We start from the raw sequence: 115,343 nt of genomic DNA on the forward strand, positions 1-115,343 counted from the left end.
CGACCAGTTGGCTCCAAAATTTTCGAGAAACTTTGACAAATAGGATTTTCCATTAGTCATTACCGTGATCATTACAGGGCCGGGAAGCATGATAAAAAGTATGAGTAGTAAGTAAGATAACTTCGAAAACCCCAAGTTCCCCAATAGATGCTATTAAAAGTGGTTATTAAATCTTTATTTAGATGGGCTCAGGATGAAAATTTAATTAATGGAAATCCTGTTTAACAATATACAATTTCGTGGTCTCCATGTTTTTCACGCACTTCTCAATATTACCCATAAATTAGTTCAGTAGCAATATGGGTATCGGAGCAAAAGTTCCAGAAATTGCAATCGTACCAACAAAAGCTTTTATATCCTTAATATATGTAATATGTATTGGAATCAAACTGTCCCTACCGTTTGGTACATAATTAGTTTATTAAAATTTATGAGGAAAACCCAAGAAAATGATATGAGACAGTCTCATATCATTTAGAAAGATGATATTGTATCCTAATTAAATCTAAAACATTTGTGAGGAAACTTATATCTTTTTGATTTTTCATTAATAAAACTCCACCTTCAATCGTGGCAACGATTGATTGAGCATGTTTTTTCGGATCAATAGTAGATGAAAGATGTTCTTGTTCTATAAGTTCCTTTAATGTTCTCTCTACTGAATCAATCCACTGATTAAAGATATATTGTAGTTTTAAACGAAATGTTTCATCATGTTCGCTCATTTCAATAGCTAAGTTTCCAATGGGACAACCCGATTTCCCCTCTCTTTCTGTATGGAATACCAATGTTCTGTCTAACATTTTGTTTAATTTAGTTATTGGATCAAGTTGGGATTGAAAAATTTCTAAAATAAGTTTCTGTTCCCATTCTTGGATTAGGTCCTCTACAACAGCTAATCCTAAATCATATTTCGATGAGAAGTAATGATAAAATTGACCTTTTCCAATTCCAGCAGCATCAAGGATATCTTGTATTGAAGTGGATTGATATCCTTTAGAGTAGATAACTCCATTTGCAGCTAAAATAATCTCTTTCTTCTTAGACATATCAACACACCTTTAAGTTTTATAAGATAATTATATTATAACTCAAAATCTCTTCTCATTTTTAAGTATACCAAATAAAAGAGGAAAATCTAAACTTGAAAGGAAGGTGCTTGAAATCAGAAATTTAGTCAACTTTACGGATATAATGTAGTTTTCTTATCAGGAATCTATAATGAAATGTAATGTCGCTGTTTAGCACTCGTAAAATAAAAATTATTGTATTAATATCACTTTTATATCGACTGTCATTCGCTTTCCTTAAGGATTAAAAATAATTACTCTTCCAATAAATTTAATAATATAAATGTTGTGATTATTGTAAAAAGGTGAAAAACAGGTGTATTTATAATGTTGGTATAATTCCAATCCCACATAAAATCCCCATATCCTCTATATATAAAAATTGATTTTGTTTTGAAAACAGCACACTTTATAGAAAGATAAGGTTAATACCGAACATTTAAGATTTTATACTATAAAAATTCGGTATTAACTTTTTTATTATGAATAAAAATGGCCGTAGGGCAGGTAAAATTCATAGTACTTTAGCTGTTTGCTTCTTTTCGCACCAGAATCATCATTTAAATATTAACTAGAATTAAATTCAACAATCAGTTACCCACACAGTTGAATTCTACAGATACTTTAGTATTCTTTACAATCTCAACTGATTGATTGACAATAACCTATTTACATCAACCAAGAGATCAAAAAGGGAAGGGAGACAAGAGACATAAGCGCACTAATAACAAAAGCAGAGGCTGTCTCACTTGCTAGATTGTCAAATCTCACCGAAATCATAGCTGCTACTGCAGATCCTGGGAATGCTACTAATAAAATTAATTTTGTTACGTCATCTGAAGATAATCCTATTGCAAGCGCAATTCCAAGCATGACAAGTGGTTGAACAATTATTTTAAGAAGCGCAATCCCAAATGCAGTTCGGCTAAATTGAATTCTACGAATTCCGATTGTGACCCCAACTGCAAATAACGCTGCGCCCGATGTAATGGAACCAATTTGTTCTAAACTATGCTCTAATAAATCTGGTGTATGGAACCCAAACAGCACTAGAACAACCCCAACTAAAGGAACACACGCTAACGGCTCTGAAAGACCATGTAAAATTGATTTAACAGTTACTTTAAAAAGACTTTCTTCTTCGTCATTCCCTTTATTCTGACGTTGACCTACTGTGCCAATAATAGTGGCTAATGGATCTAGCATGGCATTCACAACGATTCCTGTAATGGCAATTGGAATCGCAACCACATCTGCTCCAAACAAACTTCCTAAAACTGGAATCCCCATAAACGCAAAAGTTGGTTGGGTTGAGTTTAAAGAAAACATTGATGCTCCTGTTAATGAAAATTTAAATGCGTATTTAGCTATTAACAGGAAAACAATATAAAAACCTACTATACCAATGACTAAGGCAAGTAAAAATGGCCATTTTTCAATTAATGTTTGCTTAGATGTTGTTGTAATCCCCACAAACAGATGGGCTGGTAATGCAAATTTAGTTACTAATGTATTTAATCCTTTTGATGTCATGGCATCAAATTTTTTAAAATATCCAGCAAAATATCCTAATGCGATGACAAAGAAAATAGGTGTTAGAATAATAAAGATTTGACTAATATCCATTTTAAAATCCTCCATCTTTCACTTTTGATCTAAACCATTTAACTTCAAAGTGAATGGTCTTTAATAAATACCAATGTCTATCAAGGTGACAAGCATTGACTTAAACTTACATAGCTATCTCCGTATTTTCACTAGCTTTGATTGGTTTATAAGTTGGATGCCACATGACATCTTTTACAACTTGTTCAACATTTTCTGGAGCATGCTGAGAGACGCCCTCTTTAATAGTTGCTTTTGCAACCTCATATTGTACCTACCGTTTGGTACAATATGAGGTTGCCATGTTTCTTCACTACTTAACTCTATATGTTTACAATATAAAATTTCTATATTTCTCATACCTTATTAACATGAATTTCCATACAATATGGACTACCAGTAACGTGAGCTACTGCCACAGCCATTAATTCCTTTAATTTAGATGATAATTTCCCTTGAGCTAAGGCCTTATGATCGAAGTTGACAAATTCACGAAATGCTTTACCGTTTAATTTACTAAATTCCTCTAAACGATTAATGTCTGATTTTAATATAAACTATCTTTACCTATTATATCTTTTCCTTCATCTAATAAGCATTTTGTGTATTGATACTTTAAGAATTATACGGCACCACATTATGTACCTACCGTTTGGTTCATATTCGGCGATTAGCTCTCGATTTTTGTTAGTTGTTCTGTATGTGCTTTAACAATTGCTGAATCAATTTTAATGCGTGCCACACCTGAATCCATTGCTGCTTTTGCTACAGATTCCGCCACAGCTGGCGCTACACGAGGATCAAATGGTCCAGGGATTACGTAATCTGCGTTTAACTCTTCTTCAGTAATCAGACCAGCGATTGCTTCAACAGCCGCTTTTTTCATTTCTTCATTGATATCAGAAGCACGAACGTCTAACGCTCCGCGGAAAATCCCAGGGAATGCAAGAACGTTGTTTACTTGGTTCGGGAAGTCTGAACGCCCTGTTCCGATAACTGCCGCTCCTGCTTCTTTTGCAGCGTCCGGATTAATTTCCGGATTAGGATTTGCCATCGCAAAGATAATCGCATTGTCATTCATTGATTTAACCATTTCTTGAGATAGAGCATCAGCTGCAGATACACCGATAAATACGTCTGCGCCTTTAATCACGTCGCTTAGCGTGCCGCTTTCTTTGTTTACATTTGTATAAGAAGCAACTTCTGATTTTACTTTATTCATGCCTTGCGGACGGCCTTCATAGATTGCTCCTCTTGTATCGCACATGATCATGTCGCGTACGCCGTAAGAGTAAAGAAGCTTTGTGATCGCAATGCCGGCAGCTCCTGCTCCGTTTAAGACAATTTTTAAATCTTTCATTGTCTTGTTTACGATTTTTAGTGCGTTTACTAGTCCTGCTACTGTTACAATCGCTGTTCCGTGCTGATCATCGTGGAAAACAGGGATATCCACTTCTTTTTTCAATCTTTCTTCAATTTCAAAGCATTGTGGAGCTGCGATATCTTCTAAGTTAATGCCTCCAAATGTGTGAGCCATTAACTTTACTGTTTCAACAATTTTATCTGTATCTGTTGTATCAAGCGTGATTGGGAAAGCGTCTACGCCTGCAAAGCTTTTGAATAGAATTGCTTTTCCTTCCATAACTGGAAGTGAAGCTGCAGGTCCAATGTTTCCTAACCCAAGAACAGCCGTACCATTTGTCACAACGCCGACCATATTTCCTTTCATTGTGTAATCATACACCGTTTCTGGATGTTCATGAATCACTTTACAAGGTTCTGCTACTCCTGGAGAGTATGCTAAACTTAAATCTTGAGCGTTTTGAATTTCGACTTTTGATTTAACTTCTAACTTTCCTTGTTTTTCTTGGTGCATACGTAGTGCTTGATCACGTAGTGACATCATATATTCTCCTTTTTTTCATATATACTTTTATTTTTGTAATGAATTTATTTAACACTAGCATTTTATCGTCGTAATTGTAAGACAACCTGACCGAATAAATTCACTGACAAGTGCCAAACGACTTGCCACCTGGCACCGATTAAATATCGATGCCAGCATAGCCTTTTTTAGTTGTCTACTTGACAGGGGTAAGTCCAGATTGCTCCTTTTTTTTATTTTTATCTTAATCGAGCTGTAACTCCACCATCAATTGACATAATAATGCCTGTAATCCATGATGATGAATCATCCGCAAGGAATAAAATTGCATTTGCTACATCATCTGGAGTACCATTACGTCCAATGGGGTGAAACTCATTAAAAGTTGGTAATACTTCTGCTACTTCTTCTTCTGACATAAAAGTATTGTAAATTGGTGTTTCAACAATTGCAGGTGCTACTGCATTTACTCGAATGTGATCACCAGCGAATTCTACGGCTAAATTTCTTGTTAAAGCATGTCTTCCTGCCATTGCAGCTGAGTAAGCTGATGAAGGAGTTGCTTCCACTGCTTGAATAGCCCACATTGAACCAGTATTTACAATTGCTCCTCCTCCACGTTTTTTCATTTCTGGTATAACTGCTTGAGAAGAATAGAATGTTCCTTTAACGATTGTATCTAAATAGGATTGTAGATCATCCTCTGTATGGTCAAGGAACGGTGTTGGATTAAATTTTCCTGTATTATTAACTAATATATCTACCCCACCAAACACTTCTACTGCTTTTTTAACCAAAATCTCCGAAGTTTCCTTTTTACTGATGTCACCGGCTACATATAAAACTTTTTTGCCAGTTGGGTCAATTTCTAAAGCCGTTTCCTTTAACACATTTTCTCTACGTCCATTAATAACCACATTTGCTCCTTCTTCAAAAAATCTTTTTGCAGTTGCTTTCCCAATCCCAGTACCTCCACCCGTTACGATTACAGTTTTCTTTTCAAATCTCATTATCATTCATCTCCAATTTTTATTATTTAGTTCAGTTGTTCCATCAATCACTATTGGAAATTCCTTTTAAGTTCATTTCCACCGATAAACCTATTATTTAAAGGGTTAGTTACTTTAACATAATTCATTTATAACAGGTAAATATATTAACTATTTATCTAACTACTAAAGGTGGATTTGATTTAAAAAATTTCATTTACAATTCATGATTTGACAGGATAACTGATCATCATGAAAAAACTTATATTATCCAATTATTCAATTGTACGATTGATTAATTGAATTATAGCATCAGAATTCCGACTCGTCAATTAAGATTGTTTCACCTAATAAGGATAACTTTTCATAGTAATTAATATCCAACAAAATGAAAATATACATGATATTTTAGAAGGAACGGAGTCATTTAAATCCGTCGCAGATAGATTTAATGTCAATTTAACTCCTTTTAAAAATTGGGTTGCGCTTTATGAAAAACATGGATTAGAAGGATTAACGGCTACCTATAAAAACTATGATTTTAGTTATAAAATGTACTAAAATATATGAACGATTTTGGAGCGTTCCTCACGCAAGTAGCTGTCGTGTTATATTCCTTCTCCTCCGACTCCGACCATCCTAAAATGGAAAAAGCAATAGGACACTAACGGAATAGACGCTCTTGAACCGAAGAAAAAGGAGTATCCATCCATGGTTAAAAGAAACGAAGAAAATACTAGCAGAGGGATCATTAGAGGCATTACATGCTGAAAATGAACGTTTATGTGCGGAAAATGCCTATTTTAAAAAGTTGAGGGCTAAAATAAAGTTTGATTAGAAATGTTATGGGATTCTTTAGTTGAAAGTAACTAAAAAGAACCCATTTTGAAAAATATCATTCAAAATGGGTTCTTTATTATTTTTTAAGCTCCGCGATTAATATAATGTGTCGATTGCCTCACGCGTAAACGGAAGTAATTCTTCTGTTCGTCCATCTCGGATCTTGTTTACCCAGTCAGGGTCAGCTAACAATGCGCGACCCACCGCTACCAAATCGAATTCTTCACGGTCTAATCTCTCGATTAAATCGCCCATCTTGTTGGCTTTGCCATTAGCCTGTTCCCCGGTAGCAAAGAAATCCACGAAGTCAGCGCCATCAAGACCGACAGATCCAACTGTAATTGTTGGTTTTCCTGTCAGTTTTTTCATCCATCCTGAGAGATTAAGTTCAGATCCTTCAAATGCAGGTTCCCAAAAGCGACGAATAGAGGCATGAAAGATGTCAACGCCTGCATCAACTAATGGCGTTAAGAAACGTTTTAGTTCTTCTGGAGTTTCTACTAACTTTGCTGTATAGAACTCATATTTCCACTGTGAGATTCGGAACACGATTGGAAAATCTGGTCCAACAACACGTCGGCAAGCTGCGATGACCTCACTCGCAAAGCGCGTGCGCTTAACTATGTCGCCACCGTATTCATCGGTACGTGTGTTTGTTTTTTCCCAGAAGAACTGATCGATTAAAAATCCATGGGCTGCCATAATCTCGATGCCATCAAAACCAACTTTTTTAGCATTGGCTGCTGCCTGTGCGAAAGCTTCAACCAATTCCGAAATTTCTTGTTTTGAGTAATCATTAGCGTTGCCTCGTGCACCCATGTGCCACATTTGAGAGAAAATTTTCCCACCGGCCTCGTGTACTCCATCAACTACTTTTGACCAACCGTTTAGCGCCTCTTCTCCGTATAAGTGTGGTACGTCCTCCTGCCATGCTGGCACCTCGGATGCAACATCAGGATGGTTGATAAACGTACCCTCTGTCAAAATAAGTCCAACACCCTTTTCAGCTCTACGACGATAATACGCAGCGACATCCTCCCCTGGTACTCCATTTGGAGAAGAGTTTCGCGTCATAGGTGCCATCAAAATACGATTAGATAGTTTCAGATTTCCCATTTCGAATGGTTTAAAAAGAGCTTCAACTGATTGAAAATTGTTCATAAAAACCTCCAAGTTTTATCACTTAATGTGTTATTTTATAGTATAGGCGTATCGTGGTATTATATTAGGAATAATTCAATCAACCTAACTAATTCCCATCAGTACATATTAAAAAAGACCAAATGCACCCTCGCCTTTATTTAATGTTTTGCTTGCTCATTTTATCTTTACAGTACAGTATTAATTCTAGGCCAACCACATTGGCGATTTAACTAGAATTAACAAATTATCTCTGACGAGCTGTTACCCTACCACTTAAAGTTAGTTATACAAGGTAAAGTAAGATCGGCACAGTTCTGAAGCTTTTTACTTATTACGTTTAAAAGTTGAATTTACTTGAACATTTCTTTGTAGTGAATTTTTTACAGGAGAAATTTCCAGTGCTTTTGAAACTAATTCTTCAAGTTGTTTATCATCTGCGTCACTATCCACTGTGAATTGAACATCCACTTCGTTAAAACCTGGATTTCCTTCTTTTAAGCCCAACAATACATTTAAATCTAATTGTCCTGAAGCGTTAACTTCTAGGGAAGTCACCTTAATACCCATTAAACTAGCTGTTGCAATAAATGAAATGGATAAACAACCACCTAATGCACTTAATAAAAGTTCACCGGGGTTTGGACCCTTATTAGATCCTGAGAACCAATCTGGCTCATCAATGAGAACGGGTTTGTGATCACCTACTTGTGCTTCAGCGTAAAATCCACCTTTCCATTTGACCGAAGAAGACCATCCTACAATTCCTTCCTCAGGATTTTTCTTATAATTTTCTACTATGTTTTCAATAACTTTTGTATCGACGCCATTAATTTTTGTCATGTTTATATCTCCTTCATTTGGTTTTTTTATTAGAATTATCTCTTTACACTTTCGTTATCTAATCTAAGTTTTTACAAAGCCCTTTATTATGATTTTTTAGGGGGAATGACACAGCTGCCATCCGTACATACCCCTCCATTAGGAGTATCCGCCGATAGAGTTTCTAATTTGGGTGCTGGATTGTCTTCTTCCCACACTTTATCTAGTACTTCAGAAAATGCTTGCGCTGGCTGTGCTCCTGAGACTGCATATTTTTGATTGATAATAAAGTACGGAACGCCATTAATACCATATCTCTTGGCTTCATATTGATCATCTTTTACGTTTTGTGTGTATAGTTTCTTATCATTTAATACGTTCAATGCTTCGTCTCTATTTAAACCAGAAGCTTCTGCAATATCAGCTAGTGTGTCTAGATCTCCTACATCTTTAGACTCCGTAAAGTGTGCAGAAAGTAACTTTTCATTCACAATGGCTTCTTTACCTTGAGTTTTGGCCCATTTTGCTAGGCGGTGAGCATTAAATGTATTCGTTGGTTTCATTTCATCAAAGTTAAAAGTTAAGCCCACATTTTTCGCTTGTTGAGTTAATTGAGTAATAAACTGTTTTGCTTGCTCCGTGCCACCAAATTTGGAAGCTAAATTCTCAACATATTTTGTTCCGTCATATAGTGATGCATTCGGATCAAGTTCAAAACTTTTGAATTCCACGTCTACTTGATCTTTATAAGGGAATTTAGCTAACGCATTCTCTAAATTTTGTTTTCCAATATAACAGAATGGACATGCAATATCAGACCAGATTTCAATTTTCATACTTTCACTCCTCCATAAGACTTATTCATCATATGCAACTAATGCATTCACTCCATGAGAAAGGGCAGACCCTGCTTTTAATGCGGTTGCTACCATAATGGATTCAGCCACTTCTTCCCTCGTTGCTTTTGCTTTTTTGGCTGCTTTAGTGTGGTTATCAATACAATAAGGGCATCCTGTTGTATGCGCCACTGCTATAGCAATCAACTCTTTTTCCTTCACACTAAGTAATCCCGCCTTCATCGCTTTTTGGTCAAATGTCACAAACGCTTTAAAGACATCTCCATCTAACTGAGAAAACTCTTTTAGTCGGTTGATATAAGAAGCTCGATATAATTCATCATCAGCGGTTCCATCATAAGCGTTTAAAGCATTGACACCATGAGCAAGAGCAGATCCTGCTTTCAGGGCTGTTGCTACCATAATGGATTCGGCCATTTCCTCTTTGGAAGCTCCATGTTTTTTAACTTGTTTAACATGAAAATCAATACAATGGGGACATCCAGTCGTATGTGCAACTGCCACTGCAATTAATTCCTTTAATTTAGCTGTTAACTTTCCTTCAGATAGCGCTTTTCTGTCAAAGGTTACAAATTCTTTAAAGATTTCAGGTGAGAGTGTACTAAATTCACCTAAACGGTTAAAGTGTGACTTTTTGTATAAACTATCGTTCTGATTCATAATTAATCCCTCTAATTCCTTTTTATTTTTTGCATCTAATTGTACCTACTGTTCGGTACAAATGTAATAGTAAAGCACCAAGGTAGTTCAATGATGTCAAAATTATTACATTGTCTTACTTACTTCAAGAAATATAAGGTTTTCTTTAGTGCCTCAATATTTAGCATCAGCCTAAATCGCATCTTTCTACATAACTGTCTACCCTAGAAGAATTTTCATGCAAACCTTATCTCCTTTTATTTAATAATTAGAGAATAACATTAGATCTTCCTTATTCTTTAAAGGGATCATTGTAATCCTCCTCCTATCAATAAACAAATACCTGTACCTACTAGTTGGTACAATTTTATAATAGCATACTTTTTTTGAATATGCAACCCTTTATCTTCAAGCAAGATAGTAAGACCGATATTTACCATTTTTATTTACAAAGCACAATGGACGTAGAGCTTCATTATTGCTATCACTGAACAATTTATCTACCTTATTTAAAATGATGGTACAACAGAGTAGCATTGTTCATGATTTCTCCTATTTGCTATTTTCAGAATTGGTTTTTTAACAGCATTACCTTACTACAGTTCGGTACAATCTTAATGCGCTACATCATCTAAATAGTGGCAATAAAAAATTGAGTGTCAGAGAGAGTATTGAACTATTTCCGCATACCATCAATAACATTTCTTAAAAAATTTTGCAGATTTTTCATTAGGAGAGCCCCTCCCAATTATATCTATCATTATTTGAACAATTTCTCATAGCAATGATTAAGCGGACAAGCTGTTAAGGAACGTTTCGATTTCTTCTTGTGTTTTCCGAACCTTGCTGACAAACCGCCCTGCTTCTTCTCCTTTGTGATAAGCGATAAAGCTTGGAATACCAAATACATCCAGTTCGATGCACAAATCAATAAAGTCATCCCGGTCTACATAAATAAACTGATATTCCGGATAATTTGCTTCAATGTCCGGCAAAATCGGCTCGATCACCCGACAGTCTGGGCACCAGCCCGCTGAAAACATAAAGACAACGCGCTCTTCTTTTTTTAACTTCTCAAATTGATCCATTGATTGTAATTTTTCCATCATGATTCCCTCCAGTTTTTTCATGTACATAATCTTCGTATTCTTTAGCACTCATAAGGTTTTATCATTTACATTATCCATTTGAACTTCTAATATCCACCCTTGATCATAAGGTGTTTCATTTACATATTCAGGACTATCCTCTAACTCTGTGTTTACTTTTAGAATTTGACCGTTAAATGGTGCGATGAGTTCGGATGTATTTTTAATGGACTCCACATCACCAAAGCTATTCTCTATCGATAATGAATTCCCTTCCTCTGGAAGATTTAAGAAAACAATTTCACCAATCGTTGTTTGAGGATAATCTGTAATACCTAAACGTACCGATTATCTTCAACTTTTGCCCAAATATGGTCTTTGAAATAATACAGTTCTGTTGGTGTATATTCATTTTAGAAAGATCTGGTCCTAAAACATGATCAAAACCAGGATAACTTTCCACGTCTTTAGTGTTTGCCATTTGTCCACCAGGTATTCCTCGTTCAATAAGCAAGGTACTTAGGTTAGCCCGTGAAGTATGGACAGCTGCTGTCATACCAGCAGGTCCAGCCCCCACAATGTAACATCATATATCTCCTTGTTTTCCAAATGAATCCCCTCCTCTTTAAAGAAATTATTTATATAATACAATGTAGGTTTACTTTTACTATTGAGGGGCAATATGTTTGTTTATTGTCCTTTAATAGCCAATACTTGTTTTTTCAGCTCTTCTAAATCAGCAATTCCAACAAAGGATTGACCGAATTTATTTTTAAAGTAAAAGCGTGAATTAGGAATGCTCATGACATCAAATTCTTGAGCCAGTTCTTCGTTCTTATTGATATCAACCTTTACGATTTGTACCTGATCTCCTAATTGTTCGTCTAATTCCTCTAAAGTGGGAGCAAAATAATTACATGGACCACACCAAGTAGCTGTGAAATTTAATAATACTACTTTATCTGTTTGTAAATGTTGTTCTAATTCTCCATTTTCCACATAAATAATAGCCATTTTTCTTTCTCCTTTTAATTAGATATGATTTCTTGGTTTACTTAAATTTGTATATAAAAATTAGCTTTCATCATAAGCATTTAAAGCATTAATGCCGTGAGCAATAGCAGAACCTGCTTTTAATGCGGTTGCTACTAATAGTTTCAGCCATCTCTTCTTTTGTAACCTGAGTTTTTTTAGCTCCTTTTACATGAGCTTCAATACAATTTGGACAACCTGTTACATGAGCTATTGCAATAGCAATAAATTCTTTCTCTTTCTCTTTTACACTAAGTTTTCCCGCTTTCATTGCCTGTAGATCAAAGGAAACAAAAGATTTAAAAATGCTTCTCCATGTAAGGAAGAAAATCCTTTTAGGCGGTTAAAGTTCGATACTTTGTATAATTCATCGTCACCTGTCTCATCATAAGCATTTAAAGCATTAACGCTATGAGCCATAGCAGAACCTGCTTTTAATCCAGTTGCTACCATAATAGCTTCAGCCATCTTTTCTTTTGTAGCTTCTTTCTTTTTAACTTGACTAACATGAACTTCAATACAATATAGGCAACCAGTAACGTGAGCTACTGCTACAGCTATTAATTCCTTTAATTTAGATGATAATTTCCCTTCAGCTAAGGCCTTATGATCGAAGTTGGCAAATGCACGAAATGACTCACCACTTAATTTACTAAATTCCCTAAACGATTAATGTCTGATTTTTGATATAAACTATCCTTACCCATTCTATCTTCTCCTTCATCTAATAAGATTTTGTGTATTATACTTTAAAATTTATAAAGCACTTTTTTTCTGTACCTATCGTTTGGTAAAAGAAATTTTCATACATTCAGAGGATAAGCAAGCAAAAAATGATATTTTTCATTTCAGTCATTTTTACAAATTTTATCTTCCCTTTCCTCTAAGATTTTGTGTATTGATACTTTAAAAGATCTATAAGCGTTATTTTCTGTACCTACCATTTGGTACAAAATGAACTTATCATACATTTAGAGGTTAGGCAAGCAAAATGATTTTTTTCAAAGTCATTTTTTTCAAATTTTATTTTCACTTTTCTTCTAAGATTTTGTGTATCGATACTATAAGATCCATAAAGCACCATTTTCTGTACCTACAATCCGGTATAAAAATGAGCTGATCATACATTTAGAGAATAAGCAAGCAAAAATGATATGAGAAAGTCTCATATCATTAAGAAAGACGATATTGTACTCGAATTACATCTAGAACGCTTGTAAGGAAGCCTATATCTTTCTGGTTCTTCATTAATAACAATCCACCTTCAAGCATGGCAACGATGGATTGGGCATGTTTTTTCGAATCCATCGTAGATGGAAAATGCCCTTGTTTTATTAGTTCATTTAAAGTCTCTTCTATTAAAGAAATCCAACGGTCAAAGATGTATTGTATCTTCACTCGAAACGTCTCATCATGTTCACTCATTTCGATAGCTAAGTTGCCAACGGGACAACCTGATTTCCCTTCCTCGTCTGTATAGAATACTAATGTTCTCTCCAGCATTTTATTTAATTTAGTGATTGGATCAAATTTAGATTGGAAAATCTCAAAGAAAACTTCTTGATCCCATTCTTTTACTAAATCTTCTACAACAGCTAAACCAAGATCATGCTTAGAGGAAAAGTAATGGTAAAACTGTCCTTTCCCAATGTTAGCAGCATCAAGAATATCACTGATAGAAGTAGCTTGATATCCTTTAGAATAAATAATTTTTCTTGAAATTGTAATAATTTCTTGTTGTCTAGACATATAAACACACCTTTATTAGTTAATTTAACCAGTCACTCTATATACAAATATAGAGTGGCTAAATCAGTTTAAATATACTTTCTTCAAATCATACAACAGAAGTATGACCTGTTACTATTGTATTAGGTATTCCTTTTTAACGATAGTAAAAACAAATGAATTTCTTTTATAATTACTAATTTGATCGAATTTAAATAATGACCTAGTTTATTTAGTAAAGATTTCTCCTTGAACTTTTTTAGTCGGTTCCCTACGACGCAACCCTTATCAGCCGCCGCAAATAATCTACTGGCTGATTGAATTTGTTTTTCTGTTGAACTCTCGGATAAACCCATACGAGGGTGATGTATAATTTAAAATTCATCATCAGATATAAGCCCGTCAGAATTTAAGCTCACTACTACAACAGGAAGCTCTCTTGATTCAATCATAAATACAAAAACTCCATTGCCTTTTACTCCATCATGCCAAACGACATCTGCGTTAGTTTTCATATTAGCCATATGAAACAATCTTTTAAGTAATTATTTCTGGCCATATTATAATGTAAAATTCATCTAAATTATTTACTGTCTTTAACGCACTAAAAACAGTTGAAATTTACGATCAAAAACATTAACCTCATTTATACTAACACTATTGTTCAGAGGTGCAATAACTTCTATTTTTTTAAAGGTAACATGTACATGAAAACATGAGAATTCAATTTACAAGACTTTTTGGAATCAGTTTAAAAAATTATTGGTATTTATCATATATTCACGCAAAACTTTACCTACTGCTTGGTACAGAATAAAATTTAACATAGTTATTATCACTTTTCAACTAAACTACTCAAGAAAAACTCACCATAAATCAACGATTTCAATATAGCCATTATGTTAATACGCAAACTTGTTATAGTATTTATTAATAATAATCAATCTTGATTCGCTTCTTTAATCTTAAAACAGTAAGAATTTTTTTTGATATTTGATTATTCTTCGATTCTCACATTTTTATTCATTATACATAAAAGTACCCGATAGGGCAGACCTTTTTTAGTGTCTACTCTATAGGGTACAGTTTACTTTTAAGTTAGAAATGTATACCAGTCCTGAACCTACTTTCCAAGAAGCTAAAGAAAAAACAGCCTTATGAATGGGTTTCGCGGTCCAATCATAAAGCTGTCCTTACCTACTAATCGAAGGTTTTCCAAAAAACGGAACATTGTTTATAAATATCTTTCCATCAACTATTATTAATAACAATTTCCATCTTTTCTTCTTCAAATGATTACTGATGAAAAAGAATACGGTTACAAACAAAGCGCCAATGGCAATATTCATAGCCCGTAGTGACATATACCGGGCCACCTCAATTGATTTATTATGCGAACGATAGGGAATTACCATCGGACTTAAACTTTGGTTAAACAGTATGGAGGTTACAGTTAAACGGCACCATGATAATGGGTTTGTTTTAGCAAATAACCAAAGTATGGAAAGGCTCCAATATTGGCTAAATCCCAATGTTGAATCATAGTTACTCCCAAAATAGCCACTATACATTTAATGCTAGGTTGATAAACCTAATGACAAAAATAAGCCTGATTATCAGATCCTCATTTTTATCCGATAATCAGGTTCTTAACTCTATTCCCTATATTTATTACTTTATTTTAGAGCAGCAATTACTTCTATTTCGATTAATACATCTTTTGGAAGTCTGCTTATTTCAACTGTAGATCGAGCAGGGCGATGTTCTCCCAAATGTTTCCCATACTCTTCATTTACAAGTGAAAATTGATTCATATCGCTTAAGAAAATGGTTGTTTTTACAATATTTTTAACTGATAAATCTTCACTTTCTAATATTGCTTTTATATTTTTCATTACTTGGTTTGTTTGTACGATAATATTATTTTCAACTACTTCATTTGTTTCTGGATCTACCGGTATTTGTCCTGAAAGAAAGAAAAACCCACCTGCTTTTATTCCTTGAGAATATGGCCCGATGGCTTTAGGGGCCTTTTCTGTAAAAATTACATTTAACATGATTTCCCTCCCAATTCTTGGTTTATTTTTTTATTCACCGTATGCATTTATGCATTAACTGGCAATTATATTCAACCATGTGATGCTTGTAACGGAAAAAGAAGATGATAATTTAATTAATTTATCTTCAGTCTTCAAAGAAATATGACCAATTTTATGGGCAACTGCAATTGCTTGGTGCACAGCAGCGGCCGCATTTTTAATTCTTCGGAATGATATTTCTGACGAACCTTGACCATCCATTTTTACGTAATAAAAATGGTATTGGTCAGATTCACTCCCAAAAATTATCAATCTTCAATAACTAATTCAGGAACAATCGTAATAGCATTAGCAATCGTTGCCCGATTCGGTGATGTCTTAATCACAGCTTCATGTAATTTTTCATACTGCTCTTTGGTTCCGTTTCCTTTTACTCGAATCGTATATTTGACCTCTTTGAACCCGATAGGTGCCTCTGGATCCACCTCTAGGAATCCCCTTAAATCTAAGCCAGCTTCCAGATCTATTTCCAACTTGTCAAGCGTGATGCCCATTACGGAAGCACCGACTGAATAACCGATCATCATGCATGCACCCATCCCCCCCAGCAAATATTCTTGCGGTGTAGGATGTGTATTTTTCCCTAAAATTTGTTCAGGTTCATCAATAATAAAGGAAAAGTTCCTTTCTAAAGATTGATCCCCTAATTGTATTCCTTTAGTTGTAACCTTTGCTTTGGTTCCGCCCTGCCACTGAAGATTGACTTTATAGTCAATCATGGCACTTTTAGGATTTTGCGTAACTTCTTCGATATAACCCTTCAATGCTGGTACATTAATTCCGTTGATATGTGTTTCAATCATGCTCTACACCTTCATTCTTAGATTTTATTTGAACTACATATTTTTAAAGGATCCCTTAGGCCGCTCATAAAAGTGTTTTATAGTATGAACTAAAAAAAAATATAAGCAGTTTCATTTTACATGATTAGTTTCTAGCACCTTATGCTGTACCTACCATTCGGTAAAGAAAAAAAGAAAATGATTGTTTAATCAACTTATGTTCAGCGATATGCGGCCAATCTTATAACGTTTGATACCCTTTTCACTACCCTAAATTACTTGATTACCTCGCCAGTACCAACCATTAGGTACAAATTAGGAAACTCACCAGTACATACAGCTCTTTTTTTATTCCCCCTCCCCTTTTTGGTACTTCCTAAATTTTAGAAAGTTTCGAATATTGTTTCGCTTGCGTTTATTCTATCAAGGTGCATTCGAAAAATCAAGATGTTTTTTGGATATTATTGGCGTTGAATAATAATAGGATTTTAATCCTATTCTAGCCATTTGTGAGGTCTGATGTTCTGATTTTTGACACGCCTGCAGCTAAAGCAGATGGAATTCTAAATAAATCCCATGAACGTTAAGTCTTCTGAGATGAGAATTCTTGAGCTGTGTCTTCCTATGTCATATAAATCCTCGGTTCATAAAGAACACCTTCAAAACGCTGTACAGTGTTCGTTAGGCTAGCCCCGTCTGTCCGACGGTTAGAAGGCGTTTCCCTTCCTGGAGAATGTTCTTCGCAGCATTTTCGTCTCTACGTGCTGACCACCGGCTCTAGACTTCTGTTCCGGCTGAAACAATCCGGTATTCGTATAAAGTGCAGGTGCCCCGCCTGAGTGGACAAATAAAATCCGCTCGCCTTTTTTAAACGTCCCTTTTCGGATCAAATCGATGATGCCAGCGACCGCTTTTCCGGTATAGACGGGGTCAAGTAAAATCCCTTCCGTTTTTGCCACAAGTCGGACGGCTTCTACCATTTCCGGTGTTGGCAGAGCATAGCCTGGGCCGACATATTCATCAAAACAACTGACCGCCTCCCGCGGGAATGAACCTCTAATTCCAAGATGTGCGGACGTCTCTGTTACTAGTTGGCAAACTTTCTCTTCCTGCTCCTTCTTACCCCGGCTTACATTGATACCAATGACAGGAATTTTACTGAGAAAGCCATGAAAGCCCGTAACCAACCCCGCTTGCATGCCGCCGCTTCCGCTGACACAAACAACTGAATTCAAATTGATGTCTTGATCGAACGTCTGACTGAGAATTTCCTGCACACATGCAGCATATCCTCTTGTACCAATAACATTACTGCCTCCAACTGGAATCATATACGGCCGGCGTCCCTCTTTTTTAACCTGTTCAGCGATTTTCACCATTTCTTTAATTAAATCCGTGCCATTTGGCACAATTTTAATATTCTCCGCCCCAAGCAAATGATAGAGAAAATAATTGCCGTTAAAAACCGGGTCATTCTTTAATTCCATCCCCTTTTCCAGCACGAGAATACACTTCAGCTTTTCTTTTACAGCCGCAGCTAATGTTAACCGGCAAAAATTCGACTGAATACCGCCGCATGTAATGATCGTGTCTGCACCGTTTTCGAGAGCATCGGCAATCAGGAATTCCAATTTCCTTGTTTTATTTCCCCCAGCCGTCAAACCAAGCAGATCATCCCTCTTAAAATAAATCTCAGGCCCGCCAAGAGCTTCCGTCAATTGCGGCATCAAATCAATCGGTGTGGCAAATGACGTATAACGACGCCTAGGAAATCGCGCTAAATTCATGCATCCTCTCTCCCTCTATTAATGTTGATTTATTAACGGTTTAGCAGTTAATGCAGTGTCAAAAAATGGTTTCCAACTTGATTCCTTACAAAATTTTATATTTTTAAAATCATTACGACACGTAGGTACGCTACCCCGGTCACTACTAGTTAATGATGATAAGTAGCATTAGGGAGTTATGCGACGCACAAGTGATCTCTGCGTAGCTTATGATGAAGTAGCCTCCCCTGTACCTTGGCACATACGTGTATCTAGTGATGTCAATAATGGTACAACCTAGCATAAAATAGATAAAGGGCTCCCTAAGGTTAAGAAAATTCCTTTTGGACACCTCCATTTATCTTTTATTTGAATGGTCCATATATAGTGTATTTATTTCAGATAACGCCAGATTGACTTTTACCCTCTTCATCTCCAATTTCATCTTCAACATACCAAATAAATTTATTGGTATACCCATAAATTGTGACAAGTATTATTGCTGCAAAACTTAACCACATGTAAGGTATATATTGCAATGTTGGAACACCAAACATCGCGGCCATAAATATTCCATTATCTGACCATGGCACCATAGGCGAAGTCATCGTTCCACCCACCTCTGTATTTCGGGATAGAATTCTTTGATCAATTTTTAATCGGCTATAATGTTTTTCCATAATTTTCGGAGTCAAAATTAATGAAACATACATGGCGCAGCTGAATACGTTGGACAAAAAGGCTGTTGCAAGTGTGGCAACAGATAAGCGACCAGTATTCTTGATAAAATTCGTTAAAGAATCGACAATTACTTCTAATGCGCCGATATAACTTAACAAACCGCCAAATCCCAATCCAAGCAAAACAACCACCATAGACCCCAACATTCCTACAATACCGCCACGGTTTAACAATTCATCCATAAATTCATTTCCAGTTTGCAAGCTAAATCCTTCATAAGCGGTACGTAACGCTGCTGTCCATTCCATGTCTTGGAAGTATACGGCCCAAATCACTCCTAACAGAGCTCCAAAAGTAATAGTCGGAAGAGCGGGCTTTTTCATAGCTAATAAAACAATGACTACCACTACTGGAACCAATATCCACAAGTTAATATTAAATGTACTTCTCAAAGCCGTCATGATGGATTCTAATCTATTTAAATCCATATTATCAGGGGAATAAGCAAATCCTGCGATTGTAAAAGCAATCCCACTAATTACTAATGCTGGAATGCTCACATAAAGCAAAGATTTAACATGTTCAATAATATTTACTTTGCACATTGAAGAAGTTAGTACAGTACTGTCGGATAAAGGAGAAAGTTTATCTCCAAAATACGAGCCTGACAATACTGCCCCCACAACAATTGGTAAAGGGATACCCATCGCTTCTCCAATTCCTACCATAGCTATACCGGTTGTTCCGGCCGTTCCCCAAGATGTTCCAGTCGCCAATGAGGTAATAGTACAAAGTATTAGAGTAGCTAACAAAAACACACTAGGATGAATAAATCCTAACCCGTAATAGACAATACTTGGCACAATTCCGCTTGCAATCCAGGTACCGATGAGCGTGCCGACAGCTACAAGAATTAGAACAGCATCTAGGCCACTAGAAATACCGTCTTTAAGTGCTTCCTGCAAATCATCGTATGAATACCCTAGTCTTAATCCTAGTAAAATCACCAAAAACAAAGCGATAAACAACGCTAATTGAATAGGTAAATTAAAAAATTCAGTGAACGAAAAAGCAAGTGCCAAAAATAATACAAGTACCATGCTTACTTCTAAAATACGAGGTTTTCTCACACTATTTTCTTTATTATTATTCATTTTATTTCCCCTTCCCAGGAATGTGTATATATGTCTACTAAATATGAATACTTAGAAGGTCTATCATATACCCTTTTCATTGGTGTCGAAGGTGATGGCATGTGGAGCTATGAGTAGCTTACTCCCAATTTTTTATCTGAAAATAATAGTGTAATTGCTAACTACCTCTAAATATACCGAACAAGATAACAAGCGGGATAATTGGAACATGTCCGAACTGACTTTCCAATTTGTACTACTTTTATTGTTGTGATCTGGTTACTTAAACAAATGTGTATCAATATTGACCATTGGAATATTGGGTTCTGATACAGGTTAAGGTTTTAGCACTGTATAACTATTTACTGCCTTTTCTATTCGTTTCAGCCCTTCTTCCAAAACGGATCGAGGACAACCTATATTAATCCGGATAAACCCTTCACCTCCCGGACCAAAACCGTAACCCAAACTAGGCGCAACCTTCGCTTCCTTCAGCATAAATTGCTCCAAGCTTTTGTCATCCATACCTAATTCACAACAATCGATCCAAACAAGATAGGTTGCTTCTGGTTTGATTACTTTGAGTTCTTTAATATTGCTTTCAATAAAGTTTGTCAAGAAATCTAGGTTTTGTTGAAGGTAATCTATGCATTGATCCAACCATTCATCTCCATATTTATAAGCGTTCTCCGTTGCTGCAACACCAAACGAGTTCATAAACACTAGAAAGTTTTTGTTCATTGTTTCCACGAATGTTTCTCGTAAATGGCGGTTAGGAATAATAATATTAGACGTTAGCAGACCTGCCAGATTAAATGTCTTGGTCGGCGCTGTGCAAACAATTGTATTTTGGGTGAATTCTTCCGAAAGGGAAGCAAACGGAATATGAGTATGGTCTTTATAAATTAGATCAAAGTGAATCTCATCGGAAACGACTAGAACTTTATGTTCCAAGCAGATTTCCCCTAATTCTATCAGTTCTTCTTTGGTCCAGACTCTGCCTCCTGGGTTATGTGGACTACAAAGAATCAGTAACTTTACCTGGGAATCTAATTTCGTGCGTAAATCATCGAAATCCATAACATATTTTCCGTTTTCAAATTTGAGCGGATTGCAAACAAGTTCACATTCATTCTTCTCTACAACTTGGCTGAATGGATAATAGACAGGGGGTTGAATTACAATTTTATCCCCGGGTTGTGTAAAAGCTTGAACAATAAAGCTCAATGCAGGAGCAATTCCAGGACTAAAACAGATCCAGTCTTTTTCTATATTCCAATTATGTCGCCGCTTCATCCAACCGGCTACAGCCTCGTTATAAGATTCTGTTTTAACCGTATAGCCAAAAATCCCATGTTCAGCTCGTCGTTTTATCGCGTCAATAATGAAGGTAGGAGACCTAAAGTCCATATCCGCCGTCCACATGGGGAGAACACCCTTCTCCCCGAACATTCTTTCTGCTTCATCCCATTTATATGAACTTGTATTATAACGATCGATTTCTTTATCAAAGTCAAATATCACCTGATACCCTCCATTCTTTATCACTTACCTATCTCTCATATATTGATTTGTAAGGCCCCCGACTCACTTCCCAAAAATTATCAATCTTCAATAACCAATTCAGAAACAATCGTAATAGCATTAGCAATCGTTGCCCGATTCGGTGATGTCTTAATCACAGCTTCATGTAATTTTTCATACTGCTCTTTTGTTCCGTTTCCTTTTACTCGAATCGTATATTTGACCTCTTTGAACCCGATAGGTGCCTCTGGATCCACCTCTAGGAACCCTCTTAAATCTAAGCCAGCTTCCAGATCTATTTCCAACTTGTCAAGCGTGATGCCCATTACGGAAGCACCGACTGAATAACCGATCATCATGCATGCACCCCCCCCCCCAGCAAATATTCTTGCGGTGTAGGATGTGTATTTTTCCCTAAAATTTGTTAAGGTTCATCAATAATAAAGGAAAAGTTCCTTTCTAAAGATTGATCCCCTAATTGTATTCCTTTAGTTGTAACCTTTGCTTTGGTTCCGCCCTGCCAATGAAGATTGACTTTATAGTCAATCATCGCACTTTTAGGATTTTGCGTAACTTCTTCGATATAACCCTTCAATGCTGGTACATTAATTCCATTGATATGTGTTTCAATCATGCTCTACACCTTCATCCTAGATTTTATTTGAACTACATATTTTTAAAGGATCCCTTAGGCCGCTCATAAAAATGTTTTATAGTATGAACTTAAAAAAAATACAAGCGTTTTCATTTTATATGATCAGTTTCTAGCATCTCATGCTGTACCTACCATTCGGTAAAAAAAGAAAATAATTGTTTAATCAACTTATGTTCAGCGATATGCAGCCAATCTTATAACGATTGATACCCTTTTCACTACCCTAAATTACTCTATACCTTTCCAGTACCAACCGTTAGGTACAAAATAGGCATAAAAATGGTATTTTAACACTCACCATTACATACAGCTCTTTTTTTATTCCCCCTCCCCTTTTTGGTATTTTTTAAATTTTAGAAAATTTTGAATATTGTTTCAATTGTGTTCATTTTATCAAGGTGTATCAGAATAATCAAGATATTTTTTTATAATATATTGTTAATTTTTAGTATCAACAGGAAGATACAGACTGAAAATTATAGGAGAGATACACAATAGAAGATTACCTCCATCTGCGCCAATCTCTTTTGCGACTGTTGTATAACTTTCATTTGCTTCTAAATAGCGTTATTTCGACCTGATTTATCTTCACTAGTAAATTTAACCATTAGAAACTTCTATGGCGGCGATCCTCGCCGCCACCATCTACCACGAAAATCTTCTCTTAACCCAAAATAAAGTCTAACCCATTAAACCCTTGACAATAATGGATGATAACAATACAACAAATTGAACCTTTTTTGGTGGATTTTAAGGAAGATACCCTGTATAAGAAACTGGTTGTGATAGAATTGAAGAACCATTTAGTGTACTGCTAGTACGTATACAAAAATTTTTGTAACAAACCTCCTGTCATAGTCCAATAAATCCATGGCCCCGCACAAACTGAAGCATACGTACGGGACAAACTTAATGGAGCAGTCAGGAGACATCAATTTGCTGATGACTCAACTTGGTCATACCTCCACCACAACGACTGCCCTATATACAAACCATGAATTGGAAAAGGCTAAAAAGGCTGCAAAAAAGTTGGGAGAGAAAAGAACCAATTATCGTGAAAAGGATTAAATGAAAAAAGAAGAAGATTTTCTAGTCTTCTCTTTTTTAGTATTTTAGTAGAAATGAAAACATAAGATACCATCTACGCTTCCAGATTATTCAAAAAAAGAGGCTCTTCTTTTTCTGATTGGAAAGAGGTCATAGTATGTATTAGGCATAAAAAAGACCCCCAACATTTTGGTTGGGAGCCTTGGATCATTTATTATTAAACATTATGAGAACTGACGGTGCACAACGCACACGTTTAAGACCCTACTTTTTTCGTTCTTTATTTTATATAAATAATAAAAAGAAACTCAACTTATCATAATTACTATAAAGCTTGATTTAGCAAGCTTTATAATAGGTGAAAATTTAATTTATTGTTTCGTTTTCGAAGAAGGGACTAAAAACAATAGGATTTTGAACTATTCCACGAAAAAATTATTACTACTATTTTTGTTTCTTTATTGATTTTCTTTGCCTTCTTCTCTTCATTAGTTTTTTCCAAATGTCCCTAAAACTTAATAAGACTTTCTCTTCAAGACCTAAATAATCGATTAAAATCGCTTTATCAACCATGTCTAACATTTCTTCAACATTTCCGTTATTTCTTATAGTATCATCAATACAATGCAACAGACTGTCCGTGGCACTTTCATCAAGGTCATTGATATTAGGTAGAATAATTTTTTCTGCTTCACCTGGTAAACCTCTAAAACTCCTCCACCATAGCTTCTTCCTTCCATTTCAGTAAAAGCAAATGTAATGCTGTTATAGTAAGAAAGTAAAGCCTTTCGACGATCAATACCTTCAAAAAATCTAATTCTGTGCATCGTATCTGTACTGACTGCTTCTAAATCATTGAGAACAAATTTTGGAAATGTATCATTTATTCTTAAGAAAAAAGCATCAGGTGGATATACAGATGGTATATGGTACCAATTCTTTCTCAAGCCAAGTTTATAACCTTCGCTTTGACCACTTTCGACTCCTTGTTCATTATAATCCTGATGTCCTTCTGGAAATCCTTCCAGTGGAGCATTAGGAAAATAAGCAAGTTGTGCGGGTAAACCTTTATTAACATTCACTGACCAATCTTCTTCTGTAAAGAATATCCCATGAGCATGTGCACTTCTACCAATTAACGGTAATGTAATCTGACTTAAATCGTATCTTTCAACAGTTTCATTGGTCACAGAAAAGAACTTATTATTACCTGTAGTAATACCAGTATCAACTTTTGATATATCGCTGAATTTAACAAATTTTTTATCATTAATAATAAAAATATTGTCCACTCTACTAATAAGCAAATTTCGATTCCAGATTTTCTTTCTCATCATGAAGAAAAGAGTAACTAGAGAGCAAACAGCATGCAGGCTGGTTGACTCTCCAGTTTTCAACTTCCATAATCACTGTATTTCAGTGATTAATAAATGCATCATTCCAGAAGGGGTCATGACTACTACATTATCATTTAATTTGTGACCAATTAGACTTTTGCCGATTGGAGACTCATCGGATATATAGTTTTCAGATAGATATGATTCTGCCGAACTCACAATTTTAAGCTGCATTTCATATTTTTCTGTCACTTCTTTAACAGTGACAATTGATCCAATCCCTACTTCTCGTATATTTGTATTTTTAATTATTTTTGCTTGCTTTATAATGTATTCCAAATCAATTATTTTCTTTTTAATTGTTGCAAATTCATCCACTGAAATTTGATACTCAGGATCTTTTTTAAAATCACAAAAATTTCTGCTCTCTTGAACTTTTTTACTAACCTCTTTCCATCTTTTTTCCTTTAAATAAAGTAATTCTTTCTTCAACGCATTATAACCAGTTTCCGTAAGTAACTGCTTTTCCATCAATCATTCACCCTCCTTTACCGAAACTACTTTTCTCGGCTTTGTTGGTTCTGTTACATTTTGCATAAAGAATACACCAAACACTAATCGATAATCAGTAACGGTAGTGAAATCCAGAAAATCCAGTGCCGTGTTAAAGTTTTTAAAATCAAGCCTGATTCTTTAGATCCAACAACTGGCGCGAATATAATTACAAACCCCATAATTCCCATGAATCTTCTACGCTTATGCGGTGGAATAATAACAAGAATGGTGTTAAAAATAAGTGGCACAAGCAAAGCTATTCTTATTCAATTAACGGTTTGCTTTAATTAAAGAACAAAGATTAAACAGGTAAAAAAGACAAGAGAACCCGTCAAGTTCTCTTTAAAACGAAAAATACATGCCATTAGCTAAGCGGTTAATGACACATGTGATTTCCTTAAATTTTTCATTATAATAACCGCCATAAGCTTCCCTGTATGTTGCACTTCGACCTAAGCGATCACGTATAGTCTCCACCATTAATTCGGGTTGAGTTGTAATAATTTTAAAGGTTTTAGCGTCACTTAAACCTATTTCAACGATGTGAACCACTTTAGAAACAATAAAATAAGTAATTGCTGAAAGAATCGTCACTTGTAAACCCAATGCGGTTGAACCGAAAATAAATAGAGATCACTTGTCGCAAATGGTAATTTTCGAGTAAGCAGTACAGCTAATAAGTCAATTCCATCTAATGCTAGGCCATTTCGTTATGCTAATCCCATCCCAAAACCGAGGATACTACCACCCACAACGGTGACTAATAATGTATTCCCTTCAATAATCGCTAGGGTACGGTGCATGAGGCTTGTACCAAAAGCTAATGAAGCTATTCCGATAATTGAATAAATCGCGCAACATTTACCATTTGTTGATATCCTAACTAGATAAAAGGAAGATTTATAACGGCAATTAGAATTCCTAATGGTAATCCAATTAGTTCTGAACCAACAATACTAAGCCCCGTTACACCCCCATCCGATACATTGTTTGGGATTAATACGGTTTTAGGTCCATATGCTGCAATAAATCCCCCAATCATTTCTAGTATCACTTGGAAAATCATTCTATTTCATTAGGCCTACGCCTATGCTTTGTGATGGTACTCATATAATTCCTCACCTTTGCACCAATTGTAGGTAATAAAAAAACTTTTTAGCAGACTAGTGAAATACTTTACACATATTGAAGCTGAAAATAAAATCTAGGGAAGAAAACCGTTACTATGTTAAAATACAAAATGAGTATATCGTTCAATGTTTATAACGGATAAGTGAAATCATTGCCAAAACTCCTAGAACAGGACCGATCGCAAGGATTGAAAATGCCCATTTCCACCCTACGATATCTTCAAAGACCGGAATCAAATATATAGAAAAGACAGTAATAAGAAAACCTATAGCCATTTGAAATGTCAAGGCAGTTCCTACACATCCTGATTTTGCGAAATCTGCAACCATTGCTGAAAATTGTGCCGAATCTGCAACAACTGATATCCCCCAAATGATTGCTACACTAACTGTAATCCATATAGAAAGACCAAAGGTAAATCCGATACATATAGAAGATACGGCACTAACAATCATGGCAATCATAGAAAGGCGAGCTTTTCCAAATTTATCAGCATATACTCCACCTAATATTGAACCTATAGCCCCCGAAATTCCAATGGTTAAAAATGCGAACAACGTACTGGCCTCTTGTAGAGCTGTCCCCTCTAAGGATACTTTAAAGCTAGCTGTTAAGAAATATGGAAGCCATGTCCACATAGCATACAATTCCCACATGTGACCGAAATAGCCATAGTTAGCTAACATTACAGGGCGATCTTTTAAAATATATTTGAGTGTATTCATCGACACAGTAGCTGCTTTTTCTTTAGATGCCGGAGCGTCCGGAAGAACCCACTGCATAATACCAGCTGCGACCAATGCTAATAAAGAGCTAACCAGCATTAATATCTTCCAGCTGACATTGGGAATAAATAAATTAAAAAGATGCGGCAATGAGGAACCTAATGTAAGAGCTGCAATTAGAATTCCAATACCAAATCCTCGTCTATCTTGAAACCAAGTAGAGAGTAGTTTCACGGCAGTAGGATAAACACCTGCCATAGTCATTCCTGTTAGAAAACGTAAACTTAATCCCACTACCATTCCAGGGCTTAAAGTAAATAAACTATTGATGACAGCTCCGAATATACAGGAAATAGCAAATATTTTTCTTGGGTTATAACGGTCTGCTAAACCTAGAAAAGCAGAACAAATGGCTCCGACAATGAACCCAATCTGTACGGATGTGGTCATCCATGACCCTTCTGTTGCACTCATTCCCCATTGACGTTCTAATTGGGGAAGAACAGCTGAAGCGCTAAACCATAAACTGAGGGCAAATAGTTCAGCCAATGCAATCCAAAATAGAGCCCTCCATCTGTTAATACTTGTGTTAACTTCAGACATGATGGTTCTTTCCTCCTCTCGCGTTTCCAATTCTATCTGCAATGTATAAGAACGTAGACATTACACATGGAACATGTCGCGTAATATCTACGTTCTTTTTAAAGTTAGTTATACAAGGTAAGGTAAGATCGGCACTGTTCTGAAGCTTTTTACTTATTACGTTTAAAAGTTGAATTTACTTGAACATTTCTTTGTAGTGAATTTTTTACAGGAGAAATTTCCAGTGCTTTTGAAACTAATTCTTCAAGTTGTTTATCATCTGCGTCACTATCCACTGTGAATTGAACATCCACTTCGTTAAAACCTGGATTTCCTTCTTTTAAGCCCAACAATACATTTAAATCTAATTGTCCTGAAGCGTTAACTTCTAGGGAAGTCACCTTAATACCCATTAAACTAGCTGTTGCAATAAATGAAATGGATAAACAACCACCTAATGCACTTAATAAAAGTTCACCGGGGTTTGGACCCTTATTAGATCCTGAGAACCAATCTGGCTCATCAATGAGAACGGGTTTGTGATCACCTACTTGTGCTTCAGCGTAAAATCCACCTTTCCATTTGACCGAAGAAGACCATCCTACAATTCCTTCCTCAGGATTTTTCTTATAATTTTCTACTATGTTTTCAATAACTTTTGTATCGACGCCATTAATTTTTGTCATGTTTATATCTCCTTCATTTGGTTTTTTTATTAGAATTATCTCTTTACACTTTCGTTATCTAATCTAAGTTTTTACAAAGCCCTTTATTATGATTTTTTAGGGGGAATGACACAGCTGCCATCCGTACATACCCCTCCATTAGGAGTATCCGCCGATAGAGTTTCTAATTTGGGTGCTGGATTGTCTTCTTCCCACACTTTATCTAGTACTTCAGAAAATGCTTGCGCTGGCTGTGCTCCTGAGACTGCATATTTTTGATTGATAATAAAGTACGGAACGCCATTAATACCATATCTCTTGGCTTCATATTGATCATCTTTTACGTTTTGTGTGTATAGTTTCTTATCATTTAATACGTTCAATGCTTCGTCTCTATTTAAACCAGAAGCTTCTGCAATATCAGCTAGTGTGTCTAGATCTCCTACATCTTTAGACTCCGTAAAGTGTGCAGAAAGTAACTTTTCATTCACAATGGCTTCTTTACCTTGAGTTTTGGCCCATTTTGCTAGGCGGTGAGCATTAAATGTATTCGTTGGTTTCATTTCATCAAAGTTAAAAGTTAAGCCCACATTTTTCGCTTGTTGAGTTAATTGAGTAATAAACTGTTTTGCTTGCTCCGTGCCACCAAATTTGGAAGCTAAATTCTCAACATATTTTGTTCCGTCATATAGTGATGCATTCGGATCAAGTTCAAAACTTTTGAATTCCACGTCTACTTGATCTTTATAAGGGAATTTAGCTAACGCATTCTCTAAATTTTGTTTTCCAATATAACAGAATGGACATGCAATATCAGACCAGATTTCAATTTTCATACTTTCACTCCTCCATAAGACTTATTCATCATATGCAACTAATGCATTCACTCCATGAGAAAGGGCAGACCCTGCTTTTAATGCGGTTGCTACCATAATGGATTCAGCCACTTCTTCCCTCGTTGCTTTTGCTTTTTTGGCTGCTTTAGTGTGGATATCAATACAATACTTTTTATTTTTACGCCCACTTGTACCTACCGTTTGGTACAATTGGGTCAGATTTAATACTCTGTGTTAACTTTTAGAATTTTACTATTAAATGGTGCGATTAGTTCGGATATAGTTTTAATTGACTCGACATCACCAAAGCTATTGTTTATAGTTAATGAATTCCCTTCCTCTGAAGGTTTAAGAAAACAATGTTATCAAAAGTTGTTTGAGCACTACCAATCGTACCTATCATTATTTGAACGATTTTTCATAGCAACGATTAAGCGGATAAGCTGTTAAGGAACGTTTCGATTTCTTCTTGTGTTTTACGAACCTTGCTGACAAACCGCCCTGCTTCTTCTCCGCTGTGATAAGCGATAAAGCTTGGAATACCAAATACATCCAGTTCGATGCACAAATCAATAAAGTCATCCCGGTCTACATATATAAACTGATATTCCGGATAATTTGCTTCAATGTCCGGCAAAATTGGCTCGATCAACCGGCAGTCTGGGCACCAGTTCGCTGAAAACATAAAGACAGCGCGCTCTTCTTTTTTTAACTTCTCAAATTGATCCATTGATTGTAATTTTTTCATCATGATTCCCTCCAGTTTTTTCATGTACCTTCCATATTAGAGAATAACATTACATCTTCCTTATCCTTTAAGGGAGCTTTGCCACGACTTCCTCTTTTTGCAACAAAAGGAGATGATCTTCTTTTAATAACCATTTTTTGTACCTACCAGTAGGTACAATTTTATAATAACATATTTTTTATTATATGCAACCCTCAATCTTCAAGATAACAAGACCAATATTCACCATTTATTTTAGCACAATGGACGTAGAGCTTCATTATTCTTATCACTTAACAAGTTATCTACCTTATTTAAAATGATGGTACAACAGATTATTGTTTATCTTCTTATTCGCTACCTTCCAATTTATACATTTTTACCTACCTTATAGTAAGAGCGGAACAACTTATATACCTACTATTAGGATAAATTATATTGTTGACGAATCACTTCAACTACATTTAAAAACCATTTCATATCCTGCTGGCTCTTCATCAGTAATATTCCCCCTTCAAGCATAGCAATGAGGGTCTGAGCATGTTTTTCGGTATCAATGGTGTCATTAAATAATTTTTTTTCTACCATTTCATCTAACACGTTTTGAATTCCATCTATCCACCGTTCAAAAAATTGTTGAATCTTTAATCGAAAATGTTCATCGTGTTCGCTCATCTCAATTGCGAGGTTTCCAAAAGGGCATCCAGTTTTTGAATCCATTTCTGAATGATAGCTGACAGTCCAGTCCAGCATATTGTTTAATTTTGACACAGGATCGTCACCTGATTTAAGAATATCTAAAATCAGTTTTTGGTCCCAGTCTTGAATAAGGTTTTCTACAACTGCCAGGCCAAGATCATGCTTGGAAGAAAAATAATGATAAAATTGACCTTTACCAATTTTAGCAGCGCTTAGGGTATCACTAATAGATGTAGCTTGATATCCTTTAGAATGAATAACTTCTCTTGCTATAGTGAGAATTTCTTGTTGCTTAGACATATTATAATCACACCCTTATTAGTGAATTTACCTATTTTCTACATGCCTAACCGATTGCACATATTCATTTGTTATCTAATGTAATTATTTACTTAAAACTCACCGGCGTGTAATTTTTACTGTTCGTTTATTTAATCCTCTATATTTTCATTTAATGACTCCTTATTTATGCTCAAGGATTACCTTGGCACAAAAGGAAATTGATGTTTGATTTACATTTTTATATGTCATTCATTGTGACACAAGGTATATGAATACATAAATTGATTAATATTAACTGTTTAGCCAATAAGTGTTTCCTATATTAAAACATCCTCTATATATAAAGGAGAGGGTAGCTTAACGCTACCCTTTATGATCTAATTTATGTTGTAAAAATTTCTCCTTGAACTTCGATCTTTACGTCTGCTTTTTTTAATAAGTTTCCTACAACACACCCTCTATCAGCTGCCACAAATAATCGTTCTGCGGATTGAACTTGTTTATCTGTTGCATTCTCTGATAAAACCAATTGAGGGTGGTGGATAATTTTAAATTCATCGTCAGATATCGATGCTTCAGAATCCACACTGATTTCTACTACAGGGAGCCCTCTTGATTCAGCCATAGATACAAGTACAGATGTATAACAAGCTGTTACAGATGCTACAAGAACTTCTTTTGGGAATGCACCATTCCCACTACCACCTAATACTGTTGGAATAGCAACCTTAGCATCAAGAAATTCTGTTTTAAGCACTCCGTTCCCTTTTACTCCATTATTCCAAACAACGTTTGCATTCGTCTGCATATTGGCCAAGTTAAAACACTCCTTCAAATACTTTTTTCACTTTATTGTAGCCATGAGAATTGATTTTTATGATTTACTGCTTTTATCATGAAAATTTTCGAACATAAAGAATAGAAGTACTACCTATACTAATTTCAAGATCTTATGTTATGAATAGTAGCAAGGGGTTGTACCTACTGTTCGGTACAGAATATACATTAACATACTTACTAGTACTTTTCAACTAAATAGAACGTCCATTATTTGGTACATTCTATTTTCTATACACCTCTAATAATTGTCACCCACCAAACACATCATCAACTCTCAAGGTTTTCAATATAGTGTTGTACGCTTTGAGCCGCTATTGATCCATCACCCGTAGCTGTTACAATTTGGCGTAGGGTCTTATCACGTATATCTCCAGCTGCATAAATACCAGGAATTTTTGTAGCCATTGCTTCATCCGTCACTACATAACCTTCTTCATTGGTTATATCTAGGTTTTTGAATGCACCATTTAACGGAAGTGTACCCACGTAAATAAATACACCATCTGCAGGGAATTGAGATTGTTCACCTGTTTTTGTATCTTTTAACGTTACGGTATTCACTTTTCCATTTCCTTCATTTATACTTGTAACTTCTTTATTCCAAATGAATTCAATCTTTTCATTGCTAAATGCTCTTTCTTGGAGTATTTTTTGGGCACGTAATTGATCTCGACGATGGATAATAGTTACTTTTGAAGCGACACGTGTAAGATACATAGCCTCTTCTACAGCTGAGTCTCCTCCGCCTACAACAACAAGTTCACGTCCTTTGAAGAATGCTCCATCACATATGGCACAATAAGAAACCCCTAGACCACCAAGCTCATTCTCCCCTGGAACTCCAAGCTTTTTATGGTCTGCCCCAGAAGCGATAATAACAGATTTGGCATAGAACTCTTTGTTTGTAGTTACTACTTTTTTTAGACGACCTTCATCTACAATTTCTTTTATATCTCCGTATTCATATACAGCACCAAACTTTTTGGCGTGCTCAAACATTTTATTAGAGAGATCTGGACCTAAAACATGAGCAAAGCCAGGATAATTTTCTACGTCCTGTGTATTTGCCATTTGTCCACCAGGTATTCCACGTTCAATAAGCAATGTGTTCAGATTAGCACGTGAAGTATAAACGGCTGCGGTCATACCAGCAGGACCTGCCCCAACAATAATAACATCATACGTCTCTTGGTTTTTCACATTAATCTCCTCCTTTAATATCATCTGCTTTTCCTTTCATTTAGGTTTGGTATACGCATTACTTTGCTTTAATACGTAGTACCTCTTCTTTTAATTTTTTTAAGCTGCCACCAAAAAAAGGTTGTTCAAATTGATTATTAAAGTAGAAACGAGAGTTAGGAATTCCCATTACGTTAAAACCTTTAGCAAGCTTTGGATATTTATCAATATCGACTTTTACAATCTGTACGCTATCTCCTAATTCCTCGTCTAATTGCTTTAGAATCTCTCCATAACGAATACAAGGAGCACACCAAGTGGCTGAGAAATTTAATAATACTACTTTATCTTTGTTTATATACTTCTCTAGCTTATTACTTGCTACATGAATAATAGCCATTTTATTCCTCCTCTACAACATATAAAAAATCTCATAATATCTACAAAACTTCTCAATAAGTATTGCTGAGTTTCCATAATTCGCTGCTTTAATTGCCATTCAGTTCTAAGATTTTCTCTTTTAATACATGCTTTTGATTTATACCTACCATTTTATCTACCAACTCGCCATCTTTAAACAGAAGCAATGCCGGAATACTCATTATGCCGAATTGTATAGCTAATTCAGGATCATTGTCCACGTTAACTTTGGCAATTGTCGCTTGTCCTTTCATTTCATCAGCTAACTCTTCTACAATTGGAAGTTGAACTCGACAAGGCCCGCACCAAGGAGCCCAGAAATCCACCAATGTCACACCTGATTGAACGTGGTTTTGAAATGTCTCTTTTGTCAGTGATATTGCTCCCATAGAAATAACCTCCTCTATTTTTTTACTCATGTTAATGAGATACAATTAATTCACCTATAAAACAACTATTCAATTGATTAATTGAATTATACAATGGGAAATACTTTTCGTCAACCCTAATAAAAGTAATCTTTATTAGAAGAAAAATATCCATATTGACGTGATATAACCCAATCAAATAAAAAAACAACCAGGCTTTTTATGCTTTTTGTTACAATAAATGAAATTGATAAACAACCACCTAATTAATGCACAATAAAAGTTCAGCTGGGTTTGGACCCTTATTAGATCCTGAGAACCATTCTGGCTCATCAATGAGAACGGGTTTATGATCACCTACTTGTGCTTCAGCGTAAAATCCACCTTTCCATTTTACCGAAGAAGACCATCCTGCAATTCCTTCCTCAGGATTTTTCTTATACTTTTCTACTATGTTTTCAATAACTTTTGTATCGACTCCATTAATTTTTGTCATTTTTATATCTCCTACCGAAGTAGAGCTTTTCCTTAAATCTTAATGTCCTAAATACGCACGCAGCATCCAAGCATGTTTGTTTAAACTTTTCTTTATGCCTGTCAGCATATCAGCCGTAACCGGATCTTCTTGTTCCGCAACTTCGATAATTTCCAGGAACTCTTCGGAAAGCTTCTCAAAATCACTGATGACGCTTTGAACCATATCTTCTGTATTTTCGTCCCCTGTCGCTTCTTCGATCGTGGTTAATTCCAAGTATTCTTTAAGGGTAGCGACCGGTTTTTCACCAATGGCCAATAGTCTTTCCGCCAATTCGTCATAATTGGTTGTCACTTCTTTATATAGCTCCTCCAATTTTTGGTGAAGTTCAAAGAAGTGCGGTCCATTCACGAACCAGTGGTAATTATGAATTTTCGTATAAAGAACACTGAAGTTTGCAACTTCCTTATTCACTAAAGTTCCTAATTTTTTCTGAGCCATAAATATCTACCTCCGTAAGTTGGTTTTGGTTTTTTTATTAGAATTATCTCTCTTTAAATGAATTGTACCTACCGTTCGGTACAAGATATACATTAACATACTTACTAGTACTTTTCAACTAAATAGAACGTCCATTATTTGGTACATTCTACTTTCTATACACCTCTAATAATTGTCACCCACCAAACACATTATCAATTCTCAAGGTTTTCAATATAGTGTTGTACGCTTTGAGCTGCTATTGATCCATCACCCGTAGCTGTTACAATTTGGCGTAGGGTCTTATCACGTATATCTCCAGCTGCATAAATACCAGGAATTTTTGTAGCCATTGCTTCATCCGTCACTACATAACCTTCTTCATTGGTTATACCTAGGTTTTTGAATGCACCATTTAACGGAAGTGTACCCACGTAAATAAATACACCATCTGCAGGGAATTGAGATTGCTCACCTGTTTTTGTATCTTTTAACGTTACGGTATTCACTTTTCCATTTCCTTCATTTATACTTGTAACTTCTTTATTCCAAATGAATTCAATCTTTTCATTGCTAAATGCTCTTTCTTGGAGTATTTTTTGGGCACGTAATTGATCTCGACGATGGATAATAGTTACTTTTGAAGCGACACGTGTAAGATACATAGCCTCTTCTACAGCTGAGTCTCCTCCGCCTACAACAACAAGTTCACGTCCTTTGAAGAATGCTCCATCACATATGGCACAATAAGAAACCCCTAGACCACCAAGCTCATTCTCCCCTGGAACTCCAAGCTTTTTATGGTCTGCCCCAGAAGCGATAATAACAGATTTGGCATAGAACTCTTTGTTTGTAGTTACTACTTTTTTTAGACGACCTTCATCTACAATTTCTTTTATATCTCCGTATTCATATACAGCACCAAACTTTTTGGCGTGCTCAAACATTTTATTAGAGAGATCTGGACCTAAAACATGAGCAAAGCCAGGATAATTTTCTACGTCCTGTGTATTTGCCATTTGTCCACCAGGTATTCCACGTTCAATAAGCAATGTGTTCAGATTAGCACGTGAAGTATAAACGGCTGCGGTCATACCAGCAGGACCTGCCCCAACAATAATAACATCATACGTCTCTTGGTTTTTCACATTAATCTCCTCCTTAAGTATTGCTGAGTTTCCATTATTCGCTGCTTTAATTGCCATTCAGTTCTAAGATTTTCTCTTTTAATACATGCTTTTGGTTTATACCTACCATTTTATCTACCAACTTGCCATCTTTAAACAGAAGCAATGCCGGAATACTCATTATGCCGAATTGTATAGCTAATTCAGGATCATTGTCCACGTTAACTTTGGCAATTGTCGCTTGTCCTTTCATTTCATCAGCTAACTCTTCTACAATTGGAAGTTGAATTCGACAAGGCCCGCACCAAGGAGCCCAGAAATCCACCAATGTCACACCTGATTGAACGTGGTTTTGAAATGTCTCTTTTGTCAGTGATATTGCTCCCATAGAAATAACCTCCTCTATTTTTTTTACTCATGTTAATTAGATACAATTCATCTACAAATCAAATATTCAATTGATTAATTGAATTATACAATGGAGAATACTTTTCGTCAACCCTCATAAAAGTAATTTTTATTAGAAGAAAAATATCCAATTGACGTGATTATAACCTAATCAAATAAAAAAACAACCAGGCTGTCTTATGCTGTTTGTTACTATAAGAATGATTGCTATAGAATGAAGACAAAAAAGTGGTTCTTTAAGAACCACTTTAAGTTATGGCCTTTATTAATGAAGTTTAATTTAAAAATTCACTCAGAAATATTCAAAACAGCACGGAATCTTGTAGATGCTGACATCATTTTATCGTATGCTTCGTTAGCACGTTCTAGAGGAAAAGTTTCAATCATTGGTCGTACATCAGTGAGAATACTGAAGTTAACGGCTTCTTGGATTTCCTTTGCTTGTCCAGTAAATGAACCTCACCGTATTGGGTCCTTTTAAAAAGTCCATTGCTGACAATTCCAATTGCTCACCAGAACCAGCTATAATAATTAGTTCGCTGTCTGAACCAAGCCCATTGATCAGAGAAGATTTTGTCATTTTTATATCTCCTACCGAAGTAGAGCTTTTCCTTAAATCTTAATGTCCTAAATACGCACGCAGCATCCAAGCATGTTTGTTTAAGCTTTTCTTCATGCCTGTCAGCATATCAGCCGTAACCGGATCTTCTTGTTCCGCAACTTCGATAATTTCCAGAAACTCTTCGGAAAGCTTCTCAAAATCACTGATGACGCTTTGAACCATATCTTCTGTATTTTCGTTCCCTGTCGCTTCTTCGATCGTGGTTAATTCTAAGTATTCTTTAAGGGTAGCGACCGGTTTTTCACCAATGGCCAATAGTCTTTCAGCCAATTCGTCATAATTGGTTGTCACTTCTTTATATAGTTCCTCCAGTTTTTGGTGAAGTTCAAAGAAGTGCGGTCCATTCACGAACCAGTGGTAATTATGAATTTTTGTATAAAGAACACTGAAGTTTGCAATTTCCTTATTCACTAAAGTTCCTAATTTTTTCTGAGCCATAAATATCTACCTCCGTAAGTTGGTTTTGGTTTTTTTATTAGAATTATCTCTTTACACTTTCGTTATCTAATCTAAGTTTTTACAAAGCCCTTTATTATGATTTTTTAGGGGGAATGACACAGCTGCCATCCGTACATACCCCTCCATTAGGAGTATCCGCCGATAGAGTTTCTAATTTGGGTGCTGGATTGTCTTCTTCCCACACTTTATCTAGTACTTCAGAAAATGCTTGCGCTGGCTGTGCTCCTGAGACTGCATATTTTTGATTGATAATAAAGTACGGAACGCCATTAATACCATATCTCTTGGCTTCATATTGATCATCTTTTACGTTTTGTGTGTATAGTTTCTTATCATTTAATACGTTCAATGCTTCGTCTCTATTTAAACCAGAAGCTTCTGCAATATCAGCTAGTGTGTCTAGATCTCCTACATCTTTAGACTCCGTAAAGTGTGCAGAAAGTAACTTTTCATTCACAATGGCTTCTTTACCTTGAGTTTTGGCCCATTTTGCTAGGCGGTGAGCATTAAATGTATTCGTTGGTTTCATTTCATCAAAGTTAAAAGTTAAGCCCACATTTTTCGCTTGTTGAGTTAATTGAGTAATAAACTGTTTTGCTTGCTCCGTGCCACCAAATTTGGAAGCTAAATTCTCAACATATTTTGTTCCGTCATATAGTGATGCATTCGGATCAAGTTCAAAACTTTTGAATTCCACGTCTACTTGATCTTTATAAGGGAATTTAGCTAACGCATTCTCTAAATTTTGTTTTCCAATATAACAGAATGGACATGCAATATCAGACCAGATTTCAATTTTCATACTTTCACTCCTCCATAAGACTTATTCATCATATGCAACTAATGCATTCACTCCATGAGAAAGGGCAGACCCTGCTTTTAATGCGGTTGCTACCATAATGGATTCAGCCACTTCTTCCCTCGTTGCTTTTGCTTTTTTGGCTGCTTTAGTGTGGTTATCAATACAATAAGGGCATCCTGTTGTATGCGCCACTGCTATAGCAATCAACTCTTTTTCCTTCACACTAAGTAATCCCGCCTTCATCGCTTTTTGGTCAAATGTCACAAACGCTTTAAAGACATCTCCATCTAACTGAGAAAACTCTTTTAGTCGGTTGATATAAGAAGCTCGATATAATTCATCATCAGCGGTTCCATCATAAGCGTTTAAAGCATTGACACCATGAGCAAGAGCAGATCCTGCTTTCAGGGCTGTTGCGACCATAATCGATTCGGCCATTTCCTCTTTGGAAGCTCCATGTTTTTTAACTTGTTTAACATGAAAATCAATACAATGGGGACATCCAGTCGTATGAGCAACTGCCACTGCAATTAATTCCTTTAATTTAGCTGTTAACTTTCCATCAGCTAGCGCTTTTCTGTCAAAGGTTACAAATTCTTTAAAGATTTCAGGTGAGAGTGTACTAAATTCACCTAAACGGTTAAAGTGTGACTTTTTGTATAAACTATCGTTCTGATTCATAATTAATTCCTCCAATTTAATACATGTTATAAATTTCGTCTATTCTCTAAATCAACAAAACGCGCTGCTCTAAAAGATTCATTTCTTTTTACAAATAAAAGTAAGGATGGTACATAGCAACAGTAGCATCAAGAAATTCTGTTTTAAGTACTCCATTTCCTTTTACCCCATTATGCCAAACAACGTTTGCATTCGTCTGCATATTGGCCAAGTTAAACACTCCTTCAAATAATTTTTTCACTTTATTGTAGCCATAATGATTGACTTTTATGATTTACTGAATTTATCATGAAAATTTTCAATCATAAAGAAGTACTACCTATACTATTCTCAAGATTTCAAGATCTTATTTTAGTGGTTATGACAAGCAGTAAGCACAATGAATTGTACCTACCTTTTGGTACAGATTATACAGTAGTATACTTACTAGCACTTTTCAACTAAATAGAACGACCATTATTTGGTGCACTTTACTTTTTTCTTTTACATTTCAGCTTCTATTTTCAAAGATGATTCTTCGCTGAACTTTTCCTTATCCAGATCGCCCGTTATTTTACTAGTCAGAATACCGGAAGTCATGCTTCCGCTGACATTCACGGCAGTTCTTCCCATATCGATCAATGGCTCGACGGAAATCAAAACTCCAGCCATGACGATTGGCAAGTTCATTGCAGATAATACTAGAATGGCAGCGAAGGTTGCTCCTCCGCCTACACCTGCAACCCCGAAAGAGCTAATGGCCACGACGGCAATCAACATGGCTATAAAGGAAGGCGATAGTGGGTCGATTCCCACCGTTGGAGCGATCATGACCGCTAACATGGCCGGATAGATTCCGGCACAGCCGTTTTGACCGATCGACAAGCCGAAGGATCCGGCAAAGTTGGCAATTCCTTCGGACACGCCTAGTTGTTTCTGAGTTTGGATGTTCAATGGCAGAGCTCCTGCACTTGTTCTTGAAGTGAAGGCAAATGATAATACCGGGAAAGCTTTTCTCAAATATACGATTGGATTCAATCCTGCAATCATCAGCAATAACAAATGGATGAGGAACATGACAATCAGGGCAACATAAGAGGCACCGACGAATTTCCCCAATTTCAGGATGGCATCCAAATCACTCGTAGCTACTGTCTTCGTCATGATCGCCAAGATTCCGTATGGTGTTAAACGAAGGATCAATGTGACTACACGCATGGTGATGCTGTGCAATGTATCTACTATTTTAGCAAAAAATTCAGCTTGTTCAGGCTGCTTCCTTTTGACCCCTAAATAGGCAATCCCAAGAAATGCAGCAAAAATTACAACGGAAATGGTTGAAGTCGTACGTGCTCCCGTTAAATCAAGGAAGGGATTGGACGGAATCAATTCAAGGATTTGCTGCGGCATCGTTTTATCCTGAATCGTACCGTAAGTTTCCGTTATTTCATCCCCGCGGCTTAACTCTGCATCCCCTTGGTCAATTTGAACGGCTTCCAAATTGAACACAGTTGCCGAGGTAATCCCGACGGCTGCTGCAATCGCAGTCGTTCCAAGCAGGATTCCGATGATCAGGACACTGATCTTTCCGATATTGCTGGTTAGTTTCAATCTTGTAAATGCGGATAAGATCGAAATGAAGACAAGCGGCATAACGATCATTTGCAGGAACTTAACATAGCCTGAACCTACAATGTTAAACCAATCGACCGATTTAACGATCGCTTCTGACTGGGGTTCATAGAAATACTGCAAAAGAAGTCCGAAGACAATCCCTAAACCAAGTCCAGTAAAGACCCTTTTTGTAAAAGAAACATGTTTCTTATTCATGTAAAATAAAACGCCTAAAAGAACCAGCATTATGGCAAGATTTAAAAACACATATATAATCATATCTATTCCTCCTAGTTCCGATTAACCAAATGAGAATAATGAATATCCGGAAACTATGATACATCATCCGTTGATTTTTGACTTTTGAAGCAATTCATGTATATATCCTAACAGATTTGGCTTAGAACTCTTTGTTTGTAGTTACTACTTTTTTTAGACGACCTTCATCTACAATTTCTTTTATATCTCCGTATTCATATACAGCACCAAACTTTTTGGCGTGCTCAAACATTTTATTAGAGAGATCTGGACCTAAAACATGAGCAAAGCCAGGATAATTTTCTACGTCCTGTGTATTTGCCATTTGTCCACCATTATGCCGAATTGCATAGCTAATTCAGGATCATTGTCCACGTTACCTTGGCAATTGTCGCTTGTCCTTCCATTTCATCAGAATAACTCTACTACAACTGAAGTTGAACTCGACAAGGCACGCACCAAGGAGCCCAGAAATCCACCAATGTAACACCTAATTGAACGTGGTCTTGAAATGTCTCTTTTGTCAGTGATATTGCTCCCATAGAAATAACCTCCTCTATTTTTTTACTCATGTTAAAGAGATGCAATTAATTAACCGTTAATAAACTATTCAATTGATTAGTTGAATTATACAATTTAAAATACTTTTCGTCAACCCCCATAAAAGTGATTTTTATTAGAAGAAAAATATCCATATTGACGTGATATAACCCAATCAAATAAAAAACAACAAATGCTGTCTTATATACTGTTAGTTGCTATAGAATGAGACAAAAAAGTTTCGGAATGGTCTCATTCCGATACATTTTGATTTTTTATTGGATTTGAAGCAGTTATAGAGAATAGTTGACCTCTCCGAGGTCATTATTTAGCCATTTCTGGTCCTTGCCAAGTCTAGTTGGCCATCTTCTTTAAATTCATGGCAACGAAAGTAAGCATCGCCTTCATCGACAATTTTTACGGGAAAGAATCCTTATTTTGTGCGTGGTCGTGTATATGATAAGGCAGGTGTAATCTCATTTTCAAATAAGTATCTCGTAATCGCGGGTGTTTTATAAGCTGCATCTGCGGCAACAGCTTCTGATTTCCCAACTTTTTTCAATTACTTGTTCAACAAGTGGTTCTAGATGTTACAATCGTCCCAAGTACAAAACCGTTTCGATCTGAGGCAGCATGGAATGATAGGCAAACTGCTTTGTACGTTCGTCTTTGACGTATGACGTAGTATCCACTCTCTGGATCGGTTGTACTTACTTTAATTTCTTTCTCTTCTTTCTTATCGAACTATGGTCTTCGCGGTCTTGGTTAATCTCACTTTGAAGACGTTCTCGATAATCCACGTGTTTCCTTCCGAACAATTTTCTTTTCAAATTTGCGTTTATTCGCATTAGCCTACATGTGTGGAATCAACGAAAACGTGTTCTGCACTGAATAACTTTTTCTCAGTAGCAGTCTTTAATATACGGTAGAAAATCTGTTTAAACAGTCTGTATCTGTAAAGCGGCGCTCGTAGTTTTTTCCTAAGGTAGAGAAGTAAGGCACTTTATCATGAAAGCAGTAACCTAAGAACTAACGATAGGCCATGTTCGTATCTATCTCTTCAATGGTCTTACGCATCGAGCGAATACCGAAGGTATATTGAATGAATGTCAGTTTAACTAAAATAACTGGATCAATACTTGGGCGTCCTACCTCTGAATACATATCTTTCACCAAGTCATAAATGAAAGAGAAGTCAATGGAGGCCTCAATTTAACGAACCAATTGATCAAAAGTAATCATTTCAAGTTGATCTTCCTGAATAGAATTATATTTAGAAAGCATCCTAATCACCTCAAGTTTTAATACTTCTTTTTTAAAACAAAAAAGACTGTCGACAAACTCGAGTTTGTCGACAGTCTGAAGTGGTCCTTAAAGAACCACTTTTAGTTATGGCATTTAATGAAATTTAATTTAAAAATTCACTCTGAAATATTCAAAACAGCACGGAATCGCGTGGATGCTGCCATCATTTTATCGTATGCTTCGTTAGCGCGTTCTAGAGGGAAAGTTTCAATCATTGGTCGTACATCAGTGAGAACACTAAAGTTAACGGCTTCTTTGATTTCTTTTGCTTGTCCAGTAAATGAACCTCTAACCGTATTAGGTCCTTTTAAAAAGTCCATTGCTGACAATTCCAATTGCTCACCAGAACCAGCTATAATAATTAGTTCGCTGTCTGAACCAAGTCCATTAATTAGAGAAGAAATAGCTTTAGCGTTCGGTGCAGTAGCAAGAATTACTTTAGCTCCGCCTAGTACCTGTAATGCTTGAGCTGGATCTTCTTTTTCTGAATCAATGTAGTGGTGTGCTCCAAGTTGACGTATCAGTTTTTCTTTATCGTTACCACGCGAAATGGCAACAGTGCGAAATCCTGCTTTCTTTGCAAACTGGACGGCTAGATGCCCAAGTCCACCAATTCCCTGAATGGCTACAAGATCGCCAGGTCGAGCTTTGCTGTTTCTTAATGCACTAAACGTTGTTTCGCCAGCACACATTAGTGGTGCTGCTTCTAATGCAGATAATTCATTTGGAATGCTAGACAAACTATCCTCATAGGCAACCATGTATTCAGCGTAACCACCGTCCATTGTCAGACCCGTTACATGGTTGTTCCCTCCATGCCATCCAATACCGACACGTTCACCAATCTTCCACTTCGTCGAACCTATGCCAAGTTTTTCAACTACACCAATCACTTCATGACCAGGAATGCGGGGATACTCTGGAGAACCCCCTTGAATGGCCATTGAGTCTCCATTACATACTCCGCATGCTTCCACACGGAGCAGTACTTGTCCTTCTCCAGGCTGGGGAACTGGAATCTTTATCAGTTTCATCTTTTCCTCTTTGGATGGAATTTGTATAGCTTTCATCATTTTCATCATTTTCTACCTCCCACAGTTCATTAATAGAACTTTTTTAGTATAAGATAAAAAGATAAATTATTCAATTGTTTAATTGAATAATTTAATACAAATATTAAGCTACCTTTATGGTAAAAGATTAACAAATGTTCCTTTAGTTTTCAGTTATTACAGGACTGCTGCCCCTTTAGTGCCATACAAAAAAGGCTGCCTCAGCAACCTTCCTTATTGAAGTAAAGACCCTTAGTTGAAGAACAAAGTATTATTATACAAAGTTAAACCGTTTATAAAAAGGTGAACCGAAAGGATTTTTTGTGTTCTTAATCAACTAACGCACCCGTTAATATTTAACAATCGTAGATTAGTAAGCACGAGCAAACCAAACCGTATGTTTTGCTTCTTTACCACAATGAAGGCATGTGTGCTTTGTTGTCGGTGGGTTAAATGGAATGTTTCGTGTTGTGAATTTTGTTTTTTCTTTTACATTTTCTTCACAAGGATCCTCTCCGCACCAACCAGCTAATATCCAACCAGGAATTGTTCCATTTTGTTCGGATTCTGCTAGATGTTGTTTTAACTGTTCGATTGTATCGATATGTGTGTGTGAATTCTCCGCACGGAAAGCTTTTGCTTTTTCAAATAGACGAGTTTGCATTGTTTCAAGTTCTTTTTTAATGCTTTCAACAATTGATTCTAAAGGTACGGAAATTTTCTCCTCTACATCACGTGCTTTCATTAAACCTTGATTATTTTCTAAATCTCGTGGACCAAGTTCAATACGTACAGGTACACCTTTTAACTCCCATTCATTAAATTTATAGCCTGGTGATTGATCAGAATCATCAAGACGAACGCGAATTCCTTTCGCTTTTAAAGCTGCAAAGATTTCATCTAATTTCTCCATAATTGCATGGTTCTTTTTCCATGGACCAACTGGAATCAAAACAACTTGAGTCGGTGCTATTTTTGGTGGTAAAACAAGACCTTGTTCATCGCCATGAACCATGATGACCGAACCAATTAAACGTGTGGACGTACCCCAAGATGTTGTATGAACATATGCGTGTTTATTTTCTTTATTTAAATATTTTATATCAAATGCTTCCGCAAATTTTGTACCTAAGTAGTGTGAGGTACCTGCTTGTACGGCTTTTCCATCTTTCATCATTGCTTCAATGGAGAATGTATCAATCGCACCAGCAAAGCGTTCTAATGGTGTCTTTTGCCCATCATAAACTGGAATCGCAAGTAATCCTTCTACGACTTCTTTATAAATAGTTAACATTTGCATTGTTTCCTTACGCGCATCTTCTTGATCCACATGAGCAGTATGACCTTCTTGCCATAAAAATTCAGAGGTACGGATGAATGGAAGAGTTTTCTTTTCCCAACGGAATACATTTGCCCATTGATTAATTAAAACTGGAAGATCTCGATAACTTTTAATCCAGTTTGAATACAAATGTCCAATCATTGTTTCTGAAGTTGGACGCAGTGCTAAACGTTCTTCTAATTTCTCTCCTGCTGCTTCTGTTACCCAAGGAAGCTCTGGTGAGAATCCTTCAATATGATCCTTTTCCTTTTCGAAGAAGGATTCTGGAATTAACATTGGGAAGTATGCATTGCGATGACCTGTTTCTTTAAACCGTTTATCCATCTCTTCTTGAATATGTTCCCATAGTTCATAGCCATCTGGCTTAAATGCAATACAACCACGAACTGGGGTGTAATCCATTAAATCAGCTTTTTGAATCGTATCAATATACCATTTTGAAAAATCGTCTGTTTTTTGTGACATCGTCTTTTCCTCCTGAGAAAATGAAATAACTTTAAAAAATAAAAAAAGCATAAAGAGTCCTTAAAAAAGGACGTCTTTACGCTAATAGACGTGGTACCACCTTAGTTCAACATTAATAATAAATATTAAGTCCTCTAAACGTTTGTAACGAAACGACTCGGTTAATTTTTATCAACATCTCCGTGGTAGGGTTCAATAAGAAGGGGTGATATAGCTTTCAGCCAAGGCTATATTTTCTGTTTCACAATCCTTATTTACTTGATCACATCATTGATTACATATTTATAAATTAATATATCAGTTTGCTAAAAGTAATTCAATTATTACTGTAACACAAACAAAAGCTACTAAAATAACTAAGCAGATAAAAATAATAGAAGCATTTAAATATTTACTCCTTCTTATAATCATAAAAAGAAATGTTTTAATTTTTGCTTATTGAATTAACCTGCCAGTTACTTTAAGTATAAAATTTTACAATCTCTTCAAAACTTTAACCTAGAAATCCAATTTTCTTTAAAGGCGTTGCTCCATAATCTGGCCCAATTGTTGAATAAGATCAAACAGCACTCTTCAACTATCCTGCCCCGATAGTTCAATAAAGACTTCTTCAATATTAGCCTTATTCCTTTATGGATTAAAGAATGTTATCGTTCAAGCGTATTTCGTCACATATTAAGTAAATTAAGGCAAACAGAAAAAGCCGTGATCACATTTACTAAACCACGGCCTTAACGTCTGTTATATTAAAAAATACAATTTAATTTAAAAGATAACGTGATACCATCCCCCCTTAACTCCATAACAGAGGTGTTTCCTGCTATTTATTTACCTTCAACAATTTCCTTAAAGATTTGATATGACCGCTTTTGTTTCTCAGGATTAAAGATAAAGGAAACAGCCATTATTTCATCTACATTATACTTCTCTTGGAAATTTGTTAACTGTGCTCTTACTGTCTCTTTACTTCCCATTAACGCTTCACTGGTCATCGAGGAAGCCATTTCTTTCTCAGGTTCGCTCCATAGGTTATCCATGCTATCTACTGGTGGCTGCAATGGAAATTGTGTACCTTGTACTATATTTAGGAAAAATTGTTGCATCGTTGTTGATTCTCTTTTCGCTTCCTCATCTGTTTCAGTTGCAATCACATTTAAACAAACCATCATGTATGGAGAATCAAGATAGTCAGAAGGTTGGAATCGATTTCGATAAATCGAGATGGCTTCCTCCATATGCCTAGGTGCAAAGTGTGAGGCAAACACATATGGCAACCCTAATTGAGCAGCTAAATTCGCCGAATCTGTCGATGACCCCAAAATATATAATGGAATTTTAGTACCAACACCTGGATACGCTTTGACATAACCCTGTTTTTCTTCAGGTCCAAAGTATGTAAGCAAGGAATTTACGTCATTAGGAAATGTATAAACTGAATCGTTCTGTGAACGTCTTAACGCACTTGCCGTCATCATATCAGTACCAGGTGCTCTTCCAAGTCCTAAGTCCAAACGGTTTGGATAAATGGTTGCCATCGTTCCAAATTGTTCGGCAACGACTAATGGAGAATGATTAGGCAGCATAACCCCGCCAGATCCAACACGGATGGTTTTCGTATGCTCCAATGTATGCTTAATTAAAATGGAGGTAGCTGAACTTACAAGTGTAGGAGTATTATGATGTTCTGCAATCCAATAGCGATTATATCCCATTTCCTCCGTAGCTTTTGCTAAATCAACCATCGCATCAATTGCATCTTTAGGTTCCTGTCCTTGACGAATCGGGGAAAGGTTTAAGACAGAAACCGGTATATTTATATTTGTCATTTCATTGGCTCCCTTTCTAAATCAAAATACATCACTATAGTCAATAACAGGTTTAGAATGAAACTGTATACTTAGGACCACAGTGAATCTTTGGTGGTGATTTTTTGAATATACCTGTTTAAATGATGAAGAAATTTTACAAAAATACTGACTTGACATTGGAAAAAAAGTGATTACTTGATAACATTAATGTATATATAAATGATATAAGTGACGGGGAAGTGAATCCCTCACTCGGGTTTGCTCTCTGCAGAATTTGTTCACGCAAGACGGGCTGAGCACTGATTCCCCCGCCAATCGCCATGATTTCTGGATATAGGATATACTGTAAATTTTTGTGGCTAACTGAATACAATATTCTTCAAATACAACCAATGCTTCTTTGTATTGGTGGGGTGGCCTATTTGTTAAACCGCATAACACCAGAGCGTAATTAATAATGTCTACTTTTCATTTAGAAATAAACAAAGAGGATTATGATGGTCAATTGAGATCATGATAATCCTCTTTCTATTGTGCGACCCTGGTATTTTGCCTGTATAGGATTTTCTTCACGATCTGATAAAATTCCGCCACCTGTGAAAGGGCTGTGGGTGATCATATTAATTTCATTAAATGAAATCCAGTATTTGACCTTCTTCTTTATATCGCTTAAAAACGGTTTCTGCATAGCGAACAAAGTGATCAATCGTTTCCTCCTTGTATTTAAGATGAGTTTGATTTTGCAATTAATCAATTGAATAATTGAATTATAGTGTTAGATATCCTTTTCGTCAAGTAGTAAATATTCCTCTTCTTTATGCTTTTTTATCATTTCCTAATTTGTGATAACAATACATAATCCCTATAGCTAAAACAGCTGAATGGTATTCTTTGTCTATGGATCTTTTGGTTGTTAAAATACTTGATGTTGTCATTGCTTCAGGGCTATTTGCTATTTCTTGATTAGGAAAAATTGCATATATCATATCATCTAAATATAAGCAATGATGAATAAATTCGGGATAAATTACTTCTGCATAGTCTTCTATTTTCCAGTGCTTTGGTGGATGTAACCAAATTACAACGATAGAACTAGATACAGATCCCCCAAACCAAAATCTTGACCATTCCCCAAACACCGGTCAGATAATCCACTTCATATTGAAGGAATTCCTGTACATTGGCATTAACCGAACTCGGCTCAGGGAACCAAAACATGCTTGTAAAAATGCAAAACAGGGTAAACGAAATCCCTGCCAAGCTTCTTTTGAAAGCAAAGAAGCAAAAAGGAATAATGAAAATCGGTCTAATAAACCACGAAAGTTGATTGTGGTGTCGGGCGAATGCCCAATCAAGAAAACATTAACCCCAAACCCTTGATTTATTTTACCATAAAAAATCCAATTTCTTTATACAACTATCCTGCCCCGATAGTTGCATAAGAAACTCCTATGGCGGCGATCCTCGCCGCCACCATCTACTACGAAAATCTACACTCAAAAATAGAGTCTAACCCATTAACCCCTTGACGATAATGGATGATAACAATACAACCAGGCTGAGCTTTTTTTGGTGGATCTTAAGGAAGATACCCTGTATAAGAAACTGGTTGTGACAGTATGGAAGAACCATTTAGTGTACTGCTAGTACGTATACAAAATTTTTTGTAACAAATCTCCTGTCATATGTATTGTTAATCTTTTTTTGAGGTGATTCTCCTATGGAAGCAATGATTGAACGGTGTGCTGGCCTAGATGTACACCAAGAAACAGTAGTAGCCTGCGTATTATTTGGTCCATTAGATAAAAAGCCAAAAATCTCTATTGAAACGTTTTCAACTACAACAACGGGACTGTTGGCTTTAAGTGATTGGCTCGCTACCCTTCAGGTATCAGATGTTGTGATGGAAAGTACCGGAGTCTACTGGAAACCAATATGGAATATACTCGAAGGATCTTTTCACCTTGTTCTTGCCAATGCCAGGCATGTCAAAAATGTTCCAGGGCGTAAAACTGATGTGAAAGATGCCGAATGGCTTGCCAAGCTTCTAAGATGCGGACTTATTGAAAGCAATTTTGTTCCACCGGAGGATATTCGTGATTTACGAGATCTTACTCGTTATCGAAAAAAATTGATTCATCATCGCACCTCAGAGCAGAATCGCATTCACAAAATTCTTCAAGATGCTAATATCAAGCTAACATCCGTACTATCAGACATTTTTGGTGTATCGGGACGCCGTATCCTTGAAGCGATTCTAAACGGTGAAAAAATAGAGACCGATGGTCTTCGAAAAATGGTGGATTGGCGAACAAAAGCAAGTATTACTGACATTGCCCATGCAATTAATGGTCGTATTCGCCGTCATCATCGTGATATGTTGCGTTACCATTGGGAGCATATGGGTTATTTAGAAGAAACCATAGAAGAATTAGAAAAACAAATTGATCAACTCCTGTCCCCTTATCGTAAGGAAGTAGAATTATTGGATGGTATACCTGGTGTGAACAAAGCTGCGGCAGCTACTTTTATTGCGGAGATGGGTGTTGATATGTCCGTATTTAAGTCAGCTAAACATCTTGCCTCTTGGGCTGGTGTGAGTCCTGGAAATTACGAAAGTGCTGGTAAAAAAAAACGAGTAAAACCACACAAGGAAATAAAGCTTTAAAAACGATGGCCGTAGAATGTGTATTAGCGACATCAAGGCAAAATAATCGAATTGCTTCACATCGAAAAAGGATTACCAAACGGCAAGGAAAAATGAAGGGACGAATCGCTTCTGCCCATTTACTATTAACGATTACTTACAACATCTTAAAAACAGGAGAACCTTATCATGAACTAGGCTCAAATTACCTTGAAGAAAAACAAAATAACAAAGAATTAAAAATGATCGAATACCTAAAAAAGAAAGGCTATACAATCGCTCCATCTGAACAACAAACTGCATAACCAGTTAAATAACGACATAGTACATTTACCCCCATCAAAAAAAATGAGAATATGGAGGGTTTATTTTAGCATGGCTTTTTTACTATTGTGTTTTCATACAAAAATGGAGCTGTTTCCAGCCCCATATAGAAGTAAAGGAACAGTTAGTTCAACAAATAAATTTAAAATGAAAGTTAGTTTTTAAGTTTATTCATGTTAAATCTTGCTATTTCTTGGTTTCCGATTGTTACAACTAAAAAAGCATTAAATGCATACTCTTTAAGTTCATCTAATTTTTCTTTTGAAGGTATAAGTAGTGGAACTTGGGAGTTTTCTTCGCTTACACCTAAATCGTAGTTAAGAGTATACTTACCCTTTTTAATTTGTCTTTGGGCTCAATCTTAAGTTCAAATCCTTTATCAACTTCTCTAATACCTACTGTTTTTTATCACCTAAAGTTACAAAATTAGGACGTTATTGTATTGAAAAGAGTGTGTCATAAAGACCTATTATTTAAATTAATGATTTCAAAAACTGCCTGCTCAGCTGCCTGAAGTGCACCTTCGAGATGTCCACCAAATTGTGAATTAGTCTCTGTTCCAGAAAAAATAATTTTCTTTTCCCATATCCCTTCTTCTGGTGGTTGACCATAGCTTGGGTAATCTCTAAGCGGCTTGAAGTCTTCCTCAACAGCCGTTTCGGAATCTCTGGACCAATCCTTGTAAAGGATAGAACTTACGTTTTTGGCGGAGGGTCCAAAGAGCCTAACCAATTGGTCAATGACTAATTTTAAAACTTTATCCTCACCGAGTTCTCGGCGCATCTTCACTGGCATTCCAAAGAAACCAAATAATGCACCAGAGCCTGTAGGAGGGGAAGCATCATGGATTTCCTGCAAGGGTCCAACCCAACTCGATACGAAGCCAGAAAGTCCTGATTCCCTCCAAAAGGGACGATCATAGATTGCAATTGCCTTAGCCTGTCCTGCCATCCACGTAGGCTTGTTGACAAGATCAGTCATAAGATCTGGAGGGAGAGCAGGAGAGAATTCAATATGACGTGCCACAATTCGAGGCGGCAATGCTAAGATAACAGTACTTGCAGAAACATTTTTTCTCTTTCCATCAGCAAGGTCTGCTTCAAGCGTGATAGCACCAGCTTTATCTAGTCGAATTGCAGTAACTCGCGTTTCTAACTCGACTATCCCTGGCGGCAGAGTACCTGCTACAGCATCAATAAGGGACTGCACCCCTCCTATGAATCGAATTGACCTTGCACCAGAGTTTTCTGGCAGTATATAACGCTCTGGTGGTTCGTTTAGAAATCGTTCTGAAAGCATTTCCCCTTTGGTGTATTGGTCGAAAGTTCCTAAATTCTGTTCTTTGATGAGATTGGTAATAGTGCTCTCGTACTGCGGCCAGAACCATGTCGGCCCGAGATCAAATTTGCCTAGGTCAGGTCTGTTTGGATCGGCAATACTCAAGACCCTACCGCCAATTCTATCTCTAGCTTCTAGAACCCTACATTCGATGCCCTGTGCAGTAAGCAGAGACGCAGCACGAAGGCCACTTAAACCAGCACCAACAATGACTACAGGATTGTTCATATTCTTTCCTCTTTCCAACCATGTGTACGCTGTCTAAATGTACTTATGAAAGAGTTATTCCTTTTTGTATTAGCCATTTCCAAATAAGCTTTCCCAATGTAGCAAAATGGGATTTCTATATTCGACCAAATTTCAATCTTCATTAATATTCCCCCTATTTTTTAGCACGGTATTGTTGAGTTAGAAACTTCAAGGTTAAATTGCTGTTTGTAAAAAAATATGCCTATACAAAATTACTCAATTAATTAATTAATTGAGGGAATAGAAATATGCTATTGAATATTTCTGTAGACAAGGGGAAAGTATCTTTTTCTTTTTTCTTACCTTACGTTGGATTAGGTATGATTGGCGCACAATCCACCTTATTCCTTGGTTTTTTATCCTGTATGAAATACAGATTTGATGGGAAAACATTCTCTTTATATGCAGCTGACCTTTTGGGCTTAAGTTATGAGAAAGGTGCCAACCATCCGAAATTTCAACTGCTTCTGAACATCTGTCTCTAATTCCTCTGGTAAACTCTTTTCAGCCAACTCTTATTACTATTTCAGCTAAAGTGTCTGCCTTAAACCAGTCTGATATTTCTTTACAGTCCGGCTTATACGAAGGATAATAAGTTTAACTTCACTAAATTTACTGAGAACCCATATCGTTTCATTGTTGACGAATTTATTTATTACACAAAAAAAGTAGCTGTAAGCTACCCTTTATACCTTATAAAATAAACTATATAAATAATTTACCTTCTGCTTTTTTTACTTTCTGAGTAAAACCATATACCTACCAGTCGGTATAGAGTAGTTTTAATATAACATCTAAAAATTTATTATTAAAATATATGTCAGTAAGAAAGGTGGCGCATTTTATGAATCACATCGATGAAAGAACATATTATAAAATTGGCCTTTCGAATATGAACAATAAGAAAAGTATTGTCTAATCACTTTTTCCATTCTTACTGACATTAAAAAGTATTATTTGTTTCGCTAAAAAAAAGCCTTGGTTTAATAATATATCGGGATAATATATCGGGTCTCGCCATTACTTAAGATATGAATTCAATTTGCACTTTGGTCTTATAAAATTATACAATACAAATTAAAAGCATACGAAAGTTCATGAACTATAGTGATGTAATATATTTTAATGTTTAAGTTCCAGATACTTCTGCCATTCATGAATGCTTTCTGCCATACGGTAAGCCTTAAACCCTTGCTTTTTCATTTTTTGCGCAGCTATAGCTGAAAAAGCACAGAACTGCCCTCTACAATAAGCTACAACTTCTTTATCTCTCGGTAATTGTTGAAGATATAAATCCAACTTCTCCATAGGGACAGAGACCGCGTCTTCTATATGCCCAGCTTCATATTCATCTGCCGGACGCAAATCTATGAGGATAATATTTTCTTTTTTTAACTTTTCGTACACTTCATCCATTGTAAGTGTATATAATCCTTCCATGTGACCTAAGAAATCTTCTTTAATCCGAGTGATATCTGAAAGATGATTTTCTCCAAGATGCCATAAGGAAAATAAAAACTCAACTACAGATGGATCAGCCAATGAATAAATAGCATATGTTCCTTTTTTAGTAAACTTAACTAATCTTGAGTCATTGAGAACTTGAAGATGACGAGAAACATTTGCCACATTCATACCTGTATCTTGCGCCAACTTTTCAACTGTTTTTGGACCATGAGATAGTAAATTCAATATCTCAAGTCGTTTGTCACTCGATAAACACTTTCCAACTCTTGCTAGTTGTTTATACAATTCATCCTTATAATCTTTTGCAGAAGAAATGAGCTCTTCCATACTAATCATCCTTTATAATCAATTAATTACATTGTTGATGATACTATAGTTAAAGTAAGAATAACAAGATAATGATTTCATTATCTCATACTCAATCTGCAAGAGAAAACATGTGTAAATTAAAGGGGTAATTATAGAGGCTGTTTTTCTTTTGCAGGTTAGCAATAACTTCTAACAAAATCATCATTTACAATGCATAGATCCATTAATGTTACTGTTTCTATATTATTATGGTTAGATACAAGGTTATATTATTAAAGGTAGAAAACTTATTTCTACTTTTCGATTAGTTCAATACTGCTGTCATATGTTCAGTCGTAACCGACCAATGTGATGAAGTCCAATATTTAGATTGATCCTTCACAAAAATCACTTGTGGAGATTCATGCTTGACGCTCAAATCCTCCGCAATTTTATTAGAAACCGCGCGTGACTCGATTACTTTAACAATAATGTAGTCTACATTATTATTTGGTGAACCTTCTAAATAATGCTCGTATTCTTTAAGTGCATTAGAGCTCACGGGACAGGTAGTACTTTAGAATGACCTGTCCACGTTTTGTAGACTTCTCTAAAATATCATCCCACTCTTCTAATGTTGTTATTTATTTCCACTTCATTTCATTCCCCCCCTCAAATTAAGTTAAATTTATTTAGTATTCAATTGATTAATTGAATTATAGTACTGTTGTTCTTATAAGTCAAGTAAAAATAACCACTTTATCTCTATCCAAAGAATATATACTTTTAAAGAGAAATTTACCTTCCTAATTAGAAACATTTAAAGTTGAATTATGAGAATATAATATCTAACCTCCCTGTACCAACTGATAGGTACAGGGAGGTGATCATACTAATTAATTCGTTCTGCCACTCGGCCATTTAAGTTATATTGTTGACGAATTAATCAAACATTCTAAAACCCTTTCATATCCTTTGACTTTTCAATAATAAAATTCCACCTTCTAGAATATCACTTATATAGTTTGAGCATGATTTTCGGTATCAACTTTCTCGTGAAGTAACCACGTTAATTCTATTACTGATTGTACATTTCATAAATTTTCTCTATTCTTTTCTCTAATTCATCAAAGTGAACAAACCGAGCATCTCTTAATACTTCTTTTCCATCTATAAATAAAAGTAGTACAGGTACAGTAAAAATAGAGAATTTAGCTGCTATTTCTTCTACCTCATAGGCGTTTATATGTCCTAAGTGGATAAGTGGAAACTTGTCCAGTAATTCTCTTAGCTTTGGTAAAACAGCATGACACACACCACAATCTTCTCTTGACACGTATAAAAAACTTAATTCATGATTTTTCAAGAAATCTTCTATCATATTCATCGAAGTTAATTCTTCTAATTTTTTCATTTTCTTGCTCCTTTATTGATTTTTTAGACTTCTACTGCATGATTTACTTTTACTTTTTAATACCAACGAAATACTTATACCTGTAATCGTATAAAAATAATCAAATTAGTTACCTCTAATATTCTTAAGGATAGGTGTTTTTTATCTACTCTTAACTAATAATTCAATGGCTTCTTTTACTAAATTCTCTGTTTTTCCATCCTGCTTAATACTTTCTCTGGCACATTCTTCAAGGTTAGTGCTAACCATTACACCTATTTCTCGATTTAAAGCACTGTTGGCAGCTGACAATTGAGTTACAATCTCTCTATAATTTTCCCCTTCCTCCACCTTGTTTAATACACCTTTCATTTGTCCTGCAATTCTTTTTAAACGATTTTTAACATGTCGATTATACTCCATGATCCAACATCCTTTTCTTTTGGTTAACAGTGCATGGATATTTGGTTAATTCAAAACTATTAATCGTAAACCCTTTTTTTATCAAAAAACGTAATCCTAAGTTCAGTTCTAATTTATCTTCAGCTATAACATGTACTTTACCCTGGGGGATTTCCATATAAAAGCGCTTTAGGTAGGCAAAAGGAATATTTAAGGTATAGTCCTCGGGATATTTTGAGGTTTCATTATAATCCCGAATATCTAATACAATGATAGTAGAATCTTTTAATTTATTTTTTTTAATACAATGAATTCCTTTCACTGGGTAATATCTCTTATATAGTATAAGTAATATGGGTATTACTAATAAAGTGACCAAATAAATAATTTAAAAAACCTCCCCTTTAATAAGTATTGATTCATCCTCCTTAGAAAAGATGAATTTAATCTATTTCACTATTCTTGATTATTAAAAAAGAACAACCATTTCCATGATTGCTCTTTTTTCATTTTTATCTTAATCGAGCTGTAACTCCTCCATCAAGTGGCATAATAATACCTGTAATCCATGATGATGAATCACCCGCAAGGAATAAAATTGCATTTGCTATATCATCTGGAGTACCATTGCGTCCAATGGGATGAAACGCATTAAAAGTTGGTAATACTTCTGCTACTTCTTCTTCTGACATAAAAGTATTGTAAATTGGTGTTTCAACAACTGCAGGTGCTACTGCATTTACTCGAATGTGATCACCAGCGAATTCTACGGCTAAATTTCTTGTTAAAGCATGTCTTCCTGCCATTGCAGCTGAGTAAGCTGATGAAGGAGTTGCTTCCACTGCTTGAATTGCCCACATTGAACCCGTGTTTACTATTGCTCCTCCTCCACGTTTTTTCATTTCTGGTATAACTGCTTGAGAAGGGTAGAATGTTCCTTTAACGATTGCATCTAAATAGGATTGTAAATCGTCCTCTGTATGGTCAAGGAATGGTGTTGGATTGAATTTCCCTGTATTATTTACTAATATATCTACCCCACCAAACACTTCTACTGCTTTTTTAACCAATTTCTCTGAAGTTTCTTTTTTACTGATGTCACCGGCTACATATAAAACTTTTTTGCCAGTGTGGTCAATTTCTAAAGCCGTTTCCTTTAACACATTTTCTCTTCGTCCATTAATAATTACATTGGCTCCTTCTTCAAAAAATCTTTTTGCAGTTGCTTTCCCAATCCCAGTACCTCCACCAGTTACGATTACAGTTTTCTTTTCAAATCTCATTATCATTCATCTCCAATTTTTATTATTTAGTTCAGTTATTCCATCAATCACTATTGGAAATTCCTTTTAAGTTCATTTCCACCAATAAGCCTATTATGATCATCTTGAAAAAACTTATGTGGTTCGAAATTCAATCACTCAATTGAATAATTGAATTATAGCATCAGAATTCCGACTCGTCAATAAAGATTTTTTCACCTAAAAGGAATACCTTGAGCCTTCTGATGAATAACCCTGAGTTTAAAGCCGTCCATTCCCATAATGTGATGGTAAAGAAGATAAAGAAAATGAAATCAATCATGAAACTGATAGGTAAACTAGCAAGGATTTTTGTAGGAATAGCACGACGAAACGAGTCTTATTGTCCAAATAAAGTCCAAGTATTAATCACTTTAGCAGCATAGAAATAAAACATTAGTTATAAAAAATGTATCATTTTAAAATAGTCAACTTTAATTTTGAATGTTGTCTTATTCGTAGGATTTCAAATATGTACGGAGTACCAGGTTTGTTGAATAAAAAGGCACTGTGACCCATCAGGTTAGCATTACTGGCCTCCCCCCTTTGGAGAGGCATGACGAAGGAATGAGAGGGCAATTGAACCGGTGTGAAGATGTACATTGATGGAAAAATACGGATTGTTAGCTGAATCCTTTATTTAAATATGCCTTCACGAAGCGTAACTGATTTGAACTCATTTCATTTACCCGTAAGTCTTATTACATCTTAACGTTTTAAGGGAATAGAATATAAATAAAGGTAATTAAAATTAAAAAAGTAAAAGTATCCTATTTGTGCTTCTTGGACTCTCCCTTGTGATTGGTGTTGTAGGGACTATGTTACCTGTTCTGCCGGGCGGTCCATTTTACTTATTCGCTGCTTTTTGCTTTGCGAAAAGTTCCAAGTCGATTGAAATTGGTTAAAAAGTACCTCATTATATGAAAAATACGTTAAAGCAATCCTACAAAAAAAGGTATGACTCAAAAAGAGAAAATCAGAATCAATTTAGTTGCCGATTTCTTCATCATAATTTCTGTATTTTATGTGGACTTCCTTTTAGTGAAAAACCTGTTGGTAGTACTCGCCTCTACAAACATTATTATTTCATTAAAAAAATTAAGACAATTGACCGAAACAGTACGAAACAAAGAGCTTCTTGAAAATTTTCTTCAAATAACGGGTGCTTTACTTCAATAAGCGAGTTGCTTCGGCAGCTCTTTTTCTTATGGAGCTAAAGGGGCAGAATAGTTGAATAGAAGATCAATTTATATAAAAAAGACCACTCATGTTAGAGTGGCTACTATTCCTTACTATCTATACGAATAACCTGTCTAATATTCGTAAATCCATCTTTCTCCATTAATATCAAGTATCACGAAAATAATTTAACAAAAATCACTATATAATAGAATAAATTCGTAAAAAAAAGTCTTTGCTTAACCGGGCAAAGACTTTTAGAAATTGGTCAAATAGATTCTAACTAGTTTAAACATGCTTTTACTGTTTTAATTCCCCATTAGAGAGACGATAAATTAACACATATAAAACCTACCTTTTTTACATCAGACTTCAGTTTTATCAACTGTGACTTCATTTTGAACTTTTAAGGGGGCCTTTTCCACCAAAATCATGTGGGGAATTACTCTCTATCAAACAGCTCAGCTCCAGCAATACCAGGGTTGGTCATCTCATAAGGATTTAAAATAAGATCAAGTTCTTCCTCTGTTAACACATCATACTGCAGGCATAGTTCACGTACTGATTTGCCTTTTAATATGGCTTCTCGTGCGATACGCGCTGCCACTTCGTATCCAATATGCGGATTAACAGCCGTGATAATCCCTACGCTTTTTCCCACATTCTCTTTTAGACGATCTTCGTTTGCTTCAATATCTACCAAACAGTAGTCTGTAAAGGCACGGAATGCATTGTTCATAATGCTGATGGATTGAAGCAAATTGAACACAAGCACAGGTTCCATCACGTTCAGTTCAAGCTGACCTGCTTCAGATGCCAGGCAAATGGTATGGTCATTGCCAATAACCTGGAACGCTACTTGATTGATCATTTCAGGCATGACCGGGTTGACTTTTCCCGGCATGATGGATGAACCTGGCTGACGAGCCGGCAAGTTAATTTCCGCAAGGCCCGCACGAGGACCTGAGGCCATTAAACGTAGGTCGTTCGCGATTTTGGACATATTCATCATACATATTTTCAATGCGGCAGAGACTTCTGTATAAGCATCTGTATTTTGTGTCGCATCAACAAGATGCTCCGCCCCAACAAGCGGAAGCCCGCTAATATCCGCCAAATGTTCAACCACACTTTCGATGTAGAGAGGGTCTGCATTTAATCCTGTTCCCACCGCTGTTGCACCCATATTTATTTCATATAAATGCTGGCGTGATCGTTGAATGCGTTTAATATCACGCTCTATTACACGGCTATATGCTTCAAACTCTTGACCAAGACGGATGGGCACAGCGTCTTGAAGATGTGTCCGTCCCATTTTAATCACATGGTCAAATTGTTGGGCCTTTTTCCTGAAGATAGTAAGCATATATTCCATCGTATTTAACAATTTTTCGAGTGAAATAAGAGTAGCGATATGAATCGAACTAGGGAACACATCGTTTGTTGATTGTGACATGTTCACATGGCTATTTGGACTTAATTGAACATAGTCCCCTTTCTCTTTTCCAAGCAATTCGAGTGCTCGGTTAGCAATGACTTCGTTTGCGTTCATATTCATGGATGTACCTGCACCGCCCTGGATGGGATCCACGATAAAATGATCATGCCATTTGCCTTCGATTACTTCGTCTGCTGCCTGAATGATCATCTTACCAAGACCATCGTACAAGCGTTTAGTATCCATATTTGCTAAAGCCGCTGCTTTTTTCACGATAGCCAACGCTTTAATCAATTCTTCATGAATGCGATAGCCTGTAATCGGAAAGTTTTCGACTGCACGCAATGTTTGGATACCATAGTATGCATGCACTGGTACTTGTTTTGATCCTAAGAAATCTTTCTCAATACGGACGTTATGATTTATATGGATTGTTGACATCGTGTTTCCTCCTTTATAGTTTAGGCTACGTCTGATTGTTTAATTGAATCAACGTAATGGTTTGCCTTATCCTGGTCAAATTCGCCTTCCCACTTCGACATGACAATCGCCGCCAATGAGTTCCCTACGACATTTACCGCTGATCTTCCCATATCCAAAATTCGGTCGATACCGGCAATGAACGCAACACCTTCCACCGGCAGTCCCATAGAACCAAGTGTTGTTAAAACAACAACAAATGACGCACCCGGAACGCCAGCCATTCCTTTTGACGTTAACATCAGTACTAGTAACAAAGTAATCTGTTGTGTAATGGATAGATCAATACCATACATTTGTGCCACGAAGAGTGAAGCAAGTGCCTGATATATCGATGAGCCGTCTAGATTAAACGTATACCCTGTTGGAATAACAAAAGAAGTAATGGATTTCGGGCAGCCAAACTTCTCCATTTTGTCCATAAGCCTTGGTAATACCGACTCTGAACTTGCTGTTGTAAATGCTAAAATCAGTTCATCCTTTAACACTTTCAGGATAACAAAAATGCTTGTCGCAGACATTTTCGCTATAATTCCAAGAATGACGAACACAAAGAATGCCATTGTCACATAAACAGCAATTACTAAGTTCCCTAAAGGAATTAACGTTGCAACTCCAAATTTTGCAACGGTTACACCAATCAGCGCAAACACACCAAAGGGGGCAAATTTCATGACTAAATTCGTCACCCAAAACATTACTTCCAACACACCTTCAAAGAATCCAAGAATAGGCTTTCCTTTTTCTCCTATCGCAGCCACACCTAAGCCGAATAAAACAGAAAAGAAGATAATCGGTAATAAATCGGCTTGAGCCATTGATTCAAATACATTTTGAGGAACAATATGAGAAATTGTTTCTCCAAAGCCACTGCTTCCAGCCGTCTTTGTTGTTTCTTCATATTTTGAAATATCACTTTTTTCAAGATTGCTTGTATCTAAACCAGACCCCGGATGGAACAAGTTTGCCGCCAGCAATCCAATGACAATGGCAATTGTAGTGACAATCTCAAAATAAAGAAGGGTCTTCCCGCCTAATTTCCCTAGTTTTTTAAGATCGCCGACTCCCGCTATGGAGACTACTAATGCAGCCATGACAATCGGGATGACAATCATTTTAATTAAATGAATGAAAATATCGCCAATAGGTACCAAAATGGCCATGACTGTTTCATTACCATGGAATAAAGCACCGACAACGATACCTAGTACAAGTGCAACAAAAATTTGAGTAGCTAAGCCAAACTTTTTCATTAAAAATCCCCCTAAGCGGTTGTATTTATTAACGCTTTAAATATTTAGATTATTCCTATTTTATAATCCGACAACTGACACCTACTGATACTCACTAGTGACGATGGAAATATCTCATATTCATTACCGCGTAGGTGCAAGCCGTTATAACCATGCCTCCCCCGCCAGACCGACGTTCATAATAGTTAACTTCGGCATCGGTTACAACCCCGTCAGGATTCGAAGAGAAATTTGTCATAGGCGCTATTTTTCACTTCTATCCCTTTTCCTAGATTGAATGATTCAAATAATGGTGTAAATTTAGAATTCATTTAGTAATCCCCCATTTTGTTACCAACCCTTTACAGGAATTGAAAGGTATAAGTCCTTAATTACAATACACATCATGCATGTTTTGCAATTAAGGCCGCAATGGCTTCTTTTGGCTGGAAGCCAATAGCTTGATCTACCTTTTCTCCATCCTTAAAGAGAATAAGGGCTGGAATTCCCATCACTCCATATTCGCTTGCTGTATCTGAATTTTCATCCACATTAAGTTTTACGATCTTAACTCGATCACCCATTTCAACATCAATTTCATTAAGCACTGGGGCAATCATTTTACATGGACCGCACCACGGTGCCCAAAAATCAACCAGTACTAAACCTTCCTTGATTTCACTAGCAAAATTATCATCTGTTACATGTTCTATTGCCATGATCATGTCCTCCTTGTATTATCCGAAATATTTATGGTATTTGACTTATCATCTATTTAAATCGAGTTTCCCGATTCTATTTTCCGGGATAAGAACCCTGATTTCCTGGTATTTATTTTCGGATGGATTTTAATGGATTCCAATTTACCGGATACCTCCATTAACCATGTTTCATCTTTAGAAAGTAACGCCAAATCAATTAAAGCCAAAAGATGATTTTCGTTACTGATTTCTAGATCCGGCAGTTTTTCAGTCCATTTACTCGGAATCCAAATCGATTTCCCGACCGCTTTTTCATTGTCACTTTCCACCACATTCACTTTAACGATTTCTCGATTATCGCTTACGCTTTCAATGAAACCATGGATAAGTTCTCCATCTCTTGATCTTCCCTGTACCCAATCCCCATTATTAAAATGATTATTTTCGGCCATTCATAACCCCCCTTTTATGTTCAATCTACTATTATAAGATATTAACTGTAATAATAAAAAATACAGTAAGTAAAAAAAAAACTAAATCAATATCACGGACATTGTTTAATTTTTTCCAAAAAAGTGCTTAGAGTTATATCTTCTAAATATTTTTCAAAATATAATTCAGCTTCATCAAATATTTGATCCATGACTACCTGGGTATTGGAAGATATGACACATTTTTTCTCCGGATCACCTGTACTCCACTTTGGTTTCAAGGTTCCATGTGAGACCGTTATATAAATATCTGCCAAACTTACCTCTTCAGGGTTACAGTCCAGAATATAGCCTCCGCCAACACCTTCTTTAGTCTTAACAAATCTTTTATTTCTTAAGCAGCTCATCATTTTCCGAATCCTGGCCGAGTTTGTACCAACGTTTTCTGCGATAGACTCACTGCTTGCCATATGATCTGGTAGATAAGCTAAATAGACCAAACTATGCACAGCTATTGTAAAATCACTATTCACTTTTTGCATCCTCCTCAAGGAGCCTAGCCTCTTTTTTTAAAATTGTCCTTTACAAAGGGTACAGTTTATATTGGGGCCGCCTATTACATTATCATATTTTTAGAGTATACCTTGAATCAGCATAGCATCTGCTACTTTAAGGAAGCCAGCAATGTTTGCTCCGACAACTAAATTGCCAGGCTCGCCGTATGTTTCTGATGCTTCTACACTGTTTTTATAAATGTTTTTCATGATACCTTGAAGTTTGGCATCGACATCCTCAAATGTCCAAGGCACTCTAGCACTGTTTTGGGCCATTTCAAGTGCAGAAACGGCAACGCCACCCGCATTTGCAGCTTTAGCGGGTCCGAATAAGATGCCATTATTAAGGAATATGTCAATAGCCTCAAGGGTAGAAGGCATGTTGGCACCTTCACCTACTGCCTTCACGTTGTTTTTAACTAGCAATTTTGCTGCTTCTTCATCAATCTCATTTTGTGTTGCACACGGAATGGCGATGTCGCAAGAAACAGACCAGATACCGTAACTTCCTTCATTGTATTCAGCTTCTGGATGAGCATCTACATACTCACTCAGACGTTTTCTTTCTACTTCTTTTAAGCGTTTAACTGTATCTAGGTTTAAGCCATTTTTATCGTAAATGTAACCATTGGAGTCACTACAAGCAACTACTTTAGCACCCAGCTGTGTTGCTTTTTCTATTGCATAAATAGCTACATTACCAGATCCTGAAACAACAACAGTGCTTCCGTGAAACTGTAAATCATTATCTTTTAGCATTTCTTCGACGAAGTAAACCGTTCCATATCCAGTTGCCTCTGTACGGGCTAAGCTTCCGCCATAACTTATGCCTTTACCAGTTAAAACACCTGCGTGATAGCTTCCTTGCATCTTTTTATACTGACCGAATAGATATCCTATTTCTCTTGCTCCAACTCCGATATCTCCAGCCGGTACGTCCGTGTCCGGTCCGATATACCGAGCTAGTTCTGACATAAAGCTTTGGCAAAAACGCATGATTTCAGCGTCTGATTTTCCTTTTGGATCGAAGTCAGATCCGCCTTTCCCGCCGCCGATTGGTTGTCCTGTAAGAGAGTTTTTAAAGATTTGCTCGAAACCAAGGAACTTGATGATGCTGGCATTAACTGTCGGGTGGAAGCGTAGACCTCCTTTGTATGGTCCAATTGCGCTGTTGAACTGCACGCGGAAACCACGGTTCACGTGTACATTCCCAAGGTCATCAACCCAAGGAACACGGAAGGTAATCATTCTTTCCGGTTCCACGAGTCTTTCTAATATCCCATTTTTCATATAGGCTGGATGTTTTGCAAATACTGGAACTAATGAAAGGAAAATTTCCTTCACTGCTTGATGGAATTCACTTTCATGAGGATTACGCTCTTTTACTTGTGCGTACACTTGGCTTACAAATTCTTTAGCCACTTGTAGATCATCTTTTCGGACTTCTTGTGATGTTATCATTCCTTTTTTACCCCTCTTTTTTGTTATATAGTGCTTCACACCTTGAAACGGAAAAAAAATCATTTAGAACAGCTGAATTTTAAAATCCTTTATCCAAAATCCCAGAATGCTGTTTTTGTTTTACCTGTGCTTGAACATCTCTAAGTGTTAAATCCAACCCAATGGCAATAGCATCTACTTTCATTCCTGTACCGTACTGCTTTATGATTAAGTTAAACTCATTAAGTATTCAATTGATTAATTGAATTATAGTATTCATGTTCTTATTAGTCAAGTAAAAATAACCGCTTTATCTCTATCTAAAGAATATAGACTTTTAAAGAGAAATTTACCTTCCTAATTAGAAACATTTATAGTTAAATTAAGAGAGAACATAATATCTAACCTCCCTGTACCAACTGATAGGTACAGGGAGCTGGTCATAAAATTAATTCGTTCTGTTACTTCCATTTACTGTTAAGGTAAGTTATATTGTTGACTAATTACATCAACAATAATGTAGAATCCATAAAATTATTTTAAATAGACTTAGCCTTTATTAAAAATAATAAAGCTGAAAGGAGGAACTAAATTGGTAGGAACTGAATTTGAATATGTTTTAGATCACGTTGGAATTGCTGTTAGAAGTATTGATGATGCTCTTCCCTTTTATCTTAATGTATTAAATGGAGTATTAGAGGACCGTTATACAAGTGATACACCTGGTGTTGAAGTACACGTTGTTGTTGTCAGAACTAATGATAAAGTAATTGAATTATTGGCACCAACCAACAAGAACTCTCCAATGGCTCGGTTTATAAAGCAACGAGGAAAAGGAGTGCATCATATTGCATATCGAGTTGACGATTTGGACAAAGCAATACTCGAGGCAAGTAAAAATGGAGTTCGTTTTCTAGAGGACACACTACGTACAAACCCACGCGGGAGAAGGCTCATTTATGTTAATCCCGTATCAACTGATGGAACTTTGATTGAACTTTGTAGCTATTCAAATAATTAAAGAAAATTTAATTAGATTTATCTTAATTTGTAGAAGCAATTCAAAGAAACACTGGGAGAATTAACGTGAACTTTAAATAAATTATATCGATGTCCAACTCCCATGAAAATTAAAAAAGCTCAAAATCCAGAAAAAACCACAACAAAAAAGACCCAGTACAAACGCTTTTTAAAAAAGGATGAGCCTTCGGAATGGTCATTATTGAGTCGGCAGGTAATCAAAGTATAGAAACGACTGGCGCAACGACGAAAAAAGGATTAAACTCCCAGAGAACTACCCCTTATAGGGGCGCGACAGTCGGTGGTACACCGTGGTTGTTGGATCAGACTAACAGATGGGCTCTAAGACACCATAGATCAAAGACCTTCTTTGCAAGCCATTAAACATTATTGACCCGGAAACCCATTTTCATCCTCTGGGTGCAGCGCCGGTTTTGCGCTGCAAGGATGGCTATCGGGTGCTTTAGTAAAATAAGAAAATAAAAAAGTGGATTCCTTGAAACTGGGAATCCACTTTTTTTATTGGGAGAAAACTTCCTTAGCGTTGTAAATCAGCATTTTCCTGACTCTACCCCATGCCCATCAAGCTAACAACATAAATTAATAGAGCCAAATAATATTGATTCAAAACTACCCAGTACTGGGAAATTAGGCATGTCAAAGAAACCTTTAAAAAAGCGATATTTTTTGCTAGGCAGCTTGTCTATCCTTCACCGTCGTTTGATACACAACCCCTAGAATATCAAAGACAGTCATCTTCTTATACCTATGGCATTTTCGACCGTTCTTTTTGAGTAGCTGAAAAAGGCGATGAAGAATTTTCAAAAGCTGTTCTGAACCAATTGCTATTGCTTGAAACAATAACGGAAAGTAATCTTTAATCATATAAATCGCTTTGTATTCACTCAACTCCTGATTTTTCTTTTCAAGCAAAAGCTGTCGCATTTGAAACATGGTAGAAGAACAGAGGAGAATGCCAATAAGTTGGCCGTATAAATGGCACTCTAGGCGTTCTTTTTTGATTGTTTTGCATTCATCGATTTCAAAGAATGACTTCCATGTTTTAAATAAAATCTCAATCTGCCAACGCAGGGAATAGAGGGAATGGACATAATCAGTGGGAACTTCTTCTGGCGATGAATTCGTGATATAGACATTCATCCCCATCAAGTGCTTACTTTTCTCCTTCATGACAATGCCTTTCTTCTTTTCTCGTATTGCTTGGTTTATAAGGCGTGTTTGCGTTTGATCATCGGTTAAACGATGGATAATAACACGTGCTGGAAGCTTCTGATTTTGGCCAATGTATGCCTCGGGGATTTCCATCGTTTCACCAGGGGTTAGACCGGACATTATTTGTGCCATATCAAGCTTGATGTATTCTGTTTGCTTTTTTATCGTGCCATTGTTGAAGAATTCTGGCTCAGGGTTCTTGATATAAATACGTGTATTAAGCTTTAATCTCGAGATATAGTAAGCATCTTTATCATGAATGGCTTGTAAGTCTCCTAAATCAAAGTAACCAAGATCACGTAAGCATAAATCGCCTTTCTCAACAGTTTCAAGGCAAATTGTACCGTATGTTTTATCATTGTTCTTTCCTGGTCCTAGTTGTACGTTTAAAAATTGGCCACTTAATAAATCGTATTCCAATTGGATTTTCACCCCTGCAGTATTACTACTCCCTCCAGAGCCTTGATAATTTGTAGCAAAGGAATCAGGTAGCTGAAATACAGTCGCATCTAAAATCCGAATACGTTTGAAAGTAGAAATCATGTCTGAAGAAAGTGATTGATTTAAACAGAGTTTTTGTGTTAACAGCGAAGTAAAGACTTCTCGGAGGAATGTGACAGCTGCTGGATTAAAGCGTTGATTCAACCCTTCTGGGCTCATTAGTACACCCGTCGAAGCCTCTAAACGACTACATAATTGTGTAAGTGATGTACTAGCGACTTCTTGGCTGAGCCAAACGCAAAGGGCGATGAGTTCAGCTGCTTGATACTTACTAGATCGCTGTACAAAGCCCATCTGTTTGGCCGTTTCTTGTAGGACTAATGGAGATAGAAAGCGTTGTAATTCTTTCGCAAAAAGTGTCAGTTCACTGGAGACGATAGGATTCATAAAAAAACACCATCCTTTCTCGTAAACTTCTTACGATAAGCATAGCGTTTTTTCATTTTTGAAGGTATTGTTTAAACTTAGCTTGATGGGCATGTGACTCTACCCCAATAAAGAATAAAATAGACCAACCTCTCATTTGTAGGTCTTTTTTATACGTGTTTCTAAGGCGCTGAAATCTGCAATTAATGAGCTATTATTCGTAAAATAAAAGTTAATTGCGTTAGAAAGCATTTCTCTGCATGTATAAAGTCATAAATAACTACAAATGGAGAGTTATTCTATAGACTTTGATTTTAAAATGCTATTCCAAGAACTTTAATTATGTTAAGTGAATACTAAAATGTTTCATAAGAACTGATAAATATTTCTATTCAAACGTCTAATCACTTATGGAATGCCTATTGGCGTGTGGTATTCCAGTTAAATTACATAAGTGAGCGAATAAAACTATAGCCATGATAATTGGAATAATACTAACCAATAACACGCCTTCCCCTCCAATTTGTTGTGCAAGCCACCCATAAAGGAGAACCCAATATTGCCTCATAAATTCATCCAACCAGAGTCAGATCCTGAAGTAGCTATATAGTATTTAAAGAATAACAACTTCGTACTCTTATCAGTATTCATTTGTTTAGTGTTACCCCATGAATACAAGCTTTAAAATCACCTTTTAGCAAAACTAAAAGGTGTCTTTTATGTAACTTTATTTTAAATTACAGGTTTCTATCTAATGAATATCATGTTTTCTGAAATTACCACCCTTAACTTCTGCTACGTCATATACTGTAACAAAAGCAGTTTCATCAATCTCATTAATAATTTCTTTGATTTTGCTTTCTTCTAAACGGTTAATGACACATGTGATTTCCTTAAATTTTTTATTGGAATAACTGCCATAAACTTCATTGTATGTTGCACTTCGACCTAAACAATCACGAATGGTCTCGACCATTAATTCGGGTTGAGTTGTGATAATTTTAAAGGTTTTAGAGCCACTTAACCCTACTTCCACTATATGAATCACTTTAGAAGCAATAAAGTAAGCAATTGCAGAAAGAATTGCTCCTTGTAGACCGAATACGGTTGAACCGAAAATAAATACAAACATGTTTAAGAATAGGATGAAATCACTTGTCCCAAAAGGTAATTTTCGAGAAAGTAGTACGGCTAGCATATCAATTCCATCTAATGCTCCGCCATTCCGCAATGCTAATCCCATCCCAAAACCGATGATAATACCACCTACAACGGTAACTAATAATGTATCACCTTCAATAATCGCTGGGGTATGGTGCATGAGGCTTGTACCAACAGCTAGTGAAGCTATTCCGATAATCGAATAAATCGCGCAACCTTTACCAATTTGTTTATATCCTAACCAGATAAAAGGAAGGTTAATAACGGCAATTAGTAGTCCTAATGGTAATCCAAATAGTTGTGAACCAATGATACTAAGCCCCGTCACCCCCCCATCAGATACATTGTTTGGGATTAATACGGTTTCTAGTCCATATGCGGCTATAAATCCCCCAATCATTACTATTAATCCTCGTAAAATCATTTTTAGCTTATTTGGTTTATGCTTTTTGATTGTGCTCATATAATTCCTCACCTTCAAACAAATTTTTTTAATTAAGCTTACTATAAACTTCTTCTTTAACTATTCTGCCCCTTTAGTTGAACAAGGAACAATGTGTTAGGCAGTCTTGTCTACTCTCAAATGTAGAATATTCTACACTAGGCCAACCACTAGCATATAATAAAAGAGTACATATTCCAAAATCATCTAATCATCACCTACCCCAGTATATTTTCTATTTTATTTATGAAAGTAGACAGGCAAGCTTACTGAGTTATTTACATAGTATCTAAAGGATAGCTACTACATTCATTAATTAATATCTATTTCTGTATATTTCTGTAGTGTTACCGCGTTAATACAAGTCATATGTACGTAAAGCAGATGTTAAATTAAAATAAAGTTTGATTAGAAATGTTATGGGATTCTTTATTTGAAAGTAACTAAAAAGAACCCATTTTGAAAAAAATGGGTTCTTCATTATTTTTTAAGCTCCGCGATTAATATAATGTGTCGATTGCCTCACGCGTCAACGGAAGTAATTCTTCTGTTCGTCCATCTCTGTTGGTGTATTTATTATAACCTTCCTTCTATCAACAACTTTTTTGTACCTACCAGTTGGTATAAATTTATCATGCTTTTTTTTCAACCTGTATCTTTAACTTAGGATTAAGTTCCTCGAACAACATTCTGTCCATGTGCTGACCTCGTACCCAGTCATTGTATCCCCACATAAACAATTAACTATTAAAATTCTTTTTCCCCATGAAATCACTAATTATTTTATTACTTCATTTTTCCCTTTACTGTTTATTGAAGTATGATACCTTGCAAATGTACAACCTACCGTACTTTTTGATGTAATTTGATTTTAACTATTTATATTTAGCTAAATCCTGCGAGGCTACCCGCTGTACTTCCTGAGAAAACTTTTCACGGTTTTTATAAATTTCCTCCACTGTCATCGAGCCAAGGATGGAACGAAGATGTCCCTCCAAAACCTCCCGTGCTTCCTGTTCACGATCATCTTTGGACTTACCAAGAAATTGCTCTGCAGCTGTGGCGATATCGGTGATTGAACCGCCAATCTTGATTATCGATACACCATCAGCCATGACAGGAACTCCCTGTTCTGTGTATACTTCAGGAGTTGAGACCTCGAGCTTGCTTGACAACAAGCTTAGCGGTTCCGCTTGCTGGAACACCGGGAGAACGAAAGCCCCCCCGCCGCGGACGATTTTAATTTTATTTCCTGATTCATCGATGTGAACATTCTTGCTTCCTAAGTAGCTTCCGGTCACGATCAATGCCTCATCAGGACCAGCCGTGCGGTATTTTGTAACAAAGACAGCAATAAGTGCGATAAGTAAAAATGCAACAATGGCGACAACAATCCAAATCAAATCAAACATACACTACCTCCTACCTTTTTTTAATCCTGGTGTGGCATAACATAGACAACACCATTTTTAACTTCGATGATCAAGACCCTTGTATCCGAAACAATTCCTTCATTCTTATAACTTGCCGCAGTTTTCGCGATGCTTCCGCTGATGCTTTCAATCAGGACTTCCCCAAACCCGTCAACCGGGATTGATGTCAGAACCCTGCCGACCCTCCCTCTCAGGTCATTGTCATGAAATGTCAAACTTTCTTCAGCAGATGAGATGGGAATCAAAACAAATACATTCAGTAAAGTGACGATGGTAAATGCAATGAGCAAGGAAATGCATACACTTAATCCAGCATTAAGTCCTGAAAGCGATTCAAGCAAAAACCCACTCGCAAAAAACACGGTCAAAAAGCTAAAAATGAGAGTTGGATTAAATATATCCGGTAATTCAAGGCCGGAAAAAATATCATTAAACATAATAAATAAGAATGTTAGCCCCCCGAATATAATTAATCCATATAAATAGACTGTTTCTAATGGAACCCCAAATAACTCCATCTTTTTCATCCTTTAAATTCAATTTTTCCAAGCCGCTCACTACCTTAAGGACCTGGGACAAGCGTTTTATCAACATTGATAATCCGTGGTTATAATCCCCTCCATTTACTTTACTTCCCATTAATACGAATGACATATTCAAAAAGTTTCATTTATTTTCCAAGTTTTGAATTTCACCCTTGTTTCACTTACAAACATTGTCATCTAAAAAGACCATTATTGAAATAAATTTCATAATATCATTGACAGTGTTTACTTAACATATTAAAATTCTTTATATGTTAACTCGTTACACAACTAGGTTTACATTAGGGGGAAGCACGATGAAGGAACGTCATGAGAAGTTAAGAATGATGATGGTTACAGCTTTATTTGCCGCACTTATAGGAATACTTGCCCAAATTACAATTCCACTGCCCTTAGTACCGATTACAGGACAGACTTTAGCTGTTGGATTGGCAGCTACAATACTGGGTTCACGTTATGGAACCTCTTCCGTTTTATTATACTTGTTCATAGGTGCAGCGGGAGTACCAGTATTCGCTGAAATGTCAGGAGGACTAGCTAAGATATTCGGTCCGACTGGCGGTTATTTATTATCCTATATCCCGACAGTATATATAACGGGTTTGATATTGGAAAAAACGCGTTTCTCAGTTGCAATGGCTTTTCTTGCAAATACAATCGGGATGATACTTACTTTGGTCATCGGTACGGTTTGGTTAAAATATATGAGTTCATTATCATGGCCAGTGGCATTTGCCAGCGGTTTTGCTCCATTTATAATCGTAGGCATTTTAAAGGCATTCCTTGCATCTTGGCTTGGCATTACAATCCGTTCAAGGTTAGCGTCAGCTAATATGCTACCAAAGAAAAATGCACCAATTTCCCAATGACAGGTAAATGAAGAAGAGGGTACCGCTTGTGGTACCCTCTTCTTCATCTATTTACTTTTTCCTCATAATTACAAGTTCCCGAACACTTACACAAAAAAAAGACTCTTAAAAAAGAATCTTTTTTGCAAGTATTTATTGCGGTCCTATCCCCATAAGTCCGAATATGAATAGCAAATGTATATTATCCCCTTTGCTAACCGTAATCATTTTACTATAGGAACAGTAATTTGACAACTATTGAGGACACACATTAACATGCTACCATTTTAATACTTAAGGAAGAATATTGTAAACGGATTTAGTTACTTATTATTCACTTTATATTCTTTTTTCGTGCCATCATCGAAAACGACCTCTAAATCAAATTCTTGATAGTCTTCCTTCAAATCAAAAGCTTTTGTCACTTCTTGAATGACTTCCTCCTCTGTTGAATCTTTGGTGAAAGTCAATTTTTCTAGGATTGGGGTCAATTCTTTCATTGCTTCATCACCGTGAACTTCATGTTTGTTAGGTTTGTCCTCGATCGAAGCTTCTGTTTGAGCTCCCATTGTATCATATTCAGCTTCGTATTCGTTATCATTGCCTGTATAATCCACTTCTAATTGAAAATCCTTATAAGTGAAAGGCAGTTTTTCATTATTATCCGTTCCTGTTTCAGGATTATTTTCCGCTTGATTTTCATTTTCCTGAACCGGCGGGTTTTTCACTTCATCGTTTTCTTCGCCGCATCCAACCAAAACAAGTATAGCGGCAAACGGCACTGATAATATTTTGATTGATCTTCTCATTAGTTTTTTCCTCCTTTAGTCTGTATACCTTATTTATTTCCTAATAGGAGTCATTTAAAACCAAAAGAACCTCTCTCAGATACATCAAATCGACCAAGTGATCATAGTGGAAGGATATAAAACAATACCGCAAAAAAGTGTGTGACAGATCCCCCAAGCACGAATACATGCCAAACCGCGTGATGGAACGGAAAACCCCGCCAAACATAAAAGATGGCTCCAAATGTATAAAGCAATCCCCCTGCAATCAGTAACTGGATACCAGCTGAAGGCACCGTTTCTGTAAGTGGTCCCCAAACGATAACGATCATCCACCCCATTGCAATATAGAGAATCGTCGATAGGAAGAGGAATTTTTTTACATAGAAAGCTTTGAAGACGACGCCAATGATAGCAACTCCCCAAATTATACCTAGCAGTGTCCAGCCTAGTGACCCTTGGATCACAAGAAGCATGATGGGCGTATATGTTCCTGCAATGAATATATATATGGCTGAATGATCAAAGATTTCAAATATATCCTTTGTTTTTCCCTCTGGAAAACTATGCACTAAAGTGGAAGAGACGTATAAAAGAAGCATGGAAACACCATAAATGACTGAAATGACTATATGCCAAGGCGATCCTGTTTGGGCTGAGAATATGATTAAAAACACAAGTGCGGCAATACTCAACAAAACGCCTACACCGTGGGTTATCGCATTGACCACTTCTTCTTTTTTTGTATAAACATGTGTATTAGCCATGTTACAGCTCCTTAATTGCGGAAAATTTTTTAGTATTCACCTAAATTATACATCAGATCTGCCAAGCAATATAGAAAAGTGAATATTAACTTGATTATCATCCCCTAATTAGATTATTATCTAATTAGATAATAATCTAATTAGGGAGGGTAAAAAGTGCAATTAGAAAAATTGGTCGCTTTCCACAAAACGATTGGTGATGTGACCAGGATTAGGATTATATCCATCCTGGCAAACGGTCCAAAACACGGACAGGCACTTGCGGGTATATTAAAATTGACGGCCCCGACCATTTCACACCATTTAACTAAATTGAAGGACATAAATTTAGTGAAGGATCGGAGAGAAAAAAATACTGTATATTATTTTTTGAATGAAGATGTCCTGCAGCATTATTCTTCAGCATTACCTAAAATGGTTTCAACTAAGGGGGGCTCCAATAAAATGGATAATCAAAAGCTGATTTTAGAGCATAAAAAGATCCTTGAAAACTTCTTTACACCTGATGGTCGTTTAAAAACCATACCAGCACAGAGAAAAAAGAAAATGATCGTTCTTCATCATATTGCCAGCCTTTTGGAAAAGGGACGTAAATATCCAGAAAAAGAACTGAATGAATTCATCAAGTCATTCCATGATGATTATGCAACGATAAGGCGTGAACTCATTATCGGAAGCATCATGTACCGTGAAAACAGCATTTATGAACTGAACCCCCTCGAGATGTGGGCCGATATCGATTAACGGAAGGATTCATAAGTAAAAAAACCGGCCTCCCATTTGGTAAGCCGGTTCTTGTGATATAGTTTATATGGCAAAATGGTGGCCGCCGATGATTTTTATGACCTCTAATTGTTTCATCCATTCGCTGTCCGAAATACTAGGATTCCAAAAATATAAGGCATCATTTGTGTAGCCATGAATCGCCAATGCTTCATTGACAGCTCTCTTGGCATCTTCTCCAGCTGCTTTGTTAATACTGCCATCACCAACGGGAGAGAATTGGTTTTTTTGATAGATGACTTCCCGCACCGTATCAGGGAATTCATCGCTATCAAGGCGATTCAAAACTACTCCTGCAACCTCGACCTTTCCTCTGTAGGGCTCCCCTTTGGCTTCTGCATGCACAAGCCTTGCTAATAATTCTTTATCTTTTTCATTCATTCCATGTGGAATAATCAATGTTTTACCAGGTTCGGCAACATTATTTATATTATTATTGACTTCTTTTAACTTTTTGATCGGGACACCGTACTGCTTCGCAATATCCCAAATCGATTCACCTTGTTTAATGACATGTTTGGTTGCTCCATCAGAAGCTATACTGGTCGTTCCCTTAGGAAAAGCTATCCCAAGTACGATGACACTTAGAGTCATTATCACGGTTATTAATACTGATAATTTCATCTTGTAACCTCCTCGTTAAGCATCTTCCTAGGATAACAGACCATATAGGAGAAAACAGTGCTAAATTTTTTCCAAGGAAATAAAGGAAAAATTTTCACTTGGCAATTAACCTCGAATTTTTAATGTTTCCCATTCTTCCCGTAGCATTCCCATTCTGATTGAATCATAATAATGCCCCTCATAATAACGGCATTTTCTCATTCTTCCCTCTACTTGCATGCCTAGCTTTTCCCCAACTGCCATCATACGTTCATTACCTGACCAGGTCGTCAGCCCAACTCGCTCAATCTCCATTTTTTCGAATAAATAGCCTATGAACAACATTAACGCTTCTGTTCCATAACCGCCATTCCAATACTTGGGCTCAAAAATCGTAATTCCGATTTCAAGCCAACGTGAAGATTCATGTTCCCAGTAATATACAACAGAGCCTATTATTTGATCGTTTTTTTCCATTAATAGCTCAGAGTAAACCTCCATTTTTTCATCATAGGTTCTATGCTTCGTTTCTTTATCGATATACGTATGGAAATCAATGAGTTCAAGAGGATGATAAGGTGCATCCCACTTTTTCCATTCTGGATCGGCTTCTCCATATTTCAGGCTCCATAAACGTTTTAAATCGGCTTGTTTAACATTCCTCAATATTACTTTGCTTCCTTCAATCCAAACATCTTCCAATCCGCTTCCTCCCACTTCATCCTTGCTTGAACCTTCCATTTTACCGGTCGACACATAATTTAATAAAATATTGCCTTTCTCTGGGACCATCGAATTCACAAAAATATACACCCTGCCAAGTACCAAGGATTAAGCTCCCTTTATGGATGATCACTTGTTGTGAAGAACCAACCGTACTTGATTTCAAATGGGCTGCTGTGTTTCCTTCCATATGTAAATCCAATGTATGATTCCATGGGTATTGCTCATCCAGTCTTCTTAGCATATCCTTTTTGACATCGGGATCAGCATTTTCATTAATCGTGATCCCTCCTGTCGTATGTGGACAATATATTAGAGCTATCCCCTCTTGAATCCCATTTTCTTTGATGAATGCCTGTACTTCTGGCGTAACATCAATCATCTCATCCCTTTTCGTCGTTTTTAAGGTGTTTTTCTTCAGCATGTACGTTCACTCCTTTTGTTCATTTTAATACTCCTTTACCCATAAACATTACATTCATGCTTTCATAAACGATTCAAGATTAAAAATATAAGAAGATCTTATCGATAGCTTATTAAAAAATTACCTATTCTTATTGATCTTTTTATTTCAAAATTGGATATATAAGGAGCTAGGAGGAGTGGCAAGGTGAACTTCATTTTTAAGTCAATCGACCATTTCTAATTAGCCTCTCCTAAAAATAACATGGACCCATTGAAGAAGTTTTTCACTGAGATTCTAATGTTAAAATAGAAACCGGCTGCCTTAAAATCTATGGGGAGTATAGTTTGAATCCGGATCGATCAATTGAGGAAACATTCATCTCTGCGCGAAAAAGCCAATCCAGCGCTTGAAGTTGAAAATCTTTTTGGCTTCAAACCACATTTTATAAATAATCATTTATCTTTTAAATAGACGCAACGTTTCCTAAAGCGAACCGCTTTAATGTATCCACCCTTTCTGCAACTGGATTGAAGTTTTGGATTGGATATAAGAAAAGCGGATCCGATGTAATTGGACACGCTTCAGACTGTAGACAAACTCACTCGATAATAATTGAGTTTGTCTACAGTTTTTTTGGTTCATAAAATTTGACCCTTGATTCCCTCTTCAGGCACTAGCTTTCCGCAAGAGTCTCGTACCTTCCGTTCTAATCAACTTTGTTTTAACCGTTAGATAGAACTCCTTTTACCTATAGTCTTTTTTTTAGGCTATGTTAATTTTTATTGTAATTGAAAAAACATCTAATCAAATAAATGAATTTTATCCCCTTGTGTACGTTGCCTATATTTCATTAGTTCTCACCCAATTCTAACTCCATTATGGTCGTGCCATCAGTGGTTAATCGAAACAGTCCGAACATAACTGGATTAGCTTGCACCAATCCTTCACGCATTAAACCTTTAAGCGACTGATTTACACAGGATAGATTTCCCCATTCTTTCGGAAGACGACCAGCAATTTGAATCGGTGTCTGCCATTCAGTGGTTAATGATAGCAACAAGGTTCGTTGTTTTGCGGTCAAGTTCATACTTTCTTCCTCCCTGTTTTTTTAGGTCAACATTACTATATTGTACGTTCTTAATGACTGTAAGTTTCGTTAATTGGTAACGCCTTTAAGAAGTAATAAATCAAGAACGTGGAAATAAGCCTTTTCCTCCAGATAAATTTATCAAGTAAGAAAACAAGGAGATTAAAGAAATTCCACTGATCCTGAGAGTGGCTACTATGTGAAAGATGAACGAACAAAACAGTTTGCCTATTTGTTTCATGCGGCGGCAGCAGACCACAATGGATTTGTATTGAGGACGATAGTAACGCTCGGAAATACGCATGATAGTCATATCTTAGAGCCTCTATTTATAACTACTACAAATCCAATAAAATCAAAAAAGGTTTCGGAATGAGACCATTCCGAAACCTTTTTGTCTACAAACTGAATACGGATCCAAGTAATGGAAACCGCATTCAGTTTTTTTATTTCTGTTTCTTTTTCCAGAACCCCAATATTAAAGCGGTAATGAGGGCTCCTATTAAAATCGCCAGCAAATAGCGGAAAGGATGATTGACTAGGGGGATGACAAATATTCCCCCATGTGGCGCTGGCAAAGTTACACTAAACGCCATTGACAGGGCTCCTGCCGTCGCTGCCCCAACAACACTGCTGACGATAACGCGCAATGGATCCGCCGCCGCAAAAGGAATGGCTCCCTCTGTAATGAACGAAGCTCCCATGAAGTAATTAGTGAATCCGGATTTCCTTTCCATTTCACTGAATTTACTTTTAAAGAATGTAGTTGCAAATGCGATACCTAGTGGGGGAACCATTCCACCAGCCATTACTGCAGCATGCGGTCCGAAACTTGATGCCTCAATGGCAGCAAGCCCAAAAGTGAAGGCTGCTTTATTTAAGGGGCCGCCCATATCCACGGCCATCATACCCCCAAGAATCAAGCCAAGGAATATTGCATTCGTACCGGATAAGCCCTGCAGCCAATTGGTCAGGCCCGTGTTAATTGCTGTTACTGGTTCATTTACGAGAAATATCATGATAAACCCTGTAATTAACATCCCGAATACAGGATAGAGTAAAACCGGTTTAATGCCATCGAGTGTTTGCGGTAACCTGGAAAATAATTTTCTTAAAAGTAAGACGACATAACCTGCAAGGAAACCGGCGATCAGTCCGCCAAGAAAACCGGCATTAGCCTGTGCTGCCAATAATCCCCCTACCATACCAGGAGCAAAACCTGGACGGTCGGCTATACTTGAAGCAATGAATCCTGCGAGTACAGGGACTAGCAAGAAGAAGGCACCATTTCCCCCGCCAATATCACTTAATGCTTTGGCAATGGGATTATAATCAGGATTTGCCGGATCGGCTGCCTCGATTCCAAAAAAGAAAGAAAGCGCAATCAAGATACCGCCCCCGACGACAAATGGAAGCATATTACTTACGCCATTCATTAAGTGCTTGTAAATCCCCAATCCTCCTTTTGCTGAATCACCTTCATCACTTTTATCATTTCCTGTTCCTTTGTAAACAGGGGCATCCTGATTCAAGGCTCTTGTTAACAGCTCCTCGGTCTTCCGGATCCCATGGGCAACAGGGACAATAATGACATGTTTTCCATTAAAACGATCCATTTCCACCTGTTTATCAGCTGCAACGATAATCGCATCTGCCTCATCAATTTCTGTGGCGGTTAAACCATTTTTGATTCCTGTGGAACCATTTGTTTCCACTTTGAAATCGATACCCATTTCCTTCGCTTTGGCCTTTAACGCATCAGCAGCCATATAAGTATGGGCTATTCCTGTTGGGCAGGCTGTAACGGCAAGGATTTTACCTTTACTGTTACCACTGGCACTGGAAGAGTTACTTGCTTGCTCCTCTTCTCCTACTTCTTCATCGGCTTCCATTTCTTTTTGATTGATTATCTCTAACACTTCCTCACCAGAAGAAGCAGAAATCAATCGGGCTCTGAATTTATCATCCATCAGTAATGAAGAAAGCCGGGAAAGGGTTTCCAAGTGATCTGCATTCGCTCCTTCACTTGCTGCAATCATAAAGAACAAATGAGCTGGCTGCCCATCAAGCGATTCATAATCCACACCACTGACCGATTTGCCGAAACAGATGGCAGGTATCCTTACTGCATTTGTTTTTGCGTGTGGTATGGCTATCCCTTCACCAATCCCTGTTGTGCTTTGCTCTTCACGTTTTAAGATGGCAGCTTTGAAACCCTCCAAATCGTTTAACCTGTCTGCCTCGGCTAACTTCCCTGATAGTTCATCAATGACCGCTTGCTTTGTAGCACTTTGCAGATTGATTATGATTGTATCCAATTTTAACAAGTCTGTAATTTTCATAGAGTCAGCCTCCTGTTAGTTGATTGATAGCAATTTGCGGTAATAACTCTTCAATTTTATCCAATGTACCGAGATCGGATGAAAAGGCTGTAGCACTTCCTGCTGCAAGACTGAAGCGGAAAGCTGATAGAATATCCCCTGTCTTTTCATATGTCCCGATGAAGCCTGCGACCATGGAATCACCGGCACCCACTGAGTTTATGACGTTCCCTTTTGGAACATTTGCGGAATATGACTCTCCATCGGAGCAAAGCACTGCCCCTTGTCCCGCCATTGAAACAATAACGTTTTGTGCTCCTGCTTCAATCAATTTAGCGCCATATTCTCTAGCATCATCAACCGTTTTGATTTCGGTAGAAAAAAGCTCACCCAGTTCATGGTGATTAGGCTTTATTAAAAATGGCTGGTGTGGAAGGACATTCATTAATCCCTTGCCACTCGTATCCACCACCACTTTAATGCCGTTATGGGAACAAGACCTTGCCATGGCTTCGTATACATCCGAAGGAACGCTTGAAGGGATGCTTCCTGACAAAATAAGGATATCATTATTATTCAACTGTTCAATCTGACTAAATAATTGTTGATAATTCCCTTTTGAAATGACTGGCCCTTGGCTATTTATTTCGGTCTCCATCCCTGTTTTCAATTTAATGTTTATTCTTGTATCTCCAGCTATCTCTGTAAAGTCCGTGAAAATCTCTTCCTGTCTTAAAAACCTTTTTACAAATTCACCTGTTTGTCCACCGATGAATCCTAAAGCTGTCGTACTATTTCCAAGCCTTTTAAGCACTCGGGAAACATTGATCCCTTTCCCTCCAGGGAATTTTGCATCATAACTGGTTCTATTCACCTTGCCCATTTGAAAACTCTCCACCTCGACCAGATAATCGATGGATGGGTTGAGTGTCACTGTATAAATCATTAAATGGTCACGACCTTTACCTTTGGATTTTTATAGAGTTGAGCAACAGCCTCTTTATCATTGCTGTCAGTAAGTATTATGGCATCGCTTACATCTGCCACCTTAGCGAAAGTAGCTTCATTAAGTTTTGAACTATCAGCAAGCACGTAGGTTTCGTTAGAGAGTCGTAATGCCATCTTCTTCAGTAGAGCTTCTTCCGGGTCGGGTGTTGTGAAACCCAGATCTTGATGAATGCCGTTCATTCCCAAGAAACATTTATCAAAACGGTATTCATTCAAAAACTGTACAGCATTACTTCCTATAACCGCATTTGTCGAGAATTTTATCGTTCCGCCAACTAACACTGTTTTGATCTCCAATTCGATGAGTTTCGGAATATGCATAAGACCATTTGTCAGCACCGTTATATTTTTACCCTTTAAATAAGGAATCATTTCCGCAGTTGTCGTGCCTGCATCAAGATATATACAATCATTTTTCTCTATGAATGACGCCGCAAGCTTTGCTATAAGTTGTTTTTCAGCTCTTGCTTTGTTTTGCTTTTCCATAGTTGTCGGTTCAAGGCCTTTTCTTTGAAGTAAAGAGGCCCCGCCATGCACGCGTTTCAAGAGCTTCATTTCTTCGAGTTGCACTAAATCTCTCCGAATGGTCGACTCCGAGGCTTGTAACTGATCTACAAGCTCCTGCAGCTTTACCGTTCCTTGTTCTTTAAGGATCGATAAGATGAACTGGTGCCTTTCAGTTGTCAACAATTCGTCCACCTCACTTTAATATCATCATCATATATGAAAACGAAGGAATAATCAATCACAAACGTTTAAAAATACTCAAATTCATTCAAAAATACCTTCAAAAACATTCAAATTGATTAAAAATAACCTTTCTTGAATCCCATTATCTCTTTTTCTATGAAAATATCCTTTCAGTTCTCCACACAAAAAACCCCCATGTCATGATGACAGGGGGGGTCGTATTACTTTATTAGCCTTGAAGTAAAAGTTGTTCTGGATCTTCCAGCATATCTTTGATAGCCACTAAGAAACCAACAGCTTCTTTTCCATCTACGATACGATGATCATAAGATAATGCAAGGTACATCATTGGTCTGTTTTCGATTTGATCTCCAACAGCGATTGGACGAGTCTTGATTGTATGCATGCCCAAGATCCCAACTTGAGGTGCATTCAAGATTGGTGTAGATAATAGGGAACCGAAAGTCCCTCCATTTGTGATGGTAAAAGTACCACCTGATAAATCTGAAAGTCCCAGTTTGTTGTTACGCGCTTTAACAGCTAAATCTGAAATGTTCTTCTCGATTTCAGCAAAGCTTTTGCGGTCAGCATCCCTTACTACCGGAACTACAAGACCTTCATCAGTGGATACTGCTACACCGATATCATAAAAGTTCTTTTTAAGGATATGGTCGCCTTGTATCTCAGCATTCAATAACGGATATTTTTTCAATGCGCCAATGACCGCTTTAGTGAAGAATGACATGAAACCAAGTTTAACATCATTAGTTTTCACGAAAGAATCTTTATGGCGGTTACGCAATTCCATGACTGCAGAAAGATCGACTTCGTTAAAAGTAGTAAGCATGGCTGCTTCGGATTGTACTTGAACTAGACGTTTGGCAATGGTTTGACGACGGCGTGTCATTTTAACCACTTCAATGCGGTCATCATTCACTTCAACAGGAGCGGCTGCTTTTTTAGCTGCAGGAGCTTGTTTTGGAGCTGCCGCTGGTGCTGCAGCAGGTGCATTACTTGCTGCTTCTACGTCTTGTACACGTACACGACCTAGTGGATCGGCTACAGGAACTTGAGTCAAGTCAATTCCTTTTTCACGAGCCAATTTCCGTGCAGCTGGTGAAGCAATAACTTGTTGAGTGGATGATGCTTCTTTCGCTTCTGCTTTAGGAGCCTCTTTAGCAGGAGCCGCTGGTTCAGCCTTAGCTGGTTCTGCTTTAGCTTCTTCAACCTTAGGAGCTTCCGCTTTTGGAGCTGCTGCTGCCGATCCATTTTCATCAACGATAGCGATAGCCTGTCCAACTTGGACAGTATCGCCTTCTTCCGCTAAATGTTCAGAAAGTGTACCCGTATAATCTGAAATGATTTCTACGTTCACTTTATCCGTTTCAAGTTCAAGGACATATTCTCCTTTTTCAACGTGATCACCGGGTTGTTTTAACCATTGCGCAATAGATCCTTCAGAAATTGATTCTGCTAATTCAGGTACTTTTACTTCAGCCATTTTATTTCTCCCCCTCATTATTGCGTGTAATTGCTTGAGACATAATCCGTTGTTGTTCATTTTTATGGACAAGTGGATCTCCCTCAGCCGGGCTTGATCTGCGCTTCCTTCCTATATATGTTACTGAAAGATTGCCAGGAGCCGCTGCATTTAGGCGAGGTTCAACAAATGTCCAAGCACCCATGTTTTTAGGTTCTTCTTGAGCCCAGAAGATTTCTTTAAGATTTGTATATTTTTTCAAAGCTTCTTGAACTCCAGTGAATGGGAATGGATAAATTTCTTCGATACTGATGATTTGTAACCAATCCGTATTTTTTTCAGTTGCCGCTTTTTCACGAAGTTCAACCGCCAATTTACCTGAAGCAAAAACAATGCGTTCAACCGATTTAGGTTTTTTACCCAAAGCTTTGGTTTCTACGAATGATTCAAAAGAGCCTTCACTGAATTCTTCTGCTGTAGAAGCCATCACTTGATTACGAAGCATACTCTTCGGTGTCATGATGACAAGCGGACGTACTTGCTCTTGATCCAAAATCTTAGCTTGTCTTCTAAGGATATGGAAGTATTGAGCTGCCGAACTTAAGTTGGCAACTGTCCAGTTGTTTTCAGCCGCTAATTGAAGGAAACGTTCAAGGCGTGCACTTGAGTGCTCTGGTCCTTGTCCTTCATAACCGTGTGGAAGCAGCATGACAAGACCTGATTTTTGGCCCCATTTTGCACGGCCTGCCGCGATGAATTGGTCAAAGATCACTTGTGCTGTATTAGCAAAGTCACCGAATTGGCCTTCCCATAATACAAGTGTCTCAGGTGCAAATACATTATAACCATATTCATAAGCCAGAACTGCCGTTTCAGTAAGCGGGCTGTTATGAACAGCGAATGATGCTTTGGCAGTTTCAAGTGTGTGAAGTGGTGAATATGTTTTTCCATTAACACTATCATGTAACATGATATTACGTTGTGCGAATGTTCCACGCTCTGAATCTTGTCCTGTCAAACGGATTGGAGTGCCGTCACTCAATATGGATGCAAATGCCAATGTCTCGGCATGAGCCCAATCAATTTTTCCGTCAGCACCAAAGGAATCCAAGCGACGTGATAAAATCTTTCCTAATTTTTTATTAGGAGTGAATCCTTCCGGCCAATTAACAAGTTCTTCGTTAATTGTAACAAGTTCTTGTTTCGAAACTGCCGTTTCAATGGTTGGAAGTCCTTTTTCAATAATCCCAGGAGGATTACACTCTTTAGAAGCTTCCGGTTTATTTCCGGAAATTTTCGCATATGCATCTGCAAGCCTTGTATCCACTTGCTCAGCAATCGCTTTAACTTCAGCTTCAGTGAACTCGCCAGATTGAATGAGTTTTTTCCCATAAAGCTCTTTAACGGTTGGGTGCTTATGAATTAATGCATACATTTCAGGTTGAGTCACCAATGGCTCATCCATTTCGTTATGGCCGAAACGTCTGTAACCGATCAGGTCGATCAAGAAATCCTTGTTGTATTTTTCACGATATAGGTTAGCAAGGTTCACAGCAGCCATACATGCTTCTGGATCATCTGCATTCACATGGACGATCGGCACTTCAAAGCCTTTTGCCAAATCACTAGCATATAAGGTTGAACGTGAATCTTCACTTTCCGTTGTAAAACCAATCATGTTATTGGCGATGATATGGATAGCGCCGCCAACTTGATATCCGCGTAAACGGCTTAAGTTAAACGTTTCAGGCACAATTCCTTCACCTGGGAATGCTGCATCACCATGAATCAGGATTGCAAGAGATTTGGAAATGTCTTGTACCGGGAATCCTTTTTCTGAACGGTCTTCTTGAGCCGCACGAGAATACCCTTCCACGATTGGTCCGACTACTTCCAAGTGACTTGGGTTATTGGCAAGTGTAATCCTTGCTTTTTGTATGTTAGCTTTAGTAATCTGTTTATCCAGACCTAAATGGTATTTAACATCACCGGTCCATCCATTGTTAATGCCTGTGGAACCTTCGGAAGGAACCAGATCTTTATTCGGTGAATGTTGGAATTCAGAGAAAATGACCTCATAAGGCTTTCCTAATACATGTGCAAGCACATTCAAACGTCCTCGGTGAGCCATGGCAATATTCACATTCCCCGTTCCGTTTTGAACAGTTTGTGAAATCATTTCATCTAAAATCGGAACCAAAGCATCTAGTCCTTCAATAGAGAAACGTTTTTGCCCTACATATGTGCGGTGAAGGAATTTCTCGAAACCTTCAACTTCATTCAATCGTTTAAGTAATAGTTCTTTTTTCTCTTTTGCCACTTCCGGGAACATGTTTCCGGATTCGACCATATCAGTAAGCCATTGCTTTTCATCCAAGTCATTAACATGGTGAAATTCAAAGGCTATCGTTTTTGTATAGAGTTGTTTTAGGTATTGTACGGCTTCGTATCCGTCTTTCACGTCTTCAGGTGATTCCGGACAAATAAAGTCAGCCGGTATTTTCCTTAAATCATCTGCAGTCAAGCCATATTTTTCAAAGTGAATTTGTTCAGTGTCTAGAGCTTCTTCTTTTAAAGGATAAATATTTGCAGCAAGATGTCCGTAAGCACGGATATTTTCAGCTAACTTTACTGCAGACATAATTTTCTTCATTGGAAGAACTTCTCCAGTTTGTACAGTTGGTGCACTTCCAATCGTTGTTTCTGCCGATACATCGAATGAAGGAGGACCTGATACTTCAAAAAAGTTTTTCAGTTCCGGATCTACTTCTTCCGGGTTGGCTAGAAATAGATCGTATTGCTCCATGACATACCCAAGGTTTGGACCTGAAAAAGTTTTCCATTGGTCGTATGCCTTAGCATCATTGATGGTCATTTTGTAAACCCCCAAATTTTTCTCATAATTTTTTTCATTTCGTTTTATCCATCCCCAAATTTCTTTCTTCTAAATTTTCCCCAATTATATGATATATATAAGATATATAATAAATAACTTTGGTCATTGAATAATAAAATTTTAAAGGATAAAACGTTTTCAGATGTTATATTAACATGTTTTTGTCGAAATATCCAAAGGTTAAACCACTTTATGCAACCTTTTTGAAACTATATTTCTGTTTAATTCGTCAAAATACGCTTTAAATAGACTTTTTTGCTCATTTAAGTCTTTTTTTCGCTAAAAAAAGATTTTTGTATTTTTGTATAATGATTATTTTTCAGGTAAATTTAACTAGTTTGAAAACCCTTTCAGTTCAATCAAACTTCCAAGCTGTTAAACTCAGATTGCCATATTGAAAGCTCCTGTGCAGGAGAGCTGCTTTTTTTTTGTCACCCCCTGACCCCATTGCGATGACCAATGGAATGAAATGCTCTTTGGAAGGCACAGCCTCTGTACTATAAGGGGCGATTTTTTCATAATTAAACAAGGATTTCAAATCCCATTGCATGATTTTCTCTTCGACCCAGTTCTCAAACTCGATTGCCCATCCTTCTGCAACATGCATATCCTCCTGAATTTGGGTAAAATTATGGACAATTCCACCGCTCCCGATGATCAGGACATTACTTTCCTTTAATTCTCTTAATGTTTTCCCGATTTCATACTGCTTGTCCAATGGCAGCGCAGGACTAATGGACATAGATACGGTCGGGATGTCAGCTTCGGGATACATAATATGCAAAAGCCCCCATGATCCATGATCCAGGGGGCGCCTTTCATCAAGTTCCCCCAATACCCCTATCCTGGACAATAAGGTTAAAATTCGATCGGACAGCTCAAGGCATCCCCTAGCTGGATAAGTTATTTGAAATATTTCTTCAGGATACCCTGCAAAATCATAAATGACTTCATGCTTCCCTACTGCTGAAATCATTTGTTCTTCACTTTCCCAATGTGCTGACAAAATAACGATGGCAGCAGGTTTCTTCATAGTTTGCATATAATCCTTCAAAAAAGAAGTGTAGCTATTCTTTTCCAAAGCTAATAGCGGTGTTCCATGTGATAAAAACAATGATGGCATCATAGAAACGATAAATCCTTTCGCATTGTAATCTCTTATCTTATACCTTAATTTACTATAGATAAACAATGTGTTCATCAATTAAATTGTATTTTTGGGGTTGTCTCATCAATAGTATCAAAGATATACCCTTCTTTTTCAAGGAATTCAATTATATCAGGCAATGCTTTCACTGTATTTTTCATACTATTGATATCATGCAATAAGATATTAACATGCTTTTGATTTTTCGTCCCTTTTTGTACAGCAGAAATGATTTTTTGTTCACTTATTGACGGACTGAAGCCATCTGTCGAGTCAATGGTCCAATCAATGTAAATATACCCTTTTTCTTTTAGTTGTTGAAGGATACCATTGATGATGGGTTTCGTAGCAGCCTGATGCCGCAGATGATTATTCGAGCCGCCAGGAAGTCGCACAATACGGCTTTTTATCCCATACTCCTTTTGCAGCATGGTTTCAAGCCTATTTAAATCTTGAAAGAAACTCTCAGTCGATCGATAAACGATGGAATAATCATGTGTATAAGAATGAAGGGCAATCGCATGTCCACGGGAAATCATTTCCTGATAACATTCCTTTGCGTATGGTTCTTCATTACCTTTAACGAAAAATGTTGCCTTAACATGATAGCGTTCCAAAATATCCAATATCTCCATGGTATTCAAAGATGGTCCGTCATCGAAAGTCAAATAAGCGATTTTCTGATTTTCCCTACTTTTAATGAGCGGTGTCATCTCTTCAGGAACCATTGCATGTACTTGAATGCTCTGCACATCCACACTAAACAAAATAATAATGAAAGAACCGGCCACGGAAAGAAATAATTTCAGCATATTCTTCATAGGTGTTGCATCCCCTTCCTTTTGACCATTAAGATGTACCAATTAAGGGGTTTCATGCGCAATAAGGCAGCGGTAAAAAATACCGCTGCCTTTATTAAATGAGTTATCGATCGACATTAAAGTAACGGGCTTCAGGATGTGCAAAAACAATGGCTGAAACGGAAGCCTCTGGTTCCATCATGCATCCTTCAGTCAATTCCACGCCAATATCTTGAGGTTGTAACAGGCGGAATAGCTTCTCCTGGTCTTCCAGATTAGGACAAGCAGGATAACCAAATGAAAACCTTTGCCCGGTGTATTTAGCGGCAAATCGCTCTTTCATGGACATTTCAATCGGATCGCTTATACCTAAATCATCCCTCATTAATTGATGAATTCTTTCCGCGAACCCTTCAGCTGTTTCGAGAGCAAGTGATTGAAGGGCGTGATTTTTCAAGAAATCACCTTCAAGCTTTAGTTTTTCTGCCCATTTTCTGATCCCTTTTCCGGCAGTGACCAGGAAGAAACCAACATAATCCATCTGCCCGGAGGAGGTCGGTTTCGCGAAGTCCGCTAAACAAAGATGCGGATTCGTATCTTGCCGGGGGAAATCGAAAGTTTCCAAAACCTCATGATGATTGTCCGGGTTGTATACCAATAGCTTATCTCCTTCACTTTGGGCAGGGAAAAATTGATAAACGGCATTCAAGCCATAATCAGGTTCCGCCTTTAGGAACTCAATCAATTCATCAACGAGATCATTGAGCTGCACTGCTTTTTCATTCCCTTGCTTAAGCAGCTCGGAAACCTTACCTTTTAACCCCAAATGATGACCAATCAGCATTTGCCTATTTATATAAGGCTGGATGACATCCAATGGATAGTTTTTCAGGACGTGACGTTTGATGTCACGCGGTTTTTGAACAGGAGCATCGCTTAAAGGGGCAGCTGTGGACTGCTTACGAACAGGTTTTTCCATCGTGGCAGCAATGGCGGCATTTGCTTTCGATCTTTCTCGCTTCTCGACTAACTCTTCCAAGTACACCACTTTTTTGTCAGAGTCATGTAAAATATTCGTTACAGCCAAACCATCCATCGCATCTTTGGAATATAAAACCGGTCCTTCATATTCAGGTGATATTTTAAAATCGGTGAATTTACGTGATAATGCTGCCCCTCCGACTAAAATTGGGGTATCTATTCCCGCTTGCCTTAAATCCTGTGCGGTTAAAACCATTTGCTGTGCAGATTTGACAAGTAACCCTGATAGGCCAATGATGGTTGGTTCATGTTTTCGAACCTCTTCAATGATTTGTTGCGGTGCGACCTTAATTCCCAAATCAATGACTTCATAGCCATTATTGGACAGGATAATATCCACTAGGTTTTTCCCAATATCATGCACATCTCCCTTGACAGTCGCCAACAGGATTTTTCCTTTCTTAGCACTATCTTCAGCGTTTTCCATTAGTGGTTCAAGGTGAGATACAGCCGCCTTCATCGCTTCAGCACTCTGAAGCACCTCTGCGACGATAAGTTGGTTGTCATTAAACAACCGGCCCACCTCACTCATGCCATCCATCAGTGGTCCATTGATGATTTCCAATGGGCTATCACCGCGCTCAATCGCTTTATTTAAATCGTCAACCAATCCTTCTTTCGTTCCTTCGATAATATAGTTACCTAAACGTTCGTCCAAGGGCAGGACCACACCATTATCCTTCTTCTCCGCTTTTTTTCCACGATAAAATTCGGTAAAGATCGCTAAAGTTTCTGTAGATGTCTCAAACAGGAGTGCCTCAGCCAATTTCACTTCCTCTTTAGGTATCAGAGCGAAACGTTCAAGTTTTTCTGTATTCACGATAGCATAATCGAGACCCGCTTTTGTACAATGGTAAAGGAAAACTGCATTTAATATTTCCCTTCCCCTCGCTGGCAGACCGAAAGAAACGTTCGAAATGCCAAGTATCGTTAGGCATTCCGGAAACTTTTCTTTAATCGCCTTTATTCCATTCACCGTTTCCAAAGCAGATCCGATATATTGTTCATCCCCTGTGCCTACAGGAAATACCAGCGGATCAAAAATGATGTCACTTTTATTTAGCCCATACTTATTAACGAGCAAATCCACAGATCGTGTAGCCACTTCCAATTTCCGTTCAGCATCGACGGCCATCCCAATTTCATCAATGGTTCCTACGACAACGGCAGCACCATATTGATGGACGAAAGGTACTATTTTTTCAAATCGCTCCTCACCATCTTCAAGGTTTATGGAATTAATGATCGATTTTCCTTGTGAATGTTTTAATGCTTGTTCAAGTACGGCTTCATCCGTAGTATCGATGACCAATGGGACTTTCACTTTTTTGACGACCTCTTCTACGAATTCCTTCATATCGCCAAGCTCATCCCCATCAGGATCAGCAAGACAGATATCAATGACATGGGCGCCTTTTTTTACCTGTGCACGTGCAATTTCGGCAGCTGGCTCGTAATGCTTTCCACGAATCAGCTCCTTGAATTTTCGGGAACCGATAACATTCGTTCTTTCACCTACGAATAAAGGACGCATTGAATCATCATAAATGAGCGGCTCTATTCCTGATACGGCATGTCCATGGGCTGTTTCAGTTATGGTACGGGGCTTCATGCCTTCGAGGACCCTGGAAAGTTCTTTAATATGTTCCGGTGTCGTACCACAACATCCGCCAATGATATTGACCCATCCCTTTTCGGCAAATTGCTTCATTTTCTCTGCCAGGGAAGTAGGTGACTCATGATAGTGACCTTCTTCATCAGGGAGCCCGGCATTTGGATAACAACTGATCGCGCTATTTGATATATCTGCAAGTGTCCTGATATGGTCTATCATGAATTCCGGCCCTGTTGCACAATTAAGGCCGACAGCAACGGGCTTCATATGTTCTACTGATAAATAAAAAGCTTCTATGGACTGTCCAGCAAGTGTCGTGCCCATCGGTTCGATTGTTCCTGAAATGATGACTGGCACATCTTTTCCTGTTTTAGCGAATGCAGCTTTGATTCCAGAAAAGGCAGCCTTGACATTAAGCATATCCTGACAGGTTTCCACCAATAGCAAGTCTACCCCGCCATCCAAGAGACCCAGTGCCTGTTCTTCATAAGAATCGGTTAAAATATCAAAAGTCGTCCCTCCTGTTACGGAAAGCGTTTTTGTAGTGGGACCCATTGAACCAGCTACATATCTTGGCCATTCATCATTGGAATATTTTTCACATGCTTTAACGGCAAGCTCAGCTGAAATTTTATTAAGCTTGTAGGCGATCGTGCTTATTTGGTATTCCTCAAGAACGATGCTGGTCGCTCCGAAGGTATTTGTTTCTATGATATCTGCACCCGCTGCTAAATATTTTTCATGGATGGATTGGATGATTTCTGGTTGCGTCAATGATAAATATTCATTGCAGCCCTCGAATTGTTCCCCTCCAAAATCCTCTGCTGTCAAATTCTCAGCTTGAAGCATGGTTCCCATCGCCCCGTCAAGAAGGAGAATCTTAGAATTTAACTGATCTTGAATCGCTTTTTTATTCATGAACTGCCACCTCTGATGTATGTTTACTATCGACTTTTCTAATATATTTGGTAAGTTCCGCCGTCATTTCATAGCGAAGGAACGGAGTGATTAAATATATGCCCTTGAATTTTTCCCTTGCAGCGTCCACTAGCTCTCGTGCGATATTAACGCCTTCAATCCTTGACTTTACAGGGTCATCCCCGGCTAAAGCCATTGCCCTTCTAACATTATCAGGCAATTTGATTCCTGGGATCTCATTATGGATGAATTCGGCATTCCTTGTGCTTGTCAAAGGCATGATACCGATGAAAATCGGGGTATCTAAATGTTTTGTAGCCTCATATACTTCTTCGATCTGCTCCACCGAATAAATTGGCTGTGTCAAAAAGGATTGAGCACCACAGGCAATCTTCTTTTCCATTCTCAGTACGGCTTTATCCAGATATTTCACATTGGGATTAAAAGCTGCTGCAATTTTAAAATTGGCCCGTTGGCCCAAACTTTGACCGGAATAGGAAAGACCTTCATTAAATTGTTTGACCATGCTTATTAGGTCAAAGGAAGATAAATCATAAACCGAAGTGGCACCCGGGAAGTCCCCAATTTTTGAAGGGTCTCCGGTGATGATCAATATTTCGTTCAGCCCCACCGTCTGCAGACCCATTAAATGTGACTGCAGGCCAATCAAATTTCGATCACGGCATGTTATATGCACCATCGGCTTTATATTCAATTGGTTCTTCAGTAAATTAGCAAGTGCATCATTCGATATCCTTGGTGAAGCAAGTGAATTATCCGCTAATGTAATGGAATCGACCCCTGCTTTTTTCAAAACCTCAGCACCAGTCATGAAGCTCTCTATTCCCAGCTTTTTCGGTGGATCAAGTTCAACAAGAATCGTCCTTTCTGTTTTGGCCTTTTCGTAAAGGGGAAGTTCCAATTCTCTGTCGTTCACTTCAATTATTTCTATTTGGCGGGATTTCGTAAATTTCTCTTTCACGGGAGACAAACTTCCAATCGCATTCTTTATAGCTTGTATATGCAGGGGAGTCGTTCCACAGCACCCTCCTATGATCGCAGCACCTTGCTCACGAAGTTCCAGGGCACTTGAACCGAAATATTCCGGCACAGCTTTATAAACGAGCCTTCCATCCACATAATCTGGGAGGCTGGCATTAGGATATATGGCAATCGATGCTTGCTTTGGCAAACTCACTTCTTCCAAGGCTCGAATCATATGATGTGGACCGAGACGGCAATTCACCCCAACAACATCAGCACCCAATTGCTCGAGTTTTTGAAAGGCTTCATTTAAATGAATTCCATTTTGAAGATTGCCTAGTTCATGCATTGAAACATTTGCGATGATCGGCAGTCCGGTTTCATTTTTAACGATTTGCAAGACGGTTTCCAGTTCTTCCAGGTCATAAAATGTTTCCAAGAGAATCCCATCAGGGTTTTCCATCAACAGACTGTATAGCTGTTCACGAAAACCCCGTTTTATCTCTTCCAAGCTTAAATCCGATTTCCTGATACTCCGCTGTGCCCCTATGGTACCGAAGACATATGCCTTTCCTTTTGCAGCTTTTTTAGCAAGAATGACTCCCTGGCGATTGATTCTGCTTACTTCATCTTCAAGTCCATGCCGTTTCAATTTGTTGAAATTGGCTCCGTATGTATTCGATTGAAGGATATCTGCCCCAGCTTCCAGATAAGCACGATGGATGGACTCTATTTGATCTGGGTTCGTGCAGTTTAATTCCTCATAACATTGATCGATGCCATTAGAGTACAGTAAGGTCCCCATTGCCCCTTCCCCAACCAGCATTCTTTCTTTCACTTCTTTACGAAAATTCATCATTACACCCTCTCTCAAAAACAATCCTGTTTTTGCCGTATTTTAAGAGTATGAGAGAAAAGGAAAAAAAACCTTCTCAAAGAAGAAGGTTTATTGAAACATTCTCCTCATCTATCAAGCTCTGCTTGCTGGATTTAGCACCTTTGCCTAAGCTGGTTGCTGAGGTTTCTTCGGGCCAGTCCCTCCACCTCTCTCGATAAGATCCATTTATATAATTTTCACAAGATTTCAAAATTTGATTATACTTAATTTACATTAATAATCTGTCAATTTCAATACCTGATCGACATTTTTTTCACTTTTGCAAAAATCATTCAATCTTTTGCAGCTTGAACCCTCTTCAAGATCCTCTGTTTCCAGTCTTCCGCTAACGAGTCTAGTGTAAGTAAAGCGTTTGCTCCTTCAAGGCCATCTCGTTTATGAAGGATTACCTCTGCTGCATAATGAACTGAAATTTTTTCTTGCAAGCGATCTATTAGCACGATCTCGTTTTGTTTATTTATCGTTCCTTCTTGAAGTATTCTTGCAAAATAACCAGTAAAACTCGTTTTCAGCACGAGTTCCAAAAATTTAGGTTCTTGATTGAATTGGGAAATGGTCGAACAAGGTATCCTCCCCTGGTTAATTTGAACAATCACATTGCCTATTTGATAAATATCGCCGATATACGTTGTTTCTTCCCTCATCCCCGCTATGGTTAAATTTTCACCGAATGCAGGGATATCCAGCTTTTTAGAGAATTTTTCATTCCATAATGAATAATGCTCAATGGGGTAAAAGCACAAAGCCCGATCAGGACCTCCATGGAACTTTACATTACCTACCCCATCACCAATTATGCCGGATTTAGTCACTGTCACATTATCCTTTGCTTGTTTATCCATGGCTGAAAAGATATCGATATTCGAAAAAATTTCATGTTTCGGCTTCCCGGCATGAAGTGATTTAATTATTCCATTTTCCATTTTGCATCTTCCATTCATAATTAATTTATATCAACCTATATGTATAAATTATACTAAAAATCCATTTTATTCTGTAGTTTTTTATAAGAATATAGCAAATCTGACTATGCAAAAGCCACATGAGCCGTTAAGTGGGCAAAATATCATTGATTTCCAGAAAAATTCATAGGTTAGTTTCAGTAATTTTGTTGCTATTTCAGAATTAAATATGGTAGAATATGAACACAATATATAGTCGAAAACTACAACCGTTCGCCTATATGTTGATTTTCACGATTGAATTCCTCATTGTCGCTCTTTAGGGAGCGAATTTTTTTGCCATCATTTCCATCCATCATTTTCTTTTAATTCCATTCAATCCCTTACATCGTGATCCACCTACCTATTTGTAATTACCTTCCCTATGTAATTCTCTCCCTGTTAGTCACGTTCATTACCTTATTAGAAAGCAAGACACCGTTCTAAAACAGACAGAAAGCCGAGCGACATCATGCGTCTTCCGCTCAGCTTCCTGTTTAAGCTTGTTTCTTTTTTTTCGGTGCCGCTTTCTTTCGGGTTGTCTTTTTCTTTTCCGGTTCATCATGTTTCGTACGGTCAATGGATGCCTGTAATGCCTCCATTAAATCGGTTACATTGTTGGAAACTGGTTCTTTTGTTTTGGCTGTAATCGTCGTCTGTCCCGTTTTCTTTGATTCAATCAATTCAAGTAACGCGGTTCGATAGTCATCGGTGTATTTTGTCGGATCGAAAGTAGTCGTTAATTGATCTATCAATAATACGGCAGTATCGATTTCTTTTTTTACAATGGTATCATTGGCAGGGATATTCGGAACATCCGCTGTGGAGCGGACTTCATCCGGATAATGAATCGTTTCCATCACCAAGGTATTATCAACCACTCGTATTACCGCCATTTGTTCTTTAGAGCGAATGATGATTTTCGCTAACCCTGCCTTATTCGACTCCTTGAGGGCCTGCCTCAAAAGGGAATAAGCTTTGATCCCTCCGTCATTAGGGGACATGTAATAACTCCGGTTAAAATAAATGGGATCTATTTCTTCAATTTTAACGAAATCCACGATTTCCACGGCTTTTTCTTCGTTTTGTTTTTTCAGTTGTTCTAGTTCATTGTCTTCCAATACAACAAATTTTCCCTTTGTATACTCAAAAGCGCGGACTATATCATCCTTCCCCACTTCTTTCTGGCATACCGGACAAACCTTTTCGTATTTAATCGGTGAATGACATTCCTTATGCAACGTCCTTAAAGAAATATCCTTATCCTCCGTTGCAGCATGAAGTTTGATCGGAATGTTCACCAAACCGAATGATATGCTCCCTTTCCACATCGTATGCATATTCATCACCTCATAACTTATTTTTAAAGAGAAGAACAATTTTATTATTCCACTTTGTTCAAAAAAAACCGAAAAAACAATTGCCAACTCTAACACTTCGTTTTTTTGGCAAAATAATGTTAATCAATTATTTGCGGAGGTAAATAAAAAAATGAAACCGATGCTGCCAACCTATTACCCCGATGCCCCCAGCTCCAAGGATTGGCGTTATGAAGTCAAATATGACGGCTTTAGGGCTATTTTAACGATAGACTCCGACACCTTAAACATTTCGAGTCGGAACGAGAAGGAATTATCACCACAATTCCCAGAAATCAATGCTTACATCAAAGATCTGGACCTGGAAGATTTTCTCCCGCTTCAGTTAGATGGAGAATTGGTCTGGCTTACCAATCAGGCGAAAGCGGACTTTTTTCAAATACAGTGGCGAGGACGCCTTGGGAAACAATCGTTAATTTCAGAAAAAGCCCGCTTATCTCCATGCCGGTTTATAGCGTTTGACTTGCTTCGCATCAGCGGAAAAGACGTAGCAACTAAACCTATGGAAGAACGAAGGGAATTGATGTTGAATATGGGGGCAAAACTTGGCTTTCCTATGCCGCCCGATCCCAACGATAAGGCTTTGATACAATTAATAGAGAGTTTTGACGTTTTGGATAATGCCTTAAATAAGGTCACCCTATTAGATGGCGAAGGGGTTGTCGCCAAGGAAATTCGGGGTACTTGGCAAGAAGGAAAACGTACTACATCTTGGATTAAAGTGAAAAATTGGAAGACCGTTTCTTGTTTCATTACAGCCTTGCACAAAGAAAATGGTTACGTTACCCTCGCAGTTTTCAAAGAAGGTGCCGTAACGAAAATCGGAAGTGTTAAAAATGGACTGAGTGCTCAAGATAAAAGAATATTGCATGAACTGATCAAGCAAAATGCATCAGATGAAGACGCGCAATTTTTTTATATCCATCCATCCATTTGCATCGAAGTTCAATTCTTACACGTATATGAGGAAAATGAATTGCGTGAACCTCAGTTTTCGCAATGGCTTTTACAAACGTCTCCCGACGAATGTACCTGGGAGAAATTCGTGCTAGGCCAATACACATTTCCAGATACTGTACAAATAACTTCCAGGGATAAACCGCTTTGGATAACAGGAGGTAGACAGGTGGTAAAAGTTGAATACCTGCATTATTTAAGGGAGGTTTCAGCTTTCTTCTTACCCTTCTTGAAGGATAAGCTGCTTACGACGATCCGCTATCCTCATGGCACTTTGGATAAAGAAAGATTTTTCCAGAAAAATAAACCTGATTATGCGCCAGCCTTTATTAAAACTTTCATGGATGAGGATATCGAATATATGCTGTGTAACGATATTGAAACGCTTCTTTGGTTCGGTAATCAACTTGCATTGGAATTCCATGCCCCATTTCAGAAAGCGGGTAAAACACGCCCTGACGAAATCGTCCTGGACTTAGATCCTCCTTCCATCGAATTTTTCTCCTTAGCGATAAAGGCCGCACTGGAAATAAAAAAAGTGATGGAATCATTAAGGATAAAAGCTTTTGTAAAAACTTCAGGTAACAAAGGACTGCAAATTCACATCCCTCTGCCTGAAGACAGATTTACTTATCAGGAGACACGTATTTTTACCGACTTTCTCGGTGACTACTTAACAAGTTCCAACCCAAATGATTTTACAACGGAAAGAATGAAAATAAATCGGCATAATCGACTTTACTTGGACTTTGTGCAGCATAGTGAAGGAAAAACCATCATACTGCCTTATTCCCCACGAGGAAATTCTTTCGCTGGTGTGGCTACACCTTTGTTTTGGGAGGAAGTGGACGAAAGTCTCCAGCTAAAGGACTATACGATTGAAACCATACCAAGCAGAATAAAAAGGGAAGGGTGTGCATTTATGGATTACAGACTCGTCGATAATGGACCAGCCTTTTTGGATGTATTGTCGTTCTTAAAACAAAAAAAGACCAACAACTAGTTGGTCTTAGGGTGTGTAAAATGGAACGTTGCACAAAAAGGGGTTCGCAATAGTCTCATTCCGATCCATGATTAAGAATAGATTATACTTTATGGTTATTTATTGTTTTATGAAACTCTCACTGGATTGAAGAAATTCGCTACACTCTTGCCGAATAACAGGCTAGCCGAGACCCGCAGATGCTTGCGACGAAGAAGCTTGGCAGACCATCGGCGTAAAGGGAGCGGATTTCTGAAATCACTGTAACGTTTTTTAAATAAGAAAACTGCAGGCAAACTCGCTTTTCATCGAATTTGACTACAGTCTGAAAATTTCTTTATAATTTTGTTTTCAAATAACTTTGCACTTCATCCTGCAGCTTGGCATATAAACTTGTTTCCAATTCAAAATCCTCTTTTTCAAGCATTTCAAATTTTTCAGGCTGATCTAAGTCAATTTCAATCGATACCTTGAATTCATAGGTTGCGTTCCCGATTAAATCAATTGAATACTTTTGGCTTTCTTCATCATGGTGGACCACGCATTTAACTTTACCGCCATTATTGTAGACAGATATTTCACTTTCCAACGCGTTTAAACCAACAGAGCATGTTACTAGGCTTGAAGCCGACATCGCCGTTCCACATGCATTCGTAAAGCCTACTCCCCGTTCAAATGTCCGCACATAAATGCTCCCTGACTCCAGCTCTTTCACAAAGCTGACATTGACACCATCAGGGAAAAGCTCATTCGGTTGATTGACCTTTGTTGAAAGTTCGTCCTGCAAATCACTTTGCAAAACATCACTATCGACGAGCGTGATCAAATGTGGATTAGGAACCGCCAATGCCGAAAATAATAAGGTATCATGAAGTTCCGGCAATAATTCGTTTTGCAATTGTTCTTTAGCCAATACAAGAGGTAAATCCTTCACATTAAAACTTACCGGGGAAATTTCCACCTTGAATGTCGGAATGCCCTCATAAATATCTTCCGTTTTTTCCACGAGTAGATTTGCCTTCATGGTTTCCACGATCATTTTATCGAGCCCTAGAACGTCGTTCGCGTAACGTGCAACACAGCGAAGTCCATTGCCGCACATCGAGGCTTCCGATCCATCCGCATTAAAGACACGCATCCGGCAATCAGCATGTTCACTTTTCATTACGAACAAAATTCCATCCGCTCCAAGCCTCTCCCTATCGCATAGGGCCTTCGCGAAGTTTTTCCGCTCTTCTTCAGTAAACGTCAGGGTCGTAGTCAATTCATCAATGATTAAGAAATCATTTCCTGAACCATGGCTTTTTAAACCTTCAATAATCATCCTGTCACATCCTCTAATATGCTGCTTATCATTTATCATTTTTTAATATTCTATATCATAGCATTTTCAAGATGGATGTGTCATCGCGCAAATCACAATAAATCCATTTTTTTCGACGAAAAAACCAAAAAAAGAGCGGTTGGAATAAGAGTTAACTCATTCCAACCGCTCTTTTAAATTATTAACCGATTATACCAATGATGAAATAGACGATAAACATTCCGGCACTCACATACATCGGGGCTGACACTTCTCTCGCTTTTCCGGTTACAAGCTTCAAGAACGGGTACAGGATGAAACCGAATGCCATTCCATCGGCAATACTGTAAGTGAAAGGAATGATCGTGATGATCATGATTGCAGGTATACTCTCGGTTAAATCGCTGAAATCCAGCTTTTTTATATTTCCGAGCATCAAAATGCCAATGATAATTAAGATGGGGGCAATGGCGCTATCAGGTATTACTTTAATCACCGGTATAAATAGCAGTGATAGAATGAATAGCACACCAGTCACTACTGAAGTAAAACCAGTTCTGCCTCCTGATGCGATTCCAGCTGCCGTTTCAACTGTAGCAACGGTAGGGCTCGAACCGAATATACCTGAAAGCAGAACGGACACACTTGTAGCCTGCAGAGACTTTTTATAAGCATCCTGGCGGTTTATACTGTCTACATGCCCGTGTACAAGACCAATATTTTCAAAAACAAGAACCATCGTCATCGCAAATACACTTATCCAGAATTCAATCCGATTCGCTTCCAAGAACGATAATGAAAAGAAGAGATCACCGTAGGAAGCTGTGTCTATGCCTGAAAAATGGATATTTGACAGTTGAACCGTCCCGAACCAATAGGCTATGAGGCTACCTGCCAGGATGGTAATCATGAAATTACCGGGGACATTCTTGATGAACAGCGTGATTGCCAGTAAAAAGGTCAACACCGTTGCACACACTGCTGGATCGCTTAAATCTCCCAGTGTGACGATAGATGATGAACCTCTCGTGATTATCCCGCCTTTCTCGAGCCCGATTAGCATCAAGAATAAGCCGAGACCGACAGATATGGCTTCTTTTATTGAACCTGGAATTGAATCACTGATTACCTTAGAGAATTTTGTAAAAGCGATGACTACAAAAATAAACCCTGAGATAAACACAGCACCAAGAGCAGATTGCCAAGATAGACCCATTCCTTGAACCATGGTATAAGCAAATAGGGCATTTACGCCCATTCCTGGAACGAGGAGAATTGGGACATTCGCCCAAAGTCCTATCATGACACAGCTTAAAGCAGATAAAAGAATCGTCGCAATCACTGCACCATTAATCGGAATGCCCGCTTCCGATAAAATCAGGGAATTCACGATGAGAATATAGACTATTGTAAAATAGCCGATCACTCCAGCAAGGATTTCACGTTTTCCATTCGTTCCATAGGCGGAAAAATGAAAGAACGTTTCCAAGTTTAATTTCTTCATGTTGTATCCTTATTAAATTTGTCCCTCGCCCACCCGTTTGTATTAGTGACAAACTACACTTGGCGATTTTAACAAAAAAAAGGATAAAAATAAATAGAAAAGATCAAAATTTGAAAAAAACTGTCGGAAATAATCCCGACAGCCTTGATGAATTTATTATTTTTGTCCTACTGCGTACCCGTCGACTACCAATTCCAACTTCCCTGTATCAGGCGAAATGATTAGACCATGTACAGGAATATTTTTAGGGATCAAAGGGTGTCCTTTAATCACTTCCACACTGTTCTTACAACTTTCATAAACATCATCAAATCCGCGAAGCCAACTGCGGATATCGATTCCTGCAGCTCCCAGTGTATCGATGGTGCTCTTAGGTATATCACGTTCGATCATCTTGTCTACTACAGAATCGGCATCTACTGATGCCATCCCGCAGTCATGGTGAGGTATGACCAATACTTCATCTGCCTTTAGCTCATAAATAGCAACAAGGATACTCCGCATGACACTTCCGAATGGGTGGGAGACGATTGCCCCGGCAGTTTTCAGGATTTTGACATCGCCATTTTTGACATTCAAGGATTTTGGCAATAGTTCAACGAGCCGAGTGTCCATACAGCTTATGATGACCATACGTTTCTCAGGAAACTTATCCGTTCTATACTTAACATATTCACCTTTTTCTACAAACTGTTCATTATAATCAAGAATCTCATTAAGTAAACTCATATTTACCACCTTTTTATAAGTATTTAAACTATGTATTCCACTATGATTATATCAAATATTTAAAAGATTTGCTAAAGGGTAACCCTAGTCAATTTGAACGATGATTTAGAGTGGCTGCACAGAACCCAAAAACGATGATTTTAGGAATTTCAGCAACATTTGATGAAAAAGAAAGTATGGGTGTATTTGTCTTGAATCGTTTCCCCCACTCCAAAGGCATCCAGCCTTCTTGGTATGATACGATCTTTTTCCCTTCTTTTGTGACAATCTCGAAAGAATTCACGCTTCCCGGCGTTTCAATGGGCATCCATTCCGTACCATCTTCCTTATATATCATTCCATTAATTTTCACGAATGACCGATTTTCTTGATACGATCCAATAATGGCGCCCTGATCATCCATGATCGTCATTTTATTGAAAAGTCCCCTTTTGATATGGTACATAGCCAGCAAACGCCCCTCATGGTCCACCAACTCATATCGCTTGGCCAGGAGCATCGACAAGAAATTAGGAATCATCCACATGAACCACTTCATATTCAAATCCCTTATCTCGCCCATTAGAGTCCCATCCGGCGCAAAGAGAAGCAGGCGCAATGTCGGTGCTGGCATAAAAGTCAATAAAACATGTTCATTTTTAAATAACCCGGCATTCGTGCCGATGTGTTCAACAGGCAATTCCTTCAATCTATTTTCATATATACGATGACTGACAAATTGGGCAATGCTAAAGAAAATAAAGGGAGACGTTATCAATAATATATTGCCAGGTATCATCGCAAAAATATGGCAAATGAAAAATACAATGGCCAAAAGAAGAGATATCCAAGATGCATGAAAATTTGAATTGCTCGTTTTCTGATAATATTCACGTATATTCATACCCTGCTCTGCTCCTCACTCCTTACAAGAAAAATTGCCGCCTTAATGGCGACCATTGATTAACAGTACCACAAGCCGCCCGGCATCCACTTCCTAAATGTGCATTGAAGTAAATATCATAATACTTTATTCGCTTTAATCTGATCTATTCCCTTTTTTAATGAAGGGCAATTCCCAACCTGGTTCATATAAAAAAGGACTCCGAAATGAATGGAATCCTTCTACATCATTCTATAATATCCTGAAAATCAACGGGAACCTGTAATCCGTTCCTTCATAAGCCCTAACAGCAGCAATGATGGTGAATACGACTAATGCTATCCCGATAACTGGCAATAGCAAGAAACCAACCAATACTATAGTGAGTATCCCTGCAACTATCGAATATACGGTGTAGGAAATGAAAAAATTCAGGTATTCCCTTCCGTGATAATCCACAAATTGTGACGAGTCCTTCTTCAATAACCAAATCACCAAAGGACCGATAAATGCTGTAAAAAAGCTGATCACATAAATAAGGGCAGCAAACACTCTTTCATCTTTAGTAGGCATAGTGTCTTCTCCTCCTTTCTCATATGAATAATTACGAATCAAATGAAAAATAGTTTCATTTTTCCTCTCATTATATTCGAAAAAGGTAAAATTGGACTGCCTTTTCTCCATAAAATCCAATTGGCAATATATATGACAAAAAATCCGAATATGTTCATCCGTCTTATGCATACAGTTTAAATAATGGATTGTCCTATACGTTATAGAAAGGAGTGATGTTTTTTTGCTGAACGAATTTCAAGCCTTCATCCTTGGGATCATTCAAGGCTTGACTGAGTTTTTACCTATTTCGAGCACTGGACATTTATATTTAGGACGGCATATATTCCATCTTGACGAGGCCGGCATCTTTCTGGATACCATGCTCCATATCGGAACCTTACTGGCGTTATTGGTCGTCTATAAGAATGACATTATTGCCATTTTGAAAAACCCTTTCTCCAAAATGACTCTGCTTCTCATTGCTGGGACAGTCCCTGCAGTGATTGCCGGCATTTTACTCGGGGATTGGTTTGATGGCCTTTCAAAAACAGGCGTGACCATAGGCTGGGAATTTTTAGCGACAGGACTAATTTTATGGATAGCGGACGGAGTAAGAAAAGGCGGCAAATCCCTTAATGAAATTTCAATTAAAGATGCCTTGATCATCGGTACATTCCAAGCTGCAGCCATCATGCCTGCTCTTTCGCGTTCCGGACTTACGATAGCCGCTGGCCTATTCTGCAGGCTGGATAGGGCTACTGCAGCCTATTTTTCCTTTTTGCTTTCAATTCCTGCCATTACCGGGGGCATTGTATTTCAGATGAAACCGATTTTTACAGGAGAAGTTGAAAGGCTTCCACTCACTGCACTTTTCGTCGGAACCTTGGCGGCAGCAATCTTTGGTTATATAGCTGTAGTATGGATGATCGATTTCTTAAAAAAGCGTTCACTGAAAATATTCTCTATTTATGTATGGGCACTCGGCGCAATCATTTTATTCATGCAATTCACAGGTGAATTTTAAAGAAAAAAAGCGGGCGAAAAAATCATTTTTCCATGGAAAAATGCAGGCGTTTGCCCTCCTATTTCACCCTTCATAAAAAAGTTGAAATTTGACGAAAAAAAAAGGCAAAAAACCTATTCCCAAACCGTTTTTTTTTTAGTATTATACCTTCGTAAGGTTCTTTAGATTTGCATATTTTCTGACAATAAAAATAGGGAAGGCAAATGGTGCGCCACCGGTTTTCCGGTTCTAGTGGGTTCGATTCCCACCCCGAAATTTTTTGATGAACGACTTAAAAAATTTCGAGGGTGGGCAGCGACTACGCATAAGAACTGCCCTCAAACGGAGGGACGGAAATGTTAAAAAAGAGAGATTTCACAGATTGTTTTTCTCTTTATGAACAAATGACGCATCCAGATGTCTTCCCTTTCGTGCGCCATAAGGTAGATTCATATGAAGAATATGTTTTCATTACTAAGCAAACGATCGAAGCCGAAGATGCTGGGCAACTCATTTCACGAACAATCTTGGATGAATGGGAAAATCCCATCGGTTGTATTTCTTTATACGATATTGAAAATGGTGCAGGTTTCTTAGGCACATGGCTTGGCAAGCCTTATCATGGAAAAGGGTATAATGCCATTGCAAAAGACGCTTTCTTTAAAGAGCTTTTTTTCGAGCTTGGTTTGGAAACGGTCTTCATGCGTATTCGCAAAAAAAATATCCGCTCTATAAAAGCCGCAGAAAAGCTACCCTATGCCGTCAATGCCAACGAAACAAGAAAATCCCTTTATGATCAGATCAATCATGAAGAAGATATCTACGATTTGTATGAAATCCCTAAAGATTTATACACCTTTCATATCCTTAGACAGCATGATGATGACGAACAGCAGTTACTTGAAGCATAGAGCGAAGAACATTTTAACATGGCTTTGTTTATCTTTTCATATAATGGCCGGAGCTTCCAAACCTGGAAAGCTCTTTTTTCCATTTTCACAGGATGTTTAAGATAGATTGCTGCAAATCCCTATTCTTTTTAGGGATATTTTTTTATAATGAATACAATTGACCAATTCAACAATATATTCAAAGCGTCTTTGAAAGGACTTAATCATGAAAAAAACATTTGCTTTTATCGTGCAGCTTATCTTCCTGCTCATCATTTGCAAGCTCGGCTATTATTTAGCCCATTTACTTCATTTACCTATACCAGGCAACGTCATCGGCATGATTCTTTTATTCGGTTTATTACAGACGAAGGTTATAAAAGTCGAATGGATTGAACTTACTTCAGGATTTTTGGTAAAGCACCTAGCCTTTTTCTTCATTCCCATTTCAATCAGTTTAATGACTATGGGATGGCTTTTCATTGAATTCGGTTTGCCACTGGCACTTACATTGGGAGTCAGCCTGATATTTGGATTCATCGTTTCAGCTTGGACCGTTCAGAAGCTATCCCATAGAGGAGAGGTTAAGCAGCATGACAGCGTTCATCACAACTTATAGCATCTTGATAACCATCCTTGCCTATTTCATTGGAAGGAAAATATATGCTAAACATCCATCACCTTTTACGACTCCCGTATTTTTCAGTACGGTTACAATTATTCTCGTACTGCTGATCAGCGGTTTGGACTTCGAAGATTATTCACCAGGAAAAAACATCATCACCTATTTCCTAGGACCAGCTACCGTTGCTTTGGCCGTACCACTTTATAAAAATAGAAAAATAATCGTTAAATATGCAATGCCGGCAATTAGCGGCATGATTTTTGGTCTTCTGGTCACCTTGATCATTGCCTTCGCCATCGCTAAAGCATTTTCACTTCCGCAAATCATACTCCAAGGATTGGCGGTTAAATCCATTACGGTGCCCATCGCTGTTGAAATCACGGAACTTTATGGCGGAAATTCCAATATATCAGCAGCCTTCGTCATTTTGACTGGGGTGCTGGGTACGATGATCGCTCCAAAAATGATGGATAAACTGAACATTACGATGCCCTTCGCACGTGGTATCGCTTATGGTACGATCGCTCATGGTCTCGGAACGGCTCAAGCTGCCCAGGAAAGTGAGTTTACCGGTGCTGTCGCAGGTGCGGCAATGGCTATCGCAGGTATCCTTATTTCCTGTTTCTTTCCTTTTATTAGTAATTTCCTATAAAAAAGAACCGCAACGCCAACGACGTTGCGGTTCTTTTTTATGATTTATCTTTTTGCAGATCGTCGTATAAACGCCTTAGGATATAAGTTTTATACAGCTCGAGTTTTTTTTTCTCAATTGGATGATAGCTAATCCCTGCGGCTTTTAGCTGCTGAATGAACCATCCTTTGGAATATTCATAAGCCATTCTACCCCCTCCTCTGTTCGAAAAAGATATGCTACATAGAGGGGAATGATACTTATTTTTTTGCACCCATTACTTTAAGTAGTAATTCATACATTTCAGCTGCCGTTTTGAATGGGCGTTTTTGACGCATTTTATCCTTATATTCATCCGATTGTTTCAATAAATCCGCTAATGTTGCATTAAAAATCCGGTCATTTAGCTCTTCTTCTTGAATGACTTTACAAAAACCCTGTTTTTCAAAGCTTGACGCATTCAGGATTTGATCTCCACGGGATGCATTGGCACTTAGAGGGATAAGCAACATCGGCTTTTGCAAACCAAGGAATTCAAAGATTGAATTTGAACCTGCCCTTGACACAACGACATCAGCAGCCGCCAAAAGATCGAATAATTCTTCGTGTACGAATTCAAAAGGAGCATATCCTCTTTGTTTCAATTCCGATTTCACATTTCCCTTACCGCAAATGTGAATAATCTGATAATCCTTTAATAAGGCATCAAGGTTATCTGTAATTAAATTATTGATTTTAACGGCCCCAAGGCTTCCGCCCATAACGAGTAACACCGGTTTGTTATTCGTGAATCCACAAAATGCTTTTCCAGCAGAAGCGTTTCCCCTGAAAATCCCGTCGCGCAATACAGCGCCAAGATACATGGCCTTCTCTTTCGGAAGATCTTTTTCCGTTTCCTGGAAGGTAGTGAAAATTTTCGATGCAAGTGGCATGGCAATCTTATTAGCCAGACCAGGCGTATAATCCGATTCATGTATCGCAATCGGTATTCTGAGCATCCTGCCTGCCAAAACGACTGGAACCGAAACGAATCCACCTTTAGAAAAAATGAAATCCGGCTTGGTCTTTTTTAATATTTTTCGTGCATCAAAAATCCCTTTTATGACACGGAAAGGGTCTTTCATATTTTCAACAGATAGATAACGTCGGAATTTCCCAACGGAAATCGTTTCATATCGGACCTCGGGAAATTCTGTTTCGATGATATTTTTTTCAATGCCTTTTTTTGAACCAATATAAGTAACATCCCAATCATGCTTTAAAAATTCCGGGATGATTGCTGCATTAACAGATACATGACCGGCAGAACCGCCTCCGGTAAATACTATTTTCTTAGTCAATATTTCCACCTTCCAAACTTAAAAAATCACTTTGCATCCATATTACCATATATCCTTGCCATTAATAACTTGAAAAAGTATTCAGTGAACCGTAAAATCCCAATGATGAATGTAATCATCGATTATTTTTCCTTTTTCAGCATGAATATATTATAATCTTAGTATTCTACAATACTACAAGATACATTGGAGGAGTAATACATTGCAAGAAGTTTCTGATTCTCTCCATCAATTTGATGGAATCGAAGCCTGGACCAAATTAGGAATTTCCATAGGAATTTTTCTAATCTTCCTTTTGCTTCGGAAAGTATTCACTACATATATATTCAAATTCTTTCTTCGAATTGCAGAAAAACGTAAAGTCGAATTTGCCGCTAACTTAGTGCTCGCTATAGAACAGCCGGTAAGATGGCTTATCGTTTTGATTGGTGTTATCATTTCACTGCACTATTTTCCGATTGACTCACCTTCGCTTGAATTAAGATCAAAAATATACAGATCATTTTTTGTATTCTTAATAATTTGGACGATTTTCAATATCAGTTCGATCTTAACTATTTTATTTCCGAAATTAGTAAGTAAATTCGGGCTTGAAGTCGATCAAATCGTCATGCCGTTCTTTACGAAAATCATTAAACTAATCATCATTGCTTTTGGTGCCTCCATCATTGCGGAAGAATGGGGATTTAATGTCGATGGATTTGTCGCAGGACTTGGTTTGGGTGGATTGGCTTTCGCCCTTGCGGCTAAAGATACCGTCAGCAATTTCTTTGGGGGTATCGTCATCGTTACTGAAAAACCTTTTACCATAGGAGATTGGGTCAAAACACCAAGTGTGGAAGGAACCATTGAAGACATCACATTCCGAAGCACCAAAGTTCGGACTTTTGCCCAAGCATTAGTCACTGTCCCAAATGCGACCCTTTCGAATGAACCGATCATCAACTGGTCCAAGATGGGCAAAAGACAGATTGCCTTCCATTTGGGTGTGAATGTCACGACACCAAAAGAAAAGTTGGAAAATGTCATTAAAGATATTGAAAAAATGCTTATTGATCATCCAGAGGTACATCCGGAAACGATTTTGGTTAAATTTGATGAATTCAGTCATTCCGGTTTCAACCTTTATCTTTATTTCTTCACGAAAGCGACGGACTTTGGAGGATATTTATCAATCAAGGAAGATGTGAATTTTAAAATAATGGAGATATTGGAACAGGAAGATGTACAAATTGCCATCCCTTCACAAGCTTTCATTCTTCAAAAAGAATCAAATATGGAAGCCATGAATGATTTTGAATCCATGCGCGACTGACAAAAAGACTTGCCCTAAAACGGCAAGTCTTTTTTAGCTTCAAATAAAAACTCTTAAAACATCACATGCTTATGTGATATAATTCTTTCATTGTGTTGAAAATTCCAAATATTGATATTGAGGTACTTTGATGAATCAGACTTATACTAAAACACAAAAGATCCGCCTGCTATTTTATATATTGATACCTATCCTGATCACCCAAATCAGCATGTATGCCATGACTTTTTTTGATGTGATGATGTCTGGACAGTACAGCACTCAGGACGTTGCTGGCGTCTCGATCGGCAGTTCGCTATGGACACCCGTGTACACGGGGCTGAGCGGGATATTGATTGCCTTAACGCCAGTGGTTTCACAGCTGGTAGGTTCCAGGCAGTCTAAATCCGTTTCCTATTCCGTGATGCAGGCCATTTATTTAGCTGTAGCTTTAGCCATGTTCATTTTAATCATTGGGGCGTTTTCTTTGAACCCCGTATTGAATGCCATGGACCTTGAAGATAATGTCCACATGGTGGCCCATGATTATTTGATCGCCCTTTCACTCGGTATCATTCCGTTATTCGTTTATAATGCGCTGAGGGCCTTCATTGATGCTCTGGGGCAGACCAGGATATCCATGATCATCACCTTGTGTGCACTCCCGGTGAACGTCCTATTTAATTACCTGTTAATATACGGAAAGTTTGGATTCCCCGAACTTGGCGGTGTCGGTTCCGGTTACGCCACTGCCTTTACTTATTGGTTAATTGCCCTGGTTGCTATCCTTGTTGTTGTAAAAATCAATCCATTTTCAACATATAAGGTTTTCAATGAATTTTTCCGGGTTTCCTGGAAAGAATGGAGGGCCTTATTAATAATTGGGGTACCCATCGGACTGGCTATCTTTTTTGAAACAAGCATTTTCTCGGCTGTAACCCTTTTGATGAGTAAGTATGATACCGTGACAATTGCATCGCATCAGATTGCCATGAATTTTGCGTCACTGCTCTATATGATACCGCTAAGTATATCCATGGCATTGACGATTGTCATTGGATTTGAAATTGGGGCAGCCCGTTATAAAGATGCCAAAGAGTATAGCTGGATTGGCATTTCGATGGCATTGACGATGTCTCTCGTTTTGTCTACCATCCTATTCCTCTTCCGTGAACCTGTGGCCTCTTTATACACTAAAGATCATGAGGTAATGATGCTGACATCACATTTTTTAATATATGCCATCTTCTTTCAGATTTCGGATGCCCTGCAGGCACCTATTCAGGGTATTTTGCGTGGATATAAAGATGTAAATGTCACATTTGCGATGTCACTGGTCTCCTACTGGATTCTCGGGCTTCCAATTGGCTACTACTTTGCAAAGTATACGGATATGGGAGCCTTTGGGTATTGGATCGGCTTAATTTCCGGTTTAGCTCTCGGAGCTATAGGCTTGGCGGCTCGCTTACGGTTCATACAGCAAGTAAAATATAAAAAAATGGCGTAAAAAAAGAGTGGGGCTGGATTACACCGGCCTCACCCTTTTTCATTCTGAATTCAAACCCTAAACCACTAGGCTTTATATATTTTCCCAAGAACATCCTTACCGCCTGTTACAGGTATGATGCTGCCGGTAATGAAATCTGATTTTTCATCACAAAGGAACGTGATGACCCTCGCTATATCTTCCCCGGTACCTGGTCTGCCGACTGGAACCGTATCATCCTTTTCTGCCCTCGCGACCCTAATTTCCTCCTCTTTCCAATCACCTACGATATCACCAGGACAGACCATATTCACGGTGATGCCATGTGTAGCTTCTTCGGCAGCTAAAGTTCTTGTCAAAGAGGTCAATCCGCTCTTTGCAGCGGCAAAAGCCGAACGATAGATCCAACCTGGTGCAGTTTCACACCGTTCAAACCCTAATGTAATGACTCTACCCCAGTTTCTACTGCGCATTTGTGGAATAAGTTCCTTCGCAAAATAGAAAAAACCATTTAAATTTCCGTCCATAATGTACTTCCATTCATCACTTCCATATTCAGTCATGGGTTTACGATCATGCATATATGGCCCAGCATTATGAATGAAGATATCAACATGGCCAAATGCCTCCGAAATCTTTTGCAAAATATTCCGGCAATCTTTCTCACTTGACGAGTCACCTTGAATCGCAAGTGCCTTAACATGGTACTTTTCCTGTAATTCATCCACTAATGCAAAAGCTGCCTTTTTACTTTTTCGATAAGTAATGATAATGGACATTCCATTATCAGCGAGTGAAAACGCCATCCTTTTGCCGATTCCCGTTGCTCCACCAGTAATAAAAGCTACTTTTTTATCCACAGGCGTTCCCTCTTTATCTAATGGATTTTACTTAATTATACATAAGTTTATTCCAATTTCTATAATTTAGTAATTATAGAAAAGAACCTATGGGCTATAGCTGCATAAAATATAACAAATAAACCTGTCAGACCATAAGCAGGAGAGAGGAATTCAAAATGTTTCCCTGGAATTCACTTTTTTCTTTTAAGAATAACCCGAACCAAAAGGACTTCATGAAAAATATGCAGCAAAGTGATGTACAATCATTCATTGAAAAAGTATTTTCACAAGTCATCCCTGACAATATGCAGGGTATGATGAACCAAAATGATGGCGGCTTTCAAAAAGAAAATGCCAGATCTGAACATCCTTTACATGCCGAAGTATTTGAAACCCACTTATTTGTCTTTGTAAGAATTCCCATAGAAGATGAATCTTGGCTAAAGAAAATGAAACTTTACCATACTTCTAACCAATCCATCATCGAGGGGATACCTGAAGAGTCAGATCGGCATGTCATAACACTCCCCGCACTTGTTAAGAAAAAAGGGGCATCAGCCCAATATAAAGAATCAACATTGGAAATACGTCTTCAGAAAAGTTTCAATGCACAGTATTCAGAAATCGATGTATCAGAGATTTAAGTTGCTTTACTGGGACCTCACTGATGATAAGGTGCGGTTCCAGTTATTTCTTGGTCTAATTTTTTTAGATTTGGGTACATTATAAAGAACCAATCAATGTCACAATTGATTTTATTCCATGTAATGGAATAATCTGATTCATTCTCGCAAAAAAAAAAAGCGCACCCATGTTAATGGGATGCACTTTTCTATTAATCTATTATTTTCCGATGAATTGTTGAGTCCAGTAGTTACCAGATTCTACGTAACCTACTCCAATATGAGTAAAGCTAGAATTCATGATGTTTTCACGGTGTCCTGGGCTATCCATCCAAGCTTGTACAACTTCTTCAGGTGTTTGTTGACCTTGTGCGATGTTTTCGCCAGCTGTTTTATAGCTGATTCCGAATTGTTTCATCATATCGAACGGTGAACCGTAAGTTGGGCTATTGTGGTCAAAGTAGTTTTTATCTTTCATGTCTTGAGACTTGATACGTGCAACTTTGCTCAACTCAGTGTCGATTTTAAGAGCTGCCAAACCTTGTTTTTGTCGTTCTGCATTAGTTAATTTAACAACTTGTTGTTCAAAAGCACTTAATTCAGAGCTTGTCTCTGGTTTTTCAGTTGATTTATCAGGTGTTACTTCTGGTGCAGCAGGCTTAGCTGCAGGTTTTGCAGCAGGCTTTGCTTGATTAGTTGTTCCAGTTTCTTGCTGAACTGGTTGCTGAACTGGTTTTTGAACCGGTTTTTGAACTGGTTTTTGTTGTGCCTGCGCTGCAGGTAAAGTGATATTGTATTTAGCTAGATATTGGTTAAGGACTTTTTGCATATCCTCTTTATTCGTAGATTTATAAGTTACTTGTTTCACTGTATCACAGTTGGCTGCTTCAGCTTGGTTAGCTCCTACTCCTGTGAATATAATAGCTGCAGCCGCTGCTGCTGACATAATCATTTTCTTTTTCATTCGTATTTCCTCCTGTGATGTTCATTTTTTGTTGTGCTTTGCTTCTGGAATTATCATAACATGCATTTTTCGTAATAAAGGCACCATCAATTTCCAACAAATTCACAGGATGCGAATGAAAAATCCAAGTTTCAGAGAAAGCGAGCAAAAATGCTTTACCTATCTATGTTTCTGCCAGTAGTATAAATACTTATATTTTCCCAGATATTCCTTGTCAATGGTAGTTACATAGAACTATTTCCATGGAATACTAATAATTTTTAATTGACATATCGTTTTTAACCAACTTATTATGACTTTCTTTACTTTTATGTTACAAATTTTTCGATTTAACTTCGTCATTTCGTCATTTTTCCTGATTATTCCACACCTATCGTCTTGAACATTTTTCCAAATAAAAAACAATCCGGATTCACTCCCGGATTGTTTTGGTTTTGATAAGCAACATCATTTCATTTCTTCATCATTCTTCTCGTCCATTTCCGTCTTTCCACCATTTTGTTCAGGAGTGCTTGGTTTGCCTATGACGAATTCTTTCTTTGGCATATTGTGCAAATCCCTTGCCGTTACATGGGCATATACATAATAGGTTCCTTCTTCATCAAAAGTCTTTTCCAATTCATAAATGCCGTTCCCTTTATGTTTTACGGCGATCTTGTCATGGTCATCGCTATTCGCAAGCCAAATTTCAAAACTGACATCATCCGCATCTGTCACTTCTTCTTCCCCATAGGTCACTTTTGCCTGAAATTTCACAGGCTCATTCACTTTACCTTGAGTAGGATCGACAGCTAAATCGACATTCAACATTTTCGGAATTTCCTCTTCCTTGCCGCATCCAGCCAAAAAAATTAACGCCATGCAAAATAACAAGATTTTTTTCATTTTTGAACGTATCCCCTTTTTATGAATTCCATTCTTCTTTTATTAACGGTAGGATGACCCTGACTTTTGTTCCCTTTTTTTCCTTGCTTTCTATTTCGATTTTACCTTTTTGTAATTCCACCAATTTTTTGACAATGGACAGTCCTAGCCCTGACCCGCCATCAAAACGGCTGCGTGCTTTGTTCACTCGGTAAAAACGATTCATGATATATGGCAGATCCGCTTCCGGAATTCCGTTACCCGTGTCAGTAACCAGCAGTTCACAATCATCTTTATGCTGAATTAGGGTAATATGGATCGACCCTCCTGTATCCGTGTACTGAATGGCATTATCAAAAATGTTATGTAGGATCTGTTCCATCCGTCCTTCATCCCCAAATATAATCGGGTCTGGATCCAGATCTATCTGCAAGCCCAATTGCTTCTCTTTTATTATCGGTTCATATTTCACAAGTACATCTTCAATAAATTGCGCATACGCAATCGGGATATTATTTAACAAGAATGGATCACTATCCATTTTTGATAAGTCCATCAAATCTCCCACAAGCCGCTGCAGCCTAAGGGCCTCCCTTGAAATGAGTTGAAGGTATTTCCGTTGCTCTTCATCATTTTTCACGACACCATCCAATATGGCCTGCGTGTAGCCCTTTACATAACTAAGCGGGGTTCTGAGCTCATGTGCAACATTTTCTAGAAATTCTTTTTTTCTTTCTTCTTCCAAATGGATGGAATTGGCCATATCATTAAAGGCTATTGCCAGTTTACCTATTTCATCATGACTCCTTACCTCAACCTGTATATCATAATTCCCCTCTGAGACACGATGGGCTGCAGTCTCGATTTCCTTAATCGGACTGACTAACTTTTTCAACCATTTCGTAGTAAACAAAATCGCGACAATCATGAATAATAGTACCGCCGCCATCCATTTTGCGGCAAATTCCTTAAGTAAGACCGTAATGGAATCTACAGGAATATATGTATAGATGATACCTTCGAGGCGATCTTCGTCAATCAGGGGTATGATCGCCGCTACGATGTTCTTTTCAAACCTTTTCTCATATCCCTCTTTTTCAACGGCTTTCCCATCTAAAAGCATTTGCCGTTCTTCTTCAGAAATAAGGGTGTCATAATTGATTTCAAAAGGCAGACAGGCACTCAATTCCCTGGGGTTATTGACGACAAAGACCTCGCTGTCATTCTTACTGTTAAACCATTCAACTTTTTCCTTGAAGTCTTCACTGATTTCACCGCCGGAATAATCCGCCCCTAGCAATGACGCTTCATTGACTAAATCTGTTTTAAGCTTCTCCACATAAAGATTTTTATAATAATATTGAGAAAGGGAGTAAGCGAACAGCACGGATAGGATGATGGCGGTGATGATGGTTACCCATAATTTAAAAGAGAGGGTTCGCCATTTATTGATCATTTCTTTTCCTCTATCTTATAACCGATTCCCCAGACGGTTTGAATGTAATCGGCCGCTCTTAATTTCATTCGTAACGTTTTGATATGGGTATCCACGGTACGTAAAGATCCACCATACTCCCCATTCCATACATTTTCAAGCAGTTGTTCACGGCTGAGTGCCTGGCTTTTATGACGCATGAGGAATAAAAGCAATTCGAATTCTTTCAAGGTTAAATTGATTGGCTTCCCTTCCACCAGAACCGTTCTGGATTGTAAGTTCAAGCTAATTTTACCGAATCGGACATGGTTTTGATTCTCTTCATTCAATGATAATTTCCCTGTCCTTCGCAATACCGCTTCGACCCTTGCGACCAATTCTCCTGGATTGAACGGCTTGACGATATAATCGTCGCCGCCAAGCTTCAGCCCTTTCACCTTATCCCACTCTTCACCTTTCGCACTGACAAATATCACAGGAATCTCCCAATTTTCACGAATTTTTTCACAAACGGAGAAACCGTCCATACCTGGCATCATGATATCCAATAGGATTAAATCCACTTCCTCTGATTCAACCATACTAATAGCTTCTTTTCCATTCGCAGCTTGAAGGCATCGATAACCTGAGTTCAGCAAATACATTTCAACTAGATTTCGCATATCTTCTTCATCATCCACGACTAAAATGGTGTAAACATGCATGTCATCTACTCCCTCAACATCAATTGGAACGGACCTTCGCCGACTTTAATCGTTTTTTTAACTTCGACTGTTTCAGCATCCATTACATACACTTCATCACTATCATATCCCGCCACGACCACATCTTCGTTAAAGTTCGCCATTTCAAAGGGGTTGACGCCGACCACTTTGCTTTTCACTTCCTCATATTGATCATTCAATTTATATAAGGAGCTTGTACCGTGACTAAGGACAAATATGCCTTCAGCATTCTCCAGGAACTTTATCGGCATGGTGGGGGCCTTCAGCTTTTTCTTCAACTCTCCCGTTTTTGCCGAATAAATATATAGATCTTCTTCGACTTGGTCCCCATCCCCGTGTCCTCCGATCCATATTTCATCCTTTTCTTCCCTTAATAATGAACCTGTGCTCGAACTATGTACGGGAAACTCGAAATCGACCTTTTTCGTTTCAAGATTTATCACTGAACATTTGGTATCACCAAAATTAATAACATACAAACGATTGGCTCGCTCTCCTTGAAGGACGGTCAAGGGGCTTTTACCTACCTTGACAATATCTTGTTCCTCCCCATCAGCATTTAAAAAATGAATGGAGTGATTCGATTGGTTCACTGCCACGATGCTTTTTCCATCACGTAACAACTGCATATTGACAATCCCTTTCCCAATTTCCCAACTGTTTAACAGTTTTCCTGCTGATAAAGAGTACACTAGGACTTTCTCCATCTCTTTTCCATAAAGCAGGATAGTATCTTTGTCTGCCAGGAGCAGAGCTCCTGTAAATGGTTCTGAAATATCCCATTTTGCAAACGGATGATAGTTTTCATCTATAAAAGTCAGAGAGGTATCCTTGATATTGACAGTCGCCAGGAAAGGTTCACTTTTATTGATTTTAGTAAATGCGTTACCGCTATT

109 protein-coding genes, 13 pseudogenes, 1 riboswitch and 1 other annotated feature (1 of these 124 only partly in view) are annotated in these 115,343 nt (G+C 37.6%); of the genes and pseudogenes, 16 read left to right on the forward strand and 106 right to left on the reverse strand.

What is annotated here, in order from left to right:
* Positions 1-470: 470 nt before the first annotated feature.
* From NYE63_RS16360 to NYE63_RS16480, 25 genes and pseudogenes are all read right to left on the reverse strand, one after another.
* Positions 471-1,049 carry a TetR/AcrR family transcriptional regulator gene (locus NYE63_RS16360; RefSeq protein WP_342601907.1) on the reverse strand — a complete coding sequence of 193 codons (579 nt, stop codon included), beginning with the start codon at positions 1,047-1,049 and terminating at the stop codon, positions 471-473.
* Positions 1,050-1,739: 690 nt separating this feature from the next.
* On the reverse strand, positions 1,740-2,696 hold the full coding sequence (locus NYE63_RS16365; RefSeq protein ID WP_342601908.1) for an AEC family transporter: 957 nt from the start codon (positions 2,694-2,696) through the stop codon (positions 1,740-1,742).
* Between the two features lie 335 nt (positions 2,697-3,031).
* Entirely contained in the window at positions 3,032-3,229 is a 198-nt protein-coding gene (locus NYE63_RS16370) for a carboxymuconolactone decarboxylase family protein (protein ID WP_342605795.1), read from the reverse strand.
* A gap of 116 nt (positions 3,230-3,345) precedes the next feature.
* A complete protein-coding gene (locus NYE63_RS16375; protein ID WP_342601909.1) occupies positions 3,346-4,578 on the reverse strand; it encodes a malic enzyme-like NAD(P)-binding protein in 1,233 nt (410 codons plus the stop codon).
* A 221-nt stretch (positions 4,579-4,799) separates the two neighbouring features.
* On the reverse strand, positions 4,800-5,570 hold the full coding sequence (locus NYE63_RS16380; protein WP_342601910.1) for an SDR family oxidoreductase: 771 nt from the start codon (positions 5,568-5,570) through the stop codon (positions 4,800-4,802).
* Between the two features lie 915 nt (positions 5,571-6,485).
* Positions 6,486-7,550: an NADH:flavin oxidoreductase gene (locus tag NYE63_RS16385; RefSeq protein WP_342601911.1), complete on the reverse strand. Its 1,065-nt coding sequence runs from the start codon at positions 7,548-7,550 to the stop codon at positions 6,486-6,488.
* Between the two features lie 306 nt (positions 7,551-7,856).
* Positions 7,857-8,372, reverse strand: a complete 516-nt coding sequence (locus NYE63_RS16390) for an OsmC family protein (protein WP_342601912.1) — start codon at positions 8,370-8,372, stop codon at positions 7,857-7,859.
* Between the two features lie 86 nt (positions 8,373-8,458).
* Positions 8,459-9,187, reverse strand: coding sequence for a DsbA family oxidoreductase (locus NYE63_RS16395; protein WP_342601913.1), 729 nt, complete (start codon positions 9,185-9,187; stop codon positions 8,459-8,461).
* Positions 9,188-9,208: 21 nt separating this feature from the next.
* A complete protein-coding gene (locus NYE63_RS16400) occupies positions 9,209-9,868 on the reverse strand; it encodes a carboxymuconolactone decarboxylase family protein (protein WP_342601914.1) in 660 nt (219 codons plus the stop codon).
* A 767-nt stretch (positions 9,869-10,635) separates the two neighbouring features.
* Positions 10,636-10,953: a thioredoxin family protein gene (locus NYE63_RS16405; RefSeq protein WP_342601915.1), complete on the reverse strand. Its 318-nt coding sequence runs from the start codon at positions 10,951-10,953 to the stop codon at positions 10,636-10,638.
* Between the two features lie 51 nt (positions 10,954-11,004).
* Entirely contained in the window at positions 11,005-11,268 is a 264-nt protein-coding gene (locus tag NYE63_RS16410) for a hypothetical protein (RefSeq protein ID WP_342605796.1), read from the reverse strand.
* 82 nt (positions 11,269-11,350) lie between these two features.
* A pseudogene (locus NYE63_RS16415) lies at positions 11,351-11,544 on the reverse strand (NAD(P)-binding protein); the annotation flags it as partial.
* Between the two features lie 81 nt (positions 11,545-11,625).
* The gene (locus NYE63_RS16420) at positions 11,626-11,949 is read right to left on the reverse strand and encodes a thioredoxin family protein (RefSeq protein ID WP_342601916.1); all 324 of its coding nucleotides are present in this window, start codon (positions 11,947-11,949) and stop codon (positions 11,626-11,628) included.
* A gap of 88 nt (positions 11,950-12,037) precedes the next feature.
* Positions 12,038-12,238, reverse strand: a complete 201-nt coding sequence (locus tag NYE63_RS16425; RefSeq protein WP_342601917.1) for a carboxymuconolactone decarboxylase family protein — start codon at positions 12,236-12,238, stop codon at positions 12,038-12,040.
* Positions 12,235-12,546 (reverse strand): annotated as a pseudogene (locus NYE63_RS16430) (carboxymuconolactone decarboxylase family protein); the annotation flags it as partial. The gene NYE63_RS16425 and the pseudogene NYE63_RS16430, both read right to left, overlap by 4 nt.
* A gap of 594 nt (positions 12,547-13,140) precedes the next feature.
* Positions 13,141-13,716, reverse strand: coding sequence for a TetR/AcrR family transcriptional regulator (locus NYE63_RS16435; RefSeq protein WP_342601918.1), 576 nt, complete (start codon positions 13,714-13,716; stop codon positions 13,141-13,143).
* Between the two features lie 353 nt (positions 13,717-14,069).
* Positions 14,070-14,219, reverse strand: a complete 150-nt coding sequence (locus NYE63_RS16440) for a hypothetical protein (protein WP_342601919.1) — start codon at positions 14,217-14,219, stop codon at positions 14,070-14,072.
* A gap of 669 nt (positions 14,220-14,888) precedes the next feature.
* On the reverse strand, positions 14,889-15,059 hold the full coding sequence (locus NYE63_RS16445; RefSeq protein ID WP_342601920.1) for a hypothetical protein: 171 nt from the start codon (positions 15,057-15,059) through the stop codon (positions 14,889-14,891).
* Between the two features lie 312 nt (positions 15,060-15,371).
* Positions 15,372-15,752, reverse strand: a complete 381-nt coding sequence (locus NYE63_RS16450; RefSeq protein ID WP_342601921.1) for a RidA family protein — start codon at positions 15,750-15,752, stop codon at positions 15,372-15,374.
* A 290-nt stretch (positions 15,753-16,042) separates the two neighbouring features.
* Positions 16,043-16,597 carry an OsmC family protein gene (locus tag NYE63_RS16455; protein WP_342601922.1) on the reverse strand — a complete coding sequence of 185 codons (555 nt, stop codon included), beginning with the start codon at positions 16,595-16,597 and terminating at the stop codon, positions 16,043-16,045.
* A gap of 776 nt (positions 16,598-17,373) precedes the next feature.
* Positions 17,374-18,363 (reverse strand): annotated as a pseudogene (locus tag NYE63_RS16460) (D-cysteine desulfhydrase); the annotation flags it as partial.
* A 377-nt stretch (positions 18,364-18,740) separates the two neighbouring features.
* Positions 18,741-20,177, reverse strand: a complete 1,437-nt coding sequence (gene nhaC, locus NYE63_RS16465; protein ID WP_342601923.1) for a Na+/H+ antiporter NhaC — start codon at positions 20,175-20,177, stop codon at positions 18,741-18,743.
* Positions 20,178-20,492: 315 nt separating this feature from the next.
* A complete protein-coding gene (locus NYE63_RS16470; RefSeq protein WP_342601924.1) occupies positions 20,493-21,680 on the reverse strand; it encodes a MalY/PatB family protein in 1,188 nt (395 codons plus the stop codon).
* Positions 21,681-21,760: 80 nt separating this feature from the next.
* Positions 21,761-22,066: an OsmC family protein gene (locus NYE63_RS16475; protein WP_342605797.1), complete on the reverse strand. Its 306-nt coding sequence runs from the start codon at positions 22,064-22,066 to the stop codon at positions 21,761-21,763.
* 38 nt (positions 22,067-22,104) lie between these two features.
* The gene (locus NYE63_RS16480) at positions 22,105-22,314 is read right to left on the reverse strand and encodes a hypothetical protein (protein WP_342601925.1); all 210 of its coding nucleotides are present in this window, start codon (positions 22,312-22,314) and stop codon (positions 22,105-22,107) included.
* Between the two features lie 891 nt (positions 22,315-23,205).
* On the opposite strand from NYE63_RS16480, the gene NYE63_RS16485 reads away from it, so the two are divergent.
* A complete protein-coding gene (locus NYE63_RS16485; protein ID WP_342601926.1) occupies positions 23,206-23,403 on the forward strand; it encodes a tyrosine-type recombinase/integrase in 198 nt (65 codons plus the stop codon).
* A gap of 584 nt (positions 23,404-23,987) precedes the next feature.
* Here the strand turns inward: NYE63_RS16485 and NYE63_RS16490 are convergent.
* The 32 genes and pseudogenes from NYE63_RS16490 to NYE63_RS16645 form a co-directional block, all read right to left on the reverse strand.
* Positions 23,988-24,779: a hypothetical protein gene (locus NYE63_RS16490; RefSeq protein WP_342601927.1), complete on the reverse strand. Its 792-nt coding sequence runs from the start codon at positions 24,777-24,779 to the stop codon at positions 23,988-23,990.
* A 9-nt stretch (positions 24,780-24,788) separates the two neighbouring features.
* On the reverse strand, positions 24,789-25,250 hold the full coding sequence (locus NYE63_RS16495) for a GreA/GreB family elongation factor (protein WP_342605798.1): 462 nt from the start codon (positions 25,248-25,250) through the stop codon (positions 24,789-24,791).
* 33 nt (positions 25,251-25,283) lie between these two features.
* Positions 25,284-25,531, reverse strand: a pseudogene (locus tag NYE63_RS16500) (MFS transporter); the annotation flags it as partial.
* Positions 25,532-25,643: 112 nt separating this feature from the next.
* Positions 25,644-26,384 (reverse strand): annotated as a pseudogene (locus tag NYE63_RS16505) (YitT family protein); the annotation flags it as partial.
* Between the two features lie 143 nt (positions 26,385-26,527).
* Complete coding sequence (locus tag NYE63_RS16510; RefSeq protein ID WP_342601928.1) at positions 26,528-27,733, reverse strand: MFS transporter; 1,206 nt, start codon at positions 27,731-27,733, stop codon at positions 26,528-26,530.
* 149 nt (positions 27,734-27,882) lie between these two features.
* Positions 27,883-28,398: an OsmC family protein gene (locus NYE63_RS16515; RefSeq protein ID WP_342601912.1), complete on the reverse strand. Its 516-nt coding sequence runs from the start codon at positions 28,396-28,398 to the stop codon at positions 27,883-27,885.
* Positions 28,399-28,484: 86 nt separating this feature from the next.
* Entirely contained in the window at positions 28,485-29,213 is a 729-nt protein-coding gene (locus tag NYE63_RS16520; protein WP_342601913.1) for a DsbA family oxidoreductase, read from the reverse strand.
* A gap of 21 nt (positions 29,214-29,234) precedes the next feature.
* Complete coding sequence (locus NYE63_RS16525; protein ID WP_342605799.1) at positions 29,235-29,432, reverse strand: carboxymuconolactone decarboxylase family protein; 198 nt, start codon at positions 29,430-29,432, stop codon at positions 29,235-29,237.
* A 211-nt stretch (positions 29,433-29,643) separates the two neighbouring features.
* Positions 29,644-29,961, reverse strand: a complete 318-nt coding sequence (locus NYE63_RS16530; RefSeq protein ID WP_342601929.1) for a thioredoxin family protein — start codon at positions 29,959-29,961, stop codon at positions 29,644-29,646.
* A gap of 402 nt (positions 29,962-30,363) precedes the next feature.
* Positions 30,364-30,939 carry a TetR/AcrR family transcriptional regulator gene (locus NYE63_RS16535; protein WP_342601930.1) on the reverse strand — a complete coding sequence of 192 codons (576 nt, stop codon included), beginning with the start codon at positions 30,937-30,939 and terminating at the stop codon, positions 30,364-30,366.
* Between the two features lie 364 nt (positions 30,940-31,303).
* Positions 31,304-31,729 carry an OsmC family protein gene (locus NYE63_RS16540; RefSeq protein ID WP_342605800.1) on the reverse strand — a complete coding sequence of 142 codons (426 nt, stop codon included), beginning with the start codon at positions 31,727-31,729 and terminating at the stop codon, positions 31,304-31,306.
* Positions 31,730-32,028: 299 nt separating this feature from the next.
* Positions 32,029-32,961 (reverse strand): thioredoxin-disulfide reductase, encoded by a 933-nt coding sequence (gene trxB, locus NYE63_RS16545; RefSeq protein ID WP_342601931.1) that lies wholly within the window; start codon positions 32,959-32,961, stop codon positions 32,029-32,031.
* A 58-nt stretch (positions 32,962-33,019) separates the two neighbouring features.
* A complete protein-coding gene (locus NYE63_RS16550) occupies positions 33,020-33,340 on the reverse strand; it encodes a thioredoxin family protein (RefSeq protein WP_342601932.1) in 321 nt (106 codons plus the stop codon).
* An 88-nt stretch (positions 33,341-33,428) separates the two neighbouring features.
* The gene (gene trxA, locus NYE63_RS16555) at positions 33,429-33,749 is read right to left on the reverse strand and encodes a thioredoxin (protein ID WP_342601933.1); all 321 of its coding nucleotides are present in this window, start codon (positions 33,747-33,749) and stop codon (positions 33,429-33,431) included.
* 241 nt (positions 33,750-33,990) lie between these two features.
* A complete protein-coding gene (locus NYE63_RS16560; protein WP_342601934.1) occupies positions 33,991-34,224 on the reverse strand; it encodes a hypothetical protein in 234 nt (77 codons plus the stop codon).
* Positions 34,225-34,263: 39 nt separating this feature from the next.
* On the reverse strand, positions 34,264-34,704 hold the full coding sequence (locus tag NYE63_RS16565; RefSeq protein ID WP_342601935.1) for a DNA starvation/stationary phase protection protein: 441 nt from the start codon (positions 34,702-34,704) through the stop codon (positions 34,264-34,266).
* Positions 34,705-34,898: 194 nt separating this feature from the next.
* Positions 34,899-35,831, reverse strand: coding sequence for a thioredoxin-disulfide reductase (gene trxB / locus NYE63_RS16570; protein ID WP_342601936.1), 933 nt, complete (start codon positions 35,829-35,831; stop codon positions 34,899-34,901).
* Positions 35,832-35,877: 46 nt separating this feature from the next.
* Complete coding sequence (gene trxA / locus NYE63_RS16575) at positions 35,878-36,198, reverse strand: thioredoxin (RefSeq protein WP_342601937.1); 321 nt, start codon at positions 36,196-36,198, stop codon at positions 35,878-35,880.
* Between the two features lie 435 nt (positions 36,199-36,633).
* Complete coding sequence (locus NYE63_RS16580; RefSeq protein ID WP_342601938.1) at positions 36,634-36,798, reverse strand: hypothetical protein; 165 nt, start codon at positions 36,796-36,798, stop codon at positions 36,634-36,636.
* Between the two features lie 39 nt (positions 36,799-36,837).
* A complete protein-coding gene (locus NYE63_RS16585; RefSeq protein ID WP_342601939.1) occupies positions 36,838-37,278 on the reverse strand; it encodes a DNA starvation/stationary phase protection protein in 441 nt (146 codons plus the stop codon).
* Positions 37,279-37,372: 94 nt separating this feature from the next.
* Positions 37,373-38,101: a DsbA family oxidoreductase gene (locus NYE63_RS16590; RefSeq protein ID WP_342601913.1), complete on the reverse strand. Its 729-nt coding sequence runs from the start codon at positions 38,099-38,101 to the stop codon at positions 37,373-37,375.
* Between the two features lie 21 nt (positions 38,102-38,122).
* Entirely contained in the window at positions 38,123-38,782 is a 660-nt protein-coding gene (locus NYE63_RS16595) for a carboxymuconolactone decarboxylase family protein (protein WP_342601940.1), read from the reverse strand.
* Positions 38,783-38,870: 88 nt separating this feature from the next.
* Positions 38,871-38,993, reverse strand: a complete 123-nt coding sequence (locus tag NYE63_RS16600) for a hypothetical protein (RefSeq protein ID WP_342601941.1) — start codon at positions 38,991-38,993, stop codon at positions 38,871-38,873.
* A 272-nt stretch (positions 38,994-39,265) separates the two neighbouring features.
* Entirely contained in the window at positions 39,266-40,654 is a 1,389-nt protein-coding gene (locus NYE63_RS16605) for an L-cystine transporter (RefSeq protein ID WP_342601942.1), read from the reverse strand.
* A gap of 124 nt (positions 40,655-40,778) precedes the next feature.
* Positions 40,779-40,967 (reverse strand): annotated as a pseudogene (locus NYE63_RS16610) (thioredoxin-disulfide reductase); the annotation flags it as partial.
* Positions 40,968-41,058: 91 nt separating this feature from the next.
* Positions 41,059-41,205: a thioredoxin domain-containing protein gene (locus NYE63_RS16615; RefSeq protein WP_342601943.1), complete on the reverse strand. Its 147-nt coding sequence runs from the start codon at positions 41,203-41,205 to the stop codon at positions 41,059-41,061.
* A 404-nt stretch (positions 41,206-41,609) separates the two neighbouring features.
* A pseudogene (locus tag NYE63_RS16620) lies at positions 41,610-42,457 on the reverse strand (transposase); the annotation flags it as partial.
* A gap of 137 nt (positions 42,458-42,594) precedes the next feature.
* A complete protein-coding gene (locus NYE63_RS16625; RefSeq protein WP_342605801.1) occupies positions 42,595-43,557 on the reverse strand; it encodes a zinc-binding dehydrogenase in 963 nt (320 codons plus the stop codon).
* 343 nt (positions 43,558-43,900) lie between these two features.
* Positions 43,901-45,337 carry a proline--tRNA ligase gene (gene proS, locus NYE63_RS16630; RefSeq protein ID WP_342601944.1) on the reverse strand — a complete coding sequence of 479 codons (1,437 nt, stop codon included), beginning with the start codon at positions 45,335-45,337 and terminating at the stop codon, positions 43,901-43,903.
* Positions 45,338-45,400: 63 nt separating this feature from the next.
* Positions 45,401-45,617 (reverse strand) — a binding site (T-box leader).
* Between the two features lie 544 nt (positions 45,618-46,161).
* On the reverse strand, positions 46,162-47,163 hold the full coding sequence (locus NYE63_RS16635; RefSeq protein WP_342601945.1) for an LLM class flavin-dependent oxidoreductase: 1,002 nt from the start codon (positions 47,161-47,163) through the stop codon (positions 46,162-46,164).
* A 523-nt stretch (positions 47,164-47,686) separates the two neighbouring features.
* Positions 47,687-47,858: pseudogene (locus NYE63_RS16640) on the reverse strand (family 1 glycosylhydrolase); the annotation flags it as partial.
* Between the two features lie 102 nt (positions 47,859-47,960).
* Positions 47,961-48,284, reverse strand: a complete 324-nt coding sequence (locus NYE63_RS16645; RefSeq protein WP_342601946.1) for a hypothetical protein — start codon at positions 48,282-48,284, stop codon at positions 47,961-47,963.
* A 581-nt stretch (positions 48,285-48,865) separates the two neighbouring features.
* Here NYE63_RS16645 and NYE63_RS16650 point away from each other — a divergent pair.
* Positions 48,866-49,813 (forward strand): IS110 family transposase, encoded by a 948-nt coding sequence (locus NYE63_RS16650; protein WP_342601947.1) that lies wholly within the window; start codon positions 48,866-48,868, stop codon positions 49,811-49,813.
* 5 nt (positions 49,814-49,818) lie between these two features.
* Positions 49,819-50,097 (forward strand): hypothetical protein, encoded by a 279-nt coding sequence (locus NYE63_RS16655; protein ID WP_260287446.1) that lies wholly within the window; start codon positions 49,819-49,821, stop codon positions 50,095-50,097.
* A 475-nt stretch (positions 50,098-50,572) separates the two neighbouring features.
* Here the strand turns inward: NYE63_RS16655 and NYE63_RS16660 are convergent, their stop codons facing one another.
* From NYE63_RS16660 to NYE63_RS16695, 8 genes and pseudogenes are all read right to left on the reverse strand, one after another.
* Entirely contained in the window at positions 50,573-51,682 is a 1,110-nt protein-coding gene (locus NYE63_RS16660; RefSeq protein WP_342601948.1) for an FAD-dependent oxidoreductase, read from the reverse strand.
* Positions 51,679-51,825 carry a hypothetical protein gene (locus NYE63_RS16665; protein WP_342601949.1) on the reverse strand — a complete coding sequence of 49 codons (147 nt, stop codon included), beginning with the start codon at positions 51,823-51,825 and terminating at the stop codon, positions 51,679-51,681. Before NYE63_RS16665 ends, NYE63_RS16660 begins: the two co-directional genes overlap by 4 nt.
* Before the next feature lie 1,000 nt (positions 51,826-52,825).
* Positions 52,826-53,497 (reverse strand): metalloregulator ArsR/SmtB family transcription factor, encoded by a 672-nt coding sequence (locus NYE63_RS16670; RefSeq protein ID WP_342601950.1) that lies wholly within the window; start codon positions 53,495-53,497, stop codon positions 52,826-52,828.
* A 286-nt stretch (positions 53,498-53,783) separates the two neighbouring features.
* A pseudogene (gene ytxJ / locus NYE63_RS16675) lies at positions 53,784-54,102 on the reverse strand (bacillithiol system redox-active protein YtxJ).
* Positions 54,103-54,536: 434 nt separating this feature from the next.
* Positions 54,537-54,872 carry a thioredoxin family protein gene (locus NYE63_RS16680; RefSeq protein WP_342601951.1) on the reverse strand — a complete coding sequence of 112 codons (336 nt, stop codon included), beginning with the start codon at positions 54,870-54,872 and terminating at the stop codon, positions 54,537-54,539.
* 141 nt (positions 54,873-55,013) lie between these two features.
* On the reverse strand, positions 55,014-55,274 hold the full coding sequence (locus tag NYE63_RS16685) for a metal-sensing transcriptional repressor (RefSeq protein ID WP_342601952.1): 261 nt from the start codon (positions 55,272-55,274) through the stop codon (positions 55,014-55,016).
* Positions 55,264-55,575 carry a hypothetical protein gene (locus NYE63_RS16690; protein ID WP_222619872.1) on the reverse strand — a complete coding sequence of 104 codons (312 nt, stop codon included), beginning with the start codon at positions 55,573-55,575 and terminating at the stop codon, positions 55,264-55,266. The genes NYE63_RS16685 and NYE63_RS16690 overlap by 11 nt, the downstream gene beginning before the upstream one ends.
* 190 nt (positions 55,576-55,765) lie before the next feature.
* Positions 55,766-56,536 carry an SDR family oxidoreductase gene (locus NYE63_RS16695; RefSeq protein ID WP_342601953.1) on the reverse strand — a complete coding sequence of 257 codons (771 nt, stop codon included), beginning with the start codon at positions 56,534-56,536 and terminating at the stop codon, positions 55,766-55,768.
* 209 nt (positions 56,537-56,745) lie between these two features.
* Here NYE63_RS16695 and NYE63_RS16700 point away from each other — a divergent pair.
* Positions 56,746-56,940, forward strand: a pseudogene (locus NYE63_RS16700) (IS110 family transposase); the annotation flags it as partial.
* Between the two features lie 1,235 nt (positions 56,941-58,175).
* Here NYE63_RS16700 and aspA read toward each other — a convergent pair.
* The 7 genes and pseudogenes from aspA to gdhA form a co-directional block, all read right to left on the reverse strand.
* Positions 58,176-59,612: an aspartate ammonia-lyase gene (aspA, locus tag NYE63_RS16705; RefSeq protein WP_342601954.1), complete on the reverse strand. Its 1,437-nt coding sequence runs from the start codon at positions 59,610-59,612 to the stop codon at positions 58,176-58,178.
* Between the two features lie 20 nt (positions 59,613-59,632).
* Positions 59,633-60,904: a cation:dicarboxylase symporter family transporter gene (locus tag NYE63_RS16710; protein WP_342601955.1), complete on the reverse strand. Its 1,272-nt coding sequence runs from the start codon at positions 60,902-60,904 to the stop codon at positions 59,633-59,635.
* A 130-nt stretch (positions 60,905-61,034) separates the two neighbouring features.
* Positions 61,035-61,215: pseudogene (locus NYE63_RS16715) on the reverse strand (NADH-dependent flavin oxidoreductase); the annotation flags it as partial.
* 72 nt (positions 61,216-61,287) lie between these two features.
* Positions 61,288-61,602, reverse strand: a complete 315-nt coding sequence (trxA, locus tag NYE63_RS16720) for a thioredoxin (RefSeq protein ID WP_342601956.1) — start codon at positions 61,600-61,602, stop codon at positions 61,288-61,290.
* A gap of 56 nt (positions 61,603-61,658) precedes the next feature.
* On the reverse strand, positions 61,659-62,036 hold the full coding sequence (locus tag NYE63_RS16725; protein WP_342601957.1) for a hypothetical protein: 378 nt from the start codon (positions 62,034-62,036) through the stop codon (positions 61,659-61,661).
* Positions 62,037-62,128: 92 nt separating this feature from the next.
* Complete coding sequence (locus NYE63_RS16730) at positions 62,129-62,548, reverse strand: Rrf2 family transcriptional regulator (RefSeq protein WP_342601958.1); 420 nt, start codon at positions 62,546-62,548, stop codon at positions 62,129-62,131.
* 99 nt (positions 62,549-62,647) lie between these two features.
* Positions 62,648-64,030, reverse strand: coding sequence for an NADP-specific glutamate dehydrogenase (gdhA, locus tag NYE63_RS16735; RefSeq protein WP_342601959.1), 1,383 nt, complete (start codon positions 64,028-64,030; stop codon positions 62,648-62,650).
* Positions 64,031-64,601: 571 nt separating this feature from the next.
* Between gdhA and NYE63_RS16740 the strand changes: the two genes are divergently transcribed.
* Complete coding sequence (locus NYE63_RS16740) at positions 64,602-65,030, forward strand: VOC family protein (RefSeq protein WP_342601960.1); 429 nt, start codon at positions 64,602-64,604, stop codon at positions 65,028-65,030.
* 689 nt (positions 65,031-65,719) lie between these two features.
* Here the strand turns inward: NYE63_RS16740 and NYE63_RS16745 are convergent.
* The 4 genes and pseudogenes from NYE63_RS16745 to NYE63_RS16760 all read right to left on the reverse strand — a co-directional run bounded on the left by NYE63_RS16745 (position 65,720) and on the right by NYE63_RS16760 (position 70,683).
* A complete protein-coding gene (locus NYE63_RS16745) occupies positions 65,720-67,150 on the reverse strand; it encodes an IS4 family transposase (RefSeq protein ID WP_342601961.1) in 1,431 nt (476 codons plus the stop codon).
* A 730-nt stretch (positions 67,151-67,880) separates the two neighbouring features.
* A complete protein-coding gene (locus tag NYE63_RS16750; RefSeq protein ID WP_164854976.1) occupies positions 67,881-68,753 on the reverse strand; it encodes a YitT family protein in 873 nt (290 codons plus the stop codon).
* 857 nt (positions 68,754-69,610) lie between these two features.
* A pseudogene (locus NYE63_RS16755) lies at positions 69,611-70,144 on the reverse strand (SPFH domain-containing protein); the annotation flags it as partial.
* A gap of 20 nt (positions 70,145-70,164) precedes the next feature.
* The gene (locus NYE63_RS16760) at positions 70,165-70,683 is read right to left on the reverse strand and encodes an NfeD family protein (protein ID WP_342601962.1); all 519 of its coding nucleotides are present in this window, start codon (positions 70,681-70,683) and stop codon (positions 70,165-70,167) included.
* Positions 70,684-71,006: 323 nt separating this feature from the next.
* Here NYE63_RS16760 and NYE63_RS16765 point away from each other — a divergent pair, with 323 nt between their 5' ends.
* A complete protein-coding gene (locus NYE63_RS16765; RefSeq protein WP_342601963.1) occupies positions 71,007-71,579 on the forward strand; it encodes a biotin transporter BioY in 573 nt (190 codons plus the stop codon).
* A 302-nt stretch (positions 71,580-71,881) separates the two neighbouring features.
* Here NYE63_RS16765 and NYE63_RS16770 read toward each other — a convergent pair whose 3' ends face one another.
* Together NYE63_RS16770 and NYE63_RS16775 are read right to left on the reverse strand one after the other, a co-directional pair.
* Positions 71,882-72,367: a YusW family protein gene (locus NYE63_RS16770; protein WP_342601964.1), complete on the reverse strand. Its 486-nt coding sequence runs from the start codon at positions 72,365-72,367 to the stop codon at positions 71,882-71,884.
* Between the two features lie 101 nt (positions 72,368-72,468).
* Positions 72,469-73,113: a hemolysin III family protein gene (locus NYE63_RS16775; protein ID WP_342601965.1), complete on the reverse strand. Its 645-nt coding sequence runs from the start codon at positions 73,111-73,113 to the stop codon at positions 72,469-72,471.
* Positions 73,114-73,269: 156 nt separating this feature from the next.
* Between NYE63_RS16775 and NYE63_RS16780 the strand changes: the two genes are divergently transcribed.
* Entirely contained in the window at positions 73,270-73,857 is a 588-nt protein-coding gene (locus tag NYE63_RS16780) for a metalloregulator ArsR/SmtB family transcription factor (RefSeq protein WP_342601966.1), read from the forward strand.
* 63 nt (positions 73,858-73,920) lie between these two features.
* Here the strand turns inward: NYE63_RS16780 and NYE63_RS16785 are convergent, their stop codons facing one another.
* The 4 genes from NYE63_RS16785 to NYE63_RS16800 form a co-directional block, all read right to left on the reverse strand.
* Positions 73,921-74,520, reverse strand: coding sequence for a cell wall hydrolase (locus NYE63_RS16785; protein WP_342601967.1), 600 nt, complete (start codon positions 74,518-74,520; stop codon positions 73,921-73,923).
* Between the two features lie 105 nt (positions 74,521-74,625).
* Positions 74,626-75,201, reverse strand: a complete 576-nt coding sequence (locus NYE63_RS16790) for a GNAT family protein (RefSeq protein ID WP_342605802.1) — start codon at positions 75,199-75,201, stop codon at positions 74,626-74,628.
* 40 nt (positions 75,202-75,241) lie between these two features.
* Complete coding sequence (locus NYE63_RS16795) at positions 75,242-75,646, reverse strand: secondary thiamine-phosphate synthase enzyme YjbQ (protein ID WP_342601968.1); 405 nt, start codon at positions 75,644-75,646, stop codon at positions 75,242-75,244.
* Positions 75,647-76,478: 832 nt separating this feature from the next.
* Positions 76,479-76,715 (reverse strand): hypothetical protein, encoded by a 237-nt coding sequence (locus NYE63_RS16800; RefSeq protein WP_342601969.1) that lies wholly within the window; start codon positions 76,713-76,715, stop codon positions 76,479-76,481.
* Positions 76,716-76,816: 101 nt separating this feature from the next.
* Here NYE63_RS16800 and NYE63_RS16805 point away from each other — a divergent pair.
* Positions 76,817-77,043: pseudogene (locus NYE63_RS16805) on the forward strand (IS5/IS1182 family transposase); the annotation flags it as partial.
* 118 nt (positions 77,044-77,161) lie between these two features.
* On the opposite strand, the gene NYE63_RS16810 reads toward NYE63_RS16805, so the two are convergent.
* The 11 genes from NYE63_RS16810 to NYE63_RS16860 all read right to left on the reverse strand — a co-directional run bounded on the left by NYE63_RS16810 (position 77,162) and on the right by NYE63_RS16860 (position 94,794).
* Entirely contained in the window at positions 77,162-79,057 is a 1,896-nt protein-coding gene (locus NYE63_RS16810; protein ID WP_342601970.1) for a fructose-specific PTS transporter subunit EIIC, read from the reverse strand.
* Positions 79,058-79,061: 4 nt separating this feature from the next.
* Complete coding sequence (gene pfkB / locus NYE63_RS16815; protein ID WP_342601971.1) at positions 79,062-79,982, reverse strand: 1-phosphofructokinase; 921 nt, start codon at positions 79,980-79,982, stop codon at positions 79,062-79,064.
* Positions 79,982-80,734 carry a DeoR/GlpR family DNA-binding transcription regulator gene (locus NYE63_RS16820; RefSeq protein ID WP_342601972.1) on the reverse strand — a complete coding sequence of 251 codons (753 nt, stop codon included), beginning with the start codon at positions 80,732-80,734 and terminating at the stop codon, positions 79,982-79,984. The genes pfkB and NYE63_RS16820 overlap by 1 nt, the downstream gene beginning before the upstream one ends.
* A 229-nt stretch (positions 80,735-80,963) precedes the next feature.
* Positions 80,964-82,235 carry a 2-oxoglutarate dehydrogenase complex dihydrolipoyllysine-residue succinyltransferase gene (odhB, locus tag NYE63_RS16825; RefSeq protein ID WP_342601973.1) on the reverse strand — a complete coding sequence of 424 codons (1,272 nt, stop codon included), beginning with the start codon at positions 82,233-82,235 and terminating at the stop codon, positions 80,964-80,966.
* A 1-nt stretch (position 82,236) separates the two neighbouring features.
* Positions 82,237-85,089: a 2-oxoglutarate dehydrogenase E1 component gene (locus NYE63_RS16830; protein ID WP_342601974.1), complete on the reverse strand. Its 2,853-nt coding sequence runs from the start codon at positions 85,087-85,089 to the stop codon at positions 82,237-82,239.
* Positions 85,090-85,465: 376 nt separating this feature from the next.
* Positions 85,466-86,236, reverse strand: a complete 771-nt coding sequence (locus tag NYE63_RS16835; RefSeq protein ID WP_342601975.1) for a class III extradiol ring-cleavage dioxygenase — start codon at positions 86,234-86,236, stop codon at positions 85,466-85,468.
* Positions 86,237-86,310: 74 nt separating this feature from the next.
* Positions 86,311-87,078, reverse strand: coding sequence for a polysaccharide deacetylase family protein (locus tag NYE63_RS16840; RefSeq protein ID WP_342601976.1), 768 nt, complete (start codon positions 87,076-87,078; stop codon positions 86,311-86,313).
* Positions 87,079-87,181: 103 nt separating this feature from the next.
* On the reverse strand, positions 87,182-90,631 hold the full coding sequence (gene metH / locus NYE63_RS16845; protein WP_342601977.1) for a methionine synthase: 3,450 nt from the start codon (positions 90,629-90,631) through the stop codon (positions 87,182-87,184).
* Positions 90,624-92,471 carry a bifunctional homocysteine S-methyltransferase/methylenetetrahydrofolate reductase gene (locus NYE63_RS16850; RefSeq protein WP_342601978.1) on the reverse strand — a complete coding sequence of 616 codons (1,848 nt, stop codon included), beginning with the start codon at positions 92,469-92,471 and terminating at the stop codon, positions 90,624-90,626. Before NYE63_RS16850 ends, metH begins: the two co-directional genes overlap by 8 nt.
* 104 nt (positions 92,472-92,575) lie before the next feature.
* Positions 92,576-92,674, reverse strand: a riboswitch (SAM riboswitch).
* A gap of 111 nt (positions 92,675-92,785) precedes the next feature.
* The gene (locus NYE63_RS16855) at positions 92,786-93,436 is read right to left on the reverse strand and encodes an MOSC domain-containing protein (RefSeq protein ID WP_342601979.1); all 651 of its coding nucleotides are present in this window, start codon (positions 93,434-93,436) and stop codon (positions 92,786-92,788) included.
* Between the two features lie 515 nt (positions 93,437-93,951).
* On the reverse strand, positions 93,952-94,794 hold the full coding sequence (locus tag NYE63_RS16860; protein WP_342601980.1) for a Ku protein: 843 nt from the start codon (positions 94,792-94,794) through the stop codon (positions 93,952-93,954).
* Positions 94,795-94,945: 151 nt separating this feature from the next.
* Here NYE63_RS16860 and ligD point away from each other — a divergent pair, with 151 nt between their 5' ends.
* Positions 94,946-96,793, forward strand: coding sequence for a DNA ligase D (ligD, locus tag NYE63_RS16865; RefSeq protein ID WP_342601981.1), 1,848 nt, complete (start codon positions 94,946-94,948; stop codon positions 96,791-96,793).
* Positions 96,794-97,109: 316 nt separating this feature from the next.
* Here the strand turns inward: ligD and dapF are convergent, their stop codons facing one another.
* The 5 genes from dapF to NYE63_RS16890 all read right to left on the reverse strand — a co-directional run bounded on the left by dapF (position 97,110) and on the right by NYE63_RS16890 (position 101,743).
* Positions 97,110-98,096, reverse strand: coding sequence for a diaminopimelate epimerase (gene dapF / locus NYE63_RS16870; RefSeq protein WP_342601982.1), 987 nt, complete (start codon positions 98,094-98,096; stop codon positions 97,110-97,112).
* Between the two features lie 181 nt (positions 98,097-98,277).
* Entirely contained in the window at positions 98,278-99,579 is a 1,302-nt protein-coding gene (locus NYE63_RS16875) for an NCS2 family permease (protein WP_342601983.1), read from the reverse strand.
* A 156-nt stretch (positions 99,580-99,735) separates the two neighbouring features.
* Positions 99,736-100,308 (reverse strand): carbonic anhydrase, encoded by a 573-nt coding sequence (locus tag NYE63_RS16880; protein WP_342601984.1) that lies wholly within the window; start codon positions 100,306-100,308, stop codon positions 99,736-99,738.
* Positions 100,309-100,396: 88 nt separating this feature from the next.
* Positions 100,397-101,191 carry a hypothetical protein gene (locus tag NYE63_RS16885; protein WP_342601985.1) on the reverse strand — a complete coding sequence of 265 codons (795 nt, stop codon included), beginning with the start codon at positions 101,189-101,191 and terminating at the stop codon, positions 100,397-100,399.
* Positions 101,192-101,422: 231 nt separating this feature from the next.
* The gene (locus NYE63_RS16890) at positions 101,423-101,743 is read right to left on the reverse strand and encodes a DUF4870 domain-containing protein (RefSeq protein WP_034311189.1); all 321 of its coding nucleotides are present in this window, start codon (positions 101,741-101,743) and stop codon (positions 101,423-101,425) included.
* A 226-nt stretch (positions 101,744-101,969) separates the two neighbouring features.
* Between NYE63_RS16890 and NYE63_RS16895 the strand changes: the two genes are divergently transcribed.
* The 4 genes from NYE63_RS16895 to NYE63_RS16910 all read left to right on the forward strand — a co-directional run bounded on the left by NYE63_RS16895 (position 101,970) and on the right by NYE63_RS16910 (position 104,895).
* The gene (locus NYE63_RS16895; protein WP_342605803.1) at positions 101,970-102,749 is read left to right on the forward strand and encodes an undecaprenyl-diphosphate phosphatase; all 780 of its coding nucleotides are present in this window, start codon (positions 101,970-101,972) and stop codon (positions 102,747-102,749) included.
* Between the two features lie 335 nt (positions 102,750-103,084).
* Entirely contained in the window at positions 103,085-103,639 is a 555-nt protein-coding gene (locus tag NYE63_RS16900; protein ID WP_101225221.1) for a GNAT family N-acetyltransferase, read from the forward strand.
* Between the two features lie 205 nt (positions 103,640-103,844).
* Complete coding sequence (locus NYE63_RS16905; protein ID WP_251428574.1) at positions 103,845-104,237, forward strand: CidA/LrgA family protein; 393 nt, start codon at positions 103,845-103,847, stop codon at positions 104,235-104,237.
* Entirely contained in the window at positions 104,212-104,895 is a 684-nt protein-coding gene (locus NYE63_RS16910; protein WP_342601986.1) for an LrgB family protein, read from the forward strand. Before NYE63_RS16905 ends, NYE63_RS16910 begins: the two co-directional genes overlap by 26 nt.
* A gap of 37 nt (positions 104,896-104,932) precedes the next feature.
* Here NYE63_RS16910 and NYE63_RS16915 read toward each other — a convergent pair whose 3' ends face one another.
* The gene (locus NYE63_RS16915; RefSeq protein ID WP_342601987.1) at positions 104,933-105,082 is read right to left on the reverse strand and encodes a DUF2639 domain-containing protein; all 150 of its coding nucleotides are present in this window, start codon (positions 105,080-105,082) and stop codon (positions 104,933-104,935) included.
* Between the two features lie 52 nt (positions 105,083-105,134).
* Positions 105,135-106,223, reverse strand: coding sequence for an undecaprenyldiphospho-muramoylpentapeptide beta-N-acetylglucosaminyltransferase (locus NYE63_RS16920; RefSeq protein ID WP_342601988.1), 1,089 nt, complete (start codon positions 106,221-106,223; stop codon positions 105,135-105,137).
* Between the two features lie 193 nt (positions 106,224-106,416).
* Here NYE63_RS16920 and NYE63_RS16925 point away from each other — a divergent pair, with 193 nt between their 5' ends.
* Both NYE63_RS16925 and NYE63_RS16930 read left to right on the forward strand, forming a co-directional pair.
* Positions 106,417-107,529 carry a mechanosensitive ion channel family protein gene (locus NYE63_RS16925; RefSeq protein ID WP_342601989.1) on the forward strand — a complete coding sequence of 371 codons (1,113 nt, stop codon included), beginning with the start codon at positions 106,417-106,419 and terminating at the stop codon, positions 107,527-107,529.
* 130 nt (positions 107,530-107,659) lie between these two features.
* Positions 107,660-109,015 (forward strand): MATE family efflux transporter, encoded by a 1,356-nt coding sequence (locus NYE63_RS16930; RefSeq protein ID WP_342601990.1) that lies wholly within the window; start codon positions 107,660-107,662, stop codon positions 109,013-109,015.
* A 65-nt stretch (positions 109,016-109,080) separates the two neighbouring features.
* On the opposite strand, the gene NYE63_RS16935 is transcribed toward NYE63_RS16930, so the two are convergent.
* The gene (locus tag NYE63_RS16935; protein ID WP_342601991.1) at positions 109,081-109,854 is read right to left on the reverse strand and encodes an SDR family oxidoreductase; all 774 of its coding nucleotides are present in this window, start codon (positions 109,852-109,854) and stop codon (positions 109,081-109,083) included.
* A 215-nt stretch (positions 109,855-110,069) separates the two neighbouring features.
* On the opposite strand from NYE63_RS16935, the gene NYE63_RS16940 reads away from it, so the two are divergent.
* Positions 110,070-110,480 carry an Hsp20/alpha crystallin family protein gene (locus NYE63_RS16940; RefSeq protein ID WP_342601992.1) on the forward strand — a complete coding sequence of 137 codons (411 nt, stop codon included), beginning with the start codon at positions 110,070-110,072 and terminating at the stop codon, positions 110,478-110,480.
* A gap of 199 nt (positions 110,481-110,679) precedes the next feature.
* Here the strand turns inward: NYE63_RS16940 and NYE63_RS16945 are convergent, their stop codons facing one another.
* The 5 genes from NYE63_RS16945 to NYE63_RS16965 form a co-directional block, all read right to left on the reverse strand.
* Positions 110,680-111,423 (reverse strand): CAP domain-containing protein, encoded by a 744-nt coding sequence (locus NYE63_RS16945; RefSeq protein ID WP_342601993.1) that lies wholly within the window; start codon positions 111,421-111,423, stop codon positions 110,680-110,682.
* Positions 111,424-111,870: 447 nt separating this feature from the next.
* Positions 111,871-112,308, reverse strand: a complete 438-nt coding sequence (locus NYE63_RS16950; protein ID WP_342601994.1) for a FixH family protein — start codon at positions 112,306-112,308, stop codon at positions 111,871-111,873.
* Positions 112,309-112,327: 19 nt separating this feature from the next.
* Positions 112,328-113,743 (reverse strand): HAMP domain-containing sensor histidine kinase, encoded by a 1,416-nt coding sequence (locus tag NYE63_RS16955; protein WP_342601995.1) that lies wholly within the window; start codon positions 113,741-113,743, stop codon positions 112,328-112,330.
* Positions 113,740-114,426, reverse strand: a complete 687-nt coding sequence (locus tag NYE63_RS16960) for a response regulator transcription factor (RefSeq protein ID WP_342601996.1) — start codon at positions 114,424-114,426, stop codon at positions 113,740-113,742. The genes NYE63_RS16955 and NYE63_RS16960 overlap by 4 nt, the downstream gene beginning before the upstream one ends.
* A gap of 5 nt (positions 114,427-114,431) precedes the next feature.
* Positions 114,432-115,343, reverse strand: the 3' portion of a protein-coding gene (locus tag NYE63_RS16965; RefSeq protein WP_342601997.1) for a WD40 repeat domain-containing protein. It continues 51 nt past the right edge of the window; only the last 912 of its 963 coding nucleotides appear in the window; its start codon lies beyond the right edge, outside the window; its stop codon occupies positions 114,432-114,434.

The sequence above is a fragment of the Peribacillus sp. FSL E2-0159 genome, from assembly GCF_038643155.1.
Taxonomy (GTDB): Bacteria; Bacillota; Bacilli; order Bacillales; family DSM-1321; genus Peribacillus; species Peribacillus simplex.

Bases quoted from the DNA above. Each gene is read 5' to 3' on its own strand.
- NYE63_RS16420 (WP_342601916.1), bottom strand. From the start codon at position 11,949: ATGGCTATTATTTATGTGGAAAATGGAGAATTAGAACAACATTTACAA.
- NYE63_RS16365 (WP_342601908.1), bottom strand. From the start codon at position 2,696: ATGGATATTAGTCAAATCTTTATTATTCTAACACCTATTTTCTTTGTC.
- trxA (WP_342601956.1), bottom strand. From the start codon at position 61,602: ATGGCAATAGAACATGTAACAGATGATAATTTTGCTAGTGAAATCAAG.
- NYE63_RS16445 (WP_342601920.1), bottom strand. From the start codon at position 15,059: ATGTCACTACGGGCTATGAATATTGCCATTGGCGCTTTGTTTGTAACC.
- NYE63_RS16550 (WP_342601932.1), bottom strand. From the start codon at position 33,340: ATGGCTATTATTCATGTAGCAAGTAATAAGCTAGAGAAGTATATAAAC.
- NYE63_RS16595 (WP_342601940.1), bottom strand. From the start codon at position 38,782: ATGAATCAGAACGATAGTTTATACAAAAAGTCACACTTTAACCGTTTA.
- NYE63_RS16405 (WP_342601915.1), bottom strand. From the start codon at position 10,953: ATGGAAAAATTACAATCAATGGATCAATTTGAGAAGTTAAAAAAAGAA.
- aspA (WP_342601954.1), bottom strand. From the start codon at position 59,612: ATGTCAACAATCCATATAAATCATAACGTCCGTATTGAGAAAGATTTC.
- NYE63_RS16450 (WP_342601921.1), bottom strand. From the start codon at position 15,752: ATGTTAAATGTAATTTTTACAGAAAAGGCCCCTAAAGCCATCGGGCCA.
- NYE63_RS16670 (WP_342601950.1), bottom strand. From the start codon at position 53,497: ATGGAAGAGCTCATTTCTTCTGCAAAAGATTATAAGGATGAATTGTAT.
- trxA (WP_342601937.1), bottom strand. From the start codon at position 36,198: ATGGGAGCAATATCACTGACAAAAGAGACATTTCAAAACCACGTTCAA.
- NYE63_RS16395 (WP_342601913.1), bottom strand. From the start codon at position 9,187: ATGAAAATTGAAATCTGGTCTGATATTGCATGTCCATTCTGTTATATT.
- gdhA (WP_342601959.1), bottom strand. From the start codon at position 64,030: ATGATAACATCACAAGAAGTCCGAAAAGATGATCTACAAGTGGCTAAA.
- NYE63_RS16725 (WP_342601957.1), bottom strand. From the start codon at position 62,036: ATGGCCGAAAATAATCATTTTAATAATGGGGATTGGGTACAGGGAAGA.
- NYE63_RS16710 (WP_342601955.1), bottom strand. From the start codon at position 60,904: ATGAAAAAGTTTGGCTTAGCTACTCAAATTTTTGTTGCACTTGTACTA.
- NYE63_RS16770 (WP_342601964.1), bottom strand. From the start codon at position 72,367: ATGAGAAGATCAATCAAAATATTATCAGTGCCGTTTGCCGCTATACTT.
- NYE63_RS16515 (WP_342601912.1), bottom strand. From the start codon at position 28,398: ATGACAAAAATTAATGGCGTCGATACAAAAGTTATTGAAAACATAGTA.
- NYE63_RS16765 (WP_342601963.1), top strand. From the start codon at position 71,007: ATGAAGGAACGTCATGAGAAGTTAAGAATGATGATGGTTACAGCTTTA.
- NYE63_RS16380 (WP_342601910.1), bottom strand. From the start codon at position 5,570: ATGAGATTTGAAAAGAAAACTGTAATCGTAACGGGTGGAGGTACTGGG.
- NYE63_RS16680 (WP_342601951.1), bottom strand. From the start codon at position 54,872: ATGAAAAAATTAGAAGAATTAACTTCGATGAATATGATAGAAGATTTC.
- NYE63_RS16860 (WP_342601980.1), bottom strand. From the start codon at position 94,794: ATGCATACGATGTGGAAAGGGAGCATATCATTCGGTTTGGTGAACATT.
- NYE63_RS16435 (WP_342601918.1), bottom strand. From the start codon at position 13,716: ATGTCTAGACAACAAGAAATTATTACAATTTCAAGAAAAATTATTTAT.
- odhB (WP_342601973.1), bottom strand. From the start codon at position 82,235: ATGGCTGAAGTAAAAGTACCTGAATTAGCAGAATCAATTTCTGAAGGA.
- NYE63_RS16940 (WP_342601992.1), top strand. From the start codon at position 110,070: ATGAAAAATATGCAGCAAAGTGATGTACAATCATTCATTGAAAAAGTA.
- NYE63_RS16855 (WP_342601979.1), bottom strand. From the start codon at position 93,436: ATGGAAAATGGAATAATTAAATCACTTCATGCCGGGAAGCCGAAACAT.
- NYE63_RS16425 (WP_342601917.1), bottom strand. From the start codon at position 12,238: ATGAAAGCGGGAAAACTTAGTGTAAAAGAGAAAGAGAAAGAATTTATT.
- NYE63_RS16785 (WP_342601967.1), bottom strand. From the start codon at position 74,520: ATGAAATTATCAGTATTAATAACCGTGATAATGACTCTAAGTGTCATC.
- NYE63_RS16400 (WP_342601914.1), bottom strand. From the start codon at position 9,868: ATGAATCAGAACGATAGTTTATACAAAAAGTCACACTTTAACCGTTTA.
- NYE63_RS16955 (WP_342601995.1), bottom strand. From the start codon at position 113,743: ATGATCAATAAATGGCGAACCCTCTCTTTTAAATTATGGGTAACCATC.
- NYE63_RS16835 (WP_342601975.1), bottom strand. From the start codon at position 86,236: ATGATGCCATCATTGTTTTTATCACATGGAACACCGCTATTAGCTTTG.
- NYE63_RS16615 (WP_342601943.1), bottom strand. From the start codon at position 41,205: ATGAGTAAAAAAATAGAGGAGGTTATTTCTATGGGAGCAATATCACTG.
- dapF (WP_342601982.1), bottom strand. From the start codon at position 98,096: ATGATTATTGAAGGTTTAAAAAGCCATGGTTCAGGAAATGATTTCTTA.
- NYE63_RS16635 (WP_342601945.1), bottom strand. From the start codon at position 47,163: ATGACAAATATAAATATACCGGTTTCTGTCTTAAACCTTTCCCCGATT.
- NYE63_RS16745 (WP_342601961.1), bottom strand. From the start codon at position 67,150: ATGAATCCTATCGTCTCCAGTGAACTGACACTTTTTGCGAAAGAATTA.
- NYE63_RS16360 (WP_342601907.1), bottom strand. From the start codon at position 1,049: ATGTCTAAGAAGAAAGAGATTATTTTAGCTGCAAATGGAGTTATCTAC.
- NYE63_RS16590 (WP_342601913.1), bottom strand. From the start codon at position 38,101: ATGAAAATTGAAATCTGGTCTGATATTGCATGTCCATTCTGTTATATT.
- NYE63_RS16910 (WP_342601986.1), top strand. From the start codon at position 104,212: ATGACAGCGTTCATCACAACTTATAGCATCTTGATAACCATCCTTGCC.
- NYE63_RS16495 (WP_342605798.1), bottom strand. From the start codon at position 25,250: ATGGAAAAGCAGTTACTTACGGAAACTGGTTATAATGCGTTGAAGAAA.
- NYE63_RS16905 (WP_251428574.1), top strand. From the start codon at position 103,845: ATGAAAAAAACATTTGCTTTTATCGTGCAGCTTATCTTCCTGCTCATC.
- NYE63_RS16520 (WP_342601913.1), bottom strand. From the start codon at position 29,213: ATGAAAATTGAAATCTGGTCTGATATTGCATGTCCATTCTGTTATATT.
- NYE63_RS16890 (WP_034311189.1), bottom strand. From the start codon at position 101,743: ATGCCTACTAAAGATGAAAGAGTGTTTGCTGCCCTTATTTATGTGATC.
- NYE63_RS16850 (WP_342601978.1), bottom strand. From the start codon at position 92,471: ATGAATTTTCGTAAAGAAGTGAAAGAAAGAATGCTGGTTGGGGAAGGG.
- NYE63_RS16440 (WP_342601919.1), bottom strand. From the start codon at position 14,219: ATGGCTAATATGAAAACTAACGCAGATGTCGTTTGGCATGATGGAGTA.
- NYE63_RS16485 (WP_342601926.1), top strand. From the start codon at position 23,206: ATGGCCCCGCACAAACTGAAGCATACGTACGGGACAAACTTAATGGAG.
- NYE63_RS16915 (WP_342601987.1), bottom strand. From the start codon at position 105,082: ATGGCTTATGAATATTCCAAAGGATGGTTCATTCAGCAGCTAAAAGCC.
- NYE63_RS16875 (WP_342601983.1), bottom strand. From the start codon at position 99,579: ATGAAGAAATTAAACTTGGAAACGTTCTTTCATTTTTCCGCCTATGGA.
- metH (WP_342601977.1), bottom strand. From the start codon at position 90,631: ATGAATAAAAAAGCGATTCAAGATCAGTTAAATTCTAAGATTCTCCTT.
- NYE63_RS16375 (WP_342601909.1), bottom strand. From the start codon at position 4,578: ATGTCACTACGTGATCAAGCACTACGTATGCACCAAGAAAAACAAGGA.
- NYE63_RS16840 (WP_342601976.1), bottom strand. From the start codon at position 87,078: ATGAAGAATATGCTGAAATTATTTCTTTCCGTGGCCGGTTCTTTCATT.
- NYE63_RS16900 (WP_101225221.1), top strand. From the start codon at position 103,085: ATGTTAAAAAAGAGAGATTTCACAGATTGTTTTTCTCTTTATGAACAA.
- NYE63_RS16665 (WP_342601949.1), bottom strand. From the start codon at position 51,825: ATGAAGATTGAAATTTGGTCGAATATAGAAATCCCATTTTGCTACATT.
- NYE63_RS16565 (WP_342601935.1), bottom strand. From the start codon at position 34,704: ATGGCTCAGAAAAAATTAGGAACTTTAGTGAATAAGGAAGTTGCAAAC.
- NYE63_RS16385 (WP_342601911.1), bottom strand. From the start codon at position 7,550: ATGAACAATTTTCAATCAGTTGAAGCTCTTTTTAAACCATTCGAAATG.
- NYE63_RS16685 (WP_342601952.1), bottom strand. From the start codon at position 55,274: ATGGAGTATAATCGACATGTTAAAAATCGTTTAAAAAGAATTGCAGGA.
- NYE63_RS16810 (WP_342601970.1), bottom strand. From the start codon at position 79,057: ATGAAAATTACAGACTTGTTAAAATTGGATACAATCATAATCAATCTG.
- NYE63_RS16455 (WP_342601922.1), bottom strand. From the start codon at position 16,597: ATGATTGAAACACATATCAACGGAATTAATGTACCAGCATTGAAGGGT.
- NYE63_RS16625 (WP_342605801.1), bottom strand. From the start codon at position 43,557: ATGAAAATGATGAAAGCTATACAAATTCCATCCAAAGAGGAAAAGATG.
- NYE63_RS16880 (WP_342601984.1), bottom strand. From the start codon at position 100,308: ATGAGTTTACTTAATGAGATTCTTGATTATAATGAACAGTTTGTAGAA.
- NYE63_RS16950 (WP_342601994.1), bottom strand. From the start codon at position 112,308: ATGAAAAAAATCTTGTTATTTTGCATGGCGTTAATTTTTTTGGCTGGA.
- ligD (WP_342601981.1), top strand. From the start codon at position 94,946: ATGAAACCGATGCTGCCAACCTATTACCCCGATGCCCCCAGCTCCAAG.
- NYE63_RS16885 (WP_342601985.1), bottom strand. From the start codon at position 101,191: ATGAATATACGTGAATATTATCAGAAAACGAGCAATTCAAATTTTCAT.
- NYE63_RS16795 (WP_342601968.1), bottom strand. From the start codon at position 75,646: ATGCTGAAGAAAAACACCTTAAAAACGACGAAAAGGGATGAGATGATT.
- NYE63_RS16540 (WP_342605800.1), bottom strand. From the start codon at position 31,729: ATGCAGACGAATGCAAACGTTGTTTGGAATAATGGAGTAAAAGGGAAC.
- NYE63_RS16585 (WP_342601939.1), bottom strand. From the start codon at position 37,278: ATGGCTCAGAAAAAATTAGGAACTTTAGTGAATAAGGAAATTGCAAAC.
- NYE63_RS16605 (WP_342601942.1), bottom strand. From the start codon at position 40,654: ATGATTATATATGTGTTTTTAAATCTTGCCATAATGCTGGTTCTTTTA.
- NYE63_RS16750 (WP_164854976.1), bottom strand. From the start codon at position 68,753: ATGAGCACAATCAAAAAGCATAAACCAAATAAGCTAAAAATGATTTTA.
- NYE63_RS16695 (WP_342601953.1), bottom strand. From the start codon at position 56,536: ATGAGATTTGAAAAGAAAACTGTAATCGTAACTGGTGGAGGTACTGGG.
- NYE63_RS16930 (WP_342601990.1), top strand. From the start codon at position 107,660: ATGAATCAGACTTATACTAAAACACAAAAGATCCGCCTGCTATTTTAT.
- NYE63_RS16830 (WP_342601974.1), bottom strand. From the start codon at position 85,089: ATGACCATCAATGATGCTAAGGCATACGACCAATGGAAAACTTTTTCA.
- NYE63_RS16510 (WP_342601928.1), bottom strand. From the start codon at position 27,733: ATGTCTGAAGTTAACACAAGTATTAACAGATGGAGGGCTCTATTTTGG.
- proS (WP_342601944.1), bottom strand. From the start codon at position 45,337: ATGTCACAAAAAACAGACGATTTTTCAAAATGGTATATTGATACGATT.
- NYE63_RS16390 (WP_342601912.1), bottom strand. From the start codon at position 8,372: ATGACAAAAATTAATGGCGTCGATACAAAAGTTATTGAAAACATAGTA.
- trxA (WP_342601933.1), bottom strand. From the start codon at position 33,749: ATGGGAGCAATATCACTGACAAAAGAGACATTTCAAAACCACGTTCAA.
- NYE63_RS16800 (WP_342601969.1), bottom strand. From the start codon at position 76,715: ATGAACTTGACCGCAAAACAACGAACCTTGTTGCTATCATTAACCACT.
- nhaC (WP_342601923.1), bottom strand. From the start codon at position 20,177: ATGAATAATAATAAAGAAAATAGTGTGAGAAAACCTCGTATTTTAGAA.
- NYE63_RS16480 (WP_342601925.1), bottom strand. From the start codon at position 22,314: ATGATTGAAACACATATCAATGGAATTAATGTACCAGCATTGAAGGGT.
- pfkB (WP_342601971.1), bottom strand. From the start codon at position 79,982: ATGATTTATACAGTGACACTCAACCCATCCATCGATTATCTGGTCGAG.
- NYE63_RS16560 (WP_342601934.1), bottom strand. From the start codon at position 34,224: ATGACAAAAATTAATGGAGTCGATACAAAAGTTATTGAAAACATAGTA.
- NYE63_RS16775 (WP_342601965.1), bottom strand. From the start codon at position 73,113: ATGGCTAATACACATGTTTATACAAAAAAAGAAGAAGTGGTCAATGCG.
- NYE63_RS16760 (WP_342601962.1), bottom strand. From the start codon at position 70,683: ATGGAGTTATTTGGGGTTCCATTAGAAACAGTCTATTTATATGGATTA.
- NYE63_RS16960 (WP_342601996.1), bottom strand. From the start codon at position 114,426: ATGCATGTTTACACCATTTTAGTCGTGGATGATGAAGAAGATATGCGA.
- NYE63_RS16530 (WP_342601929.1), bottom strand. From the start codon at position 29,961: ATGAAAAAATTACAATCAATGGATCAATTTGAGAAGTTAAAAAAAGAA.
- NYE63_RS16535 (WP_342601930.1), bottom strand. From the start codon at position 30,939: ATGTCTAAGCAACAAGAAATTCTCACTATAGCAAGAGAAGTTATTCAT.
- NYE63_RS16580 (WP_342601938.1), bottom strand. From the start codon at position 36,798: ATGACAAAATCTTCTCTGATCAATGGGCTTGGTTCAGACAGCGAACTA.
- NYE63_RS16655 (WP_260287446.1), top strand. From the start codon at position 49,819: ATGGCCGTAGAATGTGTATTAGCGACATCAAGGCAAAATAATCGAATT.
- NYE63_RS16945 (WP_342601993.1), bottom strand. From the start codon at position 111,423: ATGAAAAAGAAAATGATTATGTCAGCAGCAGCGGCTGCAGCTATTATA.
- NYE63_RS16650 (WP_342601947.1), top strand. From the start codon at position 48,866: ATGGAAGCAATGATTGAACGGTGTGCTGGCCTAGATGTACACCAAGAA.
- NYE63_RS16660 (WP_342601948.1), bottom strand. From the start codon at position 51,682: ATGAACAATCCTGTAGTCATTGTTGGTGCTGGTTTAAGTGGCCTTCGT.